The organism is Olleya sp. 1-3 (genome assembly GCF_002836085.1).
GTDB classification, from domain to species: Bacteria; Bacteroidota; Bacteroidia; order Flavobacteriales; family Flavobacteriaceae; genus Olleya; species Olleya namhaensis.
Genome location: NZ_PJBW01000007.1, coordinates 1 through 115,343, shown reverse-complemented (window position 1 = coordinate 115,343; position 115,343 = coordinate 1). Strand labels below are relative to the sequence as shown.

127 protein-coding genes, 1 other RNA gene and 1 pseudogene are annotated in these 115,343 nt (G+C 32.6%); 61 read left to right on the top strand and 68 right to left on the bottom strand.

Annotation, left to right across the window (positions count from 1 at the left end; all coding sequences use genetic code 11):
- Positions 1-27 precede the first annotated feature (27 nt).
- The 32 genes from rplQ to rpsL all read right to left on the bottom strand — a co-directional run bounded on the left by rplQ (position 28) and on the right by rpsL (position 17,184).
- Positions 28-492, bottom strand: a complete 465-nt coding sequence (rplQ, locus tag CXF54_RS09795) for a 50S ribosomal protein L17 (RefSeq protein ID WP_090841237.1) — start codon at positions 490-492, stop codon at positions 28-30.
- Positions 493-552: 60 nt separating this feature from the next.
- Positions 553-1,545, bottom strand: coding sequence for a DNA-directed RNA polymerase subunit alpha (locus CXF54_RS09790; RefSeq protein ID WP_090841239.1), 993 nt, complete (start codon positions 1,543-1,545; stop codon positions 553-555).
- Positions 1,546-1,639: 94 nt separating this feature from the next.
- Positions 1,640-2,245, bottom strand: coding sequence for a 30S ribosomal protein S4 (gene rpsD, locus CXF54_RS09785; RefSeq protein ID WP_101203396.1), 606 nt, complete (start codon positions 2,243-2,245; stop codon positions 1,640-1,642).
- Positions 2,246-2,423: 178 nt separating this feature from the next.
- Positions 2,424-2,816 carry a 30S ribosomal protein S11 gene (rpsK, locus tag CXF54_RS09780; protein ID WP_090841244.1) on the bottom strand — a complete coding sequence of 131 codons (393 nt, stop codon included), beginning with the start codon at positions 2,814-2,816 and terminating at the stop codon, positions 2,424-2,426.
- An 8-nt stretch (positions 2,817-2,824) separates the two neighbouring features.
- The gene (rpsM, locus tag CXF54_RS09775) at positions 2,825-3,199 is read right to left on the bottom strand and encodes a 30S ribosomal protein S13 (RefSeq protein WP_090841247.1); all 375 of its coding nucleotides are present in this window, start codon (positions 3,197-3,199) and stop codon (positions 2,825-2,827) included.
- A 2-nt stretch (positions 3,200-3,201) separates the two neighbouring features.
- A complete protein-coding gene (gene ykgO / locus CXF54_RS09770; RefSeq protein WP_013305171.1) occupies positions 3,202-3,318 on the bottom strand; it encodes a type B 50S ribosomal protein L36 in 117 nt (38 codons plus the stop codon).
- Positions 3,319-3,322: 4 nt separating this feature from the next.
- Positions 3,323-3,538: a translation initiation factor IF-1 gene (gene infA / locus CXF54_RS09765; RefSeq protein ID WP_007094967.1), complete on the bottom strand. Its 216-nt coding sequence runs from the start codon at positions 3,536-3,538 to the stop codon at positions 3,323-3,325.
- A gap of 11 nt (positions 3,539-3,549) precedes the next feature.
- Positions 3,550-4,899: a preprotein translocase subunit SecY gene (gene secY, locus CXF54_RS09760; RefSeq protein ID WP_101203395.1), complete on the bottom strand. Its 1,350-nt coding sequence runs from the start codon at positions 4,897-4,899 to the stop codon at positions 3,550-3,552.
- Between the two features lie 14 nt (positions 4,900-4,913).
- Entirely contained in the window at positions 4,914-5,366 is a 453-nt protein-coding gene (gene rplO, locus CXF54_RS09755) for a 50S ribosomal protein L15 (RefSeq protein WP_090841251.1), read from the bottom strand.
- A gap of 11 nt (positions 5,367-5,377) precedes the next feature.
- Positions 5,378-5,560: a 50S ribosomal protein L30 gene (rpmD, locus tag CXF54_RS09750; RefSeq protein WP_028283887.1), complete on the bottom strand. Its 183-nt coding sequence runs from the start codon at positions 5,558-5,560 to the stop codon at positions 5,378-5,380.
- An 11-nt stretch (positions 5,561-5,571) separates the two neighbouring features.
- Complete coding sequence (gene rpsE / locus CXF54_RS09745) at positions 5,572-6,096, bottom strand: 30S ribosomal protein S5 (RefSeq protein WP_090841253.1); 525 nt, start codon at positions 6,094-6,096, stop codon at positions 5,572-5,574.
- Positions 6,097-6,102: 6 nt separating this feature from the next.
- Positions 6,103-6,456 carry a 50S ribosomal protein L18 gene (rplR, locus tag CXF54_RS09740; protein WP_090841255.1) on the bottom strand — a complete coding sequence of 118 codons (354 nt, stop codon included), beginning with the start codon at positions 6,454-6,456 and terminating at the stop codon, positions 6,103-6,105.
- Positions 6,457-6,461: 5 nt separating this feature from the next.
- Entirely contained in the window at positions 6,462-7,004 is a 543-nt protein-coding gene (rplF, locus tag CXF54_RS09735; RefSeq protein ID WP_090841258.1) for a 50S ribosomal protein L6, read from the bottom strand.
- 18 nt (positions 7,005-7,022) lie between these two features.
- Positions 7,023-7,421, bottom strand: a complete 399-nt coding sequence (gene rpsH / locus CXF54_RS09730; protein WP_090841260.1) for a 30S ribosomal protein S8 — start codon at positions 7,419-7,421, stop codon at positions 7,023-7,025.
- A gap of 59 nt (positions 7,422-7,480) precedes the next feature.
- On the bottom strand, positions 7,481-7,750 hold the full coding sequence (rpsN, locus tag CXF54_RS09725) for a 30S ribosomal protein S14 (RefSeq protein ID WP_090841262.1): 270 nt from the start codon (positions 7,748-7,750) through the stop codon (positions 7,481-7,483).
- A gap of 3 nt (positions 7,751-7,753) precedes the next feature.
- Complete coding sequence (gene rplE / locus CXF54_RS09720) at positions 7,754-8,305, bottom strand: 50S ribosomal protein L5 (protein ID WP_101203394.1); 552 nt, start codon at positions 8,303-8,305, stop codon at positions 7,754-7,756.
- A 2-nt stretch (positions 8,306-8,307) separates the two neighbouring features.
- Positions 8,308-8,619, bottom strand: a complete 312-nt coding sequence (gene rplX, locus CXF54_RS09715; RefSeq protein WP_090841266.1) for a 50S ribosomal protein L24 — start codon at positions 8,617-8,619, stop codon at positions 8,308-8,310.
- 11 nt (positions 8,620-8,630) lie between these two features.
- Positions 8,631-8,999, bottom strand: coding sequence for a 50S ribosomal protein L14 (rplN, locus tag CXF54_RS09710; RefSeq protein WP_028283879.1), 369 nt, complete (start codon positions 8,997-8,999; stop codon positions 8,631-8,633).
- Between the two features lie 2 nt (positions 9,000-9,001).
- Positions 9,002-9,259: a 30S ribosomal protein S17 gene (gene rpsQ, locus CXF54_RS09705; protein WP_028283878.1), complete on the bottom strand. Its 258-nt coding sequence runs from the start codon at positions 9,257-9,259 to the stop codon at positions 9,002-9,004.
- Positions 9,260-9,272: 13 nt separating this feature from the next.
- The gene (gene rpmC / locus CXF54_RS09700; protein WP_090841268.1) at positions 9,273-9,464 is read right to left on the bottom strand and encodes a 50S ribosomal protein L29; all 192 of its coding nucleotides are present in this window, start codon (positions 9,462-9,464) and stop codon (positions 9,273-9,275) included.
- Between the two features lie 13 nt (positions 9,465-9,477).
- Positions 9,478-9,897, bottom strand: coding sequence for a 50S ribosomal protein L16 (rplP, locus tag CXF54_RS09695; RefSeq protein WP_090841271.1), 420 nt, complete (start codon positions 9,895-9,897; stop codon positions 9,478-9,480).
- Between the two features lie 20 nt (positions 9,898-9,917).
- Positions 9,918-10,634, bottom strand: coding sequence for a 30S ribosomal protein S3 (gene rpsC, locus CXF54_RS09690; protein ID WP_090841273.1), 717 nt, complete (start codon positions 10,632-10,634; stop codon positions 9,918-9,920).
- Positions 10,635-10,641: 7 nt separating this feature from the next.
- Positions 10,642-11,049, bottom strand: a complete 408-nt coding sequence (rplV, locus tag CXF54_RS09685; RefSeq protein ID WP_090841275.1) for a 50S ribosomal protein L22 — start codon at positions 11,047-11,049, stop codon at positions 10,642-10,644.
- Between the two features lie 3 nt (positions 11,050-11,052).
- Positions 11,053-11,331 carry a 30S ribosomal protein S19 gene (gene rpsS / locus CXF54_RS09680; protein ID WP_090841277.1) on the bottom strand — a complete coding sequence of 93 codons (279 nt, stop codon included), beginning with the start codon at positions 11,329-11,331 and terminating at the stop codon, positions 11,053-11,055.
- A 6-nt stretch (positions 11,332-11,337) separates the two neighbouring features.
- A complete protein-coding gene (rplB, locus tag CXF54_RS09675) occupies positions 11,338-12,162 on the bottom strand; it encodes a 50S ribosomal protein L2 (RefSeq protein ID WP_101203393.1) in 825 nt (274 codons plus the stop codon).
- 10 nt (positions 12,163-12,172) lie between these two features.
- On the bottom strand, positions 12,173-12,463 hold the full coding sequence (rplW, locus tag CXF54_RS09670) for a 50S ribosomal protein L23 (RefSeq protein WP_090841281.1): 291 nt from the start codon (positions 12,461-12,463) through the stop codon (positions 12,173-12,175).
- A 7-nt stretch (positions 12,464-12,470) separates the two neighbouring features.
- A complete protein-coding gene (gene rplD / locus CXF54_RS09665; protein WP_090841283.1) occupies positions 12,471-13,100 on the bottom strand; it encodes a 50S ribosomal protein L4 in 630 nt (209 codons plus the stop codon).
- Positions 13,100-13,717, bottom strand: a complete 618-nt coding sequence (gene rplC, locus CXF54_RS09660; RefSeq protein ID WP_090841286.1) for a 50S ribosomal protein L3 — start codon at positions 13,715-13,717, stop codon at positions 13,100-13,102. The genes rplD and rplC overlap by 1 nt, the downstream gene beginning before the upstream one ends.
- 144 nt (positions 13,718-13,861) lie before the next feature.
- Entirely contained in the window at positions 13,862-14,167 is a 306-nt protein-coding gene (rpsJ, locus tag CXF54_RS09655) for a 30S ribosomal protein S10 (protein ID WP_010181931.1), read from the bottom strand.
- Positions 14,168-14,178: 11 nt separating this feature from the next.
- Positions 14,179-16,305, bottom strand: a complete 2,127-nt coding sequence (fusA, locus tag CXF54_RS09650) for an elongation factor G (protein WP_090841288.1) — start codon at positions 16,303-16,305, stop codon at positions 14,179-14,181.
- 6 nt (positions 16,306-16,311) lie between these two features.
- The gene (rpsG, locus tag CXF54_RS09645; RefSeq protein WP_090841290.1) at positions 16,312-16,788 is read right to left on the bottom strand and encodes a 30S ribosomal protein S7; all 477 of its coding nucleotides are present in this window, start codon (positions 16,786-16,788) and stop codon (positions 16,312-16,314) included.
- A 21-nt stretch (positions 16,789-16,809) separates the two neighbouring features.
- Positions 16,810-17,184, bottom strand: a complete 375-nt coding sequence (gene rpsL / locus CXF54_RS09640; RefSeq protein ID WP_028283866.1) for a 30S ribosomal protein S12 — start codon at positions 17,182-17,184, stop codon at positions 16,810-16,812.
- A gap of 181 nt (positions 17,185-17,365) precedes the next feature.
- On the opposite strand from rpsL, the gene CXF54_RS09635 reads away from it, so the two are divergent.
- The 9 genes from CXF54_RS09635 to rlmB all read left to right on the top strand — a co-directional run bounded on the left by CXF54_RS09635 (position 17,366) and on the right by rlmB (position 33,309).
- Complete coding sequence (locus tag CXF54_RS09635; protein ID WP_101203392.1) at positions 17,366-19,057, top strand: hypothetical protein; 1,692 nt, start codon at positions 17,366-17,368, stop codon at positions 19,055-19,057.
- Between the two features lie 118 nt (positions 19,058-19,175).
- Complete coding sequence (locus CXF54_RS09630) at positions 19,176-22,397, top strand: SusC/RagA family TonB-linked outer membrane protein (RefSeq protein ID WP_101203391.1); 3,222 nt, start codon at positions 19,176-19,178, stop codon at positions 22,395-22,397.
- A 12-nt stretch (positions 22,398-22,409) separates the two neighbouring features.
- Positions 22,410-23,819: a SusD/RagB family nutrient-binding outer membrane lipoprotein gene (locus CXF54_RS09625; protein WP_101203390.1), complete on the top strand. Its 1,410-nt coding sequence runs from the start codon at positions 22,410-22,412 to the stop codon at positions 23,817-23,819.
- 427 nt (positions 23,820-24,246) lie between these two features.
- Complete coding sequence (locus tag CXF54_RS09620) at positions 24,247-27,318, top strand: SusC/RagA family TonB-linked outer membrane protein (RefSeq protein ID WP_101203389.1); 3,072 nt, start codon at positions 24,247-24,249, stop codon at positions 27,316-27,318.
- Between the two features lie 10 nt (positions 27,319-27,328).
- The gene (locus tag CXF54_RS09615; RefSeq protein WP_101203388.1) at positions 27,329-28,762 is read left to right on the top strand and encodes a RagB/SusD family nutrient uptake outer membrane protein; all 1,434 of its coding nucleotides are present in this window, start codon (positions 27,329-27,331) and stop codon (positions 28,760-28,762) included.
- Positions 28,763-28,783: 21 nt separating this feature from the next.
- Positions 28,784-29,593, top strand: coding sequence for a hypothetical protein (locus CXF54_RS09610; RefSeq protein WP_101203387.1), 810 nt, complete (start codon positions 28,784-28,786; stop codon positions 29,591-29,593).
- A gap of 21 nt (positions 29,594-29,614) precedes the next feature.
- Positions 29,615-30,439 carry a hypothetical protein gene (locus CXF54_RS09605; protein WP_101203386.1) on the top strand — a complete coding sequence of 275 codons (825 nt, stop codon included), beginning with the start codon at positions 29,615-29,617 and terminating at the stop codon, positions 30,437-30,439.
- Between the two features lie 109 nt (positions 30,440-30,548).
- Positions 30,549-32,504 (top strand): S8 family serine peptidase, encoded by a 1,956-nt coding sequence (locus CXF54_RS09600; protein WP_101203385.1) that lies wholly within the window; start codon positions 30,549-30,551, stop codon positions 32,502-32,504.
- A gap of 70 nt (positions 32,505-32,574) precedes the next feature.
- The gene (rlmB, locus tag CXF54_RS09595) at positions 32,575-33,309 is read left to right on the top strand and encodes a 23S rRNA (guanosine(2251)-2'-O)-methyltransferase RlmB (RefSeq protein WP_090841309.1); all 735 of its coding nucleotides are present in this window, start codon (positions 32,575-32,577) and stop codon (positions 33,307-33,309) included.
- On the opposite strand, the gene CXF54_RS09590 is transcribed toward rlmB, so the two are convergent.
- Positions 33,304-34,056, bottom strand: coding sequence for a rhomboid family intramembrane serine protease (locus tag CXF54_RS09590; RefSeq protein ID WP_101203384.1), 753 nt, complete (start codon positions 34,054-34,056; stop codon positions 33,304-33,306). The genes rlmB and CXF54_RS09590 overlap by 6 nt on opposite strands.
- Positions 34,057-34,253: 197 nt before the next feature.
- On the opposite strand from CXF54_RS09590, the gene CXF54_RS09585 reads away from it, so the two are divergent.
- Positions 34,254-35,531 carry a replication-associated recombination protein A gene (locus tag CXF54_RS09585; protein WP_101203383.1) on the top strand — a complete coding sequence of 426 codons (1,278 nt, stop codon included), beginning with the start codon at positions 34,254-34,256 and terminating at the stop codon, positions 35,529-35,531.
- Here CXF54_RS09585 and CXF54_RS09580 read toward each other — a convergent pair.
- The 4 genes from CXF54_RS09580 to radC all read right to left on the bottom strand — a co-directional run bounded on the left by CXF54_RS09580 (position 35,528) and on the right by radC (position 39,164).
- Positions 35,528-36,322, bottom strand: a complete 795-nt coding sequence (locus CXF54_RS09580; protein WP_101203382.1) for a hypothetical protein — start codon at positions 36,320-36,322, stop codon at positions 35,528-35,530. The two genes, CXF54_RS09585 and CXF54_RS09580, sit on opposite strands and share 4 nt — an antisense overlap.
- A gap of 4 nt (positions 36,323-36,326) precedes the next feature.
- Entirely contained in the window at positions 36,327-37,019 is a 693-nt protein-coding gene (locus CXF54_RS09575; RefSeq protein WP_101203381.1) for a YjjG family noncanonical pyrimidine nucleotidase, read from the bottom strand.
- Positions 37,003-38,301, bottom strand: a complete 1,299-nt coding sequence (locus tag CXF54_RS09570; protein ID WP_101203380.1) for a polysaccharide deacetylase family protein — start codon at positions 38,299-38,301, stop codon at positions 37,003-37,005. The genes CXF54_RS09575 and CXF54_RS09570 overlap by 17 nt, the downstream gene beginning before the upstream one ends.
- 164 nt (positions 38,302-38,465) lie before the next feature.
- Positions 38,466-39,164, bottom strand: a complete 699-nt coding sequence (radC, locus tag CXF54_RS09565) for a RadC family protein (protein WP_101203379.1) — start codon at positions 39,162-39,164, stop codon at positions 38,466-38,468.
- 69 nt (positions 39,165-39,233) lie between these two features.
- Between radC and CXF54_RS09560 the strand changes: the two genes are divergently transcribed.
- Positions 39,234-39,827 carry an FMN-binding negative transcriptional regulator gene (locus tag CXF54_RS09560; protein ID WP_101203378.1) on the top strand — a complete coding sequence of 198 codons (594 nt, stop codon included), beginning with the start codon at positions 39,234-39,236 and terminating at the stop codon, positions 39,825-39,827.
- A gap of 37 nt (positions 39,828-39,864) precedes the next feature.
- Entirely contained in the window at positions 39,865-40,230 is a 366-nt protein-coding gene (locus CXF54_RS09555) for a DUF1304 domain-containing protein (RefSeq protein WP_101203377.1), read from the top strand.
- A gap of 107 nt (positions 40,231-40,337) precedes the next feature.
- On the opposite strand, the gene CXF54_RS09550 is transcribed toward CXF54_RS09555, so the two are convergent.
- From CXF54_RS09550 to CXF54_RS09540, 3 genes are all read right to left on the bottom strand, one after another.
- Positions 40,338-40,766: a peptidylprolyl isomerase gene (locus tag CXF54_RS09550; RefSeq protein ID WP_090841328.1), complete on the bottom strand. Its 429-nt coding sequence runs from the start codon at positions 40,764-40,766 to the stop codon at positions 40,338-40,340.
- Positions 40,767-41,156: 390 nt separating this feature from the next.
- The gene (locus CXF54_RS09545) at positions 41,157-42,137 is read right to left on the bottom strand and encodes a PLP-dependent cysteine synthase family protein (RefSeq protein WP_101203376.1); all 981 of its coding nucleotides are present in this window, start codon (positions 42,135-42,137) and stop codon (positions 41,157-41,159) included.
- A gap of 202 nt (positions 42,138-42,339) precedes the next feature.
- Positions 42,340-43,575 carry an ABC transporter permease gene (locus CXF54_RS09540; RefSeq protein ID WP_101203375.1) on the bottom strand — a complete coding sequence of 412 codons (1,236 nt, stop codon included), beginning with the start codon at positions 43,573-43,575 and terminating at the stop codon, positions 42,340-42,342.
- An 8-nt stretch (positions 43,576-43,583) separates the two neighbouring features.
- Here CXF54_RS09540 and CXF54_RS09535 point away from each other — a divergent pair, with 8 nt between their 5' ends.
- Positions 43,584-44,864 carry an exo-beta-N-acetylmuramidase NamZ domain-containing protein gene (locus CXF54_RS09535; protein WP_101203374.1) on the top strand — a complete coding sequence of 427 codons (1,281 nt, stop codon included), beginning with the start codon at positions 43,584-43,586 and terminating at the stop codon, positions 44,862-44,864.
- A gap of 6 nt (positions 44,865-44,870) precedes the next feature.
- Here CXF54_RS09535 and CXF54_RS09530 read toward each other — a convergent pair whose 3' ends face one another.
- The 4 genes and pseudogenes from CXF54_RS09530 to CXF54_RS09515 form a co-directional block, all read right to left on the bottom strand.
- Entirely contained in the window at positions 44,871-45,857 is a 987-nt protein-coding gene (locus CXF54_RS09530; RefSeq protein ID WP_157823429.1) for a hypothetical protein, read from the bottom strand.
- Positions 45,858-46,119: 262 nt separating this feature from the next.
- Positions 46,120-46,269: pseudogene (locus CXF54_RS15875) on the bottom strand (sterol desaturase); the annotation flags it as partial.
- Positions 46,270-46,343: 74 nt separating this feature from the next.
- The gene (locus CXF54_RS09520) at positions 46,344-47,237 is read right to left on the bottom strand and encodes a hypothetical protein (protein ID WP_101203372.1); all 894 of its coding nucleotides are present in this window, start codon (positions 47,235-47,237) and stop codon (positions 46,344-46,346) included.
- Between the two features lie 27 nt (positions 47,238-47,264).
- The gene (locus CXF54_RS09515) at positions 47,265-47,759 is read right to left on the bottom strand and encodes a YkgJ family cysteine cluster protein (protein ID WP_090841341.1); all 495 of its coding nucleotides are present in this window, start codon (positions 47,757-47,759) and stop codon (positions 47,265-47,267) included.
- Between the two features lie 21 nt (positions 47,760-47,780).
- On the opposite strand from CXF54_RS09515, the gene CXF54_RS09510 reads away from it, so the two are divergent.
- The gene (locus CXF54_RS09510; protein ID WP_101203371.1) at positions 47,781-48,479 is read left to right on the top strand and encodes a class I SAM-dependent methyltransferase; all 699 of its coding nucleotides are present in this window, start codon (positions 47,781-47,783) and stop codon (positions 48,477-48,479) included.
- Here the strand turns inward: CXF54_RS09510 and CXF54_RS09505 are convergent.
- From CXF54_RS09505 to CXF54_RS09490, 4 genes are all read right to left on the bottom strand, one after another.
- The gene (locus tag CXF54_RS09505; protein WP_090841345.1) at positions 48,476-49,003 is read right to left on the bottom strand and encodes a DUF2059 domain-containing protein; all 528 of its coding nucleotides are present in this window, start codon (positions 49,001-49,003) and stop codon (positions 48,476-48,478) included. The genes CXF54_RS09510 and CXF54_RS09505 overlap by 4 nt on opposite strands.
- A gap of 33 nt (positions 49,004-49,036) precedes the next feature.
- Positions 49,037-50,659 carry an amidohydrolase gene (locus tag CXF54_RS09500; RefSeq protein WP_101203370.1) on the bottom strand — a complete coding sequence of 541 codons (1,623 nt, stop codon included), beginning with the start codon at positions 50,657-50,659 and terminating at the stop codon, positions 49,037-49,039.
- A 100-nt stretch (positions 50,660-50,759) separates the two neighbouring features.
- Positions 50,760-52,487 carry a TonB-dependent receptor gene (locus tag CXF54_RS09495; protein WP_101203369.1) on the bottom strand — a complete coding sequence of 576 codons (1,728 nt, stop codon included), beginning with the start codon at positions 52,485-52,487 and terminating at the stop codon, positions 50,760-50,762.
- 40 nt (positions 52,488-52,527) lie between these two features.
- Positions 52,528-55,548, bottom strand: coding sequence for a tetratricopeptide repeat protein (locus CXF54_RS09490; protein WP_101203368.1), 3,021 nt, complete (start codon positions 55,546-55,548; stop codon positions 52,528-52,530).
- 255 nt (positions 55,549-55,803) lie between these two features.
- Between CXF54_RS09490 and CXF54_RS09485 the strand changes: the two genes are divergently transcribed.
- From CXF54_RS09485 to CXF54_RS09475, 3 genes are read left to right on the top strand one after another with little or no spacing between them, the layout of a single operon-like run.
- Complete coding sequence (locus CXF54_RS09485; RefSeq protein ID WP_090841353.1) at positions 55,804-56,490, top strand: cell division ATP-binding protein FtsE; 687 nt, start codon at positions 55,804-55,806, stop codon at positions 56,488-56,490.
- 11 nt (positions 56,491-56,501) lie between these two features.
- Positions 56,502-57,392: a glycosyltransferase family 2 protein gene (locus CXF54_RS09480; protein ID WP_101203367.1), complete on the top strand. Its 891-nt coding sequence runs from the start codon at positions 56,502-56,504 to the stop codon at positions 57,390-57,392.
- On the top strand, positions 57,389-58,327 hold the full coding sequence (locus tag CXF54_RS09475) for a glycosyltransferase family 2 protein (protein WP_101203366.1): 939 nt from the start codon (positions 57,389-57,391) through the stop codon (positions 58,325-58,327). Before CXF54_RS09480 ends, CXF54_RS09475 begins: the two co-directional genes overlap by 4 nt.
- Here the strand turns inward: CXF54_RS09475 and CXF54_RS09470 are convergent.
- Positions 58,313-58,729, bottom strand: a complete 417-nt coding sequence (locus tag CXF54_RS09470) for a sugar 3,4-ketoisomerase (RefSeq protein ID WP_101203365.1) — start codon at positions 58,727-58,729, stop codon at positions 58,313-58,315. The genes CXF54_RS09475 and CXF54_RS09470 overlap by 15 nt on opposite strands.
- Positions 58,716-59,828, bottom strand: coding sequence for a glycosyltransferase (locus CXF54_RS09465; RefSeq protein ID WP_101203364.1), 1,113 nt, complete (start codon positions 59,826-59,828; stop codon positions 58,716-58,718). Before CXF54_RS09465 ends, CXF54_RS09470 begins: the two co-directional genes overlap by 14 nt.
- Before the next feature lie 31 nt (positions 59,829-59,859).
- Between CXF54_RS09465 and CXF54_RS09460 the strand changes: the two genes are divergently transcribed.
- Positions 59,860-61,002 (top strand): glycosyltransferase, encoded by a 1,143-nt coding sequence (locus tag CXF54_RS09460; RefSeq protein ID WP_101203363.1) that lies wholly within the window; start codon positions 59,860-59,862, stop codon positions 61,000-61,002.
- Between the two features lies 1 nt (position 61,003).
- Here CXF54_RS09460 and CXF54_RS09455 read toward each other — a convergent pair whose 3' ends face one another.
- From CXF54_RS09455 to typA, 8 genes are all read right to left on the bottom strand, one after another.
- The gene (locus CXF54_RS09455) at positions 61,004-62,311 is read right to left on the bottom strand and encodes an O-antigen translocase (RefSeq protein ID WP_101203362.1); all 1,308 of its coding nucleotides are present in this window, start codon (positions 62,309-62,311) and stop codon (positions 61,004-61,006) included.
- Positions 62,312-63,415, bottom strand: coding sequence for a DegT/DnrJ/EryC1/StrS family aminotransferase (locus CXF54_RS09450; RefSeq protein WP_101203361.1), 1,104 nt, complete (start codon positions 63,413-63,415; stop codon positions 62,312-62,314).
- Positions 63,412-64,284, bottom strand: coding sequence for a GNAT family N-acetyltransferase (locus CXF54_RS09445; protein ID WP_232782603.1), 873 nt, complete (start codon positions 64,282-64,284; stop codon positions 63,412-63,414). Before CXF54_RS09445 ends, CXF54_RS09450 begins: the two co-directional genes overlap by 4 nt.
- 156 nt (positions 64,285-64,440) lie before the next feature.
- Entirely contained in the window at positions 64,441-65,919 is a 1,479-nt protein-coding gene (locus CXF54_RS09440) for a hypothetical protein (RefSeq protein WP_157823428.1), read from the bottom strand.
- On the bottom strand, positions 65,916-67,295 hold the full coding sequence (locus CXF54_RS09435) for a nodulation protein NoeA (RefSeq protein ID WP_101203358.1): 1,380 nt from the start codon (positions 67,293-67,295) through the stop codon (positions 65,916-65,918). The genes CXF54_RS09440 and CXF54_RS09435 overlap by 4 nt, the downstream gene beginning before the upstream one ends.
- Complete coding sequence (locus CXF54_RS09430; RefSeq protein ID WP_090841374.1) at positions 67,295-67,495, bottom strand: hypothetical protein; 201 nt, start codon at positions 67,493-67,495, stop codon at positions 67,295-67,297. Before CXF54_RS09430 ends, CXF54_RS09435 begins: the two co-directional genes overlap by 1 nt.
- Before the next feature lie 76 nt (positions 67,496-67,571).
- Positions 67,572-68,345 carry a nicotinamide mononucleotide transporter family protein gene (locus CXF54_RS09425; RefSeq protein ID WP_101203357.1) on the bottom strand — a complete coding sequence of 258 codons (774 nt, stop codon included), beginning with the start codon at positions 68,343-68,345 and terminating at the stop codon, positions 67,572-67,574.
- 3 nt (positions 68,346-68,348) lie between these two features.
- Positions 68,349-70,148 (bottom strand): translational GTPase TypA, encoded by a 1,800-nt coding sequence (gene typA, locus CXF54_RS09420; RefSeq protein WP_090841380.1) that lies wholly within the window; start codon positions 70,146-70,148, stop codon positions 68,349-68,351.
- 226 nt (positions 70,149-70,374) lie between these two features.
- Here typA and CXF54_RS09415 point away from each other — a divergent pair, with 226 nt between their 5' ends.
- From CXF54_RS09415 to CXF54_RS09395, 5 genes are read left to right on the top strand one after another with little or no spacing between them, the layout of a single operon-like run.
- Positions 70,375-72,030 carry a DUF4836 family protein gene (locus tag CXF54_RS09415; protein ID WP_101203356.1) on the top strand — a complete coding sequence of 552 codons (1,656 nt, stop codon included), beginning with the start codon at positions 70,375-70,377 and terminating at the stop codon, positions 72,028-72,030.
- Positions 72,031-72,035: 5 nt separating this feature from the next.
- Positions 72,036-72,668 carry an ATP-binding cassette domain-containing protein gene (locus tag CXF54_RS09410; protein WP_157823427.1) on the top strand — a complete coding sequence of 211 codons (633 nt, stop codon included), beginning with the start codon at positions 72,036-72,038 and terminating at the stop codon, positions 72,666-72,668.
- On the top strand, positions 72,665-73,858 hold the full coding sequence (locus CXF54_RS09405) for an ABC transporter permease (RefSeq protein WP_101203354.1): 1,194 nt from the start codon (positions 72,665-72,667) through the stop codon (positions 73,856-73,858). Before CXF54_RS09410 ends, CXF54_RS09405 begins: the two co-directional genes overlap by 4 nt.
- A 30-nt stretch (positions 73,859-73,888) precedes the next feature.
- Complete coding sequence (gene kdsA / locus CXF54_RS09400; RefSeq protein ID WP_090841388.1) at positions 73,889-74,707, top strand: 3-deoxy-8-phosphooctulonate synthase; 819 nt, start codon at positions 73,889-73,891, stop codon at positions 74,705-74,707.
- A 26-nt stretch (positions 74,708-74,733) separates the two neighbouring features.
- Positions 74,734-75,594, top strand: coding sequence for a hypothetical protein (locus CXF54_RS09395; protein WP_101203353.1), 861 nt, complete (start codon positions 74,734-74,736; stop codon positions 75,592-75,594).
- Here CXF54_RS09395 and CXF54_RS09390 read toward each other — a convergent pair whose 3' ends face one another.
- Positions 75,595-75,942: a DUF1801 domain-containing protein gene (locus CXF54_RS09390; RefSeq protein WP_101203352.1), complete on the bottom strand. Its 348-nt coding sequence runs from the start codon at positions 75,940-75,942 to the stop codon at positions 75,595-75,597. It lies immediately after the preceding gene.
- 6 nt (positions 75,943-75,948) lie between these two features.
- Positions 75,949-76,323 (bottom strand): hypothetical protein, encoded by a 375-nt coding sequence (locus tag CXF54_RS09385; protein ID WP_101203351.1) that lies wholly within the window; start codon positions 76,321-76,323, stop codon positions 75,949-75,951.
- Between the two features lie 147 nt (positions 76,324-76,470).
- On the opposite strand from CXF54_RS09385, the gene CXF54_RS09380 reads away from it, so the two are divergent.
- Genes CXF54_RS09380 through CXF54_RS09345 form a run of 8 tightly spaced genes read left to right on the top strand, consistent with a single transcriptional unit; the run spans position 76,471 to position 81,375 of the window.
- Positions 76,471-77,082, top strand: coding sequence for a hypothetical protein (locus CXF54_RS09380; RefSeq protein ID WP_101203350.1), 612 nt, complete (start codon positions 76,471-76,473; stop codon positions 77,080-77,082).
- A gap of 30 nt (positions 77,083-77,112) precedes the next feature.
- Positions 77,113-77,406 (top strand): winged helix-turn-helix domain-containing protein, encoded by a 294-nt coding sequence (locus tag CXF54_RS09375; protein ID WP_090841399.1) that lies wholly within the window; start codon positions 77,113-77,115, stop codon positions 77,404-77,406.
- Positions 77,407-77,460: 54 nt separating this feature from the next.
- Positions 77,461-78,852 (top strand): DUF4153 domain-containing protein, encoded by a 1,392-nt coding sequence (locus CXF54_RS09370; RefSeq protein ID WP_101203349.1) that lies wholly within the window; start codon positions 77,461-77,463, stop codon positions 78,850-78,852.
- A gap of 2 nt (positions 78,853-78,854) precedes the next feature.
- Positions 78,855-79,217, top strand: coding sequence for a hypothetical protein (locus tag CXF54_RS09365; protein ID WP_101203348.1), 363 nt, complete (start codon positions 78,855-78,857; stop codon positions 79,215-79,217).
- Positions 79,218-79,224: 7 nt separating this feature from the next.
- Positions 79,225-79,698 (top strand): hypothetical protein, encoded by a 474-nt coding sequence (locus CXF54_RS09360; RefSeq protein ID WP_101203347.1) that lies wholly within the window; start codon positions 79,225-79,227, stop codon positions 79,696-79,698.
- Positions 79,699-79,700: 2 nt separating this feature from the next.
- Positions 79,701-80,333 (top strand): vancomycin high temperature exclusion protein, encoded by a 633-nt coding sequence (locus CXF54_RS09355; RefSeq protein ID WP_101203346.1) that lies wholly within the window; start codon positions 79,701-79,703, stop codon positions 80,331-80,333.
- Entirely contained in the window at positions 80,334-80,717 is a 384-nt protein-coding gene (locus CXF54_RS09350) for a DUF2809 domain-containing protein (RefSeq protein WP_101203345.1), read from the top strand.
- Positions 80,704-81,375, top strand: a complete 672-nt coding sequence (locus CXF54_RS09345; protein WP_101203344.1) for a DUF1361 domain-containing protein — start codon at positions 80,704-80,706, stop codon at positions 81,373-81,375. The genes CXF54_RS09350 and CXF54_RS09345 overlap by 14 nt, the downstream gene beginning before the upstream one ends.
- Positions 81,376-81,409: 34 nt before the next feature.
- Here the strand turns inward: CXF54_RS09345 and CXF54_RS09340 are convergent, their stop codons facing one another.
- Positions 81,410-83,806, bottom strand: a complete 2,397-nt coding sequence (locus CXF54_RS09340) for a hypothetical protein (RefSeq protein ID WP_157823425.1) — start codon at positions 83,804-83,806, stop codon at positions 81,410-81,412.
- A 65-nt stretch (positions 83,807-83,871) separates the two neighbouring features.
- On the bottom strand, positions 83,872-85,077 hold the full coding sequence (locus tag CXF54_RS09335; protein ID WP_101203342.1) for an NAD(P)-dependent oxidoreductase: 1,206 nt from the start codon (positions 85,075-85,077) through the stop codon (positions 83,872-83,874).
- Positions 85,078-85,177: 100 nt separating this feature from the next.
- On the opposite strand from CXF54_RS09335, the gene ssrA reads away from it, so the two are divergent.
- Positions 85,178-85,572, top strand: a transfer-messenger RNA (tmRNA) gene (gene ssrA / locus CXF54_RS09330).
- A gap of 34 nt (positions 85,573-85,606) precedes the next feature.
- Here ssrA and CXF54_RS09325 read toward each other — a convergent pair.
- Positions 85,607-86,629, bottom strand: coding sequence for a LacI family DNA-binding transcriptional regulator (locus CXF54_RS09325; protein WP_101203341.1), 1,023 nt, complete (start codon positions 86,627-86,629; stop codon positions 85,607-85,609).
- Positions 86,630-86,747: 118 nt separating this feature from the next.
- Here CXF54_RS09325 and CXF54_RS09320 point away from each other — a divergent pair, with 118 nt between their 5' ends.
- From CXF54_RS09320 to CXF54_RS09300, 5 genes are all read left to right on the top strand, one after another.
- The gene (locus CXF54_RS09320; protein ID WP_101203340.1) at positions 86,748-89,414 is read left to right on the top strand and encodes a TonB-dependent receptor domain-containing protein; all 2,667 of its coding nucleotides are present in this window, start codon (positions 86,748-86,750) and stop codon (positions 89,412-89,414) included.
- Positions 89,415-89,508: 94 nt separating this feature from the next.
- Positions 89,509-90,819 (top strand): MGH1-like glycoside hydrolase domain-containing protein, encoded by a 1,311-nt coding sequence (locus tag CXF54_RS09315; protein WP_101203339.1) that lies wholly within the window; start codon positions 89,509-89,511, stop codon positions 90,817-90,819.
- Between the two features lie 22 nt (positions 90,820-90,841).
- A complete protein-coding gene (locus tag CXF54_RS09310; RefSeq protein WP_090841423.1) occupies positions 90,842-92,449 on the top strand; it encodes a sodium:solute symporter in 1,608 nt (535 codons plus the stop codon).
- Positions 92,450-92,458: 9 nt separating this feature from the next.
- Positions 92,459-93,592 carry a glycerate kinase gene (locus CXF54_RS09305; RefSeq protein WP_101203338.1) on the top strand — a complete coding sequence of 378 codons (1,134 nt, stop codon included), beginning with the start codon at positions 92,459-92,461 and terminating at the stop codon, positions 93,590-93,592.
- 2 nt (positions 93,593-93,594) lie between these two features.
- On the top strand, positions 93,595-94,572 hold the full coding sequence (locus CXF54_RS09300) for a type I phosphomannose isomerase catalytic subunit (protein ID WP_090841427.1): 978 nt from the start codon (positions 93,595-93,597) through the stop codon (positions 94,570-94,572).
- A gap of 54 nt (positions 94,573-94,626) precedes the next feature.
- On the opposite strand, the gene CXF54_RS09295 is transcribed toward CXF54_RS09300, so the two are convergent.
- Together CXF54_RS09295 and CXF54_RS09290 are read right to left on the bottom strand one after the other, a co-directional pair.
- Positions 94,627-95,019: a rhodanese-like domain-containing protein gene (locus CXF54_RS09295; protein ID WP_090841430.1), complete on the bottom strand. Its 393-nt coding sequence runs from the start codon at positions 95,017-95,019 to the stop codon at positions 94,627-94,629.
- Positions 95,020-95,028: 9 nt separating this feature from the next.
- Positions 95,029-95,337 (bottom strand): rhodanese-like domain-containing protein, encoded by a 309-nt coding sequence (locus tag CXF54_RS09290; protein WP_101203337.1) that lies wholly within the window; start codon positions 95,335-95,337, stop codon positions 95,029-95,031.
- Between the two features lie 368 nt (positions 95,338-95,705).
- Here CXF54_RS09290 and CXF54_RS09285 point away from each other — a divergent pair, with 368 nt between their 5' ends.
- The 13 genes from CXF54_RS09285 to CXF54_RS09230 all read left to right on the top strand — a co-directional run bounded on the left by CXF54_RS09285 (position 95,706) and on the right by CXF54_RS09230 (position 105,783).
- A complete protein-coding gene (locus tag CXF54_RS09285; RefSeq protein WP_101203336.1) occupies positions 95,706-97,100 on the top strand; it encodes an anthranilate synthase component I family protein in 1,395 nt (464 codons plus the stop codon).
- Positions 97,101-97,184: 84 nt separating this feature from the next.
- Positions 97,185-97,748, top strand: a complete 564-nt coding sequence (locus CXF54_RS09280) for an anthranilate synthase component II (RefSeq protein ID WP_101203335.1) — start codon at positions 97,185-97,187, stop codon at positions 97,746-97,748.
- An 80-nt stretch (positions 97,749-97,828) separates the two neighbouring features.
- Positions 97,829-98,821 (top strand): anthranilate phosphoribosyltransferase, encoded by a 993-nt coding sequence (gene trpD, locus CXF54_RS09275; RefSeq protein WP_101203334.1) that lies wholly within the window; start codon positions 97,829-97,831, stop codon positions 98,819-98,821.
- 3 nt (positions 98,822-98,824) lie between these two features.
- Positions 98,825-99,610, top strand: coding sequence for an indole-3-glycerol phosphate synthase TrpC (gene trpC, locus CXF54_RS09270; RefSeq protein ID WP_101203333.1), 786 nt, complete (start codon positions 98,825-98,827; stop codon positions 99,608-99,610).
- Between the two features lie 4 nt (positions 99,611-99,614).
- The gene (locus tag CXF54_RS09265) at positions 99,615-100,250 is read left to right on the top strand and encodes a phosphoribosylanthranilate isomerase (protein ID WP_090841443.1); all 636 of its coding nucleotides are present in this window, start codon (positions 99,615-99,617) and stop codon (positions 100,248-100,250) included.
- Complete coding sequence (trpB, locus tag CXF54_RS09260; RefSeq protein ID WP_101203332.1) at positions 100,240-101,421, top strand: tryptophan synthase subunit beta; 1,182 nt, start codon at positions 100,240-100,242, stop codon at positions 101,419-101,421. Before CXF54_RS09265 ends, trpB begins: the two co-directional genes overlap by 11 nt.
- Positions 101,422-102,002: 581 nt before the next feature.
- Entirely contained in the window at positions 102,003-102,284 is a 282-nt protein-coding gene (locus tag CXF54_RS09255; protein ID WP_101203331.1) for a GIY-YIG nuclease family protein, read from the top strand.
- A 355-nt stretch (positions 102,285-102,639) separates the two neighbouring features.
- The gene (trpA, locus tag CXF54_RS09250; RefSeq protein WP_090841447.1) at positions 102,640-103,404 is read left to right on the top strand and encodes a tryptophan synthase subunit alpha; all 765 of its coding nucleotides are present in this window, start codon (positions 102,640-102,642) and stop codon (positions 103,402-103,404) included.
- 12 nt (positions 103,405-103,416) lie between these two features.
- Entirely contained in the window at positions 103,417-103,878 is a 462-nt protein-coding gene (locus CXF54_RS09245; RefSeq protein WP_101203330.1) for a GNAT family N-acetyltransferase, read from the top strand.
- Between the two features lie 105 nt (positions 103,879-103,983).
- Entirely contained in the window at positions 103,984-104,133 is a 150-nt protein-coding gene (locus CXF54_RS15800) for a hypothetical protein (RefSeq protein WP_177183540.1), read from the top strand.
- A 59-nt stretch (positions 104,134-104,192) separates the two neighbouring features.
- Positions 104,193-104,417 (top strand): hypothetical protein, encoded by a 225-nt coding sequence (locus CXF54_RS09240; RefSeq protein WP_101203329.1) that lies wholly within the window; start codon positions 104,193-104,195, stop codon positions 104,415-104,417.
- On the top strand, positions 104,410-104,862 hold the full coding sequence (locus tag CXF54_RS09235) for a tRNA (cytidine(34)-2'-O)-methyltransferase (protein WP_101203328.1): 453 nt from the start codon (positions 104,410-104,412) through the stop codon (positions 104,860-104,862). Before CXF54_RS09240 ends, CXF54_RS09235 begins: the two co-directional genes overlap by 8 nt.
- Positions 104,863-104,865: 3 nt before the next feature.
- A complete protein-coding gene (locus CXF54_RS09230) occupies positions 104,866-105,783 on the top strand; it encodes a YitT family protein (protein ID WP_090841456.1) in 918 nt (305 codons plus the stop codon).
- A 2-nt stretch (positions 105,784-105,785) separates the two neighbouring features.
- Here CXF54_RS09230 and CXF54_RS09225 read toward each other — a convergent pair whose 3' ends face one another.
- Genes CXF54_RS09225 through CXF54_RS09215 form a run of 3 tightly spaced genes read right to left on the bottom strand, consistent with a single transcriptional unit; the run spans position 105,786 to position 107,528 of the window.
- Complete coding sequence (locus CXF54_RS09225) at positions 105,786-106,010, bottom strand: VF530 family DNA-binding protein (RefSeq protein WP_090841458.1); 225 nt, start codon at positions 106,008-106,010, stop codon at positions 105,786-105,788.
- Positions 106,010-106,225 carry a DUF6500 family protein gene (locus CXF54_RS09220; protein ID WP_090841461.1) on the bottom strand — a complete coding sequence of 72 codons (216 nt, stop codon included), beginning with the start codon at positions 106,223-106,225 and terminating at the stop codon, positions 106,010-106,012. The genes CXF54_RS09225 and CXF54_RS09220 overlap by 1 nt, the downstream gene beginning before the upstream one ends.
- A 7-nt stretch (positions 106,226-106,232) precedes the next feature.
- Entirely contained in the window at positions 106,233-107,528 is a 1,296-nt protein-coding gene (locus CXF54_RS09215) for a DEAD/DEAH box helicase (protein WP_101203327.1), read from the bottom strand.
- 877 nt (positions 107,529-108,405) lie between these two features.
- Here CXF54_RS09215 and CXF54_RS09210 point away from each other — a divergent pair.
- From CXF54_RS09210 to CXF54_RS15900, 11 genes are all read left to right on the top strand, one after another.
- Positions 108,406-108,990, top strand: a complete 585-nt coding sequence (locus tag CXF54_RS09210) for a hypothetical protein (RefSeq protein WP_101203326.1) — start codon at positions 108,406-108,408, stop codon at positions 108,988-108,990.
- A 177-nt stretch (positions 108,991-109,167) separates the two neighbouring features.
- Positions 109,168-109,545, top strand: coding sequence for a hypothetical protein (locus CXF54_RS09205; protein ID WP_101203325.1), 378 nt, complete (start codon positions 109,168-109,170; stop codon positions 109,543-109,545).
- 406 nt (positions 109,546-109,951) lie between these two features.
- Positions 109,952-110,488, top strand: coding sequence for a DUF6933 domain-containing protein (locus CXF54_RS09200; protein WP_101203324.1), 537 nt, complete (start codon positions 109,952-109,954; stop codon positions 110,486-110,488).
- A gap of 301 nt (positions 110,489-110,789) precedes the next feature.
- Positions 110,790-111,287: a hypothetical protein gene (locus tag CXF54_RS09195; protein WP_101203323.1), complete on the top strand. Its 498-nt coding sequence runs from the start codon at positions 110,790-110,792 to the stop codon at positions 111,285-111,287.
- A 335-nt stretch (positions 111,288-111,622) separates the two neighbouring features.
- Entirely contained in the window at positions 111,623-111,973 is a 351-nt protein-coding gene (locus CXF54_RS09190; protein ID WP_157823424.1) for a hypothetical protein, read from the top strand.
- Between the two features lie 21 nt (positions 111,974-111,994).
- A complete protein-coding gene (locus CXF54_RS09185) occupies positions 111,995-112,342 on the top strand; it encodes a hypothetical protein (RefSeq protein WP_101203321.1) in 348 nt (115 codons plus the stop codon).
- Between the two features lie 137 nt (positions 112,343-112,479).
- Positions 112,480-113,034: a hypothetical protein gene (locus CXF54_RS09180; protein WP_157823423.1), complete on the top strand. Its 555-nt coding sequence runs from the start codon at positions 112,480-112,482 to the stop codon at positions 113,032-113,034.
- A 281-nt stretch (positions 113,035-113,315) separates the two neighbouring features.
- Positions 113,316-113,690, top strand: coding sequence for a DoxX family membrane protein (locus CXF54_RS09175; RefSeq protein WP_101203319.1), 375 nt, complete (start codon positions 113,316-113,318; stop codon positions 113,688-113,690).
- 71 nt (positions 113,691-113,761) lie between these two features.
- On the top strand, positions 113,762-114,202 hold the full coding sequence (locus CXF54_RS09170) for an EVE domain-containing protein (protein ID WP_101203318.1): 441 nt from the start codon (positions 113,762-113,764) through the stop codon (positions 114,200-114,202).
- The gene (locus tag CXF54_RS09165; RefSeq protein WP_101203317.1) at positions 114,186-114,629 is read left to right on the top strand and encodes a MarR family winged helix-turn-helix transcriptional regulator; all 444 of its coding nucleotides are present in this window, start codon (positions 114,186-114,188) and stop codon (positions 114,627-114,629) included. The genes CXF54_RS09170 and CXF54_RS09165 overlap by 17 nt, the downstream gene beginning before the upstream one ends.
- Before the next feature lie 5 nt (positions 114,630-114,634).
- Positions 114,635-115,207 carry a pentapeptide repeat-containing protein gene (locus tag CXF54_RS15900; protein ID WP_101203316.1) on the top strand — a complete coding sequence of 191 codons (573 nt, stop codon included), beginning with the start codon at positions 114,635-114,637 and terminating at the stop codon, positions 115,205-115,207.
- Positions 115,208-115,343: the final 136 nt, after the last annotated feature.

Sequence of the window (115,343 nt, the reverse complement as noted above, 5' to 3'; positions counted from 1 at the left end):
TTTATATTAAATGCTTATTAACATTTCTTATTCTTCTTCGTTAGATGCTACTGGTGGCGTTACTGTTTTAGCACTACCTCCTCTTCTACTTCTACGAGTAGTTTTCTTAGCTTTATTATCTGCATTGTAGATTTCATTGTAATCTACTAATTCGATCATAGCCATATCAGCATTATCCCCTAAACGGTTTCCTAACTTGATAATTCTTGTATAACCACCTGGACGGTCTCCAATCTTAGCTGCTACATCTCTAAATAATTCCGTTACTGCCTCTTTTTGACGTAATCTAGAAAATACTATACGTCTGTTGTGCGTAGTATCATTCTTTGATTTTGTAATCATTGGCTCTAGGAATCCTCTTAAAGCTTTAGCCTTAGCAACAGTTGTGTTAATACGTTTGTGTTCTATTAAAGAACAAGCCATATTAGCTAACATTGCTTTTCTGTGAGCTGTTTGTCTACCTAAGTGGTTTACTTTTTTTCCGTGTCTCATGACATTTTTTGTTTAATCACCATCTTGCTACAACTCTTACGAGGAGCAAAATATGATGTATTAGTCTTTATCTAGTTTATATTTTGATAAGTCCATTCCGAAATTAAGACCTTTTACATTTACTAGTTCTTCTAGCTCAGTTAAAGATTTCTTACCGAAGTTACGGAACTTCATTAAATCATTTTTATTGAATGATACTAAGTCTCCTAAAGTATCAACCTCTGCAGCCTTTAAACAATTAAGAGCACGAACAGATAAGTCCATATCAACTAATTTTGTTTTAAGTAACTGTCTCATGTGAAGTGATTCTTCATCATAAGTTTCAGTTTGTGCAATTTCATCCGCCTCTAAAGTAATACGCTCATCAGAGAATAACATAAAGTGGTGGATTAACGTTTTTGCTGCTTCAGTTAAAGCATCTTGAGGACTAATAGATCCATCAGTTTGAATTTCAAAAACTAATTTCTCATAATCCGTCTTTTGCTCTACACGGTAATTTTCAATGCTATATTTAACATTTTTTATCGGCGTGTAAATTGAATCAGTAAAAATTGTTCCAATTGGTGCAGAAGCTTTCTTATTTTCTTCAGCAGGAACATAACCTCTTCCTTTTTCAATTGTAATTTCCATATTGATGCTTACTTTAGAATCAAGATTACAGATAACCTGATCTGTATTTAATACTTGAAACCCTGAAATAAACTTCTGAAAATCTCCAGCAACTATTTTATCCTGACCAGAAATTGAAATAGAAATAGACTCATTGTCTACATCTTCTATCTGACGCTTAAAACGAACTTGCTTTAAGTTTAAGATAATTTCTGTTACATCTTCAACAACCCCTGCGATTGCTGAAAACTCATGATCTACACCTTCTATTCTAACAGAAGTTATTGCAAATCCTTCAAGAGAAGATAATAAAACTCTTCTTAAAGCATTTCCTACTGTTAAACCGTAACCAGGTTCTAGTGGTCTGAATTCGAATTTCCCTTCGAAATCAGTAGAATCAATCATGATTACCTTATCAGGCTTTTGAAAATTAAATACTGCCATATTGTTCTTCGTTTTAATTGTTATTTAGTTGCGCGATTTAAAAGCTTGAAGATCACTAACAAATCCTTTGGCTAAATACCAATATGATTATTTATTATTTAGAGTATAATTCAACGATGAATTGCTCGTTGATGTTTTCTGGAATCTGAATTCTAGCAGGAACAGAAACATAAGTCCCTTCCTTTTTCTCACTATTCCAAGTAATCCATTCAAATACGTTACTTGAGTTAGCTAAAGAACTTCCAATAGCTTCAAGAGATTTAGACTTTTCTCTAACTGCAACAACATCTCCAGCTTTTAACTGGTATGAAGGTACATTTACTAATTGTCCATTAACAGTAATATGTCTGTGAGATACTAATTGTCTAGCACCACTTCTAGAAGGAGAAACTCCCATTCTATATACTACATTGTCTAATCTAGACTCACATAATTGAAGTAAAACCTCACCTGTAATTCCAGGAGAAGCGGTAGCTTTTTTGAACATATTTCTGAATTGACGCTCTAATATACCATAAGTATATTTAGCCTTTTGCTTCTCCATTAACTGGATTGCATATTCAGATTTCTTTCCACGTCTTCTTGCGTTTCCGTGTTGCCCAGGTGGGTAATTTCTTTTTTCGAAAGATTTGTCATCTCCGAAGATAGCTTCACCAAACTTACGAGCTATTTTAGTTTTAGGACCAGTATATCTTGCCATTTCTTTAATTGATTTAAGAGTGATTATGAATTAAGGTCTTAATCTTATCCTTCGATAATCGTTAATCTCTTGTTGATACTTGTTAATAATTTCAGTTTACAAATTTATACAAAAAATTAATACCATCTGTAAACAGATGATATTAATTTTTCAATTTGCTGTATTTTAAAAAAAGTAATTAAACTCTTCTTCTTTTTGGAGGACGACATCCATTATGTGGTAAAGGTGTAACATCAATAATTTCTGTTACTTCTATTCCCGCATTGTGGATTGAACGAATAGCAGATTCTCTACCATTCCCAGGTCCTTTAACGTAAACTTTCACCTTTTTTAAACCTGCCTCTTTAGCTACTCCAGAAGCATCTTCTGCTGCTAACTGTGCTGCATAAGGTGTGTTTTTCTTAGATCCTCTAAATCCCATCTTACCTGCAGAAGACCATGAAATAACGTCTCCTTTTTTATTGGTAAGTGAAATAATGATATTGTTAAATGAAGCAGTAATGTGAGCCTCTCCAACAGCGTCAATAATAACTTTACGTTTTTTTGTGCTTTTAGCGTTTGTCTTTGCCATACTACTTATTATTTAGTTGCTTTTTTCTTGTTAGCAACAGTTTTTCTTCTACCTTTTCTTGTTCTAGAGTTGTTTTTAGTACGTTGACCTCTTAAAGGTAAACCAGCTCTATGACGTATACCTCTGTAACATCCAATATCCATTAAACGTTTAATGTTCAATTGTGTTTCAGAACGTAATTCACCTTCAATTGTAAAAGTTCCAACAGCGTCACGGATTGCTCCAATTTGATCATCTGTCCAATCTTGTACTTTGATGCTTTCGTCTACTTTAGCTGCTGCTAAAATTTCTTGAGATCTACTTCTACCTACTCCGTAGATATAAGTTAAAGAGATTATTCCTCTTTTCTGTTTTGGTATGTCTACACCTGCGATTCTTGCCATAATTACCCTTGTCTTTGTTTGAATCTAGGATTCTTTTTGTTAATGACGTAAAGTCTACCTTTTCTGCGTACGATTTTACAATCTGCACTTCTTTTTTTAACTGATGCTCTTACTTTCATCGTATTAGTATCTATAGGTTATTCGAGCCTTAGTTAAATCGTAAGGACTCATTTCTAATTTCACTTTATCTCCTGGTAACAATTTAATGTAATGCATACGCATTTTACCTGAAATATGTGCGGTCACAATATGACCATTTTCTAATTCAACACGAAACATTGCATTTGATAATGCCTCTATTATCGTACCGTCTTGTTCTATTGCTGCTTGTTTTGCCATAGTGAAAAATATTAAGCTACTGCTTTTCTGTTTTTACCTGTTTTCATCAAGCCATCATAATGTCTATTTAACAAGTAAGAATTTACTTGTTGCATAGTATCTATTGCAACTCCAACCATAATTAATAAAGATGTACCTCCAAAAAATAAGGCCCAACCTTGCTGTACATTTAACAACTTAACTATAAACGCTGGGAACACAGCTATTAAAGCAAGAAATATAGAACCAGGTAAAGTTATTTGAGACATAATTTTATCCAAATACTCTGATGTTTCAGATCCAGGACGAATACCAGGAATAAATCCTCCGCTACGTTTTAGATCATCTGCCATTTTATTTGTAGGAACAGTAATTGCAGTGTAAAAATAAGTAAATATTACAATTAACAATGCAAATACTAAGTTATACCAAAATCCGAAAATATCCGAAAAGTTTGATTGCATCCATAAACCAGTAGCTGTATCCTTTAATAAAGAAGATCCTCCTATTAGCCCAGGAACAAACATAATTGCTTGAGCGAATATAATTGGCATTACACCAGAAGCATTTAATTTTAAAGGAATGTACTGTCTTGATCCAAACACATTCTTCTCATATCCTCCAGTTGCAGAACGTCTAGCGTACTGAACTGCGATTTTACGTACTGCCATCACTAATAATATTGATAGCAAAATAATAACGAACCAAATTACGATTTCAAATAAAATCATCATAACGTTGTTTCCAGTTTCTAATCTTGATGCAGCATTCTGTAAGAAAGATTTAGGTAAAGTAGCAATAATACCTACCATAATTAATAATGAAATACCATTACCAATTCCTTTATCCGTAATCTTTTCTCCTAACCACATAGCAAAAATAGTACCTGTAACTAAAATAACTATTGATGAGAAATAAAACACCCCACCTTGACCAAGTAAAAACGCTGAGTTCGGAATCCCAAACATAGGCTGTAAACTAGCCAAATAACCAGGTGCCTGTACTAAGCAAATAGCAATAGTTAACCAACGTGTTATCTGAGTGATTTTTTTCTGACCACTAGCTCCTTCCTTTTGTAGTTTCTGTAAATAAGGAATAGCTATTCCCATTAACTGAACTACAATAGAAGCAGAAATGTATGGCATAATTCCAAGTGCAAATACAGAAGCATTAGCGAAAGCCCCTCCTGTAAATGCGTTTAAGATACCGAATATACCATCAGATGTACCAGCTTGTAAACTCTCTAATTGAGTAGCGTCAATACCTGGTAATACAACTTGTGCTCCGAAACGATAAACTAATAACAGTCCTAGTGTAACTACGATTCTGTTTCTTAACTCTTCAATTTTCCAAACATTTTTTAATGTCTCTATAAATTTCATCCGTTCAATTATTCTTATAAAGTTACAGCTTCTCCTCCTGCAGCTTCAATAGCAGCTTTTGCAGTAGCAGTAAATTTATGAGCTGTGATACTTAATTTAGCTTTTAATTCTCCTCTTCCTAAAATCTTAACTAGCTCGTTTTTACCAGCTAATCCAAGACCTACTAAGGTATCAAAATCTAAAGTATCTTTAATTTTCTTATCGTCAACTAATTGTTGGATCACATCTAAGTTTACACCTTGATGCTCTATACGATTAATGTTAGTAAAACCAAACTTAGGTACTCTACGTTGAAGTGGCATTTGCCCTCCTTCGAAACCTACCTTTTTAGAATAACCAGATCTAGATTTAGCTCCCTTGTGACCACGTGTTGCAGTACCACCTTTACCAGAACCTTGACCTCTACCTATTCTTTTACCTTGATTTTTAACTGAACCTTCTGCAGGTTTTAAATTACTTAAATCCATTTTCAGTATTATTATTTAGTTTCTTCAACAGAAACTAAGTGATTTACTTTTGCTACCATTCCTAAGATATTAGGAGTAGCCTCGTGTTCTATAGTTTGCCCAATCTTTTTAAGACCAAGAGCCAATAAAGTTCTCTTTTGTCTCTGTGTTCTATTGATTGCGCTTTTAACTTTTGTTACTTTTATCTTAGACATTGCTGTTATGATTATCCGTTAAAAACTTTTTCTAAAGAGATACCTCTTTCACGAGCAATCGTTCTTGGGTCTCTTAGTTGTAATAAAGCATCAAAAGTTGCTTTTACAACATTATGAGGGTTTGATGAACCTTGAGATTTAGATAATACGTCATGTACACCTACTGCTTCTAAAACTGTTCTAACAGCTCCACCAGCAATAACCCCTGTTCCAGGAGCTGCAGGTATAACATTTACTCTTGCACCACCAAATTTTCCTTTTTGTTCATGAGGTAAAGTTCCTTTCATGATTGGAATACGAACTAAGTTTTTCTTAGCATCTTCAATTGCCTTTGCGATTGCACTTGCAACATCTTTCGATTTTCCTAAACCATGACCGACAACACCAGCTTCATCTCCAACCACTACGATTGCCGAGAAACCAAATGCTCTACCCCCTTTTGTTACCTTAGTAACTCTCTGTACACCAACTAAACGATCTTTAAGATCTAATCCACTTGGCTTTACTAGCTCTGCGCTTTTGTATTTTTGATACATAATTTCTTAGAATTTAAGTCCTCCTTCTCTAGCTCCTTCAGCTAATGATTTGATTCTACCATGATATAAATATCCACCTCTATCAAAAGCTATAGTTGCAACTCCAGCTTTAAGGGCTTTCTCTGCGATAGACTTACCTACTAATGCAGCTACTTCTACTTTATTTCCTTTTGCAGCAATATCTTTATCTCTAGAAGATGAAGCTACTAATGTTTTACCATTAACGTCATCTACAATTTGAGCATAAATTTCTTTATTACTTCTAAAAACAGCTAATCTAGGTCTAGCTTCTGTACCAGAAACAACCTTACGGATTCTGTTTTTAATTCTTAATCGTCTTTCGTTTTTTGTTAACGCCATAACTATTATGCTGATTTACCTGCTTTTCTTCTTAATATTTCTCCAACAAATTTGATACCTTTTCCTTTATAAGGCTCAGGTGGTCTAAATCCTCTAATTTTAGCAGCAACCTGACCAACTAACTGTTTGTCAAATGATGTTAAAATTACTTTTGGGTTTTTACCTTTATCAGAAACTGTTTCTACTTTAACTTCAGGAGCTACACTTAAAACTATATTGTGAGAAAAACCTAAAGCCAAATCAAGGATATTACCTTGGTTTGATGCTCTGTACCCAACACCAACTAATTCTAATTCTTTCTTCCATCCTTTAGATACACCTTCAACCATGTTGTTAACTAATGAACGATATAAACCGTGTTTAGCCTTTTGATCTTTAGTATCAGCTGAACGCGTAACCAATATGTTACCATCTTCAACTTTAATTTCTACAGTATCAAAATTCTGAGATAATTCTCCTAATTTTCCTTTTACTGTTATAGTGCTATTGTCTACTGTTACAGTTACTCCTTCTGGAATGGCAACTGGATTATTTCCTATTCTTGACATTTTCTTCTGGATTTTAGATTAGTAAACGTAACATAAAACTTCACCACCTACGTTTTCTCTTTGTGCTTGCTTACCTGTCATAACTCCATGTGAAGTTGAAACGATAGCAATACCTAATCCATTAAGAATACGTGGTAATTCAGTAGAACTAGAATATTTTCTTAAACCAGGCTTACTGATTCTTTGTAATTTTCTAATTACTGGTTCTTTTGTTTCCTTATTATACTTTAAGGCTATTTTGATAGTACCTTGAACAGTGCTATCATCGAACTTATAACTTAAAATATATCCTTGATCGAATAAAATTTTAGTCATGTTCTTTTTTAAATTTGATGCAGGAATTTCTACAACTCTATGATTAGCACGCACTGCGTTTCTAATTCTAGTCAAGTAATCTGCAATTGGATCTGTATACATATGTATTGATTTGCGGACTGGGTTTTCGGACTATTCCGAACCTTAGACCAATTATAATTTTACCAACTTGCTTTTCTAACACCCGGGATTAACCCTTGGTTAGCCATTTCTCTAAACATTACACGAGAAACACCAAAGGTACGCATATATCCCTTTGGTCTACCAGTTAATTTACATCTATTATGTTGACGAACTGGTGAAGCGTTTTTCGGTAACTTTTGTAATGCCTCATAATCTCCAGCTTCTTTCAAAGCCTTACGTTTTTCAGCATATTTAGCTACAGTTTTTGATCTTTTGACCTCACGGGCCTTCATTGATTCTTTAGCCATATCTTAATTTTTTTGAAAAGGTAAACCTAATTCAGTTAATAATGATTTTGCTTCCTTATCTGTGGGAGCAGAAGTTACAAATGTAATATCCATTCCGTCAATTTTATTAACTTTATCGATATTTATTTCTGGAAAGATAATTTGCTCAGTAACTCCTAAGTTATAATTACCTCTTCCATCAAATCCTGTAGCTTTAACTCCGTTAAAATCTCTAACACGTGGAAGTGCTGAAGTTATTAAACGATCTAAAAACTCATACATTCTTTCTCCTCTTAACGTAACTTTCGCACCAATTGGCATCCCTTTACGTAGTTTAAAAGATGCAACATCTTTCTTAGATATAGTAGCAACTGCTTTTTGACCAGTTATTATTGTAAACTCGTCTACTGCATGATCTACAAGCTTTTTATCTGCAACTGCAGCTCCAACTCCTCTAGATAATACTATCTTTTCTAGTTTTGGAACTTGCATTACATTACTGTATCCAAATTCTTCTGTAAGAGCAGCAATTACTTTGCTTTTATACTCTTCTTTAAGTCTCGGTGAATATCCCATAACTATATTACTTCATTAGATTTTTTAGAAAATCTGACTTTTTTATCACCTTCAACTCTATAACCTATTCTTGTAGCTTCTCCTTTAGAAGTTAACAATGATAAGTTAGAAATATTGATTGGCGCCTCTTTTTCTACGATACCTCCTTGAGGGCTTTGTGCACTTGGTTTAGTATGTTTCTTAACCATGTTCACACCTTCAACTATAGCCTTATTTTTCTCAATAAAGACCTTTTGGACTTTACCTTCAGAACCTTTATGGTCTCCAGCTATAACTTTGACTGTATCTCCTGTTTTAATTTTAAGCTTTGTCATTTTTTTATCAATTAAAGCACCTCTGGTGCCAATGATACAATTTTCATGAATTGTTTATCACGAAGTTCTCTAGCTACAGGTCCAAATACACGTGTTCCTCTCATTTCACCCGTTGGGTTTAAAAGTACACAAGCATTGTCGTCAAATCTAATATAAGATCCGTCTGGACGTCTAACTTCTTTCTTTGTACGTACAACAACTGCTGTTGATACCGCTCCTTTTTTAATGTTTCCATTAGGAGTTGCATCTTTTACAGTGACAACAATTTTGTCACCTACAGAAGCGTATCTTCTCTTAGTACCACCTAGAACACGTATTGTTAATACTTCTTTTGCTCCAGTGTTATCTGCTACTCTTAGTCTTGATTCTTGTTGTACCATAATTACTTCGCTCTTTCAATTATTTCAACTAATCTCCAACATTTAGATTTACTTAAAGGTCTTGTTTCCATGATCTTTACTGTATCTCCAATATTACAATCGTTTGTCTCATCGTGTGCAACATATTTCTTTGTTTTTAACACGAACTTTCCGTACATAGGGTGTTTTACTTTTTTAACTTCAGCAACCACAATTGATTTCTGCATCTTGTTACTAGTAACTATCCCGATACGCTCTTTTCTTAAGTTTCTTTTTTCCATCTTGTAAGCAGAATTATTGTAAATCTCTTTTAGTTAATTCTGTTGCAATTTTTGCAACCGAACGTCTTACTTGACGTAATTGAATTGGGTTCTCTAAAGGAGAAACTGCATGAGCCATTTTTAAATCTGAATAACTCTTCTTTGTTTCACTAAGTTTCTCTTGTAACTCAGCTACAGATAATTCTTTAATTTCTGATTGTTTCATAATATCAAATAAATTATGCTTCGTAATCTCTAGCGATTACAAACTTAGTTTTTACTGGTAATTTTTGAGCTGCAAGTCTTAATGCTTCTTTAGCTATTTCTAAAGGCACTCCTCCAACTTCGAAAAGGATTCTTCCTGGTTTAACAACTGCTGCCCAATATTCTACTCCCCCTTTACCTTTACCCATACGTACTTCAAGAGGTTTCTTAGTGATCGGCTTATCTGGAAATATCTTAATCCAAAGCTGACCTTCTCTTTTCATGTGACGAGTAGCGGCAATACGAGCTGCTTCTATTTGACGTGATGTTAAAAAATTAGAATCCAATGATTTTATTCCAAAAGTTCCGTTTGAAAGTAAGTGACCTCTACCAGAGTTCCCTTTCATACGTCCCTTTTGCATTTTTCTAAATTTTGTTCTTTTAGGCTGTAACATTTTTTCTGTTCTTTAAAAAATTACTTTCTACGACGTTGTTGTGGCTTTCCACCTTGGCGTCCACCTTTTCCTTGCTTCTTAGCTAAGCCAACAAGAGGAGAAAGTTCTCTTTTACCATATACTTCACCTTTCATGATCCATACTTTAACCCCTAATCTACCATAAGTAGTATGAGACTCAACTAAAGCATAGTCAATATCGGCTCTGAATGTAGATAAAGGAATACGTCCTTCTTTGTAGTGTTCTGAACGTGCCATCTCTGCCCCGTTTAAACGTCCACTAATCTGGATTTTAATTCCCTCAGCATTCATTCTCATTGTAGCAGCAATAGCCATCTTAATTGCACGTCTGTATGAAATTCTGTTTTCAATTTGACGAGCAATACTAGATCCTACTAAAAATGCATCAAGCTCAGGTCTTTTAATTTCAAATATATTTATTTGAACTTCTTTTCCTGTAATTTTCTTAAGTTCTTCTTTTAACTTGTCTACCTCTTGTCCACCTTTCCCAATAATAATACCAGGTCTAGCAGTAGTGATAGTAACGGTTACAAGTTTTAAAGTTCTCTCAATAATTACACGAGATACACTAGCTTTAGATAAACGCGCGTGAACGTATTTTCTGATCTTATCGTCTTCGGCAAGTTTATCACCATAATCGTTTCCTCCGTACCAGTTAGATTCCCATCCTCTGATAATTCCTAAGCGATTTCCGATTGGATTTGTCTTTTGTCCCATATCTATCTTAGCTTTGTGTGTTATTGTTAGCACCAACCACGATTGTTACGTGGTTAGAGCGTTTTCTTATTCTGTGAGCACGTCCCTGTGGTGCTGGACGTAATCTTTTTAACATAGATCCACCATCTACTCTTATTTCTTTAACGACTAATTCAGCATCTTCGATACTTGCATCTTCGTTTTTTGCCTGCCAATTAGCTATCGCTGAAAGTAATAATTTCTCTAAACGATTTGAAGCTTCTTTTTGACTGAATTTCAAAATATTAAGTGCCTTTTCTACGCGTTCACCTCTTACTAAATCGGCTACTAAACGCATTTTTCTTGGTGACGTAGGACAGTTATTAAGCTTAGCAAAAGCGATTTGCTTTTTACCTTCCTTAATAGCGTCTGCCATTTGTTTTTTACGACTTCCCATAGCTTACTTTTTACCTTTATTTTTAGCACCTGCATGACCTCTAAAAGATCTTGTTGGTGAAAATTCTCCTAATTTATGCCCAACCATGTTTTCTGTAACATAAACTGGAACAAACTGACGACCGTTATGTACTGCGATTGTTTGTCCAACAAAATCTGGAGTAATCATACTTGCTCTTGACCAAGTTTTGATTACTGTTTTCTTGTCAGCTTCAACATTAGCAGCTACTTTTTTCTCTAATTTATAGTGAACGTAAGGTCCTTTTTTTAATGATCTTGCCATGATTTCTTATTTCTTTCTACGTTCTATAATATATTTATTACTCGCTTTAGTTTTAGAACGTGTTCTATATCCTTTAGCTGGTATACCGTTTCTAGAACGTGGATGTCCACCTGATGACTTACCTTCACCACCTCCCATTGGGTGATCAACTGGGTTCATTACAACTGGTCTTGTTCTTGGTCTTCTACCTAACCATCTGCTACGTCCTGCTTTACCAGAAACTAATAGTTGATGATCAGAGTTAGATACTGCTCCAATTGTCGCTGCACATGTTACTAGTATTAATCTAGTTTCACCTGAAGGCAATTTAATTGTTGCAAATTTACCATCCCTAGCCATTAATTGAGCAAAAGCTCCAGCACTTCTTGCCATTACAGCACCTTGTCCTGGCCTTAACTCTACACAAGAAATAATTGTTCCAAGTGGAATATTTGCTAATGGCATTGCATTTCCTATTTCAGGAGCTGCATTTTCACCAGAAACAACAGTTTGTCCAACTTGTAAACCATTTTGAGCAATGATATAAGTCTTTTCACCATCTTGATAATTTAACAAAGCGATGAATGCTGTTCTATTTGGATCGTATTGGATTGAAGCAACTTCAGCAGGAATACCTGCTTTAGTTCTCTTGAAATCGATAATACGATATCTACGTTTATGACCACCACCTTTGTAGCGCATTGTCATACGTCCTTGACTGTTTCTACCACCTGATCGTTTTTTCGGAGCCAATAGGCTTTTTTCCGGCTTATCAGTAGTAATGGCGTCAAATCCGTTTACTACTCTAAATCGCTGACCTGGTGTGATTGGTTTTAATTTTCTTACTGACATTTGTCTTTAATTACATGTTAGTGTATAAATCAATCATTTCACCTTCCGCCAGTTGTACAATTGCTTTTTTCTTAGCATTTGTTTTACCATGCTGAATACCAGTTTTTGTAAACTTGGTACTCCTATCTGGACGGACATTTATAGTACGAACTTTTTCAACAGAAACTCCATAAGCAGCTTCCACTGCTTTTTTGATTTCTACCTTGTTCGCCTTAGTGTTCACAAAAAAGCTAAAACAATTGTTTAACTCGCTGTTAGCAGTTGCTTTTTCTGTGATTATAGGTTTAATTAAGATATTCATTTTGTTTCTATTTGCTTAAATTCGACTCAATACCTTCTAAAGAACTCTCTAGAAGAATAACTTGATTTGCATTTAATATTTTATAAGTACTTAATTCTGAGCTCATTATAACTTCAGAGCCTTTTAAATTACGTGATGACAAATATACATTATTATTTGACGTACCCAACACAAACAATGATTTTTTGTTTTGTAGGTCTAACGCATTTAAAACCGCTGTGAAATTCTTAGTCTTTGGAGCGTCAAAATTAAAGTCTTCTAAAACAATAATTGACTTTTCACTTGCCTTAATACTAAACGCTGATTTACGTGCTAAACGCTTCAGGTTTTTGTTAAGTTTAAATGAATAATTTCTAGGTCTTGGTCCGAACATACGTCCACCTCCTCTAAAAACTCCTGACTTAATACTACCAGCTCTGGCTGTACCAGTACCTTTTTGTTTTTTAATCTTACGTGTACTTCCAGTTATCTCAGCACGCTCTTTAGCTTTGTGAGTACCTTGTCTTTGGTTAGCTAAGTATTGCTTAACATCCAAATATACAGCATGATTATTAGGTTCAATAGCAAAAACACCGTCAGAAAGGTCTGCCTTTCTACCTGTTTCTTTTCCGTTTATATCTAAAACTGCTACTTTCATTATTTTCTAATAATTACATAAGCGTTTTTGTGTCCAGGTACACAACCTTTAACAACAAGTAAATTCTTTTCAGGAACTACTTTTAAAACTCTTAAATTTTCAACTTTAACTGAGTCCGTTCCCATTCTTCCTGCCATACGCATTCCTTTGAATACTCTAGCTGGATAAGACGCTGCTCCAATAGATCCCGGTGCTCTTAAACGGTTATGTTGTCCGTGAGTAGCTTGACCTACACCCGCAAAACCATGACGTTTTACAACCCCTTGAAATCCTTTTCCTTTTGATGTACCTGATACATCAACAAATTCACCTTCTGCAAAGTGATCTACAGTGATTGCATCACCTAATTTGTACTCCGAATCAAAACCTCTAAATTCAACGATTTTGCGTTTTACAGAAGTCCCTGCTTTTTTAGCATGACCTAAGTCAGCTTTAGTAGCACTTTTTTCTGTCGCGTCATCGAAACCAAGTTGAACAGCACTATAGCCGTCAACTTCTTCAGTTCTGACTTGGGTAACGATACATGGTCCAGCTTCGATTACTGTACATGGCATATTCTTACCATTTTCATCGAAAATGCTGGTCATACCGATTTTTCTTCCAATTAACCCAGACATAATTTTTATTTATTTGTTATTACTATTTATTAAAACACAAGGCTGAAAAATACGTTTCAGCCTTGAATTGTATTTTAACCGTTTTTCCTTCGCACGAAGCTTAGGACATGTTTCGCTTAATCAACGTTAAACGAGTAAGTTTACTTAAACCTTAATTTCAACTTCTACTCCACTTGGCAATTCAAGTTTCATTAAAGCGTCAATTGTTTTAGAAGATGAAGAGTAAATATCTAATAATCTCTTGTAAGAGCTTAATTGAAATTGTTCTCTAGACTTCTTATTAACGTGAGGTGAACGTAATACAGTGAAAATTTTCTTGTGCGTTGGTAATGGAATTGGTCCAGTTACAACAGCACCTGTACTTTTTACTGTTTTTACAATCTTTTCAGCAGACTTATCTACTAAGTTATGATCGTAAGATTTTAATTTTATTCTAATTTTTTGACTCATTTTATTAAGATTTACGATTCAACGCCTTTAGCTGCTTTGATTACTTCTTCAGAAATATTTGAAGGTGTTTCAGCATAGTGAGAAAATTCCATTGTAGAAGTAGCTCTACCAGAAGATAATGTTCTTAATGTTGTTACATATCCAAACATCTCTGATAATGGTACAGTAGCTTTTACAGTTTTTGCACCTGCTCTATCTCCCATATCACTAACTTGACCTCTTCTTCTATTTAAATCTCCTACGATATCACCCATGTTTTCTTCTGGAGTAATAACTTCTAGCTTCATAATAGGCTCCATGATTACTGCTTTTGCAGCTTTAGCACAGTTTTTAAATCCTAACTTTGCTGCTAATTCGAAAGATAATTGATCAGAATCCACATCATGGTAAGATCCATCTCTTAAAGTAACTTTCATCGCATCAACTTCAAAACCAGCTAATGGTCCATTAACCATTGCCATTTTAAATCCTTTCTCAATTGAAGGGATAAATTCTTTAGGAACGTTACCACCTTTAATTACAGATGTAAATTGAAGTCCAACAACTCCTTCATCTGCTGGCTCTACTGTAAATACAATATCTGCGAATTTACCACGTCCACCAGATTGCTTTTTGTAAACTTCTCTGTGATCAGCAGCTTGTGTAATAGCTTCTTTGTACTCAACTTGAGGTTGTCCTTGATTTACTTCCACTTTAAACTCACGTTTTAAACGGTCTACAATTACATCTAAGTGTAATTCGCCCATTCCAGAAATAATAGTTTGACCTGAAGCCTCGTCAGAACGCACAGTAAATGTAGGATCTTCTTCAGCTAACTTAGCTAAACCTAAACCTAATTTATCAACATCAGCTTTAGTTTTTGGTTCAACCGCAATACCAATTACTGGATCAGGGAAGTCCATAGACTCTAAAACTATTGGATGTTTCTCATCTGAAAGTGTATCTCCTGTTTTAATAGATTTAAATCCAACAGCAGCTCCAATATCTCCAGCTTCGATAAAATCAATTGCATTTTGCTTATTAGCATGCATTTGATAGATACGTGAAATACGCTCTTTTTTACCAGAACGGTTATTTAACACGTAAGAACCTGCATCTAAACGACCAGAATATGCTCTAAAAAATGCTAAACGTCCAACAAAAGGATCCGTTGCAATTTTAAAGGCTAATGCAGCGAAAGGCTCGTCTACACTTGGCTTACGTAATTCTTCTTTTTCTGTATCTGGGTTCATACCAACAATACCTTCCTTGTCCATTGGAGAAGGCAAGTAACGACATACAGCATCTAATAAGAACTGAACACCTTTGTTTTTAAACGCAGAACCACAAATCATAGGAATAATTGCCATATCCATTACTGCTGCTCTAAGCGCTTTATGCACCTCGTCTTCAGTAATAGAATTTTCATCTTCCATGAATTTTTCTAAAAGATTCTCATCATAACTTGCAACCTCTTCAATTAAAAGTGCACGGTACTTACGAGCTTCTTCTTTCATATCCTCAGGGATTTCGATTACATCGAAAGTTGCTCCTTGAGTTTCATCATGCCATACAATAGCACGGTTTTTAACTAAGTCAATAATACCTTTAAAATCTTCTTCGTCACCAATATTTAAAACTATTGGCACCGCGTTAGACTTTAACATGTCTTTTACTTGTTGACAAACTCCTAAAAAGTCAGATCCTTGACGGTCCATTTTATTAACGAAACCAATTCTTGGCACTTTATAGTTGTCTGCAAGTCTCCAGTTAGTTTCAGATTGAGGTTCAACACCATCAACTGCACTAAATAAAAACACTAAACCATCTAATACACGTAATGATCTATTTACCTCTACAGTAAAATCTACGTGACCAGGAGTATCAATAATATTAAAGTGATAATCCTTTGTATCAGGAGTAGGTTCTGCATTTTCTAATGGAAACTTCCATGTACAAGTTGTAGCTGCAGACGTAATAGTAATACCACGTTCTTGCTCTTGCTCCATCCAGTCCATTGTAGCAGCACCATCATGTACTTCTCCAATCTTGTGAGAAACTCCTGTATAATATAGAACACGCTCTGTTGTTGTAGTTTTACCTGCATCAATATGAGCTGCAATTCCAATGTTTCTTGTATATTTTAAATCTCTAGCCATATCTTATTAAAATCTAAAGTGAGAGAATGCTTTGTTTGCCTCAGCCATTTTGTGAGTATCAGTACGTTTCTTAACTGCTGCTCCTTCTTCCTTAGCTGCTGCTAAAATTTCTGATGCTAAACGTAGTGCCATAGATTTTTCATTTCTCTTACGAGAAAAACTAATTAACCACTTCATTGCAGTAGAAACCTTACGGTCTGCACGTATTGGGTTAGGAATTTGGAATGTAGCTCCACCTACTCTACGACTACGTACTTCTACGTGAGGCATAACGTTAGATAATGCATCTTTCCAGATTTCTAATGCTGTTTTTTCTTCGTCTGTCTTTTTAGTATCTACGATGTCAATTGCGTCGTAAAACACTTTAAAGGCTACAGACTTCTTTCCGTCCCACATCATCATGTTAACAAATCTAGTTACTAACTGATCGTTAAATCGAGGATCTGGTAAAAGCGGTCTTTTTTTTGCTGCTCTTTTTCTCATGTCTTCTTCTTAAGTTTTTAATTAACTTTTAGGGCGTTTTGCACCATACTTAGATCTACGTTGTGTTCTACCTGCAACACCTGCTGTGTCTAAGGCACCACGAACGATGTGATATCTAACTCCTGGTAAATCTTTTACCCTTCCACCTCTAACCAATACTATCGAGTGCTCTTGTAAATTGTGACCTTCTCCACCGATGTATGCATTTACTTCGTTACCGTTTGTTAAACGAACCCTTGCTACCTTACGCATTGCTGAGTTAGGTTTTTTAGGTGTCGTTGTATAAACACGAGTACACACACCACGTCTTTGAGGACACGAATCTAAAGCAGCCGATTTACTCTTCTTGGTTATTTTGGCTCTTCCTTTTCGTACTAATTGTGAAATTGTTGGCATATAATTCTAATATAATTTTATGTTACCTCTCTCTAAGAGGGGTGCAAATGTAGTGATTTAATTCAAGTAATCAAACCTTAATGCATTAATTTTCAATAGAATTTAAAATTAAATTTCCACCAGATATTATTTAGTTACTTTTTTACGTTAATTTTACTTTCAACATATAATCAAACAGAATTTGAATTTTAAAACATATACAACTTGTCTAATCTTCATTTTATACGCCTCTATATTATGCAGTCAAAATTTACAATTAAAAGTAATAGGGTTTGATGATAACGAAACTTCAATATTAAGCCAATACAATACCAAAACAACATTTGATTCTTATGAAGAACTTAAACTAAATGTATCTCATATTGAAAATACCTTAAGACAAAATGGTTATATTAATAATCATTTACTATCTATAACTAATAGTAAAAACAAACTCTATATCGCACAAATAGCACTCAAAAATAAAATAGAAAATGTTGTCCTATATATAGACCCTACTTTTCAGTCTAAAAACTATTTCTCTAAACTAAACATAGATAACTTAAAAAACAACACTTTTGAAGTTCCCTATTTAGCATTAGAAAAACTGTTAATTAAGTACAATAAAATAATAAGTGAAACCGGTCAACCATTTTCCACTTTACAACTTAGTGATGTCAAACAAAAAAATAACACAACCCTTTCAGCAAATCTAATAATCACGACTCAAGAAAAAAACAGACAACTAAACAAAATAATTATCAAAGGATATGATAAGTTTCCTAAATCTTATCTAAAACGATTTCTTAAAATCCAGAAAAACAAAACGTTTAACCTTTCTTCCATTAACAAAAAGACACTTCAATTAAACAACTTAAGTTTTGCATCTCAAACTAAACCTGCTGAAATACTATTTACAAAAGATTCAACACAATTATATTTATACTTAAAAAAAACACCAAGTAACAACTTTGATGGATTTATTGGATTTACAACAAATGAACAAACCAACAAATTAGAATTTAATGGCTACTTAAATTTACAACTAGTTAATAATTTAAATTATGGCGAAAGTTTATACTTAGACTACAAAAGTGATGAGAGTGAACAGAAAAACTTCAACTTAATCGCAAATCTTCCTTACTTATTCAAAACACCTATAGGACTAGAAGCTTCACTTAATATAACAAAAAGAGATTCCTCATTTATTAACACAAAGCAAAAAGCAAGTCTTTTTTATCAATTAAATGATAAAACAAGTTTGTACGCGGGAATTGAAACAACAGAATCAAGTCATTTATCTGACAACCTAGAAAACATAGAAGATTACAGCTCAAATTTTCTTAAATTAAGATATCAATTCAGACAACTACAAAATGAAGACCCTCTATTTAAAATAAAGACAGAAATAAATACTGAATTTGGTACCGGAAAAAGACAAGCAACATTAAACAACCAAAGCCAAAATTCTATAGATTTTAATGGTAGCCACATTTTTAAGTTAAATAACAATAACAGCTTCTATATTAAAAGCATAATTCAACTCATTTTGTCAGAAAACTACCTCGAAAACGAGCTTTTTAGGTTTGGAGGTGTTAATACTTTACGAGGATTTACAGAAAATAGTCTAATTGCTAACAGTCTTTACATATTAAACACAGAATACAGATACAAATTAAGCAACAGTATTTTTGTTAACTCTGTTATAGATATAGCACACTTTAAAAACGATAATTTAAACCAAAAAGAAAATCTATATGGATTTGGTTTTGGTTTCGGAATACTTACCAATGCTGGATTACTTCGATTTATTTATGCTAATGGTAAAACAGAACAAGCCTCTTTCAACTTCTCTAATTCTAAGATTCATATTAGCCTAAAGGCGACCTTCTAATTTAGAATAATTCAAACATTTTAACTCATGTTAATTTAATATTAAAAAAAACTGCCTAAACATTGTTTTATTAACAAATTATTTAGATTTTTGGGATAGACTAATTTAATATATTAATATGAAAACAAATTTAAATCGAATTTTAACACTGTTCTTAGTGATGGTAGCCAGTCTATCGTACGCTCAAGAACGAACAATCTCAGGAACTATTACTGATGAAAATGGACTACCATTGCCCTCAGCAACAATTGTTGTAAAAGGAACTTCTAATGGTAGTACTTCAGATTTTGATGGAAACTACTCTATTCAAGCAAGTAATGGTCAAGTATTAAACTTTAGCTATGTTGGGTATGACTCTGTTGAAAAAACAATTGGAGCTTCTAGCACTATTAGCGTTAGTTTACAACCAGGTAATACTTTAGACGAAGTTGTTGTAACCGCTTTAGGTATTAAAAGAGAAAAGAAAAGTTTAGGTTATGCTACTCAAGAAGTTGCAGGTGATGAAGTTTCTAAAGTAAAATCTTCAAACTTTGTTAATTCTCTTTCAGGTAAAGTAGCTGGTTTAGACGTAAAATCTTCTGGTACATTAGGAGGATCTACAAACGTTGTAATTAGAGGTAATGCTTCTATTGCAGGTAACAACCAAGCTTTATTTGTAATTGATGGAATACCTGTTGATAACGGAAACTCTAACAGTGCTGACCAAGTTTCAGGTCGTGGTGGTTATGATTATGGTAATGCTGCATCAGATATTAACCCTGATGACATTGCAACCATTAACGTTTTAAAAGGTGCTGCAGCAACTGCACTTTATGGATCTAGAGCATCTAATGGTGTTGTAATGATTACAACTAAAAAAGGTAAAAAAAGAAAAGGTATTGGAGTAACTTTAAATTCTAGTTATACAGTTGGATCTGCAGATACTGAAACTTTACCAGTATACCAGAAAAAATATGGTGCTGGTTACGGACAGTTTTATGATGATCCATCTGGATTTTTTGGATATACTGATATTGATGGAGATGGTAACCCAGATCTAACAACTCCGTTTACTGAAGATGCATCTTACGGTGCTGCTTTTGACCCAAATTTAGATGTTTACCAATGGAACTCTATTTACCCACAATTAACGGATACTTACCAACAAGCTACTCCTTGGGTTGCAGGTGCTAATGATCCAAATTCTGTATGGAAAAGTGGAGCTACAAGTGTAAACTCTGTATCTCTTGATGGTGGAAATGACACTAGTTCTTTCAGATTAGGTTTCACAAACATGTTACAAGAAGGAAATCTTCCAAACAGTGAAATTAAAAGAAACACAATTAACTTTTCGGCATCTCATGATTTAAACGAAAAACTAACTGCCTCTACAACGTTTACATATACTAAAACAAACGGTAAAGGTAGATACGGAACTGGTTATGATGCTAATAACGTTATGCAACAGTTCAGACAATGGTTTCAAACAAATGTAGACGTTGGCGCTTTAGAAGACGCTTATTTTGCTACTGGAGATAACATTACATGGAATCCAACATCTGCAACAAACCTTTCTCCTATTTACTCTGACAACCCTTATTGGACTTTCTATGAAAACTATGAGACAGATCAAAGAAATAGATACTTCGGTAACTTTGCATTAGATTATGAAATCAACGATTGGTTAAGTGTTTTAGGAAGATTTACTTTTGATACTTACTCTGAATTTCAGGAAGAAAGAACTAACGTTGGAAGTTCAAATGTATCTTCATACAGTAGATATAATAATAATGTAGCAGAATACAACTACGACTTTATTTTAACTGCAAACAAAAACATTACAGAAAAATTAAACATAGAAGGAAACCTTGGTTTTAACTTAAGACGTAATGACAGAAGTAGTATTTATGCACAAACCAATGGTGGTTTAAATCTACCTGGGCTTTATGCTTTATCAAATAGTGTAAATGCTATTAATGCACCTGCTGAATATGAAGCTGTATCTAAAGTAGATGGTTTATATGCTAGAGCAAGTTTAGGATATGATGGGTTTGCTTATTTAGAAGGAACTTATAGAAGAGACCGTTCTTCTACTCTACCAATAGAAAATAACACTTACGGATATTTTTCTGTAGCAAGTAGTTTAGTATTCTCTAAATTTATCGATGCTGACTGGTTATCTTTTGGAAAACTTAGTGCCAACTACGCTGAAGTAGGATCTGACACTAACAACTATAATGTATTTAACACTTATGGTATTGGAACTCCGTTTTCAGGAACAGGAATTGCCTCTAACCCAGGGTCTAAAAACAACTTAGAGCTTAAACCAGAAAGACAAGAAAACTACGAATTTGGTTTAGACACACAATTCTTCAACAGAAGATTAGGTCTTAACGTATCTTACTACCATACTACCAACAGAGATCAAATTACAAGTGTACCAGTATCAAATGCAACAGGATATACTTCAGTTTTATTAAATGCAGGTACAATGGAAAACAAAGGTTTGGAAGTTCAATTAAGCGCTACACCAATCAAAACTGAAAACTTTAGCTGGGATGTTAATGTAAACTGGGCAAAAAACAAAAGTTTAGTTATATCACTTGCTGATGGTATTGATAACTTACAGTTAGCTTCACCACAAGGAGGTATTTCAATAAATGCAACACCAGGACAACCTTACGGAACAATTAGAGGTACAGACTTAGTATACAATGATGCGGGTCAACCAATCGTACAAGCAAATGGTTACTATGAAAGAAGTGGAAGTAACGAAATTATTGGTGACATCAATCCAGAATGGACTGCAGGTTTAAACAATAGTTTTAACTACAAAAACTTCAACCTTAGCTTCTTAATCGATATGCAAAAAGGTGGAGATGTATTTTCTCTAGATACTTGGTATGGTTATGCAACAGGATTATATGATATTACAGCAGGAACTAACGAATTAGGAAACCCAGTAAGAAACCCAGTTACAACTGGTGCTGATAGTGGTGGAGTTATTTTACCAGGTGTACAAGCTGACGGGTCAGTAAACACAGTAAGAGCTAGTGCTAGTAATTATGCAAACCCATGGGGTTATGCAAGAGCTGCAAATAGCCAACACATCTATGACGCTGGATTTATTAAATTAAGAGAAGCAAGTATTACTTATAAGTTTGATGACAAAATTTTAAGCCAAGTTCCATTTACAGCAGCTTCAATTTCATTAATTGGAAGAAACTTATGGATCATTGATAAAAGTACTCCTTACGCAGATCCAGAAGCAGGTTTAAGCTCAGGAAACATTCAAGGGTACCAATCAGGTTCTTACCCATCTATCAGAGAAATAGGTGCGTCATTAAAGTTACAGTTCTAAAAACAAAACATTATGAAAAAAACATTTATAACAATATTATCAGTCGTAACATTGTTCGCTTGTCAATCAGACGAACAATATGAGGACTTAAATAGAGACCCTAAAAATCCAACGCAAGTTGATGCGGATTTTTTATACAACTCTGCTACAAAAAGTTTGTTTAATCAAATGACCAGTACTAACGTCAACAATAATGTATTTAGATTATTAGGACAATACTGGACAGAAACAACCTATACTGACGAAAGTAACTACGACTTAGTTGGTCGTAATATTCCAGAAAGCCACTGGTCAGAAATGTACAGAGATGTATTATTAGATTTACAAACAGCTAGAGCTCAGTCTACATCTCCTGCAAGTATTGCACAAATAGATGTATTAGCTATCTACACTTGGCAACAAATGGTAGATACATTTGGAGATATTCCTTACACGGATGCTTTAGGTCTATCAACGTTACCAAAATACGATGACGCTGAAACTATTTACCTAGATTTATTAGATAGAATAAATGCTGCTATTCCTAATTTAGTAGGAACAGGATTTACTTCTGCTGACAAAATATACGGAGGTAACATGGTTGCTTGGAACAAATTTGCAAATTCTTTAAAATTAAAATTAGGAATTCGTTTATCTGACTTCAATACAGCTTTATCTCAATCTACTGTAGAGTCTGCATATGCAGCGGGAGTATTTACATCTAATGCAGATAATGCATTATTAACTTACGAATCTGCTACACCTAATACAAATCCATTATGGGTTGACTTAGTACAGTCAGGACGTACGGATTTTGTACCTGCTAACACTTTGGTAGATGTAATGAATACACTTGAAGACCCAAGAAGAATGACCTATTTTGATGAAAATATGGGTGCAGGAACATACATAGGTGGAATATACGGTGATAACAATACATTTGGGAACTATACTCATATCGTAGGATATGACGACGGTACATCTTTACACGACCCAACATTACCAGGTGTTTTATTAGACTTTTCTGAAGTATCTTTTTACTTAGCAGAAGCTGGTCATAGAGCATGGAATGTAGGTGGTACCGCTGATCAACACTATACAAATGGTATCACAGCATCTTTTGATTACTGGGGAGCTGCAGACTTAGCAACTTACTTAGCTGATCCTGCTGTTGCTTATGCTACTGCTGCAGGTGACTGGAGACAAAAAATTGGTACTCAATTCTGGTTAGCTATGTACAACAGAGGATTTGAAGGATGGACTGTTTGGAGAAAATATGACAATCCAACATTTAACCTTCCTGTCGTAACTTCTAATCCTGTTCCAACAAGATACACGTATCCTGTAAACGAACAAAACTTGAACGAAACAAACTGGTCTGCTGCTTCTGCTGCAATTGGTGGAGATAGTCAAACAACTAAAATATTCTGGGATGTAAACTAATCATTCCTAAAACATATTTAAAAGCCTCATAAGTTAATCTTATGAGGCTTTTTTTATTCAATTAAATTAAAAATAAAAACGCCCTAAATATTGTAGGAAAAATATTTAATATAATCTTAACATTAGCATGGTTAACAAAATTGAAAAAGTAATTTGAGTATAAAAGCCTTTAACATATTATTAGCATTACTAGTTCACTATCAAAATATTACGACAAACCAACAGAATACGCTCAACAGAAATGCCACAACAAAAAAGCCTGAATTCCAATATAACAAGACAACCAACCTCCTATTGAATATATGCAAACACATTGTTCAAATCCTTGCATAATTCACTTATCTAAATCAAATATTATGATAAAAAAGTTGTTTTATTAAGTTTTTATTATGATTTTTGGCTCAGACTAATTCAAATAAAAATAAAAATGAAAACAAAGTTTAGTGGAATTTTAACGCTATTTCTAGCGTTTGTTGTGCAAATAACGTTTGCACAAGACAAAACAGTTTCAGGAGTTGTTTCTGACGAAAATGGTATACCATTGACGTCTGCTACAGTATTAGTAATCGGAACTTCAAACGGAACATCAACAGATTTTGATGGTAATTACTCGATAAAGACTAAGGTCGGAGATAAATTACAATTCAGTTATGTTGGTTATGGTAACAAAGAAGTTACAGTTGGTGGTGCTAACACTATCAACATGACCTTAGCTCCTGATAACGCTTTAGACGAAGTTGTTATTACAGGTTTTGGTTCTAAGAAAAGAGATCAGTTAACATCTGCAGTAACAACTTTATCTGCCGATGATATCACAAAGCTATCTCCCTCAACTTCAATTGACAACATGCTTCAAGGTGTTGCTCCTGGTGTACAGGTAGTAGCAGGAAACGGTAAGCCAGGTCAAACTGCATTTGTAAGGATACGTGGTGTAGGATCAATTAATGCTTCAAGTGCGCCTTTATATGTAATTGATGGTGTAATTGCTCCAGATCTAAATTCTGTAAACCCAGGAGACATCGAAACAATGTCAATCCTTAAGGATGCTGCAACATCATCTCTTTACGGTTCTAGAGCTGCCAATGGTGTAGTTATCATTAAAACTAAAACTGGAAACAGAAATAGAGATGCTAGAGTATCTATCAGCTCAAGAGTTGGTTATGGTCAAAGAATAGCTGACAATTTTGAAATGATGAATGCTGCTCAAAAAATTCAGTATGAAAGAGAATTATCAGCTTTAGGTATTGGAAATGCAGCTGCACTTCCAGGAGCACAAGTATCTACTCAAGAAGAATATGACTTTTTAATAGCACGTGATACAGACTGGGAAGATGAGTTATTAAGAAACTCTTACATCCAAAACAACTCTATATCTATAGATGGTGGTACAGAAAAATCATCTTACTTTGTAAGTTTTGCACATGATAGAAATACTGGTATCATACAAAGCATTAGTGGTTTTGAAAGATTAAGTGGTAGATTAAATTTAAATGTTCAAGCTAAAGATTGGTTACAAGTAAGTACTAATGTTAGTGTTACAGGTACTACTAGTGATGAACCAAGAGATAGAAACAATGTTCAGAATCCTTTTAGAGCAATGTATGACTATAACCCATACGAAACAAAGTTTTTATTAGATGACGATAACAACCAAGTTTTAGATGGTGCTGGAAATCCTATTTTCAACCCTACTAGAGCTGGTTTCCCTATTTCTGAGGCTTTAATAAACAATCCAGAACAAGATAATACGTTATTTATAATTGGAGGTATTACTGCTGTAGCTAACCTTTCTGACAAATGGACAAACACTTTTAAAGTAGGTGCTACAAATACATCTTATAGAAGAGAAAGTTTTATCAAACCTGGATCTGTATTAGACGGATTTGTAGGAGATGCTGACAACCCTGGTATTAAAACAGATAATGGATCTAACGAGTTAGACCTTACAGTAACTAACTTACTAAATTACAGTACTACAATCGGAGATAAACATAATGTTTCTTTAACAGGTTTATTTGAATTTAATAAGAGAACATTTAGAAATTACAGCTTATCAAGTGCTGGATTTAGTAATGATTTTCAAAGTGTACAAGCAGTTGCAACTTTACCAACTGCCGCAAGCACAAACTTATTTACAAGATCTTTATTAGGTTACGGAGGTTTCTTAGACTATGACTATGATGGTAAATATTTAGCTACAGCTTCTGTTAGAAGAGATGGTTCTTCTACATTTGGTATTGACAACCGTTACGGTGTGTTCTGGTCAGGAAGTTTAGCTTGGAATTTATCTAAAGAAAATTTCTTAGCTGATAGCGATATAGTAGACGACTTAAAATTAAGAGCATCCGCTGGTACTTCAGGTAACAGTAATGGATTAGCTTCTTATGCATCAGTAGCAACATTAGACTTTGGAAGTTTAAACGGTGCTTCTACAGCTATACCTACAGATAACGGAAACTCAGACTTAGGGTTTGAGAAAAACTACATCTGGGGTGTTGGAGTTGAATTTGCAGGTTTTGATAGACGTATTAGAGGTGTAATTGACTACTACGAAAGAACAACTTCTGATTTATTATTAAATGCACCATTATCTAGTTTAGGTGGAGAGCCAGATGGTTCAATTTTTAGTAACATTGGAGAAATGACAAACAAAGGTTTAGAATTAGAACTTTCAGCAGACATCATTAGAGCTGAAGATTTTGGTGACTTTACATTAACTGTTGGTGGTAACATTGCATTTTTAGATAATGAAGTAACTAAATTAGTAAGTTCTTCAACAGATCCAAATGGAGCAGATATTTTACTTACGACTAATGGTGATAATAACATAATCCGTGTAGGAGAAGAAATTTACACGTATTACTTAGTGCGTTATGCTGGAGTTAATCCGGCTAACGGTGAACCTCTTTTCTACGATATAGACGGTAACATAACTAACCAATATAACGCAGATGATGCAGTAGCATTAGAAGGAAAGTCTCCAATAGCTAAATTTGATGGAGGTGCAAACCTAAACATGACTTATAAAGGTTTTGACTTTACAGCAGATTTATACTACAAAGTTGGTAACTACGTTCAAAACTACTTAGAAGGTAACATGTTAAGTAATGGAACGGGAGTAGATTCAAATCAAAGAGTTGATGCATTTAACTACTGGAAAAACCCAGGAGATACTAATGTATTACCAAGCCCTTTATTTGGTAACGAAGCAGGTAACACATCTGATAGATTATTACAAAAAGGAGACTACGTAAGATTAAGAAACTTAACGATTGGATATACTTTACCAAGTAAATTTACTGAAACATTAAATATTAGTTCTTTAAGATTATTTTTACAAGGTCAAAACCTATGGACTTACGCACCACACTTTAATGGAGATCCAGAAGTTGGTATTGGTTCAGGTGAAACTGATACTAGTGTTAATTTTGGTAACTACAACCTTTACAGTTACCCACAAACTCAGTCTTTACAGATGGGTGTTGAATTAAAATTTTAAAAAAAAAATTATGAAAAACATATTTAAAACAATAATATTAGTTTTTGGTATATTACTTTTTAATTCTTGCGAGGATGAATTAGATCAATTACCAAACGACTCTGTTTCGCCAGACACTTTCTATAATAATATAGGAGAGTTCGAATCAGCAATTAGAGGAGTATACTCTGGTTTCTTAAGTGGAAACTACTACGGAGGTCAATTTTTAGCTTTACCGGACATTTTAACGGATAATGTAATAATTGCTCAAGAAGGAAGATTAAGTAATAGACTATTTTTTGAATGGAGACATGCTCCTAATCTTGCTTACAGTTTTATGTACGCGCCTTATGTTGTTACTAACAGAGCTAATTTAATTTTATCTAATTTAGATAATTTACCAGCTGGACAAGAAAGAAGTAATATAGAAGCAGAAGCAAGAGCAGCTAGAGCATTAGCTTTATTTGACTTAGTGAGAGTGTTTTCAGAAATTCCAACTCAATCAGCAGGAGCTTCTCAAACATTAGGTATGCCTATAATTACATCTACAGATCCTACAATACAAGTATTAAGACCTACAGTAGAGACGTCTTACGACTTTATTATTAGTGAATTAGAAGCTGTAAAAGCAACAATTAATGCAGACAATGGATCTGGTAGATTTAATAAAAATGCTGTAAATGGTTTATTATCAAGAGCATATTTATATAACGGTGACTATTTAAATGCAATTACTGCTGCTAATGATGTTACAACAAGTGTTGCAACTAGCGCAAATTTCCCTGCTGTTTGGACAGACGGAAGTGAAGATGGTGTAATATTTAAAATAAATCAAGATAGAATCTTAGATGGTGTAAGTATAGGAACATCATGGAGTCAATCTAACGCTGGAGCAATTGTACCAGAATACGTATTATCTTTTGAACTTGCTAATTTATATGCTAGTACAGACGTTAGAAAATCATCTGGTGCTTATACACAAATACAAGCAGATGCTTCTGGAAACTTATATAACTCAATCACAAAAATGTTTGGTGAGTCTGGACAAAATAATGGTGTTGTAGACGCAAAAGTAATTAGAGCTGCAGAGGTACAACTTAACAAAGCAGAAGCGCATGCAATGCTAGGACAGTTTACGGAAGCTTTAACTGCTTTAGACGTGGTAAGAATGAACAGATATTCAGGATTTATTAGTCCTTCTGAAACTGGAGCAGCCTTATTAGATGCAATTAAATTAGAAAGAAGATTAGAGCTATTCGCTGAAGGTCATAGATTATTTGATCTTAAAAGATGGAATGAAGGTGTTGTAAGAAGTGCAACAGATGGTGACTTTTTTGATGGAACAGGAACACCAGTTCCAAGTACTTTCACAACATTGCCTGCAGGTAGCCACTTATTCCAATTTCCAATACCTCAAACTGAAATAAATGCTTTCCCTGAATTCCAACAGAACCCAGGATATTAATTTATAAAACATAAAATAAAAATGAAAAAAATAATATTTCTTTTAGCCATAACGCTAGGTATGTTCTCTTGTGAAGAGGATGGTGCTTTAGATAACGAAGTAGACAACTACTCTGGGCCTGATGTAACTTATTTTACAGATGGTGCAAGTGGATCATATTTTGTAACACCTGCTGAAGAACCAGCAACAATACAGATTGGTTCTACCACAACAAGTGCTTCAGATAGAACATTTACAGTAGTAGTAGATGCTGCATCAACAGCTACTTCAGGTGTTGACTACAGTTTAGCAACAACTTCAGTAACTATTCCTGCTAACGAATATTTTGCAGAAATTGATGTTCAAGGTATCTTTGCTGGTGTAACACCAGAAGGAACTAACTTATTACTTTCATTAGAAGGTAATGGACCAATTGAAGCTACTTACGACCTTAGCATAATCCAATTATGTGAGTCTGATTTAGCTGGTATGTACAGTGTAACTACAACTTACGGTTACCATGATTTCTTACCAACTTTTTCTACAAATACACAAGACGTAGAAATTGTAGAAGTTGATGATGCTACTTATTTTATCCAAGATTTTTCAGGTGGATTATATGACGGTGGACCTTATTCAACTTCTTATGGTACTGGACCAGATAGTTTTGACGTAACATTTACCGAAAACTGTGGAACAATTGCTTGGGAAAACCAATCAGACCCATGGGGTACTGTTGTACAACAACCAGGGACTACTAGTACTGTGGATTTTGATTCAGGTGTTATTACAATATCTTGGTTCTGTAATGGATATGGTGAAAACGGAGTTTCTGTTTACACACCTCTTTAATAATTTTAAACTGATAAAAAAATGAAAAACTTAAAAAATATTTTATATCTGTTTATGGTTGCAGCAGTAGTTACTTCTTGTAACAGGGACGTGGCGGACATAAATTTCAACAATATCCCAAACACATTGTATTTTGCTAGTGCTAATGGGACGCTTTTAGTCGAAGACGGAGCATCTAACATGTTTAATGTACCTGTTTCTGCTACAGCTGTAGCATCTTCAGATACACCTTACACAATGTCAATAGATGCATCTTCTACAGCTGTTGAAGGTGTTGATTTTGAAATAACAACAACAAACACTGTATTACCTACTGGAGATATAGTAACATCGTATGGTATTGTAGCAGATTTTGATAATGCCGCTACAGAAGGAAAAACGGTAGTTTTTAATCTTACCAGTGATGCTAGTCAAGTTGCAGATTCAGACCAATATACTTTAAGCTTAATCAAGTTATGTCCAATTAATGCGCCTTTTACAGGAACATACACATTATCGACTGTATCAAATGGAATATTTGATTCATCAACATTTGGAGATGGTGTATACGAAGTATCAGTTGGAGCAACACCTACAGATAGAGTATTTACTGCTCAAGTATATCCTGGTTTAGGTTCTTTTGGTGACATAGAATTCAAATTTAGCCTTATTTGTGGAAACGTAGTCGTACCAACTCTTCAAGAGACTGGCGTAGGTTGTGGAGGTAGTACAACACTAGGACCTGCAGCTACATTTGGTCAATTTGACGGTGATGACGATACTGTTATCCAAGTTATTTACATAGATGATGAAGCATCTCAATGTGTAGATGCAGTTACAGCTGAATTTACATTAACTAAAATGTAAAATTTACATATACTATTAAAAGCCTTTGGTATTTACCAAAGGCTTTTTTTTTGTTAAAAAAAATAAATTATGACCTAAATATTTTATATTTGTTTAAAGAAAAATTTTTATGAAAAGACTTATACTTTTAGCTGGTATTTTATTAACTACCAATACAATACTTGCCCAAACAGAGACAGAAAAAAAAGCGATTACAAACGCATATAATACGTCAAAAATTGACGCTCTAAAAAAACGTTTGGAAGCTTCCAATAAAACCATTGAAAAAGAAATTGTAGACTATATCACAGCGCACAATATTGAGCGAAAATACAAAGATGAAAATGGTACATTATTTCAAATAAAATATATTTTAGACGGAAAACCAGTTTATGTATCCACTGATAATGCTGCAGAGGCAATCTCTACACGTACCAACTTCCTACATAATGGAGGTGGATTAGGATTAAATTTAGAAGGACAAAATATGCATGTAGCGACATGGGATGGAGGTCCTACTCTATCTACACATCAAGAATTTTTAGATGATGCAACAGTGCCTTCTTCTAGAGTAACAACACCAGATTCTTCTGCATCAAACGGAGAAAGTAATCACTCAACACACGTTTCAGGTACTATTGTGGCTAAAGGAACGCAGGCTGCTGCTAAAGGTATGGCTCCGCAAGCAACATTAACCTCTTTTGATTGGGATAATGACAGTCTTGAAGCTTTAGACCAAGCAACTACAAACGGTCTACTATTATCAAATCATTCTTACGGAATTCCTGTTTCTGTAAATGGCTCTCAAAATGCACCAACATGGATGATGGGAAATTACAACAGTGAAGCTGTAGCTTGGGATGAAGTTGCATATAATGCACCATATTATCTAATGGTTGCTTCTGCCGGAAATGATGGTTCTAACACTTACACAGGCGGAACAGCAAACAATTATGACAAACTAACAACAAATAAAAACAGTAAAAACAATCTAGTTGTAGCCAACGCAAACAACCCTTTAATAAATCCAAATGGTAGTGGGCAAATGCTAAACTTGTTTATAAATACTAGTAGTAGTCAAGGACCATCTGATGATGGAAGAGTAAAACCAGATATTACTGCAGATGGAACAGACGTTTATTCTCCAATAAGCAGTACTAACGCAAGTTATGATTCTTACACAGGGACGTCAATGTCTGCTCCTAATACTACGGGAACTTTATTATTATTACAGCAGTATTACAACCAATTAAATGGAAGATATATGAAATCTTCATCATTAAAAGGATTGGTTTGCCACACAGCAGATGACAACGGATCAAGCCCTGGTCCCGATCCTATTTTTGGATGGGGTTTATTGAATGCTAAGGTTTCTGCTGAAGCAATTGAACAGGATGCTACTGTTGGAGCTGCCAAAATATTTGAATCTACATTAACTCCTAATCAAACCTTTACAACCCAAGTAACAATCCTTGACGGGGAAAAATTAAGTGCTACACTATGCTGGACAGATCCTGCGGGAACAGCAAAAGACAATCAAATAAATAGTACTACACCAGCATTAGTAAACGATTTAGACTTAAGAATAACCGATGCCTCTAATACGGCTTATTTACCATGGAAACTGCAATTAAGTAACATCCAAGGAGTGGCTGTAAAAGGTGATAATATTGTAGATAACATTGAGCGTGTTGACATTAACAATGCACCTGCAGGAACGTATACGATAACAATTAGCCACAAAGGTGCGTTAACTAATGGTTTACAAGACTATTCTTTAATTGTTACAGGAAAAAGCTTATCAAGTACTTTAAGTACAGATCAATTTGAAACAGCTAACAACTTATCTTTATGGCCTAATCCAGCTAACGAAACATTAAACTATTCTTTTAAATCAGTATCTGAAGGAAAAGTAAAAATCTCGTTAATAGATATTCAAGGACGTGAAGTATTTACAAAAGAATCTATTGACAATACACCATTAATTGATGGTCAATTAGATTTATCTGGATATTCTAAAGGACTTTACTTTTTTAGTATCCAACAAGGAACTTCTACAATTAATAAAAAAGTAATTATTAAATAATACTTTTAAAATTATAATTAAGTAAAAAAGAGCTTGCAATTTGCAGGCTCTTTTTTTATACCTTTGCGTCATGGAAAAAACCACTCAAATATTTGGTCTTAGAGCTATTATTGAAGCTTTAAATGCAGGAGAGCATGTAGATAAAGTCTTTTTACAAAAAGGACTTAAAGGCGACTTGTTTCAAGAATTAGAAACCGTTTTAAAAAGCAAAAGAGTAAACTCTTCTTATGTACCGGTTGAAAAATTAAACCGATTAACTAAAAATAATCATCAAGGCGCTGTAGCCCAAATTAGCCCAGTCAAGTTTTATGACATTGAAGAGCTATTTGAAATGGTATCTGCCAAAACAAAAACACCTCTTTTTTTATTACTTGACCAATTAAGTGATGTAAGAAATTTTGGTGCTATTATCCGTACTGCAGAATGTACTGGTGTCGATGGTATAATTATACAAAGTAAAGGTGCTGCTCCTGTCAATGGAGACACAATTAAAACTAGTGCTGGTGCTGTATTTAAAGTGCCATTATGTAGAGTTGATCACATAAAAGACGCGGTATTCTTTTTACAGTCGTCAGACATAAAAGTAATTGCGGCTACAGAAAAAACAGATAATACATTGTATGATGTTTCTTTTAAAGAACCTTGTGCTATAATAATGGGATCTGAAGGACGTGGCATAAATCCTTCTATTTTAAAAATAGCAAACGAAAAAGCTAAATTGCCTTTATTAGGAGAAATAGAATCTTTAAATGTAAGTGTAGCTTGTGGTGCGTTTTTATACGAAGCTGTAAGACAACGTTTATAGTTCCTTATTTTCTTTAAACGTATAAGTAATAGTTACTGGTAGAGTTACTTCTGGAAGATTACTTTCAGGTAACTCCTCCTCTACTACGGTTTCAATAAAATTACCGTTTTCATCAAAATGTTGTAAAAACTCGTCCTCCTCTTCATTGTAGTTTGGATCTTCCCACACATATCGTTTCGGCTTTGCTATTTGTTTTCTAAATACAAATGCAAATACTAATCCTACTAATAAACCACTTAAATGGCCTTCCCAAGAGATGCCTTCTTCTAGTGGTATTGTATTCCAAATCATACTCCCGTATAAAAAAGCCACTAATAAGGATAAGGCTATTAACCTATAGTGTTTTGCAAAGACACCTTTAAAAAAAATAAAACTAGCCAAGACATAAATTAAACCACTTGCACCTATATGGTAAGATGGTCTTCCAATACACCATGTTAAAAAACCTGATAATAAAATACCGTATAGTAAAACTTTAAAAGCTATTGGCCTGTAAAAATAAAACAGCGCTGTACTTAAAACAAATAATGGTATGGTATTATGCCATAAATGGGAAATTCCGGAATGTATAAACGGACTACATATAACACCAATCAAACCTGAGAGTTTTTGAGGATAAATACCTAAAAAATTTAATGGATACCCAAACCTTAACTCTAGAGCAAATATTAACCACAACAACATTACAAATGCAATTGGATAGATTATAACATCTATGGTAAATTTAAAAGGCTCTTGTGGTTTCATTCAAAGTCAATATAGCAAATAGTTATCCAATTTTACTGTATTGCAATAATGTCAGTCGCATACTGCGTGAAGGATTGAACGGGTTGTCTGAAATCCTTTTTGCCTAAGCAAAAAGATTGAGTAGTGAAAGCCTGACTTTTTTATGAAGAATGAGCAAAAAAGGCACGCCAAAACAAAATTTAATTTAATTTTACATTATGAACACGCCTTTAGCAGAAAGATTACGTCCACAAACCCTAGACGACTACATCAGTCAATCACACTTAGTAGGACCAAATGGGACTTTAACTAGCCATATTAATCAAGGAATTATACCTAGTATGATCCTTTGGGGCCCTCCTGGTATTGGAAAAACAACATTAGCCAATATTATTGCGACTACTTCTAAACGTCCTTTTTATACTTTAAGTGCGATAAGTTCTGGTGTTAAAGATGTGCGAGAGGTTATTGAAAAGGCCAAAAATAGTGGTGGGCTTTTTACTGCTAAAAATCCCATATTATTTATTGACGAAATTCATAGATTTAGTAAATCGCAACAAGATAGTTTGCTTCAGGCTGTAGAGAAAGGTTGGGTCACATTAATTGGGGCTACTACAGAAAACCCAAGCTTTGAAGTTATCTCTGCATTATTGTCACGCTGTCAGGTTTATATTTTAAAAGCTTTTGAAAAAAGCGATTTAGAAGCCCTTTTAAAGCGTGCAATTGAAAAAGACGAGTTCTTGTCTAAAAAGAACATAAAACTAGAAGAAACTAGTGCTTTACTGCGCTTATCTGGTGGAGATGCCAGAAAATTATTAAACATCTTTGAATTGGTGGTTAATAGTGACGTTAAAGATGTGATTACTATTACTGATGCAATGGTTTTGGAGAAGGTCCAAAATAATACGGTACGTTATGATAAAACGGGAGAGCAACATTATGATATAGTATCGGCATTTATAAAATCTATTAGAGGAAGCGATCCTAATGCGGCTGTTTACTATTTGGCTAGAATGGTTGAAGGTGGTGAGGATGTTAAATTTATTGCTCGACGTTTATTAATCTTGGCTAGCGAAGATATTGGCAATGCTAACCCGACTGCTTTGGTTATGGCAAATACAACGTTTCAGGCAGTAACCACAATTGGTTATCCTGAATCAAGAATTATTTTAAGTCAATGTGCTACATATTTAGCATGTTCGCCAAAAAGTAATGCTGCTTATATGGCAATAAACCACGCGCAACAATTGGTTAAACAAACGGGCGATTTAAGTGTGCCTTTAAATATTAGAAATGCACCTACTAAATTAATGAAAGAGATTGGTTATGGCGAAGACTATAAATACAGCCATAATTATGAAAATAATTTTGCTAGTCAAGAATTTTTGCCAAAAGAGGTTAGTAATACAAGATTATACGAACCCGGAAATAATGCTAGGGAAAATGCCCAACGTGACTTTTTAAAATCACGTTGGAAAGAAAAATATGGATACTAAAACTGGATATTAATTGCTTTAGTCACTAAAGTATCATTTTTATACTGTGCTAAAATCCATTGCGCATTCATTTTATAAATAACAGCATCGGTTCCTTTTACAACATAAACATCTTCTTTTCCTGAAAACAAAATGGTGTAAGCGATAGTGTTATTATCCGTTTTTAATTGATAACAAAATACTGAACCTGGGATCAATTTAGCTGTATACAAATCCTTTTTAGAGACTTTTAAATTAGTGGTCTCAACCACTGTTTTTAATACTGTATTTGGTGTTTTTTCTTGAGGTTTAACTATTGTATCAAGCGTATCTTCTTCCTCTAAAACTAATGGTTGACTTACCTTTTTTACTTTATAGTTGTGCTTAAAATTTTGAAAGGTTTTAATTGTATTACGTAAAGCAACATTGTAGGCTACTTTATATACTTTGTCAGAAGAAACACCCTCTTCCGAGGTAAATACAACCTGATTATTGCAATTTCTAAAATTAATCTTTAGCTTAGTTTTAAATATATTACTATGTTCCGTCACATCTGCATAAACCACTAAACATCCATTTTTAACAGCATCTTCTGGTAAACTTTCTGACTCCAAAAAAACTTTAAAATTTTGTTTCTGTAATAAAAACTGAGTTAATCCATTTAATTGGTAATCGTTAGCCTTTTTTTGACAAGAAAACTGTTCTTGCACAACAATATATTTGTAGTCATTCAGTTGTTCTTGAGCATTTAACGCTATTGAAAAAGTAAACAAGAAGATTACTAAAGTTGTTATTTTGTGTTGAAATTTCATACTACTATAAATATTTTTTGATGTCTAATAAATGATTTACAAATTTAATATCTGGCTGCTCTTGTACGTTGTGGTAATTAAAACAGATGGCATCTAAACCTATATTTAAAGCACCCAATATATCTGCTTCGTAATTATCTCCAATCATAATACTATTTTTTGTTTCGGCTTTCGCCGAATTTAAAGCATGATTAAAAATTTGAGGGTTAGGTTTTTTAACGCCTGCGCTTTCTGCACTAGTCACCGTTTCAAAGTAGTGATCCAATTTGGAGCTTATTAATTTATTGGTTTGCGCCTCTTTAAATCCGTTTGTTATTATGTGTAATTTATACTTTGTTTTTAGGTAGTCCAAAATTTGATAAGTACCATCATAAACATGATTAAAACTAGATAAAAAAGTAATGTAATCTTCTGATAAATGATAGATTATTTGATCTTCTACAGTAAACTGTAACGCATCAAAAGTTTCCTTTAACCTATTATAACGTAAATCTTCTTTGGTTACTTTTTCGTCTCTATATAATTTCCAATATTTAAGATTTATTGGTTCATAAAAACTTAAAAAATCAGTTAAACTAGCATTTACATCATGCTTTTTAAAAATAAACTCAAAGGTCAAGGCTGAGTTTTTATCAAAGTCCCAAAGGGTATGATCTAAATCAAAAAAAACGTGTTCTACTTTATTTGTTTTTGGCATCCAATATTATATTAAAAAGGGTTTTAAAATGTTTCCAACGGTCTTGTTTGCTAAACGTATAATTATGAAATACGGGTACAAATGTTCCGTTTACTTTTTTGATACTGCTTATTAGTCGTTTTAAAGCTTGTTCCTTATCTAATAAAGAATGGTATTTTAAAAAAGCAAAATCTAACGCTTGATAGGGCACTATTTTTAAAGGCGTCTGAACTTCAAAATCTAAGTCAAAAAATAAAAAAGGAGTACATGTTCCGGCTCTAAAGCCTAAGTGATTGACATAACCCATTGTGTAATCTTCAGGGATTTCTAACTCTACTAAATTACGGTAAGACTCTGGTAAATTTACTTTAGAAAACGATTGCCTAGAGCCAACAATCGCTGTATTTATAATGGCTTCCATCCTAACTTTCTCTTCCTTTAACAACTCTAAATTTGTTAATGCGAAAAATGATGTTTTTATACCGACTTGACAATAATCTGCAACGTGCTTTATAAGCGATACAAACTTTTGTTTTTGGGGATTTATATTTTTATCGTAGGTCGAAAAATCGCCTAACAAAAAGAAAAATACAAATGTATATTTTGAAGATTTTTGCTTATTAATAATATATTTATAAGTATCAAAAGGGTCCCGTTTAAATCCGCTTAACACAGAATAACGTTGATAAAATCGTTTAAATTTAAAAGTAAATACATCTTTAAACGTCCCACCTAAAGTACGCATGACGCCTTTTAACTTATACTCATAAGCAACAGGTACATCTATAACCGGTTTAACGGTATATACTTGTACTGGAAAAACAAAATCAGGATAATTACTTTCTAATAGATGTTTAAATTTATAAGCCCAAATATCTACTACTGGTTGATTCAGAAAATTATTTTTAAACGCTATGCTCTCTTGTGCTGTAAAACGTCCATATTGATCCTTTACATGTGGTAAATACTCTTCATAGCGACTTAATAAATAAAACGAAGCTGCAAAAATATCAAATGGTAATGCACTTTTATCTCCTGCTGTAAAAAAACACTTGGTGTCCTCCCAAGGTAGCACCGCAATATCTATGTCTGACAAACCTTGTTCAAACAACAACTCATTACTACGTATAAAAATCTCGTTACTTAAAGGTTGTCTTGTGTAGGACATTTTTAGGCTATCGTGCGCAATAAAGGTTTCGATAGTTGTAGTAAAACTTACAGGTATGCCTAAAACACGAGTGCAAATTTGTTTAAAAACATATTTGACTCTTGGTGTTATTTTATGTGTGTAAACTAGTAGCATTTATTTTGAAAGTAGTATTCTGTATTTAGTAAGCAGTCTACTAATATCAAAAATATGAATTTCCAAAAGTAAAAGCCTTACATTATAAATATAAATGCATAAACCAGGTCTTCTAATTATAGATATTTAATATTGGACAATACATTACACTTTAAACTAGTGTTTTAAAGCATCCCTTCGTCAGCAAAACTAAAATAAGCATTTTCTGTAATAATCAAATGGTCCAATACTTTTATATCTAAGCTTTGTGCAGCTGTTTTTAGTTTTAAAGTCACATCCTTATCCGCTTGACTTGGCTTTAAAGTACCAGATGGATGATTATGTGATAAAATTAATCCTACTGCTCCAACCTCTAAGGCTGTTTTTAAAACTAATCGCGTATCTACTAATGTTCCTGTTATACCACCTTTACTAAGTTGATTTTTGTAGATTACTTTATTAGAATTATTAAGGTAGACTATCCAAAACTCTTCATGAGGTAGCTCTCCAATAACGGGTTGCATTAGCTCGAACACAGACTTACTGGATTGGATTTTCTTTTTTTGTAACGCTTCTTCTCCTCTGCGACGTCTCCCAAGTTCTAAAGCCGCAATAATACTTATAGCTTTAGCCTCTCCAATACCTTTAAATTCCATTAATTGCTTTATGCTAAGTTTACCAAGATCGCTTAAGTTATTATCCACACTGGCTAAAATACGCTTACATAAAGACACCGCACTTTCACTTCTGTTACCTGAACCTATTAATATAGCTACTAACTCCGCGTCACTTAACGTTGCTTTTCCTTTGTATAATAACTTTTCCCTAGGTTGATCGTCTTGAGACCAATTTTTAATTGAAAATGAAGTACTTTTATATGACATTTTATAAAACTACATAATATTTTGTGATTTTAAAATGAAATTAAAAACATAACCTAACAGCCAACAACTTTGTATCCTCCTAAAAAACATCAAGATAGCGACAAAAAACACTTAATAGAAGTGATAAAAACGTATCCTTTAGCGACTGTTATTTCGGTTAAAGACAACATACCATTAATTACACACTTGCCTTTAATTTACAGAGAATCTGATGGTAAACTAGTTGGTCACATTGACATTTATAATCCACAAACCGAATTACTAAAAGATTTAAATGAAGTGACACTTATTTTTTCTGGTCCACAATGTTATATCTCTCCAAGCATTTATACAACCACTCAATTGCCAACTTGGAATTATATTAAAGTCCATTTAACTGGAACAGTACAACGTATTGAAAATAAAGCCGAATTAAAGCAATCTTTAATAGACATGACGTCTTTTTTAGAAGCGCCTGATCATAAATATGTATTAGAGGCGAACAATCCAAGACTAGATAAAAATCTAGATTACATCAAATTATTTGAGATTACAATAAAAACATGGGAAGGAAAATTTAAATTGTCTCAAGATAAAAAACCAAAAGACACCGAAAACGCAAGACTAGAATTATTAAAGACTAATCAAGAACAAGTTAAAATGTTTTTAGATCAAGTCTTTTAAAGTACCTATTTTATAATAACCAGCTTAAACTAAACTTATGGATATACTAATTAAAATAATTATTGCAATTGTAGCAGCGCTACACCTCTATTTTTTATACTTTGAAATGTTTGCATGGGAAACTACCGGACGTAAAGTTTTTAAAAGCTTGCCGAAAGAGATCTTTAAACCCACTAAAAGCATGGCAGCAAACCAAGGTTTGTATAATGGTTTTTTGGCTGCGGGGTTAATTTGGACCTTTTTTATAACTAATCAAGAATGGTATAACAATATTGCTATTTTCTTTTTAGGATGTGTTGCTGTTGCTGGTGTTTATGCAGCATTAACAGTCTCTAAAAAAATATTTTTTATACAAGCAGGACCTGCTTTAGTAGGTATTATATTGTTATTGATTGCTAATTAAGTATCGCGTTTAAAAAATAGAATTTACGACTTAAAAAGAAGCATAAAAAAACAGCCATTATTATACAAAATATAATAATGGCTGTTTTTAATTATAAAATAAGTGACTTATTTAATACCTACAACTTCAAGGTCAAAAATAAGGTCTTTACCTGCTAACGGGTGATTTGCATCTAACACGATAGTTTCGTCTTTTACCTCAACTACTAATAAATTAGTTTCGCGACCATCTTCTGTTTTAGACACTAAGCCCATACCTACTGCAGGAGTCATATCCTCAGGTAAATCTGATTTGCTTACTTCTTGTATTAAAGCTGGGTTAACATCACCATAAGCTTCTTCTTTAGCTATTGTAATGGTTTTTTTCTCGTTTAACTTCATATCAATCACACCTTTTTCAAATCCAGGAATTAATTGTCCTTGACCTAAAGTAAACTCTAAAGGCTCTCTTCCTTCTGAGCTATCAAAAATTTGCCCGTCAGATAATTTTCCTGTGTAATTTACTTTAACTGTGTTGTTTTCTTTTACTTGATCCATACTATATTATAAAATTTAAAACGTGCATTCTGCATAATTTTTATGCTGTAATTATTATAGATTAAATGCACTGACAAGGTAAACGCCAAAATCAAGCCAAACCCTAAAATATTAATATTCAAACCAATATTATCTTATTTAGAAATAAAAATTTAACAGATCAGCCCTTTGATAGCAGTAAATTGATAAATTAAAAATGCTTTTGAAAGAAAAAATAAAGCCTAAATTAAAATCAGCAACTATGTCATGTTACCAATTAAAGTTAAGTATTTATGTGTCATAACTACAAAAAAACGAATTATAGATTACATGTATTTGTTATATCAAAAAAGCTCACAATTAAAATTGTGAGCTTTTTTATATACTTAATTTGCCTACGCAACACTTGTGCTACTCTATGTAACCCATTTTACGCATCCAATCGTCATTAAACATTTTTCCAACGTATCTACTTCCATGATCATGGAATAATACCACCACAACATCATCTTTAGTAAAGTGTTCTTTTAATTGTAACACACCTTTAATAGCTGCTCCTGCACTATTACCTAAAAACATACCTTCTTCTTTAGATAGTCTTTGTGTATACACAGCTGCGTCTTTATCTGTTACTTTAGTAAACCCGTCAATAATATCAAAGTCTACGTTTTTTGGTAGGATATCTTCTCCGATACCTTCTGTTACATACGGATAGATTTCTTTTTCGTCAAAAATCCCTGTTTCATGGTATTTTTTAAATACAGAACCGTAAGTATCAATTCCCCAGATTTTAATATTTGGATTTTGTTCTTTTAAATATTTACCAACTCCAGAAATTGTACCTCCTGTACCTACACCAACCACAAAATGTGTGATTTTACCATCTGTTTGCTTCCAGATTTCTGGCCCTGTACTTTGGTAATGTGCTTTAGCATTACTTGGGTTATCATATTGGTTAACATACCAGCTATTTGGTGTTTCTTCTCCTAAACGTTTTGATACAGAATAGTAAGATCTTGGATCATCTGGCTCCACTGCTGTTGGACAAACCACTACCTCTGCGCCTACTGCTTTTAATATATCTACTTTTTCTTTACTTTGTTTGTCCGCCATTACAAAAATACATTTGTATCCTTTTATTATGGCTGCTAATGCTAATCCCATTCCTGTATTACCTGAAGTCCCTTCTATAATTGTTCCTCCTGGTTTAAGACGTCCATCTGCTTCTGCGTCTTCTATCATTTGTAAAGCCATACGGTCTTTAACGGAGTTTCCTGGGTTAAAAGTTTCGTATTTAGATAATACTAAACATGGTAACTCTGCAGTTAACTTGTTTAATTTAATTAACGGTGTATTACCTATGGTCTCTAATATGTTATTTGCGTATTGCATCTATTGTTTTTTTTTCTTTTGCAAAAATAAGTTAAAAGTTAAAGCTTGAAAGTTAAAACTGAATTAATTTATTTTGGAATGAAACTTTGGTTGGGTGCGTTAAGGATTGAGCAATCTGTTTGAGCTCCTCGCAGAGAGCGAGTTGTGAAAGCCTGACGGTTGTCCTGATCTAAAATCAGGATAACAGTAACGCCCAAATTATTTAATCAAATCTAATAGCCTTTACAGGCGAAATTTTAGAAATTATATAAGATGGTATTAACAGCATTAATAGGCATAATACAAACGTCCCTATGTTTAACGCTATAATATAACCTAAGTTTATATAAACCGGTACTGCCGATACATGATAGGTTTTTGGATCTAATGGAAATAGTCCAAAATACTTTTGAAGCATTAGTAAACTTATCCCTATTAAATTACCCCAAAACAGTCCTTTTAATATCAGATATGCTGCGTTATAAAGGAAAATTTTACGGATGCTATTATTGGCGCTTCCTAAGGCTTTTAAAATTCCAATCATTTGTGTGCGTTCTAAAATTAGCACTAATAATGCGGTTATCATGTTTATGCCCGCTACTAAAATCATGATACCAATGATAGCGTATATGTTATTATCAAAGATTTTAATCCACTCAAAAATCATTGGGTATTCTCTGTCTACAGTTTTGGCATTTAAGATAGATGGTACTTCTTTAAAAATTGCGTTACCCGTAGCTTCTAATGTATTATAATCTTCTATAAAAACTTCGAAACGTCCAACTTGATCGCTATCCCATTTGTTTAAACGCTGGATTTGTTTGATATCTCCAATAACATAAAGCTGATCCATTTCTTGCAAACCAGAATTGTAAACTCCAACTATATTATATGTTACTACGCGCGGTGGTTTGGTAGAGTCTTCCCTTAAAAAGTAGGTATTTATACGGTCGTTTAATTTTAATTGTAGCCTATTAGCCAGATATTGCGATACTAAAACATCGGTACTAATATCCTTTGTGTAATCGGGTAATTTACCTTCTATTAAAAATTCTTTAAAATATTGCCAATCATAATCTGCACCAACACCTTTTATTACAATATATTCAAAATCGTTTTCTAATCTTATTATTCCTGATTTTGTTGCTGTACCTTGGACATGTGTTACTTCTGGAATATTTTTAAACTCGGGATAAAAATCTTGTTGGGTAGTTATTGGTCTTATGCTTTCTTGTGAGTTGTTGGTATCGTAATTTTCGATAATAGTGTGTCCATTAAAGGCAATTACTTTTTCTCTAATTTTTTGTTGTAAACCAATTCCTGTCGCAATAGCTATCATCATTACAATAATACCCAATGCAATTGCTACGATACCAATTTTTATTATTGGTGCCGATATACTACTTTTATACGCTTTACTATCAATTATGCGTTTAGCTATAAAAAACTCGAAATTCAAACTAGATTATGCGATTTAATGTTTTCAAAAATACAGTTTTATTATTTGTTTTAGTATTAATTTCTTGCGGAATGAAAAAGCAAGATTCAAGTTTAAATACAAATGAAAAAACACCAGTTACTACAACTTTAAAAGCAGAGGTAAAAAATCCAATTCAGGAAGTCAAATCCTTAATAGTTGGCGCTAATCAAACCGAAGCATATTTACCTTTACTAAAAGGACAACGTGTTGGTATTGTGGCCAATCAAACTAGTGTGCTTTTTAATGTTTTAACTGATAACGCTTCAGGTAACAATTATACACACCTTGTAGACTCTTTAGTGCGTTTAAATATTGACGTCAAAAAAGTGTTTGCTCCAGAACATGGCTTTAGAGGTAAAGCTGATGCAGGTGAAGTTGTTAAAGATGGTTTTGATACTAAAACAGGGTTACCAATTGTGTCTCTTTATGGTAGTAATAAAAAACCAAGTGTTGCACAATTAAAAGACCTTGACATCGTGATTTTTGATATCCAAGATGTTGGAGCGCGTTTTTATACTTACATTTCTTCTTTACATTATGTTATGGAAGCTTGTGCTGAACAAAACAAAACTTTAATAGTTTTAGACAGACCTAATCCAAATGGATATTATATTGATGGTCCTATTTTAGAGGAAGCACATACTAGTTTTGTAGGCATGCATCCTGTACCTGTTGTACACGGTTTGACTATTGGAGAGTATGCACAAATGATTAATGGCGAAAACTGGCTTAAAAACAACGTACAATGCGCCTTAAAGGTTATTACTGTTAAAAACTATACTAGACAAATGGCTTACGACTTACCTATTAAACCATCTCCAAACCTACCTAATGCACAAGCTATAAACTTATATCCTAGTTTATGCTTTTTTGAAGGTACAAATGTAAGTGCTGGACGTGGTACAGATTTGCAGTTTCAAATATATGGTTCTCCTTTTTTATCAAAAACAGACTACACATTTACACCTAAACCAAATGAAGGTGCAAAATATCCAAAACATGAAAATAAAGTCTGTAATGGCTATAATTTAAGTGACGTTAAACACCAAAGTACATTAAATTTAAGTTATCTAATTACTGCTTATAAAAACACGACAAACCCATCTACATTTTTTGTTAGTAATGGCTTTTTTACAAAACTTGCTGGAACTAAAAAACTGCAACAACAGATTGAAGCTGGTTGGAGTGAAGACAAAATAAAAGCCACTTGGACAAGTGGCTTAAATGATTTTATGGTTAAACGAAAACCTTATTTGTTATACAAATAATATCGGTTATTCGTCATACTTTTTACCGTTAGGTCTTAAGTTTTCTTTTCTGTATTCTTCTCTGGTTTGCTTATCTAAACCACCGTTGTTTATATCAGAAATATTGTACTTAACTTCTTTTACCTCTATTGGGTCACTAGATCGGTCTGAGTTATGCTCTGCAACATCACGCTCTTGCTTTTTTCTTTCTGCTTCTTCCAAAGCAAGTGCTCTTTGCTTTTCACGTTTTGCTTCTGCAATTTCTCTATCTTTAATTGCTTGACGGTTAGCTTCTATTTGCGCTAATTGTTTGTCAGCTTTATCTTTTTCTGATTTCGCTCTGTTGGCTTCTGCTAGTGCGTGTTCTTTTCTAGACTTGTCTGCAGCTTCTTTTTTAAGACGCTCTTTTAATTCTCTTTCTTTTACCTCAGCTACTGCACGCTCTTTTTTAGCTTTAGCATCACCTTCTCTTTGGATACGTTCTCTTTCAGCTCTTTCTTTAGCTTCAACTTCAGCTCTGCTTGGTTTAGAATTTGCACTAGCTAAACGTGTATCATTTTTTTTATAACCTCTTGGCTTAATATTTCTTTTAAGTAATTCTTCCGCAGGTAAACTTGCACGTAAAACATCTTCCTCCAAATCCGCAATGGCATTTGTTGGTTTAGCTATAGATTCTATTCTGTTTAAAGAAATTGGATATACAGCATCTTCTCTATACGCTACAACAGTGTAACGTCCTACTTCAAAATGGTGAAGCGGAATCCTAGCTTCTTTACTTCCTAAATCCATTAAAACAGATTCTTTTTGACTGTGGAATAAAAAACTAAATCTAAAAATTTGAGTGCTACTTTTAAGAATGATCGTATCTCCAGTTCTATTTAGAACATGGACAAGACCAGCTTTAGTTGCATTTACGTTTTCTGTAATAGTAGTTCTGCTTCTTGATTGCGCTAACGCAGAAGTAGTTACCATAAGTAAAACAAGGAGTGTGTATGTTATTTTTTGCCTAATCATAATTTTAAATTATATCGATACGCTAAAAATCAGTTGTAAGGGAGTACAAATTTAAAATGAATTTGTGTTAATACATATTAAACTCCCTTTAATTTACTTAAAATTAGCTGAACGTCACAAAATATTCGACGAATAGTTAATTTATCTGATTATCAATGATTTAGAGATATATCGCTTATTTGATTAGTATATATTCGAATAATGTACCAAGTCTATATAGTATCAACACTATTTAACAAAATATTACAAAAACCCTTTAATATTAGTCTGTTGTTGGGTTTCCATACTTATAAAAAGGTTGCTTTAACAAGTGTGATAGCTCACTGTTTTTGGCTTCGTCCGGAAAGGTATCTACACCATAAATAATTTGATCTCTATCCAAAGTCATATAAGTCCCAAAAAGACGATCCCAACTATTAATATTTACACCTATGAGAAGATGGAATCGTTTCGAAGTATGTAATTATAGATTCCATTAATGATATGCTATTTGTTTACAATAAACTTAACTTTATTTAAATCTGATTGTAACACTTGTGCTTTCCATGGAAGTGCCTCCTCAATATTATCTAAACTTCTGTAGGTTGCATAATTTAAAAATGCGAACAAAGCAACATTAATCTTATCAATGTCTTCCTTTGTATATTTTTTCAACATTCGGCGTGCCTTATTATCTTTACCAAGTATTAAAGCTTCCTTTATCTTTAATAATTCGTGCTTTTGTAACAATGCTTCTTTTGTGGCATAATCACTATTTTGCAATAAATTTTCTGCTTCAAGCATATATATGCCTGACAACATAATAATTTCTTCTTTCACAAAATCTTCAGCATAAATAGCAAAATCTAAATATTTATTAGCTAGTCTAAAAGTTGTTGCGTAATTTTTATTTTCGAAATAACTATTTAATTCTGCCTCCAAAAAAGAGGTATCTAGTGCATATTTTTTAATAATTGCAGTCAAGTCTTGCGTCATAAACTCGTCCGCAGTCCTCAAATCTAAAATATTACCATTAGGATCCATAACCTTTACATTATCGTCATTAAAACGATTAATATAGCTCATGTTACGTTTACCATCTATTTTATCAAATAGTTGCTGATACATAGACTCGTTAATAATAACAGGTACAAAATATTTCCATACTAACGTTTTTACAGCATCACTTTCAAACAATTCTGTAACCACTTTAGTCCCATCAGTATCTTCTAATATTATGGGATAAGAATAATTTGCTGAATCTTCCCAAATAACCAATAGCATCTTATTTTTAGACAATGCTAATTTTTTTGCTAAGGTTAAAGAGGTCAACCATTCTTGTGCCATAGCACTTGTAATGGTTGCAACGCTTAATAATAGGGTAAATAAAAGCTTTTTCATAATACTTAAAAATACAAAATAATTGTATTAATATTTAATTCGTTTTTTCATCTCTTCCACAATATTAAATGCTGCGGGACAAATAGCGACGTTTTTTAACGTTAAATTAGATATTTGCTGAAATTTTTTACGGTCAGTATGCGGGAATTCGGCGCAAGCCTTAGGACGCACATCATAGATAGAACAGTAGTTATCTGCTCCTAAAAAGGTGCACGGTACAGACTGTAACACGTAATCGTTTTCTTCGTCTAGACGCAGGTAAGTGTCAATAAATTGTTGTGGTTTTTGTCTAAAATGCTTAGCAATACGTTGCACATCTTTATCTGTAAAAAGAGGCCCCGTAGTTTTACAACAGTTGGCACACGTTAAGCAATCCGTTTTTTTAAATTCGGCTTCATGCAATTCTTGCATAATATAATCCAGTTGCTTTGGTGCTTTCTTTTTTAGCTTAGTAAAAAAGGTTTTATTTTCCTTATGCTTATCTTTGGCAAGCTTTGGGAGATCATTTAAAAATTCTTCCATGTTACAAAAATAGTATTTTAAATGAAAGACCTTTTCGGAAAAGCCTTATTAGATTATCAGAATAATAATTATACAGTAGACCTAATGACGTCTACTAACATATCTGATGAGGATGAGTTACCTCTTCCTTATCTTTTTAGAGATTATAAAGCTATGCCTAAGTTAGAACAACAGGCGTTAAACTTAGCAAAAGGTGAGATTTTAGACGTTGGTTGTGGTTCTGGAAGTCACAGTCTATATTTACAAAGTAAAGGGCTTAGCGTTAAAGCTATTGATGTGTCGGCTGGTGCTGTTGCAGTTAGTAAAGCACGAGGTGTAATTACAATTGAAGAAAAAGCGCTTTTAGATGAAACCGATACTTTTGATACTATTTTATTATTGATGAATGGTACCGGAATATTTCAAACCTTAGATCAAGTCTCTACTTATTTATTGCATTTAAAATCTTTATTAAATAAAAGTGGTCAAATATTAATAGATTCTAGCGATATAAAATACATGTATCTAGATGAAGATGGTGGCTTTTGGCAAGATATGAATGCTAATTATTATGGCGAATTAGATTACTTTTTAAGTTATAAAGGTGAAAAAGAAGCCGCAATGAAATGGTTATATCTTGATTACAAACTATTACTTGATGCGTGTACTGCTATTGATTTAAAATGCGAAATGCTCGCGGAAGGCGAGCATTATGACTATTTAGCTAAGTTATCGATTTAAAGATCGTATCCTTTTTCTGATAATTTAGCGATCATTCTTTTGTATAAATCACCACTCCACATTACTGAAATATCACCCATTGATGCATTCATAGAGTCTTGAGAGCTTACAATTTTTTGACCTGTATCACTTTTATAAAATTCGGTTAAAATAATTTTATCGCCTTCTGTTAATACTTCTGGCTTAAACATGTTTTTACCTGCTTTTGTTGCGTATAACGCATTCATGTTTTTAACATCTTTATGTGTAAAATGCGCTCTGTAAGCAGACACTACCATTTGCGCTAACTCATCCATAGCACCAGTTCTTTCTTTTTTTAACTCTGTCCAAACAGTTGTAGGTACTGCTTGAGACTCAAACTGTTCCTCTAACATTGTAAACATCTGATCTATTACGCCTTCGTAATACGTCATTGTTCCATTACTTTTTATACACGTCTTAACATCTTCACTGTATTGATCTACTTGAGCAAAACTTGATGTCCCAATTGCTAAAAAGCAAACTAATGCGATAATTTTTTTCATTTTAAATAAGTTTATGTGATTACAAAATAGCAACTACTGTGCCACGCCATTAATATATGTTTCTTTTACCTTTATGTTTGGGATTTCTTTTTGATCAATGGTCATAATATTATCGCCTAAGATAATAAAATCGGCATATTTACCAACTTCTATGCTTCCTTTTTCCGTGTCTTCAAAATTAGAATATGCTGCCCAAATGGTCATTCCTTTTAACGTTTCTTCTCTTGTTAATCCGTTTTCTTTATTAAAACCACCTTCAGGATATTGCTTAGTATCTTGTCTTGATACTGCTGCGTAAAACGTTAAAAATGGACTTACTCTTTCCACCGGAAAATCTGTACCTAAAGCGACTCTTCCACTTTTTTCTAATAATGTTTTGTAAGCATAAGCTCCTTTAATTCTATCTTTTCCTAAACGGTCCTCTGCCCAATACATATCACTTGTTGCATGTGTTGGTTGTATAGAAGGTATAATGTTTTCGTTTTTAAAATATTCAAAATCATTATCTGTAATCACTTGCGCGTGCTCTACTCTCCAACGTCTATTACTTTCAGATTCTAAAGTTTTAGCATACGTTTGTAACACAAAACGGTTAGCAGAATCTCCAATAGCATGCGTGTTCATTTGGTAACCCGCTTTCTCAATTCTTTTTGCTAAATCTTTATACGCTTCCACACCAATAACTAAAGCTCCAAAATGGTCGTGTTGATCAGAGTAATCTTGCTTTAACGCTGCCCCTCTAGATCCTAGCGCTCCATCTGCATAAACCTTTACCGATTGCACATTTAAACGGTCTGTCTTAATTTTTCCTTTATTTAAATAGTAATCTAAATTTGCTTCTCTGTTACTAATCATCGCGTAAATACGCATATCCAAAGTCCCTGCTTGTTGCAAGCTGTCAATCAACTCTATGACTTGTTTGTCTAAACCTGCATCAGATACCGTAGTTAATCCTAAATCTGTACATATTTTTTGAGCCTCTAATAAGGCGTCTATTTGTTGCTGTTTTGTTGGCTCAGGAAAAACTGCTTCTACCAACTCCATTGGATTGTCAATTAAAACACCGGTAAGTTTACCATTTTCTTTTAAAATCTCTCCACCTTCTGCAATTGTGCTTTCTGTGATTTTAGCTAAATCTAATGCTGCTTGATTACAAATCATAGCATGACCATCAATTCTAGTTAATGCCACAGGTATATTTGGAAACAATTTATCTAGTTCTGCTTTAGTAGGATATGTTTTAACCTCCCAATCGTTTTGATCCCAACCTCTACCTATTATAAATTTAGAAGGTTTCTTTTTCTGAAATTCGACAACCTTACTTATAACGTCATCATAACTTTTTGTATCCCTAAGATTAACTTGTAATTGGTTTAAACCAAGTCCATAAAAATGGCAATGTGCATCAATAAAACCAGGTAAAATAGTTTGACCAGCAACATCAATAAGTGCTTTTGCTTTATATTTATTTTTAATATCTGCTGCTTTACCTACCGCCACAAACTTACCGTCCTTAATAGCAAAAGCTTCTGCGTTAGAAAAGTTAGCATCTACAGTATACACATTAGCATTAGTGATAATAGTATCTACATCTGTCTTATCTACACCACAAGATGTTATGACTAAAAATAAGAATAGGATTTTGGTGAATTTCATATTTTAAATTTTTCCGTAAATATAAGCATAAAAAAAAAGCCTCTAATTGAGGCTTTTTTAAACTTTTATTTGTGTTCGGTTTTAAACCGAATTATTTTAACTAAAAATCAAACTTATACGTCGCACCTGCCAAAAACTGAATGCCTTGTACTGGTGTATTTTGCCATTTTGTATAAGATTCGCCTACTAAATTATTTCCTTTAGCAAATACAGAAAAACGATCATTAATATGATATCCTACATGTGCGTTAGCATCAAAATAAGCATCTAAAGTAACCACTCCTGTCATTGGCGTTATTAAACTTGGAATATTAAATTGGTCTTTACGTTCTCCGATATAATATAAATTTGCTCCAGCAAACCACTGTTGATTTATTTGATAATCTACAAATACAGATCCTTTTATATCTGGTAAATTCCATGCTTTCATTTGATTTTTTGCATCATATGAAAAGTATTCTCCTTTTATCCCTAGCGTGAAATTACGATTAATGTCCACGTTTAATTCTGCAGTAACACTTAACGTTGTTACATCATCATAAGCAATACCAAAAGAGTTCCCGTAGGTATAAGCTTCTGACGTTTGCGTGATATCATTATTAACAAATAACGCTTTATTTTTCTCTGATTTGTAGCTTCCGCTAACCGAGTAACTCATAGCATTAGACAATTTCCCTTTTAACCCTGCAAATCCATTATATTGTTGGTCTGTAGGCGCTATAAATAAATTAGGTGACACAAATTGGTTCTCGTCAGCAAAGTCATAATAAGAGTTTTGTATTAACCCACCTTTTACGCCTCCAAACACAATTAAAACATCATCCACTAATCTGTAACTAGCTGCAATATTTGGATAGATAAAAAATTTGCTTTGACTAGCTTCTGTATCATTTAAATAAACCGCTTTAACACCTAAACTTACTGATAAGTCATCATTATTTAATTTAAAAGTTGGCGCTACACCTACTATAAAATTACCATAATTAAGCGCTGTAGGTACTGCGTAAGCTTTATCAAAACTACCGCCTAGGTAGTCTGCAAAGACTTCTACATCTACTTCGTTATCTCTAATCTCTACCGTTCCTAAAGCATTAACTTTTAATCTATTTTCTCCAGAACCATAATCGTCACCAAAACGTCTAAATAATAGGCTTCCTGATTTAAAAACTGAATCTTCAAACATAATATCTCCACCAACATGCGCAGTAGTAAAACTATGACCAACATCTAATGTATCTGCTGTTGCTTGATTAAATAAAGGCTGTTGTAAACCATACCAATTATAGGTTTCATGTTGAAAACCTCCTAAAAGAGACCATGTGTAATCCCTATTGTTTTTAGTATAGTTTAAATTAAGCTTAGAGTCTGAAAAACCACTATCCGTTAATACATCATCTATATCTCCTTGAGAAGAGTGATGCCCAATATAAGCACTAAACGCCTGGTCTCTACCAATCGCATGATTTAAATAAGCCTCTCCTAAAATAGTAGTATAAGTCCCCACACCCAATGTAGCATAGTTGTTATATAATTTTACTTTTTTAGCTTTATCTACTACCGCTGCTTTTCCTTTTGCAGGCGTAAATGTTGATGCCACAGGAAAAGAGAAAATATTATATTTAACGTCTTTTTTTGTTGCGGTATCTGTATCATCCAACGATGGTGTTTCTTTAACTTTAAAAGCATCAGAAATTGTTGGTGTATATGGTTTTACTACATCAATAACACCTGTCTGTATAGTATCTCCTTCCCTTTCTTGTGCTAATGCAAAGACCGAAATTAATAACGATGGTATTAATAAAGTGATTTGTTTTTTTGTAATAAACATAATTTATATTTATGAATTGCGATTGTCTTGATTGCTGATTTTAGTCTTCAGTAATTACTGATGAATTTGTTTTAGCTTCTTCTGCTTTTATTCTAGTCAATTCTGTTTGTGCTTCTGTTTTCACATCCTCAAAATTGCTAAAGTTTTTGATTACACTTTCAAGTATATACGTTGCTTGAAAAGCATCACCTAAAGCATAAAAGTTTTTAGCCATTATAACTAATCCTTTTGCTCCGTAATATTTATACCCAGAATAATCTTTTGCTAAACGCTGTGTTACCGTGTTAGACTGGTTATACAATCCGTCTTTATTTTTAAAATAAGCATTGTAGTATAAGGCTTCTGCTGCAGTTTCGCCTGTTGCAAATGTTTCGACTTGTGCATACGCTGTTCTTGCTTTAGCTTGATCATTTGTTTTAATAGCAGAACGGGCAATTATAACATAAGCATCACTTCTTATCTTATTATCTAAATTAAGGTTAGCAAGCACTTTTTCCGCGTAAGCGACCGCTTGATTATAATTATCTAATTGGTAATTAGCCTGCATTAAATTAGATTGTGCAAACAAACTATTTTGCGGAAAGTTAGCCTCTACTTCTAATCGTTTTAAAGTTGGAATTACTGCATTCCAATCTTTTTTATCTAATTGAATTTGAGACAAACGCAATAATGCTTCTTCAGAGAATTCGCTTTGTGACTTACCAACAACAAATGCATAATGCGGTTCTGCATTAGACTTTAAATCTTTTTTAAAGTATAGCTGTCCTAAGTAAAAATGTGCTTGTGTGGCATGCAATCCGTTTGCAAACTGGTTTAAATACCCATTAAATTGTTTGATGGCTGCGTTTACGTTTTCGTCTAAATATTGTTTCTCTGCAGCCTCGTAAGTTGCATTATCTAAATCGGCATCTGTAACCTCAACAAAATCCAATGTTCTAACCCAAGTAGCATACTCATCTACTTGACCTAAATCTATATAAATTAAACGTGCTGTTGCTACCGCTTGATTTGCTTCTGGCGTACTTGGATAATCTTTTGCAACCGCTTTAAAGGTTGTTAATGCTTGTTGATTTTTATTAGCGTTATAATAGACTAAACCCTGACGTAATTGCGCTTTGCTTGTAAAAGGACTTGTACTATACTCCTTTTTTAATTGGTTATAAATACCAATAGCTTTATCATCTTTACCCGCTTTTACATAACTATTACCCAATGCATACATCGCATCATCACGCAATTTAGAGGTTGGATATTTTGCAATAAATTGTTCTAATTGACTGGTCTGATTACTCTCATTACCAATGTAACCATAACTCATTGCTTTCTGGAAAAAAGCATAATCGTTTTCAATTTTTCCAACTTGCATAGCGTTATCGTAAGCAGCAATCGCTTCGTTATAACGACTGGACACAAAATAACCATCCGCTAAACGTAAATATGCATCATTCAATCTAACTTTATCTGTTTTGTTTTTTTGAATAAACTGATTAAAATATGTGGTTGCTTGACCATAATTTTTTTGTTTAAAGTACGTGTAAGCAATATTGTAATCTAAATTTTCATACTCTACAGTCTCAGACGCACCGCTTTGTTGTGCAAATTGCTTAAACCCTATTAAAGCATCATCATAATTTGTTAAGTTATAATCTGTCTCTGCTTTCCAGAAGGTTGCTCTAGCGGTATATTTTTGATCTTGCTGTTCTTTTAAAGAACTATCAAAAAGGTCTTCTGCATCTTGATATTTACTATCATTAAACAACTCTAAACCTCTATAAAAAGCCACTTTTTGATAAGCAACTTTACTTTCAAAACTGTTTTTATTTTTTAATAAAACTAGTGCTTCCTTATAATTTTTAGAGGTAATGTAAGAGTCTATTAACAACCCTTCTACTTCTTCTTTATATTGCGTGTTTGGATATTTTTCTAGATACCCATTTAAAACCTGCGGTACAGATTGATACGCATTACCAATTTGGTAACTAATCTTAGCATAGTTTAACCAAGCATCTTCCTGGATTTTTAAATCATAATCCATTTGCGATGCATTTCTGAAGGCATTTAATGCTTCTTGTTTTTTACCAACATTAACATAACTTTCTCCTAAGTGATAGTATGCGTTTTGGGCAACACTATTATCTGCACTTACAATTTTATTAAATTCTGAAATGGCTTTATCATAATCCTTCTGCTTGTAATACGCATATCCTAATTGGTAGTAATCCGTATTACTCCACTTTCCTTTTTTACCATTATAATCTGTTAAGTACGGAATAGCTTCGTCATACTTTTCTAGGTTGAAATAACTTTCTCCTATAATTTTATTTAATTCCGAAACTTCATTTCTATCGCTAGTTTCTAATTTAGACTTAGCCAACGCTATCGCTTTATCAAATTTCCCTAATTTAAAATTTAAATCTGCCTGATAGTAACTTAGTTTTTCCTTATACTTTTCTTCATCTCCAACCTGCTCAAAATACTTATTAGCTCCGTCGTAGTCATCTCCTTCATAAGACATAAATCCTAAATAATATTTGGCTTGTGACCCGTATTTTTGAGACGTCTCTACACGTGTTAAATACTTTCTGGCGTCTTTATAGTTTTTGGTAGTAAACGATGCATATCCGTTATTAAAGTTATAGGCTTCTTTATCCGCTCTAGCCAAAGACCCTTCGTCCACTTTTGCATACCATTTTTGTGCATAAGCATATTTACCATTGGTAAAGTAATATTCTGCAACATCTACAAATGCAGTATTACGTTTTGTACTAGTTGGATAATCTTCCACAAAACGCTCCATTAATACATCTGCATTTTGCTGGTTTAATCTAATAGCAGCATTTGCAATATAAAAAGCACAATTACTTTGTACATTCTCGTCATCCGTCGTTTTATTGATTTGACTAAACAAATTTTGAGACGCTAAATATTGCTGACTATTATACAACTGAAGTGCTTTTTGGTAATCTCCAAGACTACTTGTATACACCGCGGATTGTTGCCCAAATAATTGGAAACAAAACGCTAAGATTATAAAAAATGTAAGCTGTTTTTTTACTAACATTGACACTGTTTTTAAATTATAAATCAAAGATAAATTAATCTATAGGTCTAACGCTGAATTTTACTAATAATTATAAACGGAGTTATTAAAAGCAGAAAATCTACTCTATTTTTTCCAAATAACTATCCGCAAGAGATGCGGTAATAAATTATTACTTTTGACCTCCTTTTTTTACTATTAATTGTTTACTTTGTCATCTACAATTTTCTGCAATACAAAAGCGTTATAATAACTTAAGAATATTAAAATTATTTTATGTCTGACACTGTTTTAGAATTAAAAAATGCTTCAATTTTTCAAGGTGAAAGCTTAGTCCTTTCTGACATTAACTTAGAGGTTAAAAAAGGTGATTTTGTTTATCTAATTGGTAAAACTGGTTCTGGAAAAAGTAGTTTTATGAAAACGCTTTATGGCGATTTAAAACTAACTAAAGGAGAAGGTCATATTGTTGATTACGACTTACTAAAACTAAAAGAAAAAGAGATTCCGTTTTTACGTCGAAAGCTAGGTATTGTATTTCAAGATTTTAAATTACTTACAGACCGTACTATTAACGACAATTTATTATTTGTTTTAAAAGCTACAGGTTGGAAAGACAAAGCTAAAATGACGGAGCGTGTCGCTTCTGTTTTAGATAAGGTAGACATGAAAACTAAAGGTTTTAAATTTCCGCATGAATTATCAGGAGGAGAACAACAGCGTATTGCTATTGCACGTGCTTTGCTAAATGATCCAGAATTGATATTAGCAGATGAGCCTACAGGAAACCTAGACCCACAAACTAGTATTGAGGTTATGGAAGTCCTGCAAGAAATAAATAAAAATGGAAATACCATTTTAATGGCTACCCATGATTATGCCTTACTTTTAAAATACCCAAGCAAAACATTAAAATGTGATGACAATAAGGTGTTTGAAGTTGTACAACGTAAGGCTAATTAATCCCTACTTGTATGCTTTCTGTTTTAATACCGACCTATAATTACGACGTCACCACATTAGTTAACAGTCTGCATGCACAATTACTACAATCACAAATTAATTTTGAGATTTTAATATTAGATGACGGATCAAACCATGTTATAAATACAACCAATCAAGTATTAAACACATTAGCATTTGTAACATTTAAAACCAATCCTAAAAATGTTGGATTAAGTAATAACCGTAATCTTTTAGCTGAAGCGTCCATCTATAACTATATTTTATTTATTGATGGTGACTCTCTAGTTATATCGGACCAATACATTGCTAATTATCTTAGTAATATTACACCTGAAACTGCTATCATTTATGGTGGACGTATCCATCCAAAACAAGTCTCTAAAAAAAGAGAGTTACGATTAGTTTACGGAAAAAAAAGAGAAGATTTAAGCGCCAAGCAAAGATCTGAAAAACCGCATAAACGCATGTTTTGTAATAATACGTTAATGACTAAAGCAACATTTAACGCTATTACGTTTGAAAAAACATTAAACCAATATGGTCATGAAGACACATTATTTGCATACAAAGCAAGTGTTTTAAAAACAGCCATTTTACATATTGACAATCCTATTTTACATGGTGATGTTGATTTTAATAACGTCTTTTTAAACAAAACAGAAAAAGGATTACAAAACTTAGATTATATTTATAAATCGGAACTTATACCACAAAATTTTATTCCTTTTTTAGAGTATTTCTCTAAATTAAAACGATTTAAATTAAATTATCTTTTAGCCTATTCTTACTATTTTACTAATCCGATAACTAAGTACTTATTAACCAACAAACTGACCTCTTTAGCATTATTTGATATCTTTAGAATTAGTTACTTTTGTCATATTAACCTCAAAAAATGAGTCCTTTCTTCTCTGTTGTCATACCGCTTTATAACAAAGAAAGTTATATTTCAAAAACATTAAACACGGTTTTAAATCAGTCGTTTAAAGATTTTGAAGTTATTATAGTTAATGATGGCTCTACAGACCAAAGTGTTTCCGTAATAGATACTTATACAGACAAAAGGATAAAGCTTATACATCAAACAAATCAGGGCGTTTCCGTTGCACGTAATACTGCAATAACAGCTTCAACCGGAATGTATATCGCGACATTAGACGCAGACGATATTTGGAAACCAAATCATTTAGAAGCATTAAAAAAGTGCATTGACACTTTTAAAAATGCTGTCTTATTCTGTAATAATTACGAAATTAAAAGGCGTGATGGTTTTGTAACAAAAGCTAAATTTAATTTCGAATACCACTCCGACTGTCTTTTAGTAGACAATTTTTTTGAAGCTAATATTATAAACTACATTCCGCACTCTTCTTCTGTTGCATTTAAAAAAGATACGTTCTTTAAAATAGGAGCTTACAATACGAAATTACGTACAGGACAAGATATTGATTTGTGGATTAGATTTGGCTTACATGGTGCCATAGCATTTAACCCCGTGGTTACCATGCTTTACAACTTTTTTGACCCTAATAGTTTATCTAATAGTAAACTGAATGATAATAGGTTATTATTGATTAGTCAGTATACTACTGAAGAACAAACTAACCCGTCTTTAAAACGCTACATGGACATTAAGCGTTATGCTTTAGCCATTAGGTACAAGTTTAATAATGAAGATAAAAAAGCAACGTTTTTAATTAATGAAATTAACGTCAATAATCTTAATTTTAAGCAGCGTTTGATATTAAATTGCCCAAAAACACTTTTAATAAAACTGAAACAATTTCAAGAGTTTTTGATAAAAAAGAATATTTATTTATCAGCTTTTAGATAATACAAATTGATTATATTCCCTGATGTAATCTAACTCTTTATAGACATCGGAAGCCAACACCAAACATACGGACCCTGCTGAAAAATTTTCAAGCTCTCTCCAAATACCTGGCACAATCAACAAACCTTTATCGGGTTTATTAAGTGTTACGGTTTTAGTAGACTTACCATCTTTTAATATAACATCAAAACTACCACTTAACGGAATCAAAAATTGATATAATGCCTTATGTGCATGTCCACCGCGATAAGCATCACTTGGAACATCGTATAAATAATAGACACGTTTAATATCAAAATCCAAACAGTCTTTTTCAATAACCGAAAGATTACCTCTCCCTTCTTCGTCAGAAATTTTAGGGATATTAATTATTTGGACGTCGTCAAGGTTAGTTTGTTTCATTTATACGTTTTAAATAGTTGCTCCATTGTGCTCCAATAACTTCTTCAGACAAATGGCTTACGCTAGATTTAGCCGAAGCTTTACACGCGCTGTATAGATCTGTATCAAATATAAAAGTATTTAATGCAACCGCTAAAGTTTCTGTATTAAAATTTTCAACTAAAAGCCCATTCTGCTTATCAAGAATAATTTCACTTGGTCCCGATTGACAATCTACTGACACGACAGGAGTTCCCATAGATAAGGATTCCAACAAAACCATCGGAAAACCTTCATATCTACTTGTTAATACCGTGTATTTTGCGTCTTTTATAAACTTAGCTGGGGCTTTAGTAAAGTTATAGAATAAAACATACTCTTCTAACTTTAATGCAGACGCTAATTGTTGTAATTCAACTTTATCCTCACCATCACCCAAAATTACCAACTTGACATTCTGCATTGGTAATTTAGACTGACTGTAAGCATTTAATAATAAAGCTATGTTTTTACTTTTATTGACTAACCGTCCAAAATATAAAATATATTGTTCTGGTAAATTCAAATTTACATCTGTCGCATAATTTAAGAAGTCTTTATCAAATGCGTTATAAATGGTTGTGACATTTGTAAAACCGTAGTTTTGCTTTATTTTTTCATTTATAGCCTGACTAACAGTAATAAAGTTAGTGTCTGATTTATAAATCAATCGCGCTAAAAATCTTGCTTTTGGAATATAAGTCTCCGTATTATAATTATGTACCCAGTATACCACATTTAGCTTTGTGTAGACTAGCTTATTAATAAGCCACTCTTTAATAAAAGTAGGTCGAGATCTAGAATCAACAACTATTGAAATATCATGCTTTTTAAGATATTTTTTAAAAGCAATCAACCGTTGCAGTCTTCCAAATATAGGCGTCCCTTTTGCTTTTAAAATGCCTAAATCAAAACGCTGTCCCGAAAATTTAAAATCTTCTCCAGACAATACGGTAATGACATGTACTTGAAAACCAAAACCCTCTAAAATCTGAGATAATTTTGCACTTGTACGTTCTGCGCCTCCGCCTGCCAATGACGACGCAACAATCCCTACATTAATTTTATTATTAGTTTGCAAATGGTTAGTTTTGGATAATCAAATATAGTAAATGAAAATCTTATTATTGGGTGAATATAGTAGATTACACAATTCTTTAAAAGAAGGTTTAGAAGCTTTAAATCATGAGGTTGTTATAATTGGCTCTGGAGATGGATTTAAATCCTTTCCGGTTGACTATAAAGTGTATTCTGTTTTTAGAGAAAAAAAAGCCCTGCTATTTTTATCCAAAGCTATATTAAAAGTGTTTAGAATTAATATTATAAAAATAGAGCTTGCCATTAAATACTATTTAGTGTTTAACAAATTAAAGCAGTTTGATGTGGTACAACTTATTAACGAAGCCTCACTTAAAACAACTGCACGCTTAGAGATAGCACTACTAAAAAAACTTTTTAAGAAAACAAAAAAGGTGGTTTTACTGTCCTGTGGAGAAGATTATTACAACATTTCTTATGCCTTAAAAAACAAAGAAAACTATAGCCTTCTAACACCTTATCTAAATGACAACACTTTAGCAAAAGACTATGCTTTTACTTTAGAATATGTCACTGAACGACACAAAAAACTACACACCTTTTTAGCACGTAATTACGACGGGATTATTGCTTCAGATTTGGATTACCATTTACCTCTAATTAACACTCCTAAATACTTGGGTGTGATAGCTAATCCAATAAATACAGATCTTATAAATTATACACCTTTAGATTTAGATCAAAAAATTAAAATATTTTTGGGTATAAATACTGAAAATTCAATAAAAAAAGGCGTCTTATTTTTTGAGAAAGCTTTAAAAATTATAGCGTCAAAATATCCTGATCTAGTCGAAATAACAATCACTAAAAATCTACCTTACAACACATACATAAATAGCTATAACCAAGCACATATAATTTTAGATCAAGTCTATGGTTATGATCAAGGTTATAATGCTTTAGAAGCAATGGCTAAAGGCAAGGTGGTATTTACTGGCGCTGAGCAACAATGGTTAACATATTATAATGTAAAAGAAGATACAATAGCTATTAATGCATTGCCCGATGTAGACTATTTAGTCAAAAAAATAGAATGGTTAATTACTAACCCAAATATTATTAAGACAATATCTGTAAATGCTAATGCTTTTATAACAACACATCATAACTATAAAAATATAGCAGCACAATACGTTAAAACCTGGAATACATTATAGATTACTCTCCTTCTAAATTATCCGGTAGTACACCAAATAAAGACGAATAAAAAATTAATAGTATTATGGCGTAATACATAACATTAGTTATAAAATAGGCCATATTTGCCCCGACTACCCCAAATTCGTCAATCAATAATGTACTTGTAAAATATAACGTGGTTACAGAAAAAGCTTCGGTAATAATATAATGCCAAAACATGCGTTTAGCCAAAAACTGATAAGCAATGACTACTGACAGCACTTTAATAAAATCACCCATTAATTGCCATAAAAACAAATCTTCAACAGGTGTAAATTCGTCCGTCAACACAACCTGAACAATAAAATGTCTCAAAAAATAGATGACCACTAATCCAACAGCAAATATTGGAATAATAGACTTATAAAAACCAAAAACTTCTTTTCTAAAATCCTTGATATTATCAATCTCTGAAAATCTAGGTAAGATATACATGGTCAAAAGCGTGGTTACAAATAACAAGTAATACTTTGATATTCTATTCATGGCTTCCCAAAAACCGGCTTCTTTTAATCCAATATTATCTATAATATAGCTTCTAATTAGTATCGCTATTAATGGTAATATTATTGCAGAAAACAAAGCCATACCGGAATACGAACTTAACTTTCTAGCAAAACTTAAACTAAAGTTACTTGACTTTATTAATGGTGCAAAATTTCGACGATTAATAATTCCAACCAATGTGATTAAAAATATAAGGGATTCTGCCACTACCACAGCTATCAAAGCCCCATCTACTTTTTGTTGCCAAATCAACAAAATAGTAACTGTAGCCCCTAAGATTTGTCCAAAAATATTGAATATTATCAAGTACTTATATTTACCAAATCCATTCATAATAGAAAAGGCGAACATGTTTAGGCAATAAAAAGGTATCGCTACTGCAAATATCCTAATGATATAGGCATAATTATTATAGTCTTTAAATATTAAGTCATTAATATAATCTGCTTTCAGATAGACCAGAAAAGACATTAAAAAACTGGAAATAAAACCTAAATAGAATACTGTAGATAATACTTTACTAAGCTGAATAGTATCGTTTTTAAATTGAGCGATATACTTTACAACACCTTTGTATAACCCAAGTATAGATATGGATTGTATAGACCCTGTAAAGTTTCTTAAATTACCAACTAATGCCATCCCTTCTGACCCAACAAATAAAGCTAGTGCTTTTGATGTTAAGAATCCTGCTATTATTTTTACAATAACAGAGATTGAGTTAAGTGAAGCCACTTTAACTAAAACATTAGTATTTATATATTCTAAAAATCTTTTCAATTAATATCCGTTAAGTATTGCTATTACAGTATCGACCTGAAGTTTAGTCATAACTGGACTAATAGGAATACTCACACAAGTTTCGTGAATTTTTTCTGTTATCGGAAATTTTAACTCGTTAAATCGATGAAGTGCTTTTTGTTTGTGCGGCGGAATTGGATAATGAATCCCTGATTGAACCTTATGTGACTCTAAATAATTAATAAAATCATCGCGATTTTCTACCAAAACAACAAACAGATGAAACACATGATTGCGTAAACCATTAAACACCGGTAATTTTATCTTTACATTTTTTACTTCTATCAGATAACGTTTTGCAATAGCTAAGCGTTGTGCATTATCAATATCCAAAAATTTAAGCTTAACATTTAAAAACAACGCTTGAATTTCGTCCAATCTATTATTTACTCCCAATACATCATTTACATATTTAGATGATGTGCCGTAATTTCTTAATTTAAAAATAACATCAGCTAATGCTTTATTATTAGTAGTGACCGCTCCTGCATCTCCTAAAGCCCCTAAGTTTTTACTTGGGTAAAAGCTAAAAGCTGCTGCATCGCATAAGTTTCCCGATCGTTTTGATGTTAGACTATCAATAGCTCCTGTGGATTGTGCAGCATCTTCAACAACTAATAACTGGTTACGCTTGGCTAACGCATTAATTTCAGAAACATCACACAATTGCCCATATAAATGAACAATCAATATCGCTTTTGTTGTTTCGGAAATATGTTTTTCAATTTCCGATGCTTCTATATTAAAGCTATCCGTATTAGGTTCAATCAAAACAGGTTTTAAGCCCACTTCCATAATAGCCAATATAGATGCAATAAATGTATTAGCAGGCACAATAACTTCATCCCCCTTTTGCAATACGCCTAATTCTAAATAGCCTTTAAAGATTAAAGCTAAAGCATCAAAACCATTACTGACACCAATACAATATTTAGTTCCACAATAATCCGCATAGTTAGATTCAAATGTTGTTACACCTTGTCCTAAAACATATACTCCTGAATTTAAAAATGCATTGAACTCCGATTTGAATTCTGACTCAAAACGTGCATTAATTTTTGGTAGATCTAAAAACTTTATCATATCAATACCGTATCTAAAATTTTATAACTGTTAGTATCCACCGTATAAAAATCTTGTGTTACCGTTCTTGCTCCAAAACCTTCCTTCCAATATTGCAAACCTTGATTAACTTGTCTTCCGTTATTTACATTAGACACTCCAAAATCAAAAAATCGTTTATTATTAAATACAGACGTAATTAAATAATGATGCAAAAAATCTAAACTTCCTAATTCATTCTTTTGATTATTACCCGATATATATTGCGAATGCGCAACATATTTGCTCTCAAAAATTGTAGTCCCAGCTACTATCTGATTATTTTGATAGACATTAAATTGACGTATTTGTTTTTCAAAATTAATTTTTAACGCTGTTATTTCGGCTAAACTATGCACCGGTTTCACATTATGCTTTTCATTTAAATTAGGTTCAAGCACTGTAGACCAAAAAGATTCAAAACCTCCTTCTTCCTTAATAACTAAACCGTGTTTTTTACCTCGTTTAACGCCTTCTAATCTATCTTTAGAAAATTTCAAGCCCTGTCTGTAATCAATTACAGATAATGCATCCCGTCTATTAAGTTTTGCATTTAGCAAAAACATGATATAAGACTGCTCATCGTTTGGCAATGTATTATAAATAGAAGGCAATATTTTTAATTGTAATTCTGTTATTTTAGCTTCATTTAAAAATTTTAAAAGTGCTTTATAAATTAATAAAACGCTATTCAATTTTAAATTTTCTTTAAACACTAAGCCGCCATACGTTAACCCTTGATGAGAATAAACACAATCTTCAACCCTGTTTGCTGGTAGTATAGCAACTAGTTTTTCATCTTTAAAAACAAGCAATGAGAAATCATAAAATCTGTCGTTATGGTACTCCATAAAGTTTCGATTAAATAAAAACGTTGCGTTCTTGGAGGCGACAACAAAATCGTTCCAAACGTTAAAGTATTCGGGGTTGTATGTTTGTATTGAAAAAATAATATTACAATTTTAGGCCAGCCTAAATTACTAATTAAAAAAGCAATTGTAGTATATTTAATTAGATAATGGCTCAAAAACCGTTTCTCCTTGGTTATCAATATATTTATAGACTCCAAACGGCGCGCCTTGATTGATCATAATATAACTACTATCATCTTCAAGATGATCCAAATAACTCTCATTTTCACCTAAATAAGAAAAAAGGATTCTAAAAAAATTAACTGGAGTTTTAAATTTATTATCAAAGTCTGGAGGCATACCATTCCATTTAATTGCCAACATAGCAGTATAAATAGAATATATTAGATCCGGATCTGACTGTTTAATTCGCGCTTCTAACGTGGTATTAAAACCAACAAACCCACCGTGATCTGCAGTTATAATAATTAGCGCATTTTTATCCTGACTATCTATCAACGTAATAATCTCTTGTAACCATAGATTAGCTTGTTGTAACTTATTTAAGTAGTTTTCTTTTTCCGTTATTTTATGCACAGACTCACTTGAACTGTTAGTAACATGAGAAGGCAATAGCTTTTGAATAAAGTAAAAATTAGAAGTCAAAGTATCTTTTGGCAATACCGTTTTTAAATCAGAAATAACATCTCTAACGGGTCCCAGTCCTTTATACCTAAACGGTACGTCTTTATATTTTATGTTACTATAATCAAATCCCAAAGTTGGTCTATTTAGCAAAAAATAATACTTGTCCATCAAAAGATGTGTCTTATACATATTGTTTTTAAAAATCTCTAAAACAGGGTTTTTAGAGACAATATTTTCTCTAGCATGAGACAACTCTGCAAAAGAGTGATCCGGATTAGAATAGTAATGGTGCTTCATTGCTAAAAGCGAACTATTAGAACTTAATGTCGAATAATAATTACTTCGATAGTCTGAATAATTTTTAAAACCAGCTTCTTTTAAATAGCTGTTAAAACTAGAATTTTCATAGCCATAAGGTCCTTTGCTTAACTTATCCACATTAGCATATCCATCTACTTGAATAAAATAAACATTAGGAGTTGTCTTAAATATAACCTTGGTAATAGCATCAGGCTGCTCTAACCATTGTTTAGAATACGTGACGTGTTTAAAAATAGTAGGAATAAGTGATACTAAAGCCATAACCACCAACAGAAACTGAAAGACCACTATTTTTTTTAAATGTTTACTGAAAAATAATGCGCAACACAGTGCCACAATAATTAGCGGAATGATATAAATTAACTGAAACCTAAAGGTACTTATCAAAATAAAACTACCAAAAAAGCCAATATCTAATAAAACAAAAAGCTTGAATTTATTAGCTTCTAAAAGTTTAATTTTTTTTGAAAAGTAATTAAAAATACTAAAGATTAAAACTGGAACAACAATAAATAAAAAACTAAAAAACAGTAATTGACTTACCGAATTTGCTTGTGTGTAATTAGCATTAAAATAATATAACATGGGATACAAACCCGAAGCTATACCGACTAAGAGTGGAAGAATATTTTTATTGTTTATAAAGTTGGAAAGACGCTTTTTCATTTAACCTTCATTAAATACAACACACGATGCGTGTCTTGGATAGCTAGCTTTTCTATGATATCAAAATAAGAGCTGTATTCTTTTTCAAAATTACTAATGTTATAAAAATCGAAGTAATCCTTAAAATCAGTCTTACTATCTAATAATCTTTGCACCCAAGAATCTTCTCGTTTAGGGAATTCGATAATTAAATATTTAGAAAACGATGCAAAAAATTGTGCAGACATTTTAAACGACACATTTCCACTAAGTGACATATGGTGTATGACTGCTAGAGCTAAAGTAGCTTCTGGCGCAAAAGCTTGTATGCGCTTTAAAAACGATAAACGCTCTGTATTATTAAACCCGATACTTGCAGAAGGATTTAAAACATCCAACACAAACGGCGTCATGTAAGTCTCTTTGTTTTCTTTAATTGTTTTAAAGTTAAAATCTACCGCGTTATTATCAATATCACAAACTAAGGCCTGCTGTAATTGACGTTCTATTTTTCTAACAAACGTACCGTCATTGCCACCAATATCAATAATAGTATTAGTCTTTAATGTATCAATCCATTGATTAATAATTGTCGCCTTTTTAATAAAAGCTCTAGTACTATAATTTGTTTTATCATAATAATCACCCCACTCACTATGCTCTTTAAGTGTTAGATTTTTTATATAATTATATAAGCTTTGAACAATATTTAACTGTGCTTTTTTAGATAATACAGATGCTTTAGATTCGCCTTTATAATCTTGACTATGCTTGTCTTCAAACTTTGCTAATAAATGAATATTAGTATACAAAAACGGGTTAAGTTTAGTTTTAAAAGGCAACATAGATGCCAACATTTTAATTGGAATACCGTCTATAAAATTACTTATTAATTTTATGGATTGCGCACCATGATAATGTGACAATACTAAAGGTCCTAAAAAATGAGATATAAATTGTTTGTATCCTCGCCAGGGTGAATCTTCGGCATAAAAATCAAAAGAAAGCGTATCAATAAAAATAGCTTTTCCGTTGTAAAACGCAACATTAAAGGCACTAGCATCTTTTAAAGAAAACCCATGCTCTAAGGCGTACTTCTGAAGTTTTAATGTTAATAATGCTGCTTCTTTGTATTGATTAAAACTCCACTCGTATGGATAAGTAATAAACGGAATGTGTTCTGGTTGGATTATAATTTTTTCAGCTGTAGCTGAAACTTCTTTATGGGCAACCAAAAGCTTGTTATCAAATAAGGCTTTAAAAAATCCAGAAGTATTTAAGGCTTCATACTGCTTAAAATAAATAGGATTAATGGTTCTTTTAATAACACCATCGTCTAGATACACATATCCAGAAGGATCTCTAAATGAAGCACTATGTTTAGATATGGTAGTCACTATTTAGACGTTTTATCCGTATCAGAATCTTTTACATTAATATCATCAAAAAGATCATCATTCTCCTTTTTGTCCATTCCCAAAAAGACTTTAACTTTATACATGATATTTTTTGAAAATAAAAGAATAGCCGCAACTGCAGCCACGATAGATTGAATAATCATCGCACCTAAACCCGGATCAAAATAGAGACTATACATTTGTGTTTTTTGTAAATATAAACATTGTTACAAATTTATATTAAGAATATAATGTAATTATTAAATCAGAGAAGCTTTAACCTAACTCTTCTTTTGTCTTTTTAACATCGCCATTAATACGCCAATCAAAAAAAGTAAGTATTGAATTTATGATGTAAAACACATATTTAACAATGTTTGCAACATTACCTTGTATTACATTTTTAATAATCTGCGCTAGGTTATAAAAAGACCACGTTAAAAAAGTCTGCTCGTATTTAAAAGCGGTACTTATATTACCCACTAATGATATTCCAAAAATAATAGCAACGGTGTGTTTAAAAAATTGATTTTTAATAGTTGTTCCAAACCAATAAAAACCTAAAAACACTAATGTATAAGAGACTATAAAGGCCAAAAGTATGAGTAACCAATATTTGGTATCTGCTTTTTTAACCTGCTCACCATCACTCCATTTTTTGGTAGCAATAATGGCTATAATAAATGTTAAGGGGTAGGTTATAATGGCAGAATGATTTCCAAATAGGTAATCAATAATACCTGAATTAACAGTAGTAAACACGCCAATCCAATTTCCTAGATTTTGTTGTTTAACAATCATTCTAGCAGCTAATAAAGATACAACAGCTCCTATTGTAGACAATAATCCAATTGGAAAAGCGCCTTTAGATATGTAATCACTAAAACCAGAAAGAGGTACCCCAAATTGGATACCTCCCTGATAATATATTGTTTCATGAAACCCTCTGTAAAAACAGATAGCGGCTACCAAAATTACACCAACTATATCTATATATTTAGAGTGTACTACACGTCTAAGTGTTGGATTTGGTAACTGTAAGTGCTTCACGTATTAAGCAATCTTGTTTCTCTTACGATCGTTTTCTGTTAAATAGATCTTACGTAAACGAATATGGTTTGGTGTAACCTCTACATACTCATCTTTTTGGATATATTCTAATGCTTCTTCTAAACTAAACTTGATAGCTGGTACAATCTTAGCTTTATCATCTGCTCCAGAACTACGTACATTACTTTGCTTTTTAGCTTTAGTAATGTTTACAGACATATCATCTTGACGAGAGTTCTCACCAATTACTTGACCTTCGTAAATATCTTCACCTGGCTCAACGAAAAACTTACCTCTATCTTGTAATTTATCGATAGAGTAAGGTATAGCTTTACCATTTTCCATAGAAATTAAAGATCCAGAAATACGTCCAGCAATAGCACCTTTTAATGGTTGGTATTCTTTAAAACGGTGTGCCATAATTGCCTCTCCAGCAGTAGCTGTTAATAACAAGTTACGTAAACCAATAATACCACGAGAAGGAATTAAGAATTCGCAAATCATACGATCTCCTTTTGCTTCCATACTTAATAATTCACCTTTACGTAAAGTTACAAACTCTACAGCTCTACCAGAAACAGTTTCTGGAAGGTCAATTGTTAATTCTTCAACTGGCTCACATTTAACACCATCAATTTCTTTGATAATTACCTGTGGTTGCCCAATTTGTAATTCATAACCTTCACGACGCATCGTTTCAATTAAAACTGACAAGTGTAATACACCACGTCCAAAGACCATAAATTTATCTGCACTACCAGTTTCACCTAGTTTAAGTGCTAAATTCTTTTCTAATTCTTTTTCTAAACGATCTTTAATGTGACGAGACGTTACATATTTACCATCTTTTCCAAAGAAAGGAGAATCGTTAATTGTAAATAACATACTCATTGTAGGCTCATCAATTGCAATTGATTTTAAACCCTCTGGGTTTTCAATATCTGCAACAGTATCTCCAATTTCAAATCCTTCGATTCCTACAATTGCACAGATATCTCCTGTTTGTACGCTGTCTACTCTTTTACGTCCTAAACCTTCAAATATAAATAATTCTTTGATTTTACTTTTTGTAACAGAACCATCTCTTTTTACAAGAGATATTTGTTGTCCTTCTACTAAACTTCCTCTTTGTAATCTACCAATCGCGATACGACCTGTAAAAGAAGAGAAATCTAAAGAAGTAATAAGTAATTGAGTTGTTCCTTCATCAAAAACAGGCGTAGGAACGTGCTCTATAACCATATCTAATAATGGCTCAACATTTTCAGTTTCTACTTTCCAGTCATCACTCATCCAGTTGTTTTTTGCCGAACCATAAACGGTTGGGAAATCTAACTGCCACTCTTCTGCTCCTAATTCGAACATTAGATCAAAAACTTTTTCATGTACTTCATCCGGAGTACAGTTTTCTTTATCTACTTTGTTTACAACAACACAAGGTTTTAAACCTAAGTCAATCGCTTTTTGTAATACAAAACGCGTTTGAGGCATTGGTCCTTCAAAAGCATCCACTAATAATACAACACCATCAGCCATGTTTAATACACGCTCTACTTCTCCTCCAAAATCGGCGTGACCTGGTGTATCAATGATATTAATTTTTGTGTCTTTGTAAATTACAGAAACGTTTTTAGAAGTAATTGTAATTCCTCTTTCACGTTCTAAATCATTGTTATCCAAAATTAAGTCTCCTGTGTTTTCGTTTTCACGAAACAATTGACAGTGGTACATGATTTTATCAACCAACGTAGTTTTTCCGTGATCGACGTGTGCAATAATTGCAATATTTTTAATATTAGCCATAATGGTGCCTTATTTTAAGCGTGCAAATGTACTCAATTTTTATCTAAAAACCCGTTTTAATTTATATTTGATAAATTCCTCTTTAAAATTTGTAACATTTTTAAACAAACACACACAGATAGTTATGTTTAAATATAGAAATTTACTATAAAATATTTCCTACAAAACATTATATTATTAGATTTGTTAACTTATTAATCAACCCGTTAAAAAACCAATCATAACCATGAAAAAAATCCTTTCCCTATTAGTCGCCTCTATTTTATTAGCCAGTTGCGGTACTAAAAATGAAGAATCTTACTTTATCCCAAAAGACGCTGTTGGTGTCATGTATGTCAATCTAAAATCCTTGTCTGAAAAAAGTAAAGCTTTGGACATGAAGAATTTAAATATAAACACCCTTATTAAAGACAAAGCTCCTAAAGAAATAAAAGATTTTGTTTCTGAATTTATGACCTCAGAAAACTTAAACAACACCTTTAGAAAAGAATTTATTCTTGGATTTGGATCTATTAAAAGACTATCTGGGTTTGGAGGCTTAGCCCTACCAATTAAAGATGCAAGTGCTTTTGAAACTTTTATAACACCAATGCTAAATAAAATTCCAAATTTAGAAAAAGAAACTAATGTTGGAAAAGATAACAATTTTACAATATATTCAACTAAAGAGCTTGCTATTGGTTGGAACAATAAAACTGCATTAATTATTGGAGCAAAAAACTATGCAGCAGCAGAATTAATAGATTTAACAAATTTAGATAGGCAAGAAACTATATTAGCTACTAATTATTTTGACAACTTTTTTGACACAAACCAAGATATAGGCTTACATATTACTTCTTCTCCACTAGGAGATGCTTTGGATGGTATTTTGAGTGCATTTGCAGGGATGAATATTAATTTAGAAAATAACAATCTGAGCTACTATAGCAGTTTTGAAGATGATAACGTACATAGCGCTACTAAACTAAAATTAAACAATGACATTAAATCGTTAGTAGGTTATGACAAATGGATGACTACTTCATATAACAAAAAACTTCTAAACGTTTTGCCTAGTAATCCTGTCATGCTAACAAAACTATCTGTAGATACTGAAACAATTTACGAACACATCTTAAGCTTAAAAGACAACAAGTCTTTACCTATTTCGATAAGAGAAGAATTGAAAAAAAATACCAAAAGAGCTAATCGTGAACTTGAAAAAGACTTAGGAATGGACACTCAAGATTTTTCAAAAATATTTACCGGAACAGTAATACTTACGGCTAACAAAAATGATTCTCCTGAAAACAAATCTCCAAATATCTATACCGCTATAGCTATAAAAGATAAAGCCAAATTTGATAGATTTTTTAATGCTTTAAAAGAAAAAAAATCACGAATTAAGGAAATTAGCAAAAATTATTATCAATTGGATGAGGATATATTAATGGTGGTTACTGATGATTTAATTTTTATGACAAACGATGGAAATAAAGCTGATGAAGTTAAAAATAGTGGAAAATTAGCAAAAAACTTATCAGATTTTAAGCATATCGATAAATTATCTCATAGTCTTTACTTTTACAGTAAAGGTGATTTTAATAGTATCGTTTCTAAGCTATACAAAACTAATCAATACAATAGATCTAGTCGTTACACAAGCTTTGACAATTATGACGACTTTAATAGTTTTTCTAGAGGCAGAAAAAAGAATCCAATAGACAACATAACAGATAAAAGTGCTGAATTGTACGAAAAGTATTTTGAAGAAAATCATTTCTACATGGATATTAATGGAGCTGAGTCCTTTATAACTACAAAAGGTGATAAAAACTCACTTATTCAGACAATTTTATACGGTGATGAAATAGCTAAACTTACTTCTGAAAAGAACTAATTAGCGTGCAAATTACAATCCAAAATATAACACCAAACTTTTTTACTCCAGCTTCATCCGAAGTCTGGAGTAAAAATTTTGAATTACTTCCAAATTCAAAATATTTAATAAAAGCCGTTTCCGGAAGTGGAAAAAGTTCATTTTTCAACTTTTTATATGGCTTAAATAATCGCTATTCTGGTTCTATTATATTTGAGAAAACGACAATTGGTTCATTTTCTGAAAATGATTGGACGTCTTTAAGACGAGAAAAAATTTCGATTGTATTTCAAGGTCTTCGACTATTTCCAGAATTGACAGCTTTGGAAAATATTCAACTTAAAAACACACTAACCAATCATAAATCTGAAACTGAGATTTTGGCAATGTTAGCACAATTGGATGTAGATCAATTAGCACACAAAAAAGCAGAAACTTTATCTTACGGTCAACAACAACGTGTTGCTATTGTTAGAGCTTTATGCCAACCATTTAAGATCTTATTATTAGACGAGCCCTTTAGCCATATAGATCAAGCTCAAATAACAAATGCAGTTAACCTTGTCTCTCAAGAAGTAGAACAAAACAAAGCAACTTTAATAATTGCAAGTTTAGGTGATACTTATAATATCAATTATACAAAAATACTACTGCTATGATTGATACACTTCTAAAAAAACAAGTTGATAAATCTCAACTCCTATTTTTTGCACTCAGTTCTAGTTTAGGATTAGCCATATTACTAATTGTGATTCAGTTATTTATTGACACAAGACCGGTGTTTAGTTCAGAAAACGATTTGTTAGGCAATCAAAACTTAATTATTTATAAAGACTTAGGACGAGATAACGCTTTTACTACAGACGAAATAGCAGAACTTAAACAACAACCCTTTATTAATAAAACGGGCGGTTTTACACATGGCACCTATCGTGTACTTGCAAGTGTAACATTACCCAACTACACTGGGATATCTACAGAAATGTTTTTAGAAGCTGTTGGAGACGAATTTATTGACATTAAAAGTGACGATTGGAAATGGCAACCCGGAGATCGAGAAGTCCCGATTATAATTCCTAAAAACTATATTAACCTTTATAATTTTGGATACGCAGCAAGTACTGGAATGCCTCAGATTAATGAGAAAATTATAAGACAAATTCCTATTGACCTAAAACTTACTGGCTCAAGTAAAACAGAACTATATCCTGCTTATATTTTGGATGCTTCCGAAAAAATAAATTCTATATTAGTTCCAGAATCCTTTTTAATCTATACCAACAAAACATTAAGCCCTTTAAAAGAATCTAAAATATCTAGAATTATTCTTGATGTTATCAATCCATCAGATCCTAAATTATTACAATTTCTAGCTTCAAAAAAGTACAATTATTTATCAAATGATGTACAAAACTCAAAACTGAGTTATGTCTTAAAATTAATACTTAGTATTGTTTTAGGTATTGGGTTATTAATTACATTCTTATCCATTTACTTAGTCATAACAAACATTAACTTGTTGATATTAAAAAACAAACAGACCATTACGCAACTTCACTTTTTAGGCTATTCTAAAGCTCAAATTGCTAAAGTATACCATACCATTGCTTATAAAATTTTAGCTATTTCCATTGTCGTTGCTTTAGTATTAAGTGTTATTAGTAAAATAATTATTTCGCCTTACTTAGCACTTTTACACGTCGAAAAAACAATGACTTCTATTATTTATCTAGTTGCAATAAGTATTGTCCTTTTTATATTATTAGCCTTGTATTATCGTAACCATACAAATAGTAAAATACAGCAAATGTTAAGACCCAATACAAGCCTACTAACTACTGAAAATTAACTTATCTTTGCATCATAAATTATTACAATTATGATACTTCAAGATATTCCTAAAATAAAACATACAGACAGTAACAATTTCTTTTTGCTTTGTGGGCCTTGTGCTATTGAAGGAGAAGATATGGCGTTTAGAATTGCCGAAAAAGTTTTAACTATTACTAACAAACTTGAAATTCCTTATATTTTTAAAGGAAGTTTTAAAAAAGCTAACCGTAGTAGAATTGATAGTTTTACGGGTATTGGAGACGAAAAGGCTTTAGAAATTTTAGCTAAAGTTTCTGAAAAATTTGATGTCCCAACCGTTACTGATATCCATGAAGTAAGTGATGCTGCAAAAGCTGCGCAGTATGTTGATGTATTACAAATTCCTGCTTTTTTAGTTCGCCAAACAGATCTTGTTGTTGCTGCTGCCAAAACAGGTAAAGTAGTCAACCTTAAAAAAGGGCAATTTATGAGTCCTGAAGCTATGAAGCATGCGGTACAAAAAGTTAAAGATGCTGGAAGTGATAAGGCTTGGATTACGGATCGTGGAACTATGTTTGGCTACCAAGATATGATTGTAGACTTTAGAGGTATTCCAACGATGCGTCAGTACGCACCAACGGTATTAGATGTAACGCACTCTTTACAACAACCAAATCAAAGTGCAGGTGTAACAGGTGGACGTCCAGATATGATCGAAACTATTGCACGCGCAGGAATTGTAAATAACGTTGACGGTTTGTTTATAGAAACACATTTTGACCCTGCTAATGCTAAAAGTGATGGCGCAAATATGCTACATTTAGATAACTTAGAAGCGCTATTAAGCAACTTAACGGCTATTAGAAAACTAGTCACTACTTTTTAAATACATACAAAAATTATTATTTTACAATGAAAAACAAAACGCTAAACACATTAGCATTGTTATGTCTTACCCTATTTTCAATATCTACAATAGCCCAAGACACCAATACCGAAAAATATACTGCACACAACAAGGGAAAATTTTATGTAAGCTGGGGAGGAAACAGAGAAACCTTTTCTAAATCTGATATTAGATTTGAAGGTGAAGGCTACGACTTTACCATACAAGATGTTACTGCAAAAGACAAACCAAAAGGTTGGCATATAGATTATATCAACCCAACTAGGATGACCATACCACAGACTAATTTTAAGGCTGGATATTTTATTTCTGACAAGTATAATGTTGCGCTTGGAGTAGATCACATGAAGTATGTCATGAACAGAAACAGAACTAGAACCGTGACAGGATATATTGATTTACCTGCTGACGAAGACGGTAGTATTTATAATCAAGAATTTAATGGTGACCCCTATTTTTTATCAGAAGATTTTTTAAAATTTGAACATACAAACGGATTAAACTATGTGTATTTAGAATTGAATAGATTTGATGATATTTCGTCTTTATTTAAAATCAACAATACAGATATCTTTCAATTAAATGTAACTGAAGGTTTTGGTGCTGGAGCTTTATATCCTAAAACAAATACTACTTTATTAGCAAAAGATCGCTATGACGAGTTTCATTTAGCAGGTTACGGAACCCACTTAAATGTTGGTCTGAACCTTACGTTTTATAAATACTTTTTTATTCAAGTAGACTTAAAAGGTGGTTATATAAACATGCCAGATATTAGAACAACAAGCAATGCTAATGAGAGTGCATCACAGCATTTTTGGTTTTTACAACGTGTTATCTCTTTTGGTGGTCGCTTTAGGTTATAATCAATACAAACTATACGCCTCTTGCAATACTGCTATTATAACAGCATCATTGACCTCTTCAAAAGACTGATATCTTAAAGACATCATTTTTTTTCGTTTCTCAGTAACGTGATGCGATTTAAAGACATTAATTTGATTGCCTTTTACAAAAGCAATATCTACGAATTGTCCTTTATGACTCGCATTAAAATAACAAAAGGGCTTTCCGTTTATATAATAAAACGGAAGGCCCCACTTGTTCTTTAATTCTGCAATACTAATAGTATGCTCAACAATGACCTGCAAATGCAGCAAAATAGAACGGTAAGGTTCTGGTTGCTTTAAGATATAATCTTCAGCAGGATTCAATTGTTATTATAATATATGTAATAAACTTAATACGCCAATTGCTAATAAAGCAATACCTATAATAGCTTTAAAAGGCATAAGCTTGCTTGATACTTTTCTTAATGTTTCTTCCAAAGCTGGTACTTTTCCAAATACGTGCGTTAGTAACAATAAACCTCCAACAATACTTACTAATCCGTAGATACTAAATCCTCCTGAAAATATTCCTAATATTGGTAACACCAATAATGCACCTCCAATTACTGTTTGAAAAGGCGCTAATACACCAGCAATTTTATTAAAAAAGTTAGCTTCTCCATCCCATTTATCTAAAGTCGCTAATCCTAATAATAAACCTCCTGAGATGTTTGCAATGTCTAAAAATAAACTTGTCAATGCCATAATAATTTTTGTTTTTAAATAGTTAGATTATAAATCTATGAAAAATAAATAGCACTTCCCCCTAAATGTTAAAATGAATATTAAGAAACTTTTAACTTGCATATTTAAACGATTTACGGTTACTTTGTAATTCAAAGTACTTTTACCATGAGCGACAAAGATTATTTAAAAGACATTAGCACGATTAAAAATTTAATGAATAAGTCTTCAAGGTTTATATCATTAAGTGGTTTGTCAGGTATATTAGCAGGTATCTATGCTTTAATTGGCGCAGCTCTAACCTACTATTTAGTCACAACTTATAGCTACGGAACATTAACTTTAGATGGTTGGGTTTTTAGATACGTCTTTTTTATCCTATTTATGGTTGCTTTTTTAAGTGTGGTTACCGGAATTTATTTAACTACAAAAAAAGCAAAACAAAATGGAGAAAGTATATGGGACGGTTCTTCAAAACGGTTACTATTTAATTTTCTAATTCCGTTAGTGGCAGGTGGTTTATATATTTTAATAATACTTAGCCAAGGACGCTACGGACAAACCGGAGGCTTAATGCTTATTTTTTATGGATTAGCATTAGTTAGCGCTTCAAAGTATAGCATAGGTGATATCAAGTATTTAGGCTTTACAGAAATTATATTAGGTCTTATCGCAACCTTATATCCTGGATACGGATTCTGGCTTTGGGTTATTGGTTTTGGTATTATGCATATAATTTATGGGACTTATATGCATTTTAAATATGATGTTAAAAAATAAATAATACTTTCGCTAAAGCGGAAACAAAGCATGAGCATAATAACTAACATCAATAAAGTATTTGACCACAGGATAAGACTTGGTATCATGTCTGTTTTGATGGTTAATGAATATGCTGATTTTAAAACACTAAAAGAATTGCTTGGTGCCACAGACGGAAACCTAGCAAGTCACAGTAAAGCATTAGAAAAAGCAGAATATATTACAGTAGAAAAACAATTTATAGATCGTAAACCAAATACACGTTACAGTGTTACTAAATTAGGTCAAGCCGAATTTAAAAAGCATATTAACGCACTTGAAAAATTAATTAAAAAACAATAACACTATTTTTTTATCAATCTACTTTGAAAAACAAAGTACTTTTAAATAACTATTATGAAGCACCTAACCTTAATTATCGCCGCGCTATGTTTTAGCACACTTTTTCACCAACAACAAATTGGTTTAAACCTAAGTCTGTTTTCCATAATCAGTATTGGCCTTTTATGGTGGCACAACAAATCAAAGTTTAAGAATCAGAGGACTATAATCTATGCAACTATTTATTTAGTAACTGCCGTTCTAGTATTTATACATGGCTCTGCTTTGTCTGTATTTGTTAACCTGTTTTCATTTTTCACCTTAGTAGGTTCAGTCTCTTCCAACAAAAACGCAATTTATGTCCAATGGATTAACGGATTATACTCTGTGATTGCAGGTTACTTCCAACGTAGATTTGATGCTCCAAAAACTACTGAAGTGTCTACGACAAAAAAAGATATTGACATTATACATTGGATAAAACTGATTGGCATTCCGTTAGTATTTGTTATCATCTTCATGTTACTTTATAAAAATGGAAACCCAATATTTGAAGATTTAATTACCGAAATTAATTTCGACTTCATCAATATGCAATGGATACTACTTACTGTATTGGGGTACTTCCTATTTAATAACATTAATCAACCTGTCACTGTAGAGCCTGCTACAACTTTAGATAGTAACACCTCCAACTTATTAATTGAGAGTGAGAATACTTCCGAAGAAAAAAATAAAAAAGATAACCAATTAGGGACTACTCTACTGGCTTTTCTTAATGTGCTTATTATATTTTATATTATCACGGATGCAACCTATTTATTAACTAACATAGTAGATACTGCAAACCACCTGTCCACTCAAGTCCATAATGGGATTAATGCATTAATAGCTTCCATTATAATAGCCATACTTACTATTTTATTCTTTTTTAGAGGCGATCTTAATTTTTACAAAAAAAACAAAACCACTAAACAGCTCTCTTTTTTATGGATAGGATTAAACATTATACTGATTGTTTTGATTTCCATAAAAAACTACCAATACGTCTCTGCTTTTGGATTTACCTATAAACGTCTTGGTGTATTTGCTTATTTACTTTTAACTTTTTCAGGCTTGATTACCACGTTTATAAAAGTATTTAAGATCAAAAACCTATGGTATTTATTCAGAATAAATACTCAAGTCGCTTTTGCTATTTGCATAATGTCTGCTACCGTAAACTGGGATTATTCGATAACAAAATATAATATTAATAACGTTAAAGTTTTGGATCTAAACTATTTAATTAGTCTAAAAGGAAACAACTCTAAACTACTTCAAAAACATGCTTTACAGCACAGATTATCTAACCACACAACTACACGCATTAATAAAAAATGGGACAAACATAATCAAGAACTACTAAATAGAGATTGGCAAGCATACAGTTTAGAAAACTTTACTAATATGTCTAAATCTAAATAGTAATGAATTTTATAGATAACACAGCAAAAAGTGCTCTATTAGCGACTATTATCTTTTGGTTACTCAATCTAAATCAAATTACCTTAAGTAGCGCTTTCTTCTTTATAGGGATTTCATTATTACCTATATTTTTATGTAGTTTAATAACAATATCAGCTACCATTTACCCAATTTTTGTAATAGGAGGAAAAACAAAATTAGCTAGAAAAAAAACATTCAAAAGATACTTTCCGTATTACGCAATGGTCCTTTTTAGTGTTTCGATAATACTACTTACCGCAACACAATTCGATCCTTTTTTACTGTCCTTTTTAACCTCAGCATTTATAACAACAAGCCAATCGTGGTTATGGTTTTCAAAATAATAAATCTATGCAAAAACAACGTAAACAATTAATAGCTTGGCTTTTTAAAGTCACACAACATATTTACACGACCTACTTTAAAACCAACACACCTTGGAATATAAAAAAAGAACAATTACTAGAATACAGTCCTAGCACTTTTGGCTATCATTTAGGATTGTTTTTAGACAGTAATGGCTTTGAATTAATCCCTAAAGTAGAACGTCACGACGCATACCATGTAATAACCGGATACAATAGTAACGAAGAAGACGAAATTGCATTACAATACCTCTGCTATGGTAATGGAAAACGCAGTATTTACCTCTTTGGCGTTATTACAATTGGCACTATTATTTTGCCAGAATACTGGAAATATTATCTCAAATCATATCGTATTGGAAAAAGCGCCAATATGTTTTACAACTTAGACTACAAAGGATTACTTAATATATCGATAAGTACTTTACGCGGTTCCATATTTGTTAATTTAAACTACTAAACATGAAAAAACTAATCAAACGTGGTATTAAATTAGGGGTTATATTAATCCTTGCTATTTTACTAGCCAATTATCATATAAACTATAATGCCAAAGGAAAACTATATAACTCCATTGAGAATATCCCTAAAAACAGAGTAGGTTTAGTGTTAGGGGCAGGTAAATATGTTGGCAGTGGTAATCATGTTAATTTATACTACAAATACCGTCTAGAGGCTGCCTTTTTACTATATCAAAACAAAAAGATTGAATACCTTTTAATAAGTGGCGATAATAGTACCGTTGATTATGATGAGCCTTCTACATTTAAGCAAGACTTAATAGATCTAAGTGTTCCTGAAGATAAAATAATATTGGACTATGCTGGTTTTAGAACATTAGACTCCGTAGTAAGAGCAAAAAAGATATTTGGACTAGACAGTTTTACAATTATATCGCAACAATTTCATAACCAACGTGCCATTTACCTTGCAGAAAACAACAACTTAAATGTCATAGCCTTTAACGCCAAAGCTATTAAAGGGCGCTATGGATTTAAAACAAAAATTAGAGAATATCTAGCTCGAACAAAAGCTATTATAGACGTTGTAATTAATAAACAACCTAAATTTTTAGGACCAAAAATAAAACTGTAAATGACACTAAAACTCAACCCGCTATTTACTGTCTTAACAGTGGTATTACTAATAACCGAAATTGCTATTGCCTACTTTTTAAAAGATGGTTTTGTACGCTATACTGTTGGAGACGTCCTTGCTTCTATTTTAGTGTATTGCGCCATAAGGAGCTGTTGTAGTACAAAAGCTGTGCGGGTAGCACTAACTGCTTTAATTATTTCTTTTACAGTAGAATTTGCACAACTGTTTAACCTACTTGATCTTTTAAATTTAAGAGCAAACAAAATAGCCTCTATAATCCTTGGAAGTCATTTTAGTATTGAAGATTTAATCGCTTACGCTTTAGGCATCATAACCATCTATTTTATAGATATAACCTACATTTCAAATGAAAACCATTAGACAATTTATCGCTGCTGAAACAAAAACTATTTCAGTACTAATATTACTATCTGCATTTAGTATTTTACTGCTTCTATTTAGAATAAAACTAACACAATCTCACTACTTTTTATTTTTAGTGTGGAATCTTTTCCTTGCAGGAATTCCATATGCTATTACTAGTTATTTAAAAACTTTAAAGCATATAAACACACTGTCTCTTTTAATTATTGGTAGTGTTTGGTTAGTCTTTCTGCCTAATGCGCCATACATAATTACGGATTTATTTCATCTACGTTATAGCAGTGCACATCTAGTTTGGTTAGACACTTTAATAATTATTATGTTTGCAATAACTGGTCTAATCCTTTTTTATAAATCAGTATTATCAATGGAGTCTATTATTAAGACTTACGTCGAAAAAAGAGTCGTTGCTTTTATGCTACCTGTATTATTTATACTAGTAGGTTTTGGTGTTTATTTAGGTCGTTTTTTAAGGTTTAATTCTTGGGAAATTATTAATAAACCTTGGACCATAATAACTACCATTTCAGAAATACTAACACACCCCAGAACACATAGTGCTGCATGGTTTTTTACAATTTGCTTTGGTTTGTTTTTAGGTGTATTTTATTATGCAGTTAAAACCACTACAATTGAAAACAAAAAGAGACTCTAAAACAGAGTCTCTTTTACAAAAATATCTTAAAAATTTAATCGTTATCCTGTATCGTTATTGTCGCAAAGTTTATAGAACCTACTGAACCAAGTAATACTGAAGGATATATTATCATTGTTTCAACACCTTCTACTAAAGCATCGTCAAAAATTTCTACATCTAAAACACCTGCAACCTCACCTTGTTGGATGGTAACGGTAAAGAAATTACCCACATAATCACTAAAGCTTGCGCTACCTCCAATAACACTGTATTCTAAAACTATATCATCTATTGCAGGACTACTTAAAGACACATTACCAAAACCAGTATTACCTTCTATAATTGTAAAATCATCTAATGTCACATTTGGAGCCATTGGATAATCAGAGGCATCATTTGGATCTGTTCCTTGTTGTGCTTCGACGCAATCATCAAAGCCATCACCATCACTATCCGCATTATTAGGGTCCGTTATATTCCCATTAGGACTGCACGTTCCAAAACCATTATCTAAACCAGAGACCTCATCACAATCTGCAATACCATCTTGATCACTATCCATAAACTCTAGTCCCAATAAAAGTAATTGGCCTATTGCCGACTGATTACTAATAGTATTTGTTGCTACCACAAAGACCTCATTAAGCAGGTTAGAATTAGTATAAATACTAGTATTTATTATAGCGTTAGTGGAAGCCTCCGCATCAGCTTGTGTTTCAAAATAACTAAAGACCGTGTTCGGGTATACCACACCGTAAGTATCCGTTAAATTATATTGTGCACTATCAGCATCACAATTTAAAGCCCAAATTTCAGAATTATAAACAATAACATCCTGTGCGTCTAAATAATCAGGAATCATATCTCCATCACTATCTTCATTCATTGGATTTCCATCATTATTATAATCTTCATCTATTGTATCTATTCCATCACCATCATCATCTGTATCTAAATAATCTGGTGTTCCATCTTGATCTGTATCATCATCATCAAGATTATTATTTCCATTAAGGTCTTCATTTACATCAAAAACGCCATCTGCATCACTATCTGATAGATCTGTACAAGACATTTCCGTACCTAAATCCGTTATTCCTATAGTAAAATTACCAGTAACCGCATCCGTACTTTGGCCACTTTCTAAATCAAAAAACTGAGCAGAAAATGCAGTATCTGTACTACAATAATCAATTGCAACATCCAACTGTCCATTTGTTATTGGTACTATGGAATAGGCGCTATTATAAAACAATTGCACATATCCGTTTACTGCTGCAACTCCATTACAATCGTTAAATATTCCTATTAAATTAGTTGTAGGTCCACTACCAACAGTAATAGTGATATTTGCGTCTTCAGAAAAAGGCCCAATGTTTTCAGTAAAATTATTTCCTACACAACCAAAATTCTGAATAGTTAGCGTTAACATTTCATCCGCAGGAATCAAACCACAAACTAATCCATTTTGATTTGTATAACCGCTAGTAGAGGAATACCAACCCGAGGTACTGCGCTGTAATTGCACATAATTATTAGGCAACGGATTACCATCAGTATCTTGTAAAGTCACACAAAATGGTACTGCAGCAAAAGGCGCGTCACAATTCCAGAAACTAAAATGAGAGACCTCTCCAACATATTTGTTTCCTACTAACTCAGCAAAACCTTCTTCCTTCCAATACCCATAAACCTCATCAAAATACCATAATGGTATTGTTGCAGGCGGATTAGTAGCGTTTGTGGGCACTGGAACACTAATTAAAGCTACCGAATCTTCTCCGATAGTTAAATCTTCTCCATTTTGACCAATTAACTCTACTGCTATCATTCCGTAGGTTTCTAAAACACGTAAATCGCCGCTTTCATTTTCAGCAATTAATGCTCCTGGCATTTGTAAAGCCATGTTTTGATTATCAGGGTTTAAATGTTTTATAACCACAGACACATCACCTTGGTATTCAAATCCAAACTTAGTTTGATACGTCCCAGGTAAATCAACAGAGACACCGCCAGGTAAATCAAATGTTAATGGTTGTCCAGAAGCTACTGTTGCTATTGGCTCTGAATCCAATAACATTATAGAAACTTGATTAACACCATCTGTTGGGACTAACGCTCTTGATCCATCTATAAAACCAATTTTACTAGCTTTTACGTAAGCAAACTGCTCATACACGACAGCTTCCTCTACAGAAAACACACCATTGGTATCAGTAATAGCCATAGTGGATCCAATGGTAATAGTAACTCCAGAAATAGGACCACCTTCCTCATTAACTACCGTACCAATAAAACGTGCTGTTGTATTGTCTCCGAAATTATCTAAAAACGGATTACTAGTTAAACCATCTACCTGCTGTTGATTAAGGGGTATATTATTATCTTTTTCGCAAGAAAAAATCAATAATAGGGCTACTACCGAAAGTATCAAATTTATTTTTTTCATCTTTTTAATATTGTAATTATTACATAAGTATAACATCTTAAGACTTAAAAGTCCTAGTCATTAAATTACTCCTTACCATCGACATAGTTTTGCAAATAACTAAAACGCTTTGTTAATTTACCATTTTCAGTAATCTTTGCACGTTTTAAAACACCATCCGCATCACCATTAAAAAATGCAGGAATGACATGTTTTAAAAACATATCTCCAAAACCTTCACTGGCATCCTTTGGTAACTCACAAGGTAAATTATCTACTGCCATTACGGTAATAGCGTCTTTAGCATTAAAAGCAACTTCTTTTTCAGTTTTAGCATTGTAACCATAAAAAGGATCTGCAATAGTCGACGGTCTAATTGTAGTTGCTACAGGCCCATCAATATCACAAGATATATCTGCGACTAAATTTATTCTAAACTCAGGGTCCTTAGCATCTTCTCTGGTAAATAAATACGGTGCTCCATCTCCAAAAAAGTGACCTGCTATAAAAAAGTCTGTTTGTTTAGCATACGGCATAAAATTACTTTCGTAACCTGATGCATCTTTATAAAACGCCCATTTATCTCCAACTTTTCCATCTTTACGCTTACTATATTCCATAACATCAACCATACAGTACACAGGCTCTGTAAATTCTGATGTTAAATATAATGCATCACTAACTTCCTTTATTTTTAAATGGTCTAAAATCTCTTTAGCACCTTTTGCAACTTTTCCTGTTCCTGATAGTAAAATTTTAATATTTGGTAGCGTAATTTTATCAAGCTCACTTTTAACCTCATCTAAATCCTTTAAATTCTCAACTTTAGGCAATTCAAATAAATTATCGCGTAATCCTAATGCTCTAAAACCATTATAAGCACCTACAAGTCCTGCATAACGCCCAAAACCAATTAACCTTGCTCCACTTTGCTTAACAATTGTTTCGTGATCATACATTTCTATATTCTTATCTAGAATTGCTTTTAAAAGTTTTCTATTGTAAGGTTGCTTTTTAATAGTATGACTAAAGAAAAAGTATTTTTTATTGGGTATAAGTGCATCAAGTGGCACTTCTTTTACACCAAACATCACATCTGCATCAGAGATAGTATCTGATACCTGAAATCCTTCTTGCTGATAATCGGCATCCTTGAACACTCTAATATCTGAAGCTTCCACAACTAACTCAGCTTCAGGGAAATTAGTTTTAAGTTGCTTTAAGTCTTTTGGAGAAAAAACCACACGTCTATCTGGTGGGTTTTTACGCTCTTTTATAATTGCGAATTTCATTTTGTTTTATTTGGTATAAAGTTTGCACTAAATTAAGTGTAAATGCATGGTTATACAAACTTTTTGGTAACTTTGCATTCTTATTATTTTTAATTAAAATGGGGTCGACTGGTTTTGACAGCGAGATTAATTAGATTGTAAGCACGTCGAGTAATGATTTTGTACTCGTAAAACCCTTGATCAACTTTTTAATCGGCGAGAATAACTACGCTTTAGCTGCCTAATCCGAATTATAGTAGGATTAAGCCTCGGTACACAAGGTGTACGAGCTTTATGTCTCCGGAAAGCTTTGATTGACAGCGTTCCATTTGAGGCATCGAAAATGTCAATATAGGCTTAGTAGCGCTTTGATGCTTTGCTGAAACTAAAAAAGATAAGTTGTAAGTGGGTTGTCTTTAACCAGCTTACAATCGAAAACCTAAGAAAAGAATAAACGTGTAGAAAGCCTTTTGGTTACTTGTTTGGACGAGAGTTCGATTCTCTCCGACTCCACTTAAAAAGCTGTAAATTAAATATTTACAGCTTTTTTTTATGACTTAAAAGATGATTCTCGAATAACAATATTACTTTTAATCTCAACCATTTTACTAGTCAGATTGTCTTCCGGCGAATTTATTTCGTTAATTAAATATTTAACTGCTGTACGTCCAATTTTTTCACCTGGCTGATCTACTGTAGTTAATTTAGGTTGGATAATTGTTGAATTAACCGAATTACTAAATCCAACAACTGCTATTTCTTCTGGGATTCTGACATTAAACTTAATAAGTGTTTGAATAACTCCAATAGCCGCACCATCGGTTATAGCAAAAATGGCATCAGGTCTTATTTTAGAGCTTAGTAATATATTAGTCATCCGCTTACCTTCCAGCAAAGAAATATCTTCAACTGTAATAACCATTTTAGGATCAACCTCTAAATTATAATCTTTTAAAGCTTTTAAATATCCCGAATACCGTTTTTCCGAATTATAAGAATATTCACCTTCCTTAATTATCGCTATTCGTTTTTTACCAATATTTATTAAATGTTCAACAATATTATAAGCTGCCTCCTCATCATTAATAGTAATTTGTGTACACGGTATTTTATTAGAAACCTTATCAAACAACACAACAGGAATATTATTTAATGTTGCTAAAACATGCTCCACATCTCTAGTTCGCTTTGTTAAAGACGCTAAAATACCATCCACCCCAAATTGTATCATGGTATTAAACATTTCTTTTTGTTTTTCTACATCGTTATTAGACTCGGATATAATTACTCTGTATCCTTTACTTTCCGCCTCTTCCATTATACCTCTTACAATTGTTGTTGTAAAATAATGTGTAATATTAGGTACAATCACACCAATAATATTAGACCGATGCTTTCTAAACCCTTTTGCAAAGATATTAGGTACATAATTTAACTTTGCAGCAAGCTTCTGTACCTTATCTTTAGTATCATTGCTTATATCAGGGTGATCATTTAAAGCTCTAGAAACAGTTGATATAGATAAACTTAGCGTTTGAGCAAGTTTTTTAAGTGTTGTGACTTCTTTTTTCATTTAAAATAAAATTACAAACGTTACCGCAAACGTTTGCATGCAAATATGATACAATTTTATATACAAAACTGATTATTCTGTATTTATATTAGCAATATATTAACTAATTCTTAATAAAATGAAAAAACTATCAACCTCCTTATTAGCTTTAATATGTTGTTTTTCGATGTTTGCACAAACAGAGATTTCTGGAACTATAAAAGACAATACTGGATTACCCGTACCAAATGCTAACATTTTAATAACTAACTCAAACGTTGGAGCTTCTTCCGACTTTGATGGAAATTTCAACTTTACAGTATCTGACCTTACAGGTACTAGACAATTACAAGTATCTTATATTGGTTATGCTACGTTTACACAAGACGTAGATTTAAATGGAACTCCAATTACAATTAATATTGTTTTACAAGAAGGTAATAATCTAGACGAAATTGTTCTTACAGCATCCTCTACTTTTAGATCCCAAAAACAAGCGCCTTTATCAATAAGTAGTAAAGGTATTAAAGAAATTACAAGATTATCTGCCAATAGTCAAGCAGATATTTTAAGAGATGTACCTGGTATAACTGCCGAAGGTGGTGGTGGAGAAACCGCGACTAACCTTTTTGTTAGAGGACTACCTTCTGGAGGACAATATGTATTTAACCCTTTACAGTACGATGGTATGCCATTAATGAGCACGTTTGGACTAAACTCATCAGCGCACGATGTTTACGCCAGACCTGATATTGGATTTAAAGGTGTAGAATTTGTACGAGGTGGATCGGCTGTGCTATATGGCGCAGGATCTGTTGCAGGTATCATTAACTACACCAGTAAAACTGGAGATTCTAATGATGAGAATATTATAAATGTAGAATGGGGTAATGATGGTAGACTTAAAACAGATTTTTATACCGGTGGTAAACTTGGTGGAGAAGACTCTAATACCTATTATGCTTTTACAGGTTTTGTAAGAAAAGATGACGGGCCAATTGATACTGGTTTAGCAACAAGAGGAGCACAATTTAGAGCAAATATTAAACAAAAATTTGACAATGGATCTTTTACAATTCATGGTCAATATATAAATGATAGAGCACAATTTTACCTACCGTTACCACTAGATGGAAGTTCTCGAGAGAGACTAAATGGTAATGATGGTGAAGAAGTTAGTCAACTATTATCAGGAGAACTAGCAAACACCTCTTTTTTAACACCAGGTGGTGTATATGAAAGTCCAATTGAAGATGGTGTTTACACTAAAGGTGGTTATGTTTTAGCTGATTTTAATTACAATTTAAATGATAATCTAAAATTTAAATCTAAAGTTAAGTATGCTAATTACCAACACAATTTTGCACTATACGTTGGAGGAAGTGGTAATTATGGTAACCCAATTACAATTAACGATTATGTTGCTGCAATAGCACCAAACAATACAGACTTTAGCGCAACTTACCAAGGTGGCTCTGGAAACCAAATAAACGGGACTGACTTAGTAGTAGAAAACCTGCATGTAGATCGTTTAAGACCAATGACAGATTATTCTGGAGAAGCTAGTTTTATATTAAAATCTGATGATGGTATACACACTTATACTGCTGGTACTTTTTTAGCTAGAACTGAAGCAGAAGATGTAAACTACCAATACAGAGTCCTTTCTGAGTTTAACAACAATCCGCAGTTAGTAAACCTAAATTACACTAACGCTGGTGGTGACAATGTTATATACTCTCAAGGTGGCTTGTATAATAGAATAGGTATGACAGCTAATAATTTTTTAACGCAAAGCAGAACGGCTTTTTATATTACAGATGAAATGGTCTTTGACAAATGGCGTTTTGATGTTGGTTTACGTATAGAGTCGACTAACGGTACTTACCGAAGAGGTGGTATTGAAGAATCTCAGGTATATGAAAATGCAGAACTAACTAGTGATTTACAAAATGTAAGATTCGCAGATGGTACGTTTACAACCGGAGAAATTAAAGATACAGATTGGGCATTATCATTAGCCGGATTATACAAACTTACTGATGCCACTAACTTATACGCTAACTTTTCTAAAGGTTACTTTTTTCCACAACAACGTGGATTTGGACCAACACCAGGTATTAGAGATACAAACTATGAAGCTGAAACAATAATACAAGGAGAAATAGGCGCTAAATTTGGAACAGATAAATTTTCGGGATCTGTCGCAGCGTATTATGTAGGTTTAAGTGATCGTATACGTATTGATCAAGCTATTTCTGGTGGTCAATTAGTAGATCAAGCTAGAAGTGAACAATCAACAAAAACATTAGGTTTAGAGGCTACAGGTAGATATAAGTTTACAGATCATTTAAATCTTTCTGCAACTTTAACATACCAAAATCACGAAATAACAACAAATCAAACCGAAGATTTAATTAACGGTACAGTAAGTACTATTAACGAAGGAAATGAAATAGCTAGACAACCAAAAATTTTAGGAAACTTAGGCCTTAACTATGATAACAAAAAAATTGATGCTAGTTTTTCTGTAAACCATACAGGTAAAAAGTTTACTGACGATACTAATAATGTTGAGCTAGACGCTATAACAATTGCTAGATTAGGTGCTGGTTATACAATACAAACCAATGAGGACACTTCTTTACGTTTTGGACTGTCTGTCTTTAATTTATTTGATAGTTCTGGTATTACAGAAGGAAACCCAAGAGCAGGTATTGCTGGTCAGTCGTCAGATGGTGAGTTTTTTGTTGGACGTCCAATCCTACCTAGACGTCTGTTCTTAACAGCCACATTCAACTTTTAATTTATAATTATTTAATTAGTCTAACACCTCATCACTTTTAAGCTAAGTAAAGTGATGAGGTGTTATTAAACACCAAAAACAAGATTAATCTAATATGAAAGATTTACAACAAGACGCTATTACGGTTTTAAATAATAACTGGAAAGATAAATTTAGTATTCCGTGTGCCAAGTTATACCCTTTTCAATGGTTTTGGGACTCTGGATTAATAGCCATAGGTTTTGCTCATTTTGATATGCCTAAAGCTGAAAAAGAAATAGAAACTTTACTTGACGCACAATGGAGTAATGGTTTTATACCACATATTATTTTTCATACAGACTCTGATACTTATTTTCCTGGACCAGATTTTCATCGTTCAGACTTACATCCAGAATCTTCAAAAAAATATAAATCTACAGGTATGACACAACCACCTGTAACAGGATTTGTTTTAGAAGATTTATATCGAATTAGTAAGGATCGAGATGCAACCTTAAAATTTATAGAGACGGTAATTGATAAAGTGTATCAAAATCACGAATATTTTTACAACCAACGTGACCCACAAGATGAAGGTTTAGTTTACATATACCACAATTGGGAATCTGGGACAGACAACTCTCCTATTTGGGACGACATTTGGGACACCATGAATCCTCCAGAATATTCTTTTGAAAGAAGAGACACAACACATGTTGATGCATCAGAAAGACCCTCAAAAAGAGAATACGATCATTATTTACATATCATAGAAATTGCAAAACAAAACAATTATAATGATCAAAAAATAGCAGAACTTTCCCCTTTTTTAGTTCAAGACCCTCTATTTAATGCGGTTTTATTAAAATCTAATCAAAGTCTAATAGATCTCTATCGTATTATTGGAAATAAAAATAATAACGATAAGATACACCAACTTCAAAAATGGCAAGACAAAGGGACAAAATCCTTTAATAATAAACTCTATGATGAAGAACTAGGTGTTTATGTACATTATGATTTAAGAAACGAAAAACTATTAAGACATATATCATCTTCTTCATTTGCTCCACTTTTTGCTAACTTACCAAGTGAAGCTAGAGCAGAAAAAATGGTGGATATTATGATGGAAAAATTTGGTAATCCAGATCAATATCTATGTGCATCATTTGACCCGACTAGCGATAGATTTAATCCTAAAAAATATTGGAGAGGTCCTGTTTGGGTCAATTTAAATTGGATGTTATATTATGGCTTAAAACAATATGGTTTTTATGACATAGCTAAAAGAATAAAACAAGACACCATTGATATTATTGAAAACAATGGGTTTTATGAGTATTTTGATTCTAGAAAAGAAGAACACAAAAATGGTAAAGCAGGTTATGGAGGTCATAATTTTTCATGGAGTGCTGCATTATTTATAGATTTATTAAATGAGTAAATAACCCACTAGCTTTAACCACATGAATTATATAGACTACATTATTATAATATTATATTTAATCGGATTTTTAGGTATAGGTTACTTCTTTAAAGAAAACAAAAACTCTAAAGATTACTTTCTTGGAGGTCAGTCAATGGGATGGTTCCCACTAAGCTTATCAACTATGGCAACTCAACTTTCTGCCATTAGTTTTATATCTGCGCCTGCATTTGTTGGTCTAAAAGAAGGTGGAGGACTGCAATGGTTAACTTATGAATTTGGTGTACCATTAGCCATGGCTTTTTTATTAATTGCAATAATTCCGACCTTATATAATTCTGGTATTGTAAGTGTTTACGAATATTTAGAACGTCGTTTTGATGCCTCTTCACGGTTACTTATAAGTTTTGTTTTTCAAATTAGTCGTTCTGTAGCAACAGGTGTTATGGTATATACTATGGCACTTATTTTACAAGCTACCATTGGTATAGAGTTTTGGATTTCGATATTAATTATTGGTGTTATAACCATGGTATACTCCTTTCAAGGCGGAATGAAGGCTGTAATTTGGGGAGATGTCATACAAATGATTATTCTGTTTTTTGGAATCATTATTTGTCTGTTTTATGGTTTAAGCGAACTAGGTGGTTATGATAATTTTATAAACTTAGTTGATAAAGACAGATTAACAGCTGTAGATTTTTCTAAGTGGGGATTTAATAATGCCGATAAAAATGACGAATTTGGCTTTTGGCCAATGGTAATTGGTGGTTTCTTTTTATATGCTTCTTATTATGGGACAGATCAAACACAATCACAAAGACTGCTATCTGCCAAAGGATTACCTACCATTAAAAAATTACTACTAGCTAATGGATTGTTTAGATTTCCTATTACGTTAACCTATTGTATAATGGGATTAATTTTAGGAACATTATTACTTCAAGACCCCGGTTTCCAAGAGCTATTAGATACGGTTTACCAATCCAATATAACAAGTTTAGAAGGTAAAAAAGCGGACTTAATGGTACCTGTTTTTATTATTAAATATTTACCAAATGGTGTAATCGGGATTTTAATAGTCGCAATAATGTCCGCTGCGATGTCCTCTTTAAGTAGCACAGTAAATTCATTATCCGCAGTAACTTTAGAAGATTTTATTAAGCGATTTAAGCCTAATATGCCAGACAAAAAATACGTACAATACTCGCGTTTATTATCTGTATTCTGGGGATTAGTATGTTTGTTTTTTGCGTTTTTTGCTGGAAGCATAGAGGGAACCGTTATAGAGGTTATTAACAAAATAAGTTCTATTTTTTATGGTCCAATTTTAGCTGCTTTTATATTAGCTATACTTACTAAAAAAACACACGCTTTGGGTGCTAACATAGGTATTATTATAGGTGTATTATTTAATATGTACCTATGGTTATATGTACCTAGTATATTTTGGTTTTGGTGGAATGCAATTGGGTGCTTAGTTACTATTATTATAGCTTTAATTGTAAGCTATGTTATTAAAAAAGAAACTAAACCAGGGTTAGATATTGAAGTCTATAAAGCAGGTAAAAAGGAAGTCATTATATTATTATCATACTTTATTGTAATTGTGTTGTTTGCCATTTACATAGGTGATATCCTAAAATAAAATAGCTTTATGAAAATTGTAATTGCTCCAGACAAGTTTAAAAATTCGCTAACCAGTTTAGAGTTTTGTTCTATTGTTGAAAAACAAATAAAAGCAGACTTACCTAACGCTACTGTTGTTAAATTACCATTAGCAGATGGAGGTGATGGCACAATTGATATAGTAAACTATTATTTAAAAGGAAAAACAATTAATGCCAAGGTTAGCAATCCTTTTTTTACAGCTGTAAATGCTAGTTATGTATATGCCATTAAAACTAAAACAGCCTTTATTGAAATGGCTGAAGCTTCCGGATTAAAACTACTAGAAAAAACACAATTTGATTGCAAAAACACTTCTACCTATGGTACCGGAGAGCTTATTTTGGATGCTATAAATAAAGGCGCAACTAAAATAATACTAGGCATTGGAGGAAGTGCCACTAACGACTGCGGAATAGGTATGGCCACAGCTTTAGGCTATAGATTTTTAGATAAAAACAATGACGCAGTACATCCTATCGGAGCCAATTTATCCGCAATAAAAGCAATAGATCTTTCAAAAGTAGAACCCAAAATATTTGAAGTAGACTTTAAAATTGCTTGCGATGTCACCAATCCTTTGTACGGAAAAAATGGGGCAGCCTATGTCTATGGTCCACAAAAAGGAGCTACACATAAAGATGTTTTGTTATTAAACAAAGGACTTAAAGATTTTTCAAAACTTATAAGTTTAATCTTTAATATAGACCCTCAGAGTATTCCTGGTTCGGGAGCAGCTGGAGGTATGGGTATTGCTTCAAAAATATTTTTAAAAGGACACTTACAAAGCGGGAATAAACTAATTAAACAACTCTCCAATTTTGAAACACAAATTATAGATGCAGATTGGATTATTACTGGAGAAGGCAAGTTAGACAGTCAAACGCTATCAGGCAAAACCATTCAAGGTATTTTAGATGTTTCATTAGTTAAAAACATTAAAGTAGCAGCTTTTTGTGGCACAATTGATATTGATAGTAATGTCTTGAATAAAATGGGAATTTCATATGTTTCAGAAATAATAAACGAAGCTAAAAATCTAGACGATGCTATGAAAAACGCACCAATTCACCTAAAAAAAATCACAAAAAACTTTGTTAATCATATTCAACAATTAGCATAAAAATGAAACTATATCCCTTAACTTTCACCCCAGTTTTTAGTTACCGTATTTGGGGAGGCGACAAACTAAAAACGGTATTAAACAAAAGTTACTCCCAAGAAAGCATAGGCGAATCTTGGGAGATTTCTGACATTAAAGACAGCGAAACAGTTGTAAATAATGGATACCTTAAAGGACAAAAATTAAAAGAAATAATCAATACGTTTAAAGGTGATTTTGTAGGACAGAAAGTGTATGATGCTTTTGGCAACGACTTTCCTTTGCTAATAAAATTTATTGATGCTAAAACACCTTTATCCATACAAGTACACCCTAACAACCAATTAGCAAAACAACGACATAATGCTTTTGGTAAAAACGAAATGTGGTATGTTATGCAAGCTGAAAAAAATGCTGAATTAATTTTAGGTTTTAACAAAAAAATAAATAAAGAGGAGTATCTAAACACCCTTGAAAATAACAAGCTGAAAGACATTTTAAATGTTGAAAAAGTCACTTCGGGCGACACATTTTACATACCCACAGGGCGTGTTCATGCTATTGGAGCAGGTGTTTTACTTGCCGAAATCCAACAAACCTCAAATATCACCTATCGTATTTATGATTATGATAGAGTTGACAAAAAAACGGGACAAAAAAGAGAGCTACACACCAATTTAGCTTTAGACGCAATAGATTACAATTGTTATGACAAGTACAAGACGGATTATAAACAGGTCCGTAATACACCTTGTAAATTAGTAAATTCAGAATATTTTAAAACAAACATAATTGAATTAGATACTGAACTAACTAGAGATCTAACAACTAAAGATTCGTTTACAATTTATATGTGTGTTGATGGCGAAGTAACTATAACCATTCCAAAAGACGCAGTAGAATACACATTAAAAATGGGGCAGACAATTATTATCCCTGCTTGCATAAGTACGGTTGTATTGCAAGCTAATTACACCAAATTAATTGAAGTCTATTTATAATATTATTAAACCAAAAAAAATCCCAACCTTTTCAGATTGGGATTTTTTTATTTGTTATTTTTTCTTGTAGGGCAGTCCTTCATGTTCCCATTTAGAGAAGCCGCCTTGCATATCATAAATCTTTTTAAAACCTAAATCTATCATCTTTTCTGCACACTTAGCGCTTCTTCCGCCTTTCTGACAGTATAACAATACCGGTTTTGCCTTATCCAATGTCTGAATATCTATATCAAACGTAGGTGACATAAAATCTATATTTTGCGCTAACGCAATGTAACCTGACTTGTATTCTTTAGACGTTCTTACATCTACTAATTGCACATTATCTAATTGTAATAATGTTTGCATCTCTTCTGGAGACACCACTTTTATCTCACCCTCTACTTGCTCTGTACAGCTAAACACTAACAAAACTAAAAAGCTTAAAATTATCGATACTTTTTTCATAAATAAATATTATTCCACTTCACCATTCCACTCATTAAAACCTCCCATAAGGTTGTATGCATTTTCAAAGCCTAGTTGATTCATAACCGCACAAGCTTGAGCACTACGTCCTCCTGATCTACAATACACATAATAATTCTTTGACTTATCTAGTTTTTGTAAATCATCCACAAAACCTTGTCCTTTATATATATCAATATGTAATGTGTTTGGTATTTTACCATCTGCAACCTCTCCTTCCGTTCTAACATCTAGGATTACTGCATTGTCATCTTTTTCTAATTGGGCTACCCAGTCTGATTGTAATAAATCTGCCATTTTCTTGTACTCTTAATTTTCTACAAAATTAACGTTTCTTTAGTATATAGACGTGAAAAAATCCGAAATGTTACATTTTCACTCCTTAATTGCATAATTTGAAGCTAAAAAATTTGAAAAACTAAAATTTGATTTATATCTTTGAACTTTACAATAATTATGAACACAATATTAAATCATACTTGGTGGTGGAACTCTCGAAACTCAAACTTCGTGAACTAACCTATACGTATTATTTAAATAACTATACAAAAAGGCTTGTCATTCACGACAAGCCTTTTTTTTATTTTCTGAATTAGCTTCAGAAACAAACAACAAATTAATACTATCTCTTAAGTAAGAGGTACTGAAATAAATTCAACCAAAAAATGAAAACATTCAGTTTATACACACATTATAAAAAAATACTAGCAGACACTATTACTCCGGTAAGTATCTACTTAAAAATTAGAGATAAATATCCTAATAGTATTTTGTTAGAAAGTAGTGATTATCATGCCAACGACAATAGTTTTTCTTATATCTGTTTTAACCCAATTGCCTCTATTAAAGTAGATGATACGGCAATTACACAGACATTTCCTGATGGTAGTGAAATGAAAAACAAGGTGCGTAACGTAACCGAAATGATTCATAAATTCACCAAACGTTTTAAAGTTAAATCTGACGAAGATTTTAAATTTATAAACAATGGTATTTTTGGTTATACGGCTTATGATGCTGTAAAACATTTTGAAGATGTCCAGATTTCTAAAAAACCAAATTCGTTAGAAATACCTGATGTCTATTACGCAGTGTATCAAAATATAATTGCCATAAACCATTTTAAAAACGAAGCCTATATTTTTGCGCACTGTTTTGAAACAGAAAATAATATAGACGAAGTGTTACAACTAATTAGCTCTAAAAACTTTGCCTCTTATAAGTTTGAAACAAATTCTGAAATAGAATCTAATCTAACCGATGACGAATATAAAGCACAAGTAGAATTAGCAAAACAACACTGTGCAAGAGGTGATGTGTTTCAATTAGTATTATCTAAAAAATTCTCTCAAACTTTTAAAGGAGACGAGTTTAATGTGTATCGTGCCCTACGTAGTGTCAACCCGTCGCCATACCTTTTCTATTTTGATTACGGCGATTTTAAAATATTTGGAAGTTCTCCAGAAGCACAATTAGTGGTTAATAACGGTCAAGCCGAAATCCACCCAATAGCAGGAACATTTAAAAGAACAGGAAACGACGAAGAAGATCAAATACTAGCAAAAAAACTAGCACAGGATGCTAAAGAAAACGCAGAACATGTAATGTTAGTAGACTTAGCAAGAAATGATCTAAGTAGACATGGTAGCGAAGTAAAAGTTGTGACATATAGAGAAGCCCAATTTTTCTCACATGTAATTCACTTAGTTAGTAAAGTTACAGGAAAGGTACATAAAGATACACCGACTATGCAAGTGGTTGCAGACACGTTTCCTGCAGGAACATTAAGTGGTGCTCCAAAACATAAAGCCATGCAGCTAATAGAAAAATACGAAAAAACAAGTCGTGGTTTTTATGGTGGCGCTATTGGTTTTATGGATTTTGATGGTAATTATAACCATGCCATTATGATCAGGACGTTTATGAGTAAAAATCATCAATTACATTGGCAAGCAGGTGCAGGATTGGTTTCAAAATCAAATCCAGAAAGCGAGCTTCAAGAAGTGTATAACAAACTTGGTGCTTTAACAACTGCCATTCAATTAGCAGAAGATATTTAATATCTAAACTAGCACATTGAATCATAAAAAAGGAATTGCAAATAAATAGTTTTCGCTTTAAGCGGAAATTAAAAAAGTATAAAAATGAAAGTACTAGTAATAGATAACTACGATAGTTTTACCTACAATTTAGTTCACTATCTTGAGGACTTAAATTGCGAAGTAACAGTAAAAAGAAACGATAAATTAACTTTGGAAGAAGTTGATGCTTTTGATAAAATAGTGCTATCTCCAGGTCCAGGAATACCGGATGAGGCAGGTCTTTTAAAAGCAATAATAAAAACTTACGCACCTACAAAAAGTATTTTAGGCGTTTGTTTAGGGCAACAAGCTATTGGAGAAGTGTTTGGAGGATCTTTAATTAATTTAGAAGAGGTATATCACGGAGTTGCTACAAATGTAGAGATTGTTGTGGATGATGAAGTCTTATTTAAAGGTATGGATAAAACTATCGAGGTAGGACGTTACCATTCATGGGTTGTTAACCCTGACTTACCAGAAGTTTTAGAAGCGACGTCTTTTGATAAAAACGGACAAGTTATGTCGTTAAGACATCGTGTTTATGATGTTAGAGGCGTACAATACCACCCAGAAAGTGTATTAACACCAAATGGAAAACAAATTTTAGAAAATTGGATCAATAGCTAATTATAATCGGACACAATACGTCAAATAGCTATTAAAACATTAAAAAAGATCTCTTTAAAAACGAAGAGTAAATCATAGAAATGAAACAAATACTAAATAGACTAATAAATCAAGAAAGCATCTCTACAGAAGAGGCAAAACGTGTATTGGTTAATATATCATTAGGTCAATATAATCAAAGTCAAATTGCTTCTTTCCTAACCGTTTACATGATGCGCAGTATAACACTGGAAGAGCTTCAAGGCTTTCGTGATGCGCTGTTAGAGTTATGTATCCCGGTAAACCTTTCGGATTTTGATCCTATCGATTTATGCGGAACTGGAGGAGACGGAAAAGACACATTTAACATCTCTACCCTAGCCTCTTTTATTACTGCAGGAGCCGGAGTAAATGTTGCTAAACATGGTAATTACGGAGTATCATCAGCTTCAGGATCTTCAAATGTAATGGAAGCTTTAGGCATTCATTTTTCTGATAAATCTGATTTCTTAAAATACTCTATTGAAAAAGCCGGCATCTGTGTGTTACACGCACCTTTGTTTCACCCAGCCATGAAAAACGTGGCACCAATACGCAAAGCATTAGGTGTTAAAACCTTTTTTAATATGCTTGGGCCAATGGTAAATCCTGCATTTCCAAAAAATCAAATGGTTGGTGTTTTTAATTTAGAGTTGCAACGTATCTATGGTTACTTATATCAAAATACCGATAAAAACTATAGTATCGTACACGCTCTAGATGGTTATGACGAAATATCTTTAACAGGAAATACAAAAATTATTTCTAACGCTTCGGAGACTATGTTAAGTCCATCAGATTTAGGATTAGAACAACTAGAACAATCAGACTTATTTGGAGGAGACACTGTTAAAGAAGCTGCTAAAATTTTCAAAAATATTATAAATGGAAAAGGTACAGACGCACAAAACAATGTGGTTTGTGCTAATGCAGGTTTAGCAATTGCAACAGCCAAACAAATATCACATTTAGAAGGTTTTCAACTTGCTAAAGAAAGTTTAGAAAGTGGACGTGCAAAAATAAGTTTAGAAAAATTAATAGAATTAAGTAAGTAACTAATGGATATTCTAACTAAAATAGTTAACGACAAACGTATTGAAGTTAACATACGCAAGCAGCTAATACCAATCAAACAATTAGAACACTCTATTTTGTTTGAACGCGAGACTGTTTCACTTGCAAAAAAATTAAAAGAAAGCAACACAGGTATCATTGCAGAGCATAAAAGACGTTCGCCTTCAAAGCAAGTCATCAATCACGATTTAAATGTCTTTGATGTTGCTAAAGGTTATGAAGATGCTGGTGTTTGCGGAATGTCTGTTTTAACCGATGGGAAATATTTTGGAGGAAGTTTAGACGATTTACTAACTGCAAGAGCAAGTTGCAATTTACCTTTATTAAGAAAAGAATTTATAATAGATCCGTACCAAATTATTGAAGCTAAAGCTTATGGTGCAGATGTTATTTTATTAATTGCAGCAATCTTAACCAGAGAAGAAATTAAAACCTATTCAGAATTAGCTAAAAGTTTAAATCTTGATGTGCTTTTAGAAGTGCATAACCAAGACGAATTACATAAATCTATTATGCCAAGCTTAGATATGCTGGGTGTTAACAATCGCAATTTAAAAACCTTTGAGGTTAGTTTAGATACAAGCAAACAATTAAGTGATTTAATCCCTGACGATTTTGTAAAAGTATCGGAAAGCGGAATAAGCAATATCGAAGCCATAAAAACACTACAACCGTTTGGTTATAAAGGGTTTTTAATTGGCGAAAATTTTATGAAAACTGACAATGCTGGCTTAAGTGCCAAACAATTTATCAAAACATTAAACAACTAAGACTATGAAACTAAAAGTATGCGGAATGAAAAATGAAAACAACATCCTAGATGTTGCTGATCTTAATCCAAATTATATGGGTTTCATTTTTTACGAAAAATCATCGCGTTATTTTAACGGAGTCATTCCAGAATTACCAGAAAGCATCAAAAAAATTGGTGTTTTTGTAAATGCAACGTTCGAGTATATAAAAGGAAAAGTAGATAAGCATGACTTACAAGGTGTGCAATTACACGGTCAAGAAACACCTGAATTGTGTCAACGTTTAAAAGATTTAGACATTGCTGTAATCAAAGTGTTTTCTATAAAAAACCAATTTGACTTCTCTGTTTTAGAACCTTATGAGGATGTTTGTGACAATTATTTATTTGACACAAAAGGAAAAGAACCCGGAGGTAATGGTTACACCTTTAATTGGAATGTTTTAAAAAGCTACCCCTCTTCAAAACCTTACTTTTTAAGTGGCGGTATTGGATTAAACGAAGTAGATGCCATTCTTCTATTTTTAAAGAGGCCGGAATCTTACCTATGCTTTGGATTTGATTTAAATAGCAAATTCGAAACTGCAGCAGGATTAAAAGACACAACAAAACTTAACGATTTTAAACAAAAATTGATAGCACACAATTATGAGTTTTAATATTAACGACAAAGGATATTACGGAGATTTTGGAGGTGCATACATCCCAGAAATGCTATATCCAAACGTAGAAGAATTACGTCAAAACTATCTAAAAATAATGGCAGAGCCGTCTTTTAAAGCGGAATTTGACTACTTATTAAAAGATTATGTTGGACGCCCTTCTCCACTCTATTTTGCAAAACGCTTAAGCGAAAAATATAATACTAAAATCTACCTTAAACGCGAAGATTTAAACCATACAGGAGCACACAAAGTAAACAATACCATCGGTCAGATTTTAATGGCACAGCGTTTAGGTAAAACACGTATTATAGCAGAAACTGGCGCTGGACAACATGGTGTTGCTACAGCAACTGTTTGTGCTTTAATGGGCATGGAATGTATTGTTTACATGGGCGAAATTGATATTGCACGCCAAGCACCAAACGTGGCTAGAATGAAAATGTTAGGCGCAGAAGTACGACCAGCATTATCAGGAAGTCGCACCTTAAAAGATGCCACTAACGAGGCCATTAGAGATTGGATTAATAACCCAGTAGACACACATTACATTATTGGTAGTGTTGTTGGTCCACATCCTTATCCAGATATGGTAGCACGTTTTCAATCTGTAGTCTCTGAAGAAATTAAATGGCAATTAAAAGACAAAGAAGGTCGCGAAAAACCAGACTATGTCATTGCTTGTGTAGGTGGTGGTAGTAATGCAGCAGGCGCTTTTTACCATTATTTAGATGACACAGACGTTAAATTAGTAGCAGTAGAAGCTGCCGGAAAAGGGATTTATTCTGGAGAGAGTGCAGCAACGTCTGTATTAGGAAAAGAAGGCATTATTCACGGAAGTAAAACCCTATTAATGCAAACGCAAGATGGACAGATTACAGAGCCTTATTCGATTTCAGCAGGATTAGATTATCCAGGTGTTGGGCCAATGCACGCTAACTTGTATACCACTGGTCGTGCCGAGTTTATCTCAATTACCGATGATCAAGCCATGAAAGCTGGATTAGAATTAAGTCAGTTAGAAGGGATTATTCCAGCAATCGAAAGTTCGCATGCATTTGCCATTTTCGAAGACAAAAAATTTAATCCAGAAGACATCGTCGTAATTAATTTATCAGGACGTGGTGATAAAGATTTACAAAATTATATCGACTATTTTAAACTGTAATATTTGGGCGTTACCACAAGGGTCAGGCTTTCAAGGCTCGCGCTCTGTGAGGCGCTCAAACAAACCTTTTCAAACCTTTAGGTTCACGAAATCAATATTTTAAAATATTAATCTGTGAGTAATCCTTAACGCGGGATAGCTATATAGTTAGCAAAATAATGAGAATCTAAGACAAGTTCAGATTGACGTAACGATATATTGATGTACCGACATAACGATGTGCCGACATAACAACATAAAGAAGTAACGACGTAATTACATATTAACGTACCGACATAAATCACAACCACAACGTCATACTGAACTTGTTTCAGTATCACACAAGAAAAATAAAAACAATAACGCAATAATGTACGAAGTACTCAAAACATCAAAATAATGAGAATCTGAAACAAGTTCAGATTGACGTAACGATATATTGATGTACCGACATAACAACATAACGAAGTAAAGACGTAATCACATATTAACGTACCGACGTAAGTCACAACCACAACGTCATGCTGAACTTGTTTCAGTATCACACAAGTAAAAAAAACAACAATAACGCCATAGCAAACTAGTTTCAGTATTACATAAAAATGAAAACAAGCTATACTTACATAATAACAAATAAGTACAGAACAACATTTTATATTGGTGTAACGTCAAACTTAAGCAAAAGAATCACTGAACATCAAAACGGAATTGGCTCTGAGTTTACTAAAAAATATGACTTAAAAGATTTAGTATACTACGAAGAATTTACTGATATTAATCAAGCTATAGCAAGAGAAAAACAAATTAAAAACTGGAAAAAGGAATGGAAACTAAATTTAATTAAAGAAAAAAACCCGGTTCTCAAGACATTACAAATAATGTGAATCTGAAACAAGTTCAGATTGACGTAACGACATAACGATGTACCTACATAACGAAGTAAACATATATCAACGTACCGCCGTAAATCACAACCACAACGTCATACTGAACTCGTTTCAGTATCACACAAAAAAAGAAACATCAACCATAACGTCTAAATAAACAAAATAGTTGAAACAATAGAATAATGAGAATCTGAAACAAGTTCAGATTGACGCACCGTTATAACAAATTTAATAATAACCACAACGTCATGCTGAACTCGTTTCAGTATCACACAAGAGAATAAAACACAACCAAAAGGTCATACTGAACTAACTTCAGTATCCCTAAACAAAAAAATAAATTCATTTAAAAATGAACAGAATAAATCAAAAACTAAAAGAAGATAAAAAGCTGTTAAGCATATACTTCTCTGCAGGTTACCCAACACTAAACGATACCGTTTCAATAATTCAAAACCTTGAACAAAACGGAGTTGATATGATTGAAATTGGGCTTCCATTTAGTGACCCTTTAGCAGATGGGCCAACCATACAAGCTAGTTCTACGCAAGCTTTAAAAAACGGAATGACAACAGACACGTTATTCACCCAACTAAAAGACATTAGAAAAACAGTATCAATACCATTAATAATCATGGGTTATTTTAACCCAATGCTACAATATGGGGTTGAAGCATTTTGCAAAAAATGCCAAGAGACCGGTATTGACGGATTAATAATTCCTGATTTACCAGTAGATGTTTACAATGACCAATACAAAGCAACATTTGAAAAGTACGGTTTAATAAATGTATTTTTAATTACACCACAGACTAGTGTGGAGCGCATCAACTTTATAGACTCTATTTCAAACGGATTTATTTACATGGTAAGTAGCGCTAGCGTAACAGGTGGTAATTCTGGTTTTGGAACAACACAAACAGATTACTTTAAGCGTATTGCAGATATGAAGTTAAACAACCCTCAAATTGTAGGTTTCGGTATTTCTGATAACAAAACGTTTACTCAAGCAACACAATATGCAAAAGGAGCCATTATTGGAAGTGCATTTATAAAACACTTAACCACTAACGGTAACGCCAAAATAAAAGAATTTACGGATACTATATTAAATTAAAAAGTAACACCTATGGCAACGATTACGTTTAGAGAAGCAACATTGGAGGACAAACCAGTGTTATTACAATTTGAACAACAACTTATTGCCTACGAGCGTCCTTTTGACAGCATTTTAAAAGCCGATTGTACGTATTATGACCTTGACGTTTTAATACAATCAAAAGACGTTAAATTAATCGTTGCTACAGTTGACAGTACACCTATCGCTTCAGGCTATGCCAAAATTATAAAAGCAAAGCCCTATCACAAAATTACAGAATACACCTATATGGGTTTTATGTATGTCGATCCAAACTTTAGAGGTCAAGGTGTAATTCAAAATATAATTGAACACTTAAAACAATGGTCTATTAGTATTGGTATTTTTGAAACTAGATTAGAAGTATACAGCGATAATACCTCAGCGATTAAAGCCTATGAAAAAAAAGGGTTTAAAAATAGGATGATCGAAATGAAAATGGATCTTAAATAATCCTTTAAGAGAGTTTAACAGTTAGTGACATTAGTTTAACTATCCCTTGTGACACAGTAGCATATGTAAATACTATCTTTATTAAGAACCAAAAAATTATAAATTATGGGAATGATAAAAGATAGAAAGAAATTTAAAACAACGGTTAGACAAACCAATCCAACTAACCCTACAGGAAACACAAAAAGGGAGACTAACGATTTTGATATTGATAGTGCGACCATTAAAAAACAGCAAAATAAAACCAATAGCTAAACCGATTTAGTTTAGTTATTAAATGCCTATTCAGTATATTTGAATAGGCATTTTTTTTTATGAAACTACTTAACGACTTCCGACTAATTGCATTACTATGTTTAACCTTAGGCTTAGCTCCTTTTTTTCCAGAACCTCATCTTTGGGGTAAATTAAAATGGATTGCAGGAGGCGCAACAGGTATGCAACCTAAAGATTGGTTTGATGTGTTACTGCATGGGTTTCCTTGGGTGCTTTTAATTAGAATAATAATTGTAAAATTAACATCAAAAAACAATGCTTAATATCGTTTTAATAGAACCAGAAATCCCTAACAACACTGGAAACATTGGTAGACTAGCACTAGCTTCTGGCAGTACGTTACACTTGGTTAAACCCTTTGGATTTGAACTAAGTGACAAACGTTTAAAACGTGCGGGATTAGACTATTGGAAACATTTAAATGTTGTTATGTACGACTCAGTAGATGACTTTTTTAGAATAAACAAAGACGCTGATTTTGCGTTCTTTTCTAGTCACGGAACTAAATCCCATTGGGACATCCCGTTTAAAGACAACCAGTTTTTAGTTTTCGGTAAAGAATCCGCTGGACTTGGAAGCGCTATAATAGAAAAGCATAAAGATTCACTTTATAAAATCCCTTTGTATAGTGAGCATATAAGAAGTTTAAACCTGGCAAACGCTGTTGGGATTATTGTTTATGAAGGCTTAAGAAAACTACAGCTATAAGCTATGGATTCAAGAAAACGAAAAATAACAAAATCACTTTCAGAATACGCACAAATTGCACTCGGAATTGTATTAGCAAGTATTGGATTAAAAGCCTTTTTACTTCCTAATGGATTCTTAGATGGAGGTGTTACCGGAATTGCATTATTAATAAACAGATTAGTACATATCAATATTTCCTTATTACTAGTACTGTTTAGTATTCCGTTTTTAATTATTGGTTATTTTACGGTCTCTAAAAGGATTATTCTAAAGTCAGTCATTAGCATTTTAGGACTTGCACTATTTATTCACTTTGAAAATTTTGAAATCATAACAGAAGACAAGTTTCTAATCTCCATATTTGGTGGATTATTCTTAGGATCTGGTATTGGAATTGCCATTAGAAATGGGTGTGTTTTAGATGGATCAGAAATTTTGGGTGTCTTTATAAATGACCGTTTTGGAATAAGTATTGGTAAAGTAATTTTACTATTTAATGTGATCTTATTTACTATTACCGCTTTTGTAATTTCAAAAGAAATAGCCATGTACTCTATACTAACTTATATTGTAACTGCTAAAGTCACAGATATGGTTATTGAAGGGTTTGAAGATTTTATAGGGGTGTCCATTGTGTCTAAAGATTTTGACAAAATAAAAGTCGAAATTATTAAAGAACTTGGTACAGGAATGACCATTTACAAAGGAAAAAGAGGCTTTATTAACCAAGGTGAAACGGAAGATATAGATATCATACACACTATTATAAACCGTATTGATATAAAAAAAATGTATCGTATTATATCCAATATAGACGAAGACGCTTTTATAGTCGAGTTTGACGTAAACAATGTCAAAGGAGGTGTATTAAGACGATATTTAGACAGAAAAAAAGGCGTAAACTCAGCTAAATTCTTATCAGAAACACCAATGCAATAAGCTTACTTATTATTCTTTAAATACTTTAAATACATGTTTTCTACCTTAGTTCTAGCCCAAGGTGTACGACGTAAAAATTTTAAACTAGATTTAATTGAAGGGTTATCTGTAAAACATTTAATTTTTATAACATGACCCATGTATTCCCAACCATAATGCGATTCTAAATCCGTTATGATCTGTTCTAGTTTTATACCGTGTAAAGGGTTGTTTTTTTGTGTTTCCACTAGATATTTTCTATTAAGCTTTTAATTTTTACTGCTTTCTCAAAATGATCCAATTTATTAGTTTGTATCCACCACGTGGCAGCTTCCATTAACAACTCGGGATCATCATTTTTATTTTTAAAAAAAGCATAAAAAGAGACTCCAACGGAGTCTCCTTTTTGCGCAATTTTCTTATTGCAAACTTCTATTATTTTATCTTTTAAAGCAAGTGTCATAAACAAATTAGCGTCTACTATCGCTATTTCTACTTTTAGATTTAGTTCTATTACGACCTCCAGAGTTTGAAGACGCGTTACCACCTCTTGACTTACTCTTATCGCCTTTAGGCTTATTATTTCTAGGCTGTCTATTTTGACCAGGTTTAATTGGCGCAGTAGATGCATTTGGATCAGGTTCAAACCCTTCCATAATCTCTACTGGTAATTTCATACCAATTAACTTTTGAATATCTCTTAAAAAAGTCGTTTCGTCAGCACTTACTAAACTTATCGCTTCCCCATTAGCTCCTGCACGACCAGTACGACCGATACGGTGTACATAATCTTCAGAAATATTAGGAATTTCAAAGTTAATAACGTGTGGTAATAAAGGTATGTCTAAACCACGTGCAGCAATATCAGTAGCTACTAACACACTAATACTTCCACTTTTAAAACCCGCTAAGGCTTTAGTACGTGCCCCTTGACTTTTATTACCATGGATTGCAGCAGCCTTAATACCTGCTTTAATCATTTTTTCTACTAACTTATTTGCACCATGCTTAGTTCTGTTAAAAACTAACACTTGTTTCCAATTACCATCAGTAATTAACTTGATAATTAGATCTGTTTTTTTAGCTTTAGCAACACGATACACTTTTTGTGTAATAGCATCAACAGTTGTATTTTCTGGAGTAGCTTCTACTTGTACCGGACGATTTAAAATTCCGTTAGCTAATTTTCTAATGTCTTTAGAAAAAGTTGCAGAGAACATTAAGTTTTGACGTTTGTCTGGCATTAACTTCATTACACGTTCTATATCGCGTAAAAACCCCATATCTAACATACGGTCAGCTTCATCTAAAACAAAAATCTCAACACGTTTTAAAGATAATAAGCCTTGGCTTTCTAAATCTATTAAACGTCCTGGAGTTGCTACCAACACATCAATACCTTGACGGATTGTTGCTGCTTGAGGTTTTTGATTAACACCTCCAAAAATCACAGCACTACGTAAGTTTAAAAACTCACTATACTCTTTTACATTGGCATATACCTGTGCTGCTAACTCACGTGTTGGAGTTAATATTAGCGCACGTATAGGTCTGTACTTTTCTTTAGGGTTTTCCGATAAAATATGTAATAATGGTAATGTAAAACCTGCTGTTTTACCTGTTCCTGTTTGCGCCGAAGCCAACACATCGTGTCCCGCTAATACTGGCGGAATGGCTTTTTGTTGAATTGGACTTGGTGTTGTGTATCCTTTTTTACTAATTGCTTTTAGTAAGGCTTCAGATAGGCCTAAAGATTGAAATGACATAAATACTGTTTATCGAGATAATCACTATTTAGTTAGGTTATCTCTTTTAATTTGATGCAAAGGTACTGTTAAATTATGGTTTTAATATTTTAATTGGGTTTTGTTTAGGTTTTAGCTATTTCAAATTGTCAGAAAAATACGCTAAATTCGTGTGAGCTTGAATTAGATTCTATAAACCAACATCATATTCGTAATCCAATATATTAAACATTTATAACAACACTAATCAATAATAAAGTAATCCATACTGTTGTCTTTTATGACACTATTTTACCATAATGAGGTTTGACTTAATATTTTTACTATCAATTAATTTATATTTAAAAAGCGGTTGCTATAAAAAATACGTGGTTATACTTATTGTAAATAGGACCTATATACTATAGTTTAGCAATACTAAACTTCAGGCTAAACCGACCTATATCACGCCATGTTTTCGGGATATCACGAACTTTAGTCGGCATAATACTAGTTAGCTACAATTACTCGGAAAAATTACCAACCAGAAATCTGCCAAACTTTACGCTGAAAGAACCACTCAAAATCGGAATCAAATATTGCGGAATAATTTACTCATCTCCTGAATTTACTCTTGCGGAATTTAGCAAGTTGCGGAATAGCCACTCTAACGGAATTAAAAAAAGAAGATCACTTTTCGGACTTCACTCAGAATTGAGCAATTTAGCGGAATAAAAAAAGCGTACTTACTCGAATGTCTTGTAAAAGTAGCTAACAACGCATAAAAAAAATTGCTATATTTAGAACTAATTTTAAAAGTCGTTGCTATTTTACTACATCTGATTTTCCTTCGGAAAATCCTCGCACGCAAAAACGCAACTATTTTTATACAAAACCGTTGTGGTGCATTTGAGAAACTATGAGAAAAACGATTATATTAATTGGAATAATTTTATTTATAAGTTGTAAAACTGAAAATAATAAACCTGAAATACTCACTTCTGAAATACCTCAAGTGAATAATCAATTTCAGAATTTTATTGACCAATTTCCTGAAATTAAATTACCAATAAAAATTAAAGGTTGCGAAGACGATTTTCAACCATTAACGGAACTGAACAAGGAAATAAGCTCACCTTTTGAAAAGGAACCATATTATGTTTTTGGAAAGATTCCTACAAATGGAAATTATGTTGCGACAATTACTCTTGGAGCAGCAGATTGTTTTTTACCAATATTGACAACCTATAAATTAAACGGAGAAAGAATTGACTCAAAAACTATTGCAATTGGTGGTTGCGGACAAGGACCTTGTTCTGAATGCGAAGAACTTATGGAAATTGATCAAGAGTTTAATATTTATACTGCAAATAATTTAAAGTATTCCGATTGTGATGAAAATTATGAAGAAATAGCAGGAACTGAAAAAAAAGAAATAATTTATAAAAGTGGAAAACTAACAAGAAAAGGAATAATCGAATTAACTAACGAACTGAAAAAATAAAAGAGACACTAATACATCGTATAAATAATGGGTAGTTTAGTGCTTAATTAAGAGTTCGTGTATTTTTGTTACTTCTGATTTTCCTTCAGAAAATCCTAGCACACAAAATCGCACTATTCCTAATACGTAACCGTTGTGTGTAATTTGAGAAACCCAATTTAACCGAAAAACTAACGAATGAATTATCGGATTTTGATGCTTACTTTTATCCTTTTCGGATGTAAAAATAATCGAGAAAAATCACCGACTTTAGAGCTGAATGAACCAATCTTTACTGCATGTGATTCAGTAAGTAAAAAAGCTATAACCGACTTTAAAAATGGAATTCGAGAATATGATATACTCGGAACTGTTGAAGTGACTGATTTTGAGCAATTTTACTGGAAATATATGGAAGAAAAATATAAGATTATAATTAAAGCAAGTGACCAACCTTCACTCATAGAAGAATGTTATGCGGAATCAATGAACGATGAAGTTAAAAAAGAATATGGCGAAGACTTTATTGACAGAACAATTAATGAAGCGCGAATTGAATATAAAAGATTGAATTAAAAAAACTACACACAACAATGTATAAAAATAATCGATCAATTTTAAGCTTAACCAAAGGTCGTTGCAAGTTTACTACGTTTGATTTTCCTGCGGAAAATCCTAACACGCAAACACGCTACTATTCTTAAACATAAACATTAGCAAATATAAATTAGGCTTAGTGTAAAGGATACCCCTTATCATACATTAAGTACTAAAAATATTTTATTTAAAACTTTAACCATAAAGCTACTTGTGCTTTTCTAGCATCCCCTAGTATACCTTTATCAGACCATGTAGTGCTTTGATTAGTAACCCAAGGTATATTATTTGTAACTTCGCTTACCCAAACGCATTGAAAAGCAATCGATTACTTTTAAGCGGTGCAGTACAAGTTTGAGATAAATGATAATTTGAAATTTAAATAATGGCAATAATATACTGTACCCAAAAATTTGAAACTGTAGTTGGTAAATCACGTATAGTTAAATCGGATAAATCTTCTCCTCTTGGTAACTGGAACGCTAATGTGTTTATGGTTAACAAGAAAAATTGTGTAATACTAATGAATGATGTTTCTTATTATTCTGTGATTTTAATTGATTTTAAAAAAATTGATTTAATGAATTTCCATGAAGTATTTGCTAAGCGCTTTCTTAAGCAATTGGAAAATGATGAGATAATGGTTCCATCTGAATTTACAGACAAAATCACGAAAGAGTTACAACCTGTTTTTTTAACTACAAATAATAACAGAAAGGTATTGGGTGCTATACAAGATGCCACCCTTGATATGAAACTTTATATTACAGAAGACTATAGTGACAATATTGAGAATATAGACGTTGACGAATTGAATTCCAATATTAATGAAAAGATTTTAAGCGTTCTTGGTAAAAAGAAACGTGGCTATGGGTATCCTAATGATGCAATGCAGGAATTATTGAATAAGTTTTGTAAGTAGTAGATTGGTATTGCGTTTTAAATCTCGTTTATAAAAAAGTAATAGCGCTCAATGCTATAATTTTGACCCTGCTTGGTTGTGTGTTGCTGTAAAGCGGGTAATAATATATAGACAACACATTTAATTAAAAAATAAAACATTTGCTAACAATGTATAAAACAACTACTCGATTTTGGGCTTAACCAAAGGTAGTTACTAGTTTATTACGTCTGATTTTCCTACCGAAAATCCTCGCACACAAAAACGCTACTAACCATACACAAAACCATTACGTTTTATGTATTTACACCGAAATTAAAAATTGAAAAAGAAAGAGCTCTTTTGGTTTATTGGAACGACAATTCTCGTACTAATATTAAACACGCTAATTTTTGGAATTAACGGATTAAACGCTGACACCACACTTGATATAAATATTCATGATACTTATTTTATAATTCCGAATTATCATTTCATTCTTTTACTAGCAGTTTTAGTGTTTTTTGGTGTTTATTTGGTTAGAACATTACGCAGCAATTTTAAAAATCTGACTGCAAATCTAATTGTAATGCTTGCAACACTACTTCTAATTTTAGTACTAATCGGACTTGATTCAATTTTAGATGCTTTTATCACACAAACCGCAAGTTGGAGCATTTATCCGCCTTTAAGTGCTGGAGAAGTTGAACAAGAAATTAAACCAAAAGAAAATAATTTAGGCATATTATCAAGTGCTCTTTTCTATACCCAAATAGTCTTACTGATGTTCCTCGCCTTCTGCGGGTTTAAAACTGGCCAGAATTATAAGCCGAATACATAAAAAACACAACACCATTAAATTTAATTACTGTTTTAAGACTACTTACAACCTTGTTTTAATAACAATCTATCTGTATTTAATACAACTATTTGTTTTTATTGAAACTATTTTACCAAATTGAGGAAAACCGTAATATTACTAAAAACATTTATTTTACATTTGAGAAGCAATTGCTATAAAAAAATACGTAGTTATACGTATTGTAAATAGCACTTATATACTTTAGTTTAGTAATCCTAAACTTTGGATTAAACTTCATGATATCCCGCCATATTTTCGGGATATTAGGAACTTTAGTCAGCATAATACTAGTTACCCAACATTTGACAAAAATCGTGAAAGAACTTTATCCAGAATTAATAGACTATATATTTGACTATTGTTGGCAGTTCCGTTCTGCATTAGAGAAAAAGGCTATTAATCATCATATTGGAACCATTAAATTTGGAAATCGAAAAAATTTACATCCAAAATTAATTGAGGTTAGAGATAGACATATTACGACTGATAAAAATGCATTGGATTTATTAAAAAATGGATACAGGGAATTTATTGAGAATACTGCGACTCGGATTTATAGAGACCATAAAGCTGAATTGGATTTAAATCTCTGTCCAAAATGTGGAAAAATAGCTCGTACACCAAAAGCAAGACAATGTCGATTTTGTTCCTACGATTGGCATTAAAATGTTGAATAAACTAACTGAATGAAAGAAAGACCAATTTTGATTTTAGGAATAGCTCTGACTTTAGCTGTAGAAGTGATTTTAATTATTTTGGTTTATAATAAAGTTGGAGCCGAAAGACTTCCATCTCAAATTGGACGATTGATTTTTCAACTTATTTTAATCTTTTGGATTTTAAGCAGTAAATCTAACATCGGATTGTTTTTACTAGCTAGTTATCACATAATATCTGGACTTTTTGGAATGTATTCAAAAGGTTCGGCAGAATTATTAGGACAAATATTAATTGGTTTTCATTTAATAATTGGAATAGTAATTTACTTTCACGATTGGATTGAAAGCAAAATCGGAATAAAAAACGTTGGGTAACACCGTATATAATTTATTGCTAGTTCTAGCCTACTTACGAAAATCCTCGCGGATTTTCTATTCGGTTTTTATTTGCTAAATTTAGTGCTTAAACCACGCAACAAACCATATACAAACACGTTGGCAACAAGCTGAAAATGAAACTCAATAACAAACATATAATTGGAATATTATTCTTAATCTCAATTCTGACCTCTTGTAAGCCCGAAATGAAAAATGAGTTGACCGAAAAAACATTTCCAGTAGTAATTGAGGAATATTCAAAAAGCAAATTTCATCATTCTGACACAACAACTTTAACTATCCGAAAAAATGACAATATAAACTTTCACTTATTTGGACTTGAAAGTGATGGAGAATATGAAATAATTATGGACTTACCATTCGAATTCAATCTGAACGATAGTTCCCAAATTCTGATTGACAAAATTCCTGTAAAACTGGTTTCCGAAAAACATTATTCTGACAAAAACAAAAGGTTGACTGTCAAGAAATATTATTACGACATCGAAAATCAGGCAGATGAAGAAGGAAACTTTTTTTTGATGGAAGACAGAATTATAGCTTTTAGTTCAGACGCTTGGAATTTGCAAAAATTTTATAAATATGAGAATTCGAAAATTACCGAATTACTAAAAAAAGATACAACTGATTTCTTTTATAGATTTAAAAACGACAGAATAATTGAATAAAAGCCAGTTGCCAACAACGTGTATAATTAATTGCTTGTTTCAATCCTACGTGGAAATTCCTGCGGAATTTCCTCTGGTTCGTTCCATTTTTGTTAAATTAGTTGCTTAACCACGCAACTAACCATACACAAGACCGTTGGCAACAAGCTAAAAAAACACCCGAAAATTAATATCATAAAGCTACGAAATCCATTTTTTAGAATATAATTTTTAAATTATTTGATTATTGTTGTCGTATATACTATATTTGCTACAACAATAATCAATATATTAAATAAATTATGGAAACAACAACTTTAATTATTCGTATTCTTTTGGGATTAATCCTAGTTATATTCCCCATAAACGCGTTATTCTTAAAAAAATTCAGTCCCAAAATGCCCGTTAAAGCACAACTGGTAATGGATACTTTTAGAGATACAGGTTATCTTCTTTATCTTATACAATGGACTGAATTAGTAATTGGAATATCTTTATTAACAGGTTTTTTTGTACCGCTATCATTAATTATATTACTTCCAATATCAATTAATATTTTATTATTTCATATTTATTTAGCTCCTCCAGTAGTTGGTCCAGGTCTAATAATTTTCGCAATGAATATCTTTCTTATGATTTCATATAGTGCTAGTTATGCAAACTTATTTCAAATTTAGATGAAAATTTTGGTATTGACTTATTAAGTACTTTAACAATTTTTCTAAAATTTCTAACAACAATTAAAAAAATGGAAAATACTAATTCAAAATATTGGATAATCACAGCCTCAAAAGAGCACGTTAAAAATGGAACTCTCGGAGGTTTTGCTCAAGCTTGTCACGGAAAATCTTCGCCATTAAAAAAAATGAAAAAAGGAGATTATGTTATCTTCTATTCAAGCAAGGAATATTTCGACAAAAAAGATAAGTGCCAAGAATTTACTGCTATTGGTAAAGTAAAGTCTGATGACATTTACCAATTTGAAATGACACCTGAATTTTGCCCTTTCCGAATTGATATTGACTTTTTGCAATCAAACGACATTTCAATTCTTCCTCTGATTAATGAACTCGAATTTATTCCCAACAAGCAAAAATGGGGCTATCCATTTCGTTGGGGAACATTACAAATAAATGAATCTGACTTTAAGTTAATATCAAACCTTATGCTTTATGGACAAGAAAATTGATTTTCCTTTTGAAACGCCCAACGAAAGCCTTGGCTATCTACTCTGGCAAGCTACTATGCGTTGGCAAAGAGAAGCTAATAAGGCTTTAAGTGAGGTTGGCTTAACACATACGCAATTTGCAATTTTATCAGCTTTAGCTTGGTTGTTACGTTCTGCAAAAAATGTAACGCAAAAGCAAATTGCAGATGGTAGCAAAACTGACCGAATGATGGTTTCAAAAATTTTACGCACCTTACAAAAAAATGGTTTGGTTGAACGAAAGGAGCACGAAACTGATACGAGAGCTAAATGTGTTTTTTTAACTGATAAAGGCGTTGAAATCTTGCAAAAGGCTTTGGAAATTAAAAATAAATCGAATGAACTTTTCTTTGAAAATGTAACAGATAAACAACAATTTTCAAAAGAACTACAACAAATCATTGAATAATTAAAATGGAGGTTCTAACACATTATAATAAATCATTTAAGAAAATTATTTATGCAGAGAAAGAAACAAAAAATAGAGAATTTGATACTTGTAATTTTATAAACTGCGATTTTTCTAATGGAGTATTTCTGTCCAGTTTGTTTACAAATTGTGTATTTACAGGTTGTAATCTTACAATGTCAAAATTCAATCATTGTCAACTAGATAACATAACATTTAAAGATTGTAAATTATTAGGTGTTAACTTTAGTAGTTGCAATGACTTTCTCTTTTCATTAAAATTTGATAGCTGCATTTTAGATTGTAGTTCTTTTACAAGAAAAAAAATGCAGAAGACACCTTTTATAAATTCGTCTATTAAAGATGCCGATTTTTCAGAATGTGATTTAACTAATTCGTTATTTAAAAATGTAGATTTAACCAATTCAATTTTTAATAACACTAATCTTAAAAGCGTTAATTTTCTAACCGCCAAAAATTATAGTATTGACCCTGAAAAAAATAATATTAAAAAAGCAAAATTTTCTTCTCAAGATATTGCTGGATTATTAAGTAAATATGATATATTAATTAAATAAAGTCAGTTGCCAACACCGTATATAATTTATTGCTAGTTCTTGCCTACTTACGAAAGTCCTAGCGGACTTTCTTGGTCGGTAATTATTTACTAAATTAGTTGCTTGAAACACGCAACAAACCATATACAACAACGTT

Excerpts from the sequence above, each read along its gene's own strand:
- CXF54_RS09230 (WP_090841456.1), top strand. The coding sequence starts at position 104,866 with ATGGATTCAAGAAAACGAAAAATAACAAAATCACTTTCAGAATACGCA.
- CXF54_RS09245 (WP_101203330.1), top strand. The coding sequence starts at position 103,417 with ATGGCAACGATTACGTTTAGAGAAGCAACATTGGAGGACAAACCAGTG.
- CXF54_RS09300 (WP_090841427.1), top strand. The coding sequence starts at position 93,595 with ATGAAACTATATCCCTTAACTTTCACCCCAGTTTTTAGTTACCGTATT.
- rpmC (WP_090841268.1), bottom strand. The coding sequence starts at position 9,464 with ATGAAACAATCAGAAATTAAAGAATTATCTGTAGCTGAGTTACAAGAG.
- CXF54_RS09500 (WP_101203370.1), bottom strand. The coding sequence starts at position 50,659 with ATGAAATTCACCAAAATCCTATTCTTATTTTTAGTCATAACATCTTGT.
- CXF54_RS09460 (WP_101203363.1), top strand. The coding sequence starts at position 59,860 with ATGAAAATCTTATTATTGGGTGAATATAGTAGATTACACAATTCTTTA.
- CXF54_RS09570 (WP_101203380.1), bottom strand. The coding sequence starts at position 38,301 with ATGCTACTAGTTTACACACATAAAATAACACCAAGAGTCAAATATGTT.
- CXF54_RS09355 (WP_101203346.1), top strand. The coding sequence starts at position 79,701 with ATGAAAAAACTAATCAAACGTGGTATTAAATTAGGGGTTATATTAATC.
- rplP (WP_090841271.1), bottom strand. The coding sequence starts at position 9,897 with ATGTTACAGCCTAAAAGAACAAAATTTAGAAAAATGCAAAAGGGACGT.
- rplQ (WP_090841237.1), bottom strand. The coding sequence starts at position 492 with ATGAGACACGGAAAAAAAGTAAACCACTTAGGTAGACAAACAGCTCAC.
- rplE (WP_101203394.1), bottom strand. The coding sequence starts at position 8,305 with ATGGGATATTCACCGAGACTTAAAGAAGAGTATAAAAGCAAAGTAATT.
- kdsA (WP_090841388.1), top strand. The coding sequence starts at position 73,889 with ATGATACTTCAAGATATTCCTAAAATAAAACATACAGACAGTAACAAT.
- CXF54_RS09340 (WP_157823425.1), bottom strand. The coding sequence starts at position 83,806 with ATGAAAAAAATAAATTTGATACTTTCGGTAGTAGCCCTATTATTGATT.
- rpsS (WP_090841277.1), bottom strand. The coding sequence starts at position 11,331 with ATGGCAAGATCATTAAAAAAAGGACCTTACGTTCACTATAAATTAGAG.
- CXF54_RS09240 (WP_101203329.1), top strand. The coding sequence starts at position 104,193 with ATGAAACTACTTAACGACTTCCGACTAATTGCATTACTATGTTTAACC.
- rpsL (WP_028283866.1), bottom strand. The coding sequence starts at position 17,184 with ATGCCAACAATTTCACAATTAGTACGAAAAGGAAGAGCCAAAATAACC.
- CXF54_RS09395 (WP_101203353.1), top strand. The coding sequence starts at position 74,734 with ATGAAAAACAAAACGCTAAACACATTAGCATTGTTATGTCTTACCCTA.
- CXF54_RS09170 (WP_101203318.1), top strand. The coding sequence starts at position 113,762 with ATGGAAAATACTAATTCAAAATATTGGATAATCACAGCCTCAAAAGAG.
- CXF54_RS09305 (WP_101203338.1), top strand. The coding sequence starts at position 92,459 with ATGAAAATTGTAATTGCTCCAGACAAGTTTAAAAATTCGCTAACCAGT.
- CXF54_RS09375 (WP_090841399.1), top strand. The coding sequence starts at position 77,113 with ATGAGCATAATAACTAACATCAATAAAGTATTTGACCACAGGATAAGA.
- CXF54_RS09310 (WP_090841423.1), top strand. The coding sequence starts at position 90,842 with ATGAATTATATAGACTACATTATTATAATATTATATTTAATCGGATTT.
- rpsH (WP_090841260.1), bottom strand. The coding sequence starts at position 7,421 with ATGTATACAGATCCAATTGCAGATTACTTGACTAGAATTAGAAACGCA.
- CXF54_RS09625 (WP_101203390.1), top strand. The coding sequence starts at position 22,410 with ATGAAAAAAACATTTATAACAATATTATCAGTCGTAACATTGTTCGCT.
- CXF54_RS09235 (WP_101203328.1), top strand. The coding sequence starts at position 104,410 with ATGCTTAATATCGTTTTAATAGAACCAGAAATCCCTAACAACACTGGA.
- CXF54_RS09320 (WP_101203340.1), top strand. The coding sequence starts at position 86,748 with ATGAAAAAACTATCAACCTCCTTATTAGCTTTAATATGTTGTTTTTCG.
- CXF54_RS09535 (WP_101203374.1), top strand. The coding sequence starts at position 43,584 with ATGCGATTTAATGTTTTCAAAAATACAGTTTTATTATTTGTTTTAGTA.
- CXF54_RS09495 (WP_101203369.1), bottom strand. The coding sequence starts at position 52,487 with ATGTTTATTACAAAAAAACAAATCACTTTATTAATACCATCGTTATTA.
- CXF54_RS09505 (WP_090841345.1), bottom strand. The coding sequence starts at position 49,003 with ATGAAAAAAATTATCGCATTAGTTTGCTTTTTAGCAATTGGGACATCA.
- CXF54_RS09205 (WP_101203325.1), top strand. The coding sequence starts at position 109,168 with ATGAATTATCGGATTTTGATGCTTACTTTTATCCTTTTCGGATGTAAA.
- rplR (WP_090841255.1), bottom strand. The coding sequence starts at position 6,456 with ATGGCGTTAACAAAAAACGAAAGACGATTAAGAATTAAAAACAGAATC.
- CXF54_RS09575 (WP_101203381.1), bottom strand. The coding sequence starts at position 37,019 with ATGCCAAAAACAAATAAAGTAGAACACGTTTTTTTTGATTTAGATCAT.
- rpsJ (WP_010181931.1), bottom strand. The coding sequence starts at position 14,167 with ATGAGTCAAAAAATTAGAATAAAATTAAAATCTTACGATCATAACTTA.
- CXF54_RS09480 (WP_101203367.1), top strand. The coding sequence starts at position 56,502 with ATGCTTTCTGTTTTAATACCGACCTATAATTACGACGTCACCACATTA.
- CXF54_RS09610 (WP_101203387.1), top strand. The coding sequence starts at position 28,784 with ATGAAAAAAATAATATTTCTTTTAGCCATAACGCTAGGTATGTTCTCT.
- rpsG (WP_090841290.1), bottom strand. The coding sequence starts at position 16,788 with ATGAGAAAAAGAGCAGCAAAAAAAAGACCGCTTTTACCAGATCCTCGA.
- CXF54_RS09265 (WP_090841443.1), top strand. The coding sequence starts at position 99,615 with ATGAAACTAAAAGTATGCGGAATGAAAAATGAAAACAACATCCTAGAT.
- CXF54_RS09555 (WP_101203377.1), top strand. The coding sequence starts at position 39,865 with ATGGATATACTAATTAAAATAATTATTGCAATTGTAGCAGCGCTACAC.
- CXF54_RS09585 (WP_101203383.1), top strand. The coding sequence starts at position 34,254 with ATGAACACGCCTTTAGCAGAAAGATTACGTCCACAAACCCTAGACGAC.
- CXF54_RS09620 (WP_101203389.1), top strand. The coding sequence starts at position 24,247 with ATGAAAACAAAGTTTAGTGGAATTTTAACGCTATTTCTAGCGTTTGTT.
- CXF54_RS09450 (WP_101203361.1), bottom strand. The coding sequence starts at position 63,415 with ATGATAAAGTTTTTAGATCTACCAAAAATTAATGCACGTTTTGAGTCA.
- CXF54_RS09490 (WP_101203368.1), bottom strand. The coding sequence starts at position 55,548 with ATGTTAGTAAAAAAACAGCTTACATTTTTTATAATCTTAGCGTTTTGT.
- CXF54_RS09385 (WP_101203351.1), bottom strand. The coding sequence starts at position 76,323 with ATGGCATTGACAAGTTTATTTTTAGACATTGCAAACATCTCAGGAGGT.
- CXF54_RS09790 (WP_090841239.1), bottom strand. The coding sequence starts at position 1,545 with ATGGCAGTATTTAATTTTCAAAAGCCTGATAAGGTAATCATGATTGAT.
- CXF54_RS09315 (WP_101203339.1), top strand. The coding sequence starts at position 89,509 with ATGAAAGATTTACAACAAGACGCTATTACGGTTTTAAATAATAACTGG.
- CXF54_RS09440 (WP_157823428.1), bottom strand. The coding sequence starts at position 65,919 with ATGAAAAAGCGTCTTTCCAACTTTATAAACAATAAAAATATTCTTCCA.
- trpA (WP_090841447.1), top strand. The coding sequence starts at position 102,640 with ATGAACAGAATAAATCAAAAACTAAAAGAAGATAAAAAGCTGTTAAGC.
- CXF54_RS09405 (WP_101203354.1), top strand. The coding sequence starts at position 72,665 with ATGATTGATACACTTCTAAAAAAACAAGTTGATAAATCTCAACTCCTA.
- rplD (WP_090841283.1), bottom strand. The coding sequence starts at position 13,100 with ATGAAAGTAGCAGTTTTAGATATAAACGGAAAAGAAACAGGTAGAAAG.
- rplX (WP_090841266.1), bottom strand. The coding sequence starts at position 8,619 with ATGACAAAGCTTAAAATTAAAACAGGAGATACAGTCAAAGTTATAGCT.
- CXF54_RS09470 (WP_101203365.1), bottom strand. The coding sequence starts at position 58,729 with ATGAAACAAACTAACCTTGACGACGTCCAAATAATTAATATCCCTAAA.
- CXF54_RS09605 (WP_101203386.1), top strand. The coding sequence starts at position 29,615 with ATGAAAAACTTAAAAAATATTTTATATCTGTTTATGGTTGCAGCAGTA.
- CXF54_RS09350 (WP_101203345.1), top strand. The coding sequence starts at position 80,334 with ATGACACTAAAACTCAACCCGCTATTTACTGTCTTAACAGTGGTATTA.
- CXF54_RS09285 (WP_101203336.1), top strand. The coding sequence starts at position 95,706 with ATGAAAACATTCAGTTTATACACACATTATAAAAAAATACTAGCAGAC.
- CXF54_RS09510 (WP_101203371.1), top strand. The coding sequence starts at position 47,781 with ATGAAAGACCTTTTCGGAAAAGCCTTATTAGATTATCAGAATAATAAT.
- rplC (WP_090841286.1), bottom strand. The coding sequence starts at position 13,717 with ATGTCTGGGTTAATTGGAAGAAAAATCGGTATGACCAGCATTTTCGAT.
- CXF54_RS09445 (WP_232782603.1), bottom strand. The coding sequence starts at position 64,284 with ATGGAGTACCATAACGACAGATTTTATGATTTCTCATTGCTTGTTTTT.
- CXF54_RS09380 (WP_101203350.1), top strand. The coding sequence starts at position 76,471 with ATGAGCGACAAAGATTATTTAAAAGACATTAGCACGATTAAAAATTTA.
- CXF54_RS09430 (WP_090841374.1), bottom strand. The coding sequence starts at position 67,495 with ATGTATAGTCTCTATTTTGATCCGGGTTTAGGTGCGATGATTATTCAA.
- rplO (WP_090841251.1), bottom strand. The coding sequence starts at position 5,366 with ATGGATTTAAGTAATTTAAAACCTGCAGAAGGTTCAGTTAAAAATCAA.
- fusA (WP_090841288.1), bottom strand. The coding sequence starts at position 16,305 with ATGGCTAGAGATTTAAAATATACAAGAAACATTGGAATTGCAGCTCAT.
- CXF54_RS09180 (WP_157823423.1), top strand. The coding sequence starts at position 112,480 with ATGAAACTCAATAACAAACATATAATTGGAATATTATTCTTAATCTCA.
- rpsK (WP_090841244.1), bottom strand. The coding sequence starts at position 2,816 with ATGGCAAAGACAAACGCTAAAAGCACAAAAAAACGTAAAGTTATTATT.
- rpsM (WP_090841247.1), bottom strand. The coding sequence starts at position 3,199 with ATGGCAAGAATCGCAGGTGTAGACATACCAAAACAGAAAAGAGGAATA.
- CXF54_RS09335 (WP_101203342.1), bottom strand. The coding sequence starts at position 85,077 with ATGAAATTCGCAATTATAAAAGAGCGTAAAAACCCACCAGATAGACGT.
- rpmD (WP_028283887.1), bottom strand. The coding sequence starts at position 5,560 with ATGTCTAAGATAAAAGTAACAAAAGTTAAAAGCGCAATCAATAGAACA.
- CXF54_RS09185 (WP_101203321.1), top strand. The coding sequence starts at position 111,995 with ATGAAAGAAAGACCAATTTTGATTTTAGGAATAGCTCTGACTTTAGCT.
- CXF54_RS09295 (WP_090841430.1), bottom strand. The coding sequence starts at position 95,019 with ATGAAAAAAGTATCGATAATTTTAAGCTTTTTAGTTTTGTTAGTGTTT.
- CXF54_RS09280 (WP_101203335.1), top strand. The coding sequence starts at position 97,185 with ATGAAAGTACTAGTAATAGATAACTACGATAGTTTTACCTACAATTTA.
- typA (WP_090841380.1), bottom strand. The coding sequence starts at position 70,148 with ATGGCTAATATTAAAAATATTGCAATTATTGCACACGTCGATCACGGA.
- CXF54_RS09360 (WP_101203347.1), top strand. The coding sequence starts at position 79,225 with ATGCAAAAACAACGTAAACAATTAATAGCTTGGCTTTTTAAAGTCACA.
- rlmB (WP_090841309.1), top strand. The coding sequence starts at position 32,575 with ATGGAAAAAACCACTCAAATATTTGGTCTTAGAGCTATTATTGAAGCT.
- trpD (WP_101203334.1), top strand. The coding sequence starts at position 97,829 with ATGAAACAAATACTAAATAGACTAATAAATCAAGAAAGCATCTCTACA.
- CXF54_RS09515 (WP_090841341.1), bottom strand. The coding sequence starts at position 47,759 with ATGGAAGAATTTTTAAATGATCTCCCAAAGCTTGCCAAAGATAAGCAT.
- CXF54_RS09550 (WP_090841328.1), bottom strand. The coding sequence starts at position 40,766 with ATGGATCAAGTAAAAGAAAACAACACAGTTAAAGTAAATTACACAGGA.
- CXF54_RS09345 (WP_101203344.1), top strand. The coding sequence starts at position 80,704 with ATGAAAACCATTAGACAATTTATCGCTGCTGAAACAAAAACTATTTCA.
- infA (WP_007094967.1), bottom strand. The coding sequence starts at position 3,538 with ATGGCAAAACAAGCAGCAATAGAACAAGACGGTACGATAATAGAGGCA.
- CXF54_RS15900 (WP_101203316.1), top strand. The coding sequence starts at position 114,635 with ATGGAGGTTCTAACACATTATAATAAATCATTTAAGAAAATTATTTAT.
- rplF (WP_090841258.1), bottom strand. The coding sequence starts at position 7,004 with ATGTCAAGAATAGGAAATAATCCAGTTGCCATTCCAGAAGGAGTAACT.
- rpsC (WP_090841273.1), bottom strand. The coding sequence starts at position 10,634 with ATGGGACAAAAGACAAATCCAATCGGAAATCGCTTAGGAATTATCAGA.
- CXF54_RS09220 (WP_090841461.1), bottom strand. The coding sequence starts at position 106,225 with ATGACACTTGCTTTAAAAGATAAAATAATAGAAGTTTGCAATAAGAAA.
- CXF54_RS09590 (WP_101203384.1), bottom strand. The coding sequence starts at position 34,056 with ATGAAACCACAAGAGCCTTTTAAATTTACCATAGATGTTATAATCTAT.
- trpC (WP_101203333.1), top strand. The coding sequence starts at position 98,825 with ATGGATATTCTAACTAAAATAGTTAACGACAAACGTATTGAAGTTAAC.
- CXF54_RS09485 (WP_090841353.1), top strand. The coding sequence starts at position 55,804 with ATGTCTGACACTGTTTTAGAATTAAAAAATGCTTCAATTTTTCAAGGT.
- CXF54_RS09630 (WP_101203391.1), top strand. The coding sequence starts at position 19,176 with ATGAAAACAAATTTAAATCGAATTTTAACACTGTTCTTAGTGATGGTA.
- rplB (WP_101203393.1), bottom strand. The coding sequence starts at position 12,162 with ATGTCAGTAAGAAAATTAAAACCAATCACACCAGGTCAGCGATTTAGA.
- radC (WP_101203379.1), bottom strand. The coding sequence starts at position 39,164 with ATGTCATATAAAAGTACTTCATTTTCAATTAAAAATTGGTCTCAAGAC.
- CXF54_RS09215 (WP_101203327.1), bottom strand. The coding sequence starts at position 107,528 with ATGTCATTTCAATCTTTAGGCCTATCTGAAGCCTTACTAAAAGCAATT.
- CXF54_RS09545 (WP_101203376.1), bottom strand. The coding sequence starts at position 42,137 with ATGCAATACGCAAATAACATATTAGAGACCATAGGTAATACACCGTTA.
- ykgO (WP_013305171.1), bottom strand. The coding sequence starts at position 3,318 with ATGAAAGTAAGAGCATCAGTTAAAAAAAGAAGTGCAGATTGTAAAATC.
- CXF54_RS09615 (WP_101203388.1), top strand. The coding sequence starts at position 27,329 with ATGAAAAACATATTTAAAACAATAATATTAGTTTTTGGTATATTACTT.
- CXF54_RS09530 (WP_157823429.1), bottom strand. The coding sequence starts at position 45,857 with ATGATTAGGCAAAAAATAACATACACACTCCTTGTTTTACTTATGGTA.
- rpsE (WP_090841253.1), bottom strand. The coding sequence starts at position 6,096 with ATGTATCAAAAATACAAAAGCGCAGAGCTAGTAAAGCCAAGTGGATTA.
- CXF54_RS09255 (WP_101203331.1), top strand. The coding sequence starts at position 102,003 with ATGAAAACAAGCTATACTTACATAATAACAAATAAGTACAGAACAACA.
- CXF54_RS09475 (WP_101203366.1), top strand. The coding sequence starts at position 57,389 with ATGAGTCCTTTCTTCTCTGTTGTCATACCGCTTTATAACAAAGAAAGT.
- CXF54_RS09165 (WP_101203317.1), top strand. The coding sequence starts at position 114,186 with ATGGACAAGAAAATTGATTTTCCTTTTGAAACGCCCAACGAAAGCCTT.
- CXF54_RS09520 (WP_101203372.1), bottom strand. The coding sequence starts at position 47,237 with ATGAAAAAGCTTTTATTTACCCTATTATTAAGCGTTGCAACCATTACA.
- rpsD (WP_101203396.1), bottom strand. The coding sequence starts at position 2,245 with ATGGCAAGATATACTGGTCCTAAAACTAAAATAGCTCGTAAGTTTGGT.
- CXF54_RS09415 (WP_101203356.1), top strand. The coding sequence starts at position 70,375 with ATGAAAAAAATCCTTTCCCTATTAGTCGCCTCTATTTTATTAGCCAGT.
- CXF54_RS09175 (WP_101203319.1), top strand. The coding sequence starts at position 113,316 with ATGGAAACAACAACTTTAATTATTCGTATTCTTTTGGGATTAATCCTA.
- rplW (WP_090841281.1), bottom strand. The coding sequence starts at position 12,463 with ATGAATATCTTAATTAAACCTATAATCACAGAAAAAGCAACTGCTAAC.
- CXF54_RS09325 (WP_101203341.1), bottom strand. The coding sequence starts at position 86,629 with ATGAAAAAAGAAGTCACAACACTTAAAAAACTTGCTCAAACGCTAAGT.
- rpsN (WP_090841262.1), bottom strand. The coding sequence starts at position 7,750 with ATGGCTAAAGAATCAATGAAGGCCCGTGAGGTCAAAAGATCAAAAACT.
- CXF54_RS09580 (WP_101203382.1), bottom strand. The coding sequence starts at position 36,322 with ATGAAATTTCAACACAAAATAACAACTTTAGTAATCTTCTTGTTTACT.
- CXF54_RS09365 (WP_101203348.1), top strand. The coding sequence starts at position 78,855 with ATGAATTTTATAGATAACACAGCAAAAAGTGCTCTATTAGCGACTATT.
- CXF54_RS09600 (WP_101203385.1), top strand. The coding sequence starts at position 30,549 with ATGAAAAGACTTATACTTTTAGCTGGTATTTTATTAACTACCAATACA.
- CXF54_RS09370 (WP_101203349.1), top strand. The coding sequence starts at position 77,461 with ATGAAGCACCTAACCTTAATTATCGCCGCGCTATGTTTTAGCACACTT.
- rplV (WP_090841275.1), bottom strand. The coding sequence starts at position 11,049 with ATGGGAAGTCGTAAAAAACAAATGGCAGACGCTATTAAGGAAGGTAAA.
- rpsQ (WP_028283878.1), bottom strand. The coding sequence starts at position 9,259 with ATGGAAAAAAGAAACTTAAGAAAAGAGCGTATCGGGATAGTTACTAGT.
- CXF54_RS15800 (WP_177183540.1), top strand. The coding sequence starts at position 103,984 with ATGGGAATGATAAAAGATAGAAAGAAATTTAAAACAACGGTTAGACAA.
- CXF54_RS09200 (WP_101203324.1), top strand. The coding sequence starts at position 109,952 with ATGGCAATAATATACTGTACCCAAAAATTTGAAACTGTAGTTGGTAAA.
- trpB (WP_101203332.1), top strand. The coding sequence starts at position 100,240 with ATGAGTTTTAATATTAACGACAAAGGATATTACGGAGATTTTGGAGGT.
- CXF54_RS09210 (WP_101203326.1), top strand. The coding sequence starts at position 108,406 with ATGAGAAAAACGATTATATTAATTGGAATAATTTTATTTATAAGTTGT.
- CXF54_RS09290 (WP_101203337.1), bottom strand. The coding sequence starts at position 95,337 with ATGGCAGATTTATTACAATCAGACTGGGTAGCCCAATTAGAAAAAGAT.
- rplN (WP_028283879.1), bottom strand. The coding sequence starts at position 8,999 with ATGGTACAACAAGAATCAAGACTAAGAGTAGCAGATAACACTGGAGCA.
- secY (WP_101203395.1), bottom strand. The coding sequence starts at position 4,899 with ATGAAATTTATAGAGACATTAAAAAATGTTTGGAAAATTGAAGAGTTA.